The organism is Nocardiopsis ganjiahuensis DSM 45031, assembly GCF_000341085.1.
Taxonomy (GTDB): Bacteria; Actinomycetota; Actinomycetes; order Streptosporangiales; family Streptosporangiaceae; genus Nocardiopsis; species Nocardiopsis ganjiahuensis.
This window is the reverse complement of the sequence record NZ_ANBA01000017.1, coordinates 172,011-287,353: the sequence shown is the minus strand read 5'-3', so window position 1 is coordinate 287,353 and position 115,343 is coordinate 172,011. Positions and strand designations below refer to the sequence as shown.

92 protein-coding genes are annotated in these 115,343 nt (G+C 70.3%); 43 read left to right on the top strand and 49 right to left on the bottom strand.

From position 1 onward, the window contains the following. Positions 1 to 136: 136 nt before the first annotated feature. The 6 genes from D458_RS34115 to D458_RS0124380 all read right to left on the bottom strand — a co-directional run bounded on the left by D458_RS34115 (position 137) and on the right by D458_RS0124380 (position 7,183). Positions 137 to 1,477 (bottom strand): DNRLRE domain-containing protein, encoded by a 1,341-nt coding sequence (locus D458_RS34115; protein ID WP_051049776.1) that lies wholly within the window; start codon positions 1,475 to 1,477, stop codon positions 137 to 139. 775 nt (positions 1,478 to 2,252) lie between these two features. Beyond that, complete coding sequence (locus D458_RS0124400) at positions 2,253 to 3,188, bottom strand: VOC family protein (RefSeq protein WP_017589347.1); 936 nt, start codon at positions 3,186 to 3,188, stop codon at positions 2,253 to 2,255. 98 nt (positions 3,189 to 3,286) lie between these two features. Next, positions 3,287 to 3,781: a GNAT family N-acetyltransferase gene (locus tag D458_RS0124395; RefSeq protein WP_204366918.1), complete on the bottom strand. Its 495-nt coding sequence runs from the start codon at positions 3,779 to 3,781 to the stop codon at positions 3,287 to 3,289. 261 nt (positions 3,782 to 4,042) lie between these two features. Continuing rightward, positions 4,043 to 4,975, bottom strand: coding sequence for an ornithine cyclodeaminase family protein (locus tag D458_RS0124390; protein ID WP_017589345.1), 933 nt, complete (start codon positions 4,973 to 4,975; stop codon positions 4,043 to 4,045). Next, the gene (locus D458_RS0124385) at positions 4,972 to 6,324 is read right to left on the bottom strand and encodes an MFS transporter (protein WP_017589344.1); all 1,353 of its coding nucleotides are present in this window, start codon (positions 6,322 to 6,324) and stop codon (positions 4,972 to 4,974) included. Before D458_RS0124385 ends, D458_RS0124390 begins: the two co-directional genes overlap by 4 nt. 166 nt (positions 6,325 to 6,490) lie before the next feature. Continuing rightward, positions 6,491 to 7,183 (bottom strand): GntR family transcriptional regulator, encoded by a 693-nt coding sequence (locus tag D458_RS0124380; protein WP_017589343.1) that lies wholly within the window; start codon positions 7,181 to 7,183, stop codon positions 6,491 to 6,493. Between the two features lie 170 nt (positions 7,184 to 7,353). Here D458_RS0124380 and D458_RS0124375 point away from each other — a divergent pair, with 170 nt between their 5' ends. Both D458_RS0124375 and D458_RS0124370 read left to right on the top strand, forming a co-directional pair. Further along, positions 7,354 to 7,572, top strand: a complete 219-nt coding sequence (locus D458_RS0124375) for a hypothetical protein (protein WP_017589342.1) — start codon at positions 7,354 to 7,356, stop codon at positions 7,570 to 7,572. 245 nt (positions 7,573 to 7,817) lie between these two features. Further along, complete coding sequence (locus tag D458_RS0124370) at positions 7,818 to 10,928, top strand: alpha-mannosidase (RefSeq protein ID WP_017589341.1); 3,111 nt, start codon at positions 7,818 to 7,820, stop codon at positions 10,926 to 10,928. A gap of 129 nt (positions 10,929 to 11,057) precedes the next feature. Here D458_RS0124370 and D458_RS0124365 read toward each other — a convergent pair whose 3' ends face one another. From D458_RS0124365 to D458_RS0124355, 3 genes are read right to left on the bottom strand one after another with little or no spacing between them, the layout of a single operon-like run. Beyond that, entirely contained in the window at positions 11,058 to 11,924 is an 867-nt protein-coding gene (locus tag D458_RS0124365) for a carbohydrate ABC transporter permease (RefSeq protein WP_017589340.1), read from the bottom strand. Beyond that, complete coding sequence (locus D458_RS0124360) at positions 11,921 to 12,814, bottom strand: carbohydrate ABC transporter permease (protein WP_017589339.1); 894 nt, start codon at positions 12,812 to 12,814, stop codon at positions 11,921 to 11,923. Before D458_RS0124360 ends, D458_RS0124365 begins: the two co-directional genes overlap by 4 nt. Before the next feature lie 3 nt (positions 12,815 to 12,817). Then, complete coding sequence (locus D458_RS0124355; protein WP_017589338.1) at positions 12,818 to 14,182, bottom strand: extracellular solute-binding protein; 1,365 nt, start codon at positions 14,180 to 14,182, stop codon at positions 12,818 to 12,820. 174 nt (positions 14,183 to 14,356) lie between these two features. Here D458_RS0124355 and D458_RS0124350 point away from each other — a divergent pair, with 174 nt between their 5' ends. Then, the gene (locus tag D458_RS0124350) at positions 14,357 to 15,565 is read left to right on the top strand and encodes an ROK family transcriptional regulator (RefSeq protein ID WP_017589337.1); all 1,209 of its coding nucleotides are present in this window, start codon (positions 14,357 to 14,359) and stop codon (positions 15,563 to 15,565) included. Between the two features lie 116 nt (positions 15,566 to 15,681). Here D458_RS0124350 and D458_RS0124345 read toward each other — a convergent pair whose 3' ends face one another. Further along, the gene (locus tag D458_RS0124345) at positions 15,682 to 16,758 is read right to left on the bottom strand and encodes a hypothetical protein (protein ID WP_017589336.1); all 1,077 of its coding nucleotides are present in this window, start codon (positions 16,756 to 16,758) and stop codon (positions 15,682 to 15,684) included. A 332-nt stretch (positions 16,759 to 17,090) separates the two neighbouring features. Between D458_RS0124345 and D458_RS0124340 the strand changes: the two genes are divergently transcribed. Then, positions 17,091 to 18,437 (top strand): helix-turn-helix domain-containing protein, encoded by a 1,347-nt coding sequence (locus tag D458_RS0124340; protein ID WP_017589335.1) that lies wholly within the window; start codon positions 17,091 to 17,093, stop codon positions 18,435 to 18,437. Positions 18,438 to 18,514: 77 nt separating this feature from the next. Here the strand turns inward: D458_RS0124340 and D458_RS0124335 are convergent, their stop codons facing one another. The 3 genes from D458_RS0124335 to D458_RS0124325 all read right to left on the bottom strand — a co-directional run bounded on the left by D458_RS0124335 (position 18,515) and on the right by D458_RS0124325 (position 22,633). Continuing rightward, positions 18,515 to 19,663, bottom strand: a complete 1,149-nt coding sequence (locus D458_RS0124335; protein WP_026119651.1) for a hypothetical protein — start codon at positions 19,661 to 19,663, stop codon at positions 18,515 to 18,517. 121 nt (positions 19,664 to 19,784) lie between these two features. Further along, on the bottom strand, positions 19,785 to 21,839 hold the full coding sequence (locus tag D458_RS0124330) for a hypothetical protein (RefSeq protein WP_017589333.1): 2,055 nt from the start codon (positions 21,837 to 21,839) through the stop codon (positions 19,785 to 19,787). Further along, positions 21,836 to 22,633 (bottom strand): toll/interleukin-1 receptor domain-containing protein, encoded by a 798-nt coding sequence (locus tag D458_RS0124325; protein ID WP_017589332.1) that lies wholly within the window; start codon positions 22,631 to 22,633, stop codon positions 21,836 to 21,838. Before D458_RS0124325 ends, D458_RS0124330 begins: the two co-directional genes overlap by 4 nt. 375 nt (positions 22,634 to 23,008) lie before the next feature. Between D458_RS0124325 and D458_RS0124320 the strand changes: the two genes are divergently transcribed. The 6 genes from D458_RS0124320 (at position 23,009) to D458_RS36800 (ending at position 34,361) form a co-directional block, all read left to right on the top strand. Next, positions 23,009 to 25,120 (top strand): acyltransferase family protein, encoded by a 2,112-nt coding sequence (locus D458_RS0124320; RefSeq protein ID WP_017589331.1) that lies wholly within the window; start codon positions 23,009 to 23,011, stop codon positions 25,118 to 25,120. A gap of 913 nt (positions 25,121 to 26,033) precedes the next feature. Further along, positions 26,034 to 28,640 (top strand): fibronectin type III domain-containing protein, encoded by a 2,607-nt coding sequence (locus D458_RS0124315; RefSeq protein WP_026119650.1) that lies wholly within the window; start codon positions 26,034 to 26,036, stop codon positions 28,638 to 28,640. Then, positions 28,637 to 29,878, top strand: coding sequence for a TRAFAC clade GTPase domain-containing protein (locus D458_RS0124310; protein WP_017589330.1), 1,242 nt, complete (start codon positions 28,637 to 28,639; stop codon positions 29,876 to 29,878). The genes D458_RS0124315 and D458_RS0124310 overlap by 4 nt, the downstream gene beginning before the upstream one ends. Positions 29,879 to 30,058: 180 nt before the next feature. Then, entirely contained in the window at positions 30,059 to 32,644 is a 2,586-nt protein-coding gene (locus tag D458_RS0124305; RefSeq protein WP_017589329.1) for a GTPase-associated protein 1-related protein, read from the top strand. Then, entirely contained in the window at positions 32,641 to 34,206 is a 1,566-nt protein-coding gene (locus tag D458_RS0124300; RefSeq protein WP_017589328.1) for a TRAFAC clade GTPase domain-containing protein, read from the top strand. Before D458_RS0124305 ends, D458_RS0124300 begins: the two co-directional genes overlap by 4 nt. Further along, entirely contained in the window at positions 34,203 to 34,361 is a 159-nt protein-coding gene (locus D458_RS36800) for a hypothetical protein (RefSeq protein ID WP_160168067.1), read from the top strand. Before D458_RS0124300 ends, D458_RS36800 begins: the two co-directional genes overlap by 4 nt. Before the next feature lie 127 nt (positions 34,362 to 34,488). On the opposite strand, the gene D458_RS0124290 is transcribed toward D458_RS36800, so the two are convergent. From D458_RS0124290 to D458_RS0124280, 3 genes are all read right to left on the bottom strand, one after another. Then, positions 34,489 to 34,935 carry a hypothetical protein gene (locus tag D458_RS0124290; protein WP_017589327.1) on the bottom strand — a complete coding sequence of 149 codons (447 nt, stop codon included), beginning with the start codon at positions 34,933 to 34,935 and terminating at the stop codon, positions 34,489 to 34,491. 83 nt (positions 34,936 to 35,018) lie between these two features. Next, positions 35,019 to 36,272 carry a 4-hydroxybenzoate 3-monooxygenase gene (locus tag D458_RS0124285; RefSeq protein WP_017589326.1) on the bottom strand — a complete coding sequence of 418 codons (1,254 nt, stop codon included), beginning with the start codon at positions 36,270 to 36,272 and terminating at the stop codon, positions 35,019 to 35,021. A 142-nt stretch (positions 36,273 to 36,414) separates the two neighbouring features. After that, the gene (locus D458_RS0124280) at positions 36,415 to 37,224 is read right to left on the bottom strand and encodes an IclR family transcriptional regulator (RefSeq protein WP_017589325.1); all 810 of its coding nucleotides are present in this window, start codon (positions 37,222 to 37,224) and stop codon (positions 36,415 to 36,417) included. Positions 37,225 to 37,496: 272 nt separating this feature from the next. On the opposite strand from D458_RS0124280, the gene D458_RS0124275 reads away from it, so the two are divergent. After that, positions 37,497 to 37,793 (top strand): YciI family protein, encoded by a 297-nt coding sequence (locus tag D458_RS0124275; RefSeq protein WP_017589324.1) that lies wholly within the window; start codon positions 37,497 to 37,499, stop codon positions 37,791 to 37,793. A gap of 246 nt (positions 37,794 to 38,039) precedes the next feature. On the opposite strand, the gene D458_RS38005 is transcribed toward D458_RS0124275, so the two are convergent. After that, complete coding sequence (locus tag D458_RS38005; RefSeq protein WP_017589323.1) at positions 38,040 to 38,165, bottom strand: hypothetical protein; 126 nt, start codon at positions 38,163 to 38,165, stop codon at positions 38,040 to 38,042. Between D458_RS38005 and D458_RS0124265 the strand changes: the two genes are divergently transcribed. The 5 genes from D458_RS0124265 (at position 38,146) to D458_RS0124245 (ending at position 42,324) form a co-directional block, all read left to right on the top strand. Beyond that, entirely contained in the window at positions 38,146 to 38,937 is a 792-nt protein-coding gene (locus D458_RS0124265; RefSeq protein ID WP_017589322.1) for an alpha/beta fold hydrolase, read from the top strand. The two genes, D458_RS38005 and D458_RS0124265, sit on opposite strands and share 20 nt — an antisense overlap. 277 nt (positions 38,938 to 39,214) lie before the next feature. Further along, the gene (locus D458_RS0124260; protein ID WP_017589321.1) at positions 39,215 to 39,847 is read left to right on the top strand and encodes a hypothetical protein; all 633 of its coding nucleotides are present in this window, start codon (positions 39,215 to 39,217) and stop codon (positions 39,845 to 39,847) included. A gap of 31 nt (positions 39,848 to 39,878) precedes the next feature. After that, positions 39,879 to 41,255, top strand: coding sequence for a PEP/pyruvate-binding domain-containing protein (locus D458_RS0124255; RefSeq protein WP_017589320.1), 1,377 nt, complete (start codon positions 39,879 to 39,881; stop codon positions 41,253 to 41,255). 96 nt (positions 41,256 to 41,351) lie between these two features. After that, entirely contained in the window at positions 41,352 to 41,915 is a 564-nt protein-coding gene (locus D458_RS0124250; RefSeq protein WP_017589319.1) for a GNAT family N-acetyltransferase, read from the top strand. Between the two features lie 226 nt (positions 41,916 to 42,141). Continuing rightward, positions 42,142 to 42,324, top strand: coding sequence for a hypothetical protein (locus tag D458_RS0124245; RefSeq protein ID WP_017589318.1), 183 nt, complete (start codon positions 42,142 to 42,144; stop codon positions 42,322 to 42,324). 136 nt (positions 42,325 to 42,460) lie between these two features. Here D458_RS0124245 and D458_RS0124240 read toward each other — a convergent pair whose 3' ends face one another. Both D458_RS0124240 and D458_RS0124235 read right to left on the bottom strand, forming a co-directional pair. Continuing rightward, complete coding sequence (locus tag D458_RS0124240) at positions 42,461 to 43,612, bottom strand: TAXI family TRAP transporter solute-binding subunit (protein ID WP_017589317.1); 1,152 nt, start codon at positions 43,610 to 43,612, stop codon at positions 42,461 to 42,463. A 247-nt stretch (positions 43,613 to 43,859) separates the two neighbouring features. Further along, entirely contained in the window at positions 43,860 to 44,396 is a 537-nt protein-coding gene (locus D458_RS0124235; RefSeq protein ID WP_017589316.1) for a YkvA family protein, read from the bottom strand. A gap of 801 nt (positions 44,397 to 45,197) precedes the next feature. On the opposite strand from D458_RS0124235, the gene D458_RS0124230 reads away from it, so the two are divergent. The 8 genes from D458_RS0124230 to D458_RS0124195 all read left to right on the top strand — a co-directional run bounded on the left by D458_RS0124230 (position 45,198) and on the right by D458_RS0124195 (position 52,903). After that, complete coding sequence (locus D458_RS0124230; protein WP_026119648.1) at positions 45,198 to 46,439, top strand: hypothetical protein; 1,242 nt, start codon at positions 45,198 to 45,200, stop codon at positions 46,437 to 46,439. A gap of 62 nt (positions 46,440 to 46,501) precedes the next feature. Then, positions 46,502 to 47,281 (top strand): Flp pilus assembly protein CpaB, encoded by a 780-nt coding sequence (gene cpaB / locus D458_RS0124225; protein WP_017589314.1) that lies wholly within the window; start codon positions 46,502 to 46,504, stop codon positions 47,279 to 47,281. 6 nt (positions 47,282 to 47,287) lie between these two features. Beyond that, positions 47,288 to 48,688, top strand: coding sequence for an AAA family ATPase (locus D458_RS0124220; RefSeq protein WP_026119647.1), 1,401 nt, complete (start codon positions 47,288 to 47,290; stop codon positions 48,686 to 48,688). A 55-nt stretch (positions 48,689 to 48,743) separates the two neighbouring features. After that, positions 48,744 to 49,103, top strand: a complete 360-nt coding sequence (locus D458_RS0124215; protein ID WP_239648057.1) for a pilus assembly protein — start codon at positions 48,744 to 48,746, stop codon at positions 49,101 to 49,103. Positions 49,104 to 49,171: 68 nt separating this feature from the next. After that, positions 49,172 to 49,549, top strand: a complete 378-nt coding sequence (locus D458_RS0124210) for a TadE/TadG family type IV pilus assembly protein (protein ID WP_017589313.1) — start codon at positions 49,172 to 49,174, stop codon at positions 49,547 to 49,549. Between the two features lie 55 nt (positions 49,550 to 49,604). Continuing rightward, positions 49,605 to 50,945 (top strand): CpaF family protein, encoded by a 1,341-nt coding sequence (locus D458_RS0124205; RefSeq protein ID WP_017589312.1) that lies wholly within the window; start codon positions 49,605 to 49,607, stop codon positions 50,943 to 50,945. Positions 50,946 to 51,012: 67 nt separating this feature from the next. Next, positions 51,013 to 51,945 (top strand): type II secretion system F family protein, encoded by a 933-nt coding sequence (locus tag D458_RS0124200; RefSeq protein ID WP_017589311.1) that lies wholly within the window; start codon positions 51,013 to 51,015, stop codon positions 51,943 to 51,945. A gap of 46 nt (positions 51,946 to 51,991) precedes the next feature. Continuing rightward, on the top strand, positions 51,992 to 52,903 hold the full coding sequence (locus tag D458_RS0124195; protein WP_017589310.1) for a type II secretion system F family protein: 912 nt from the start codon (positions 51,992 to 51,994) through the stop codon (positions 52,901 to 52,903). A gap of 83 nt (positions 52,904 to 52,986) precedes the next feature. On the opposite strand, the gene D458_RS0124190 is transcribed toward D458_RS0124195, so the two are convergent. Further along, positions 52,987 to 54,330, bottom strand: a complete 1,344-nt coding sequence (locus D458_RS0124190; protein ID WP_017589309.1) for an LCP family protein — start codon at positions 54,328 to 54,330, stop codon at positions 52,987 to 52,989. A gap of 347 nt (positions 54,331 to 54,677) precedes the next feature. Then, positions 54,678 to 55,712 (bottom strand): nitroreductase/quinone reductase family protein, encoded by a 1,035-nt coding sequence (locus D458_RS0124185; protein WP_017589308.1) that lies wholly within the window; start codon positions 55,710 to 55,712, stop codon positions 54,678 to 54,680. Positions 55,713 to 56,469: 757 nt separating this feature from the next. Between D458_RS0124185 and D458_RS0124180 the strand changes: the two genes are divergently transcribed. After that, the gene (locus tag D458_RS0124180) at positions 56,470 to 57,774 is read left to right on the top strand and encodes a DUF418 domain-containing protein (RefSeq protein ID WP_040702736.1); all 1,305 of its coding nucleotides are present in this window, start codon (positions 56,470 to 56,472) and stop codon (positions 57,772 to 57,774) included. 67 nt (positions 57,775 to 57,841) lie between these two features. Here D458_RS0124180 and D458_RS34110 read toward each other — a convergent pair whose 3' ends face one another. Beyond that, entirely contained in the window at positions 57,842 to 60,310 is a 2,469-nt protein-coding gene (locus D458_RS34110; protein ID WP_063825760.1) for a serine/threonine-protein kinase, read from the bottom strand. Positions 60,311 to 61,211: 901 nt separating this feature from the next. On the opposite strand from D458_RS34110, the gene D458_RS0124170 reads away from it, so the two are divergent. After that, positions 61,212 to 62,729, top strand: coding sequence for an MATE family efflux transporter (locus D458_RS0124170; protein WP_017589306.1), 1,518 nt, complete (start codon positions 61,212 to 61,214; stop codon positions 62,727 to 62,729). Between the two features lie 135 nt (positions 62,730 to 62,864). On the opposite strand, the gene D458_RS34955 is transcribed toward D458_RS0124170, so the two are convergent. Together D458_RS34955 and D458_RS0124160 are read right to left on the bottom strand one after the other, a co-directional pair. After that, the gene (locus D458_RS34955) at positions 62,865 to 65,609 is read right to left on the bottom strand and encodes a serine/threonine-protein kinase (protein ID WP_051049775.1); all 2,745 of its coding nucleotides are present in this window, start codon (positions 65,607 to 65,609) and stop codon (positions 62,865 to 62,867) included. Positions 65,610 to 68,030: 2,421 nt separating this feature from the next. Further along, complete coding sequence (locus tag D458_RS0124160) at positions 68,031 to 68,360, bottom strand: ArsR/SmtB family transcription factor (protein ID WP_026119645.1); 330 nt, start codon at positions 68,358 to 68,360, stop codon at positions 68,031 to 68,033. 193 nt (positions 68,361 to 68,553) lie between these two features. Here D458_RS0124160 and D458_RS0124155 point away from each other — a divergent pair, with 193 nt between their 5' ends. After that, the gene (locus D458_RS0124155; RefSeq protein ID WP_017589304.1) at positions 68,554 to 69,600 is read left to right on the top strand and encodes an LLM class flavin-dependent oxidoreductase; all 1,047 of its coding nucleotides are present in this window, start codon (positions 68,554 to 68,556) and stop codon (positions 69,598 to 69,600) included. A gap of 294 nt (positions 69,601 to 69,894) precedes the next feature. Here D458_RS0124155 and D458_RS0124150 read toward each other — a convergent pair whose 3' ends face one another. Beyond that, positions 69,895 to 70,263 carry a hypothetical protein gene (locus D458_RS0124150; protein WP_017589303.1) on the bottom strand — a complete coding sequence of 123 codons (369 nt, stop codon included), beginning with the start codon at positions 70,261 to 70,263 and terminating at the stop codon, positions 69,895 to 69,897. 273 nt (positions 70,264 to 70,536) lie between these two features. On the opposite strand from D458_RS0124150, the gene D458_RS0124145 reads away from it, so the two are divergent. After that, the gene (locus tag D458_RS0124145) at positions 70,537 to 73,416 is read left to right on the top strand and encodes an ABC transporter substrate-binding protein (RefSeq protein WP_083936419.1); all 2,880 of its coding nucleotides are present in this window, start codon (positions 70,537 to 70,539) and stop codon (positions 73,414 to 73,416) included. Between the two features lie 70 nt (positions 73,417 to 73,486). Here D458_RS0124145 and D458_RS0124140 read toward each other — a convergent pair whose 3' ends face one another. Continuing rightward, positions 73,487 to 73,729, bottom strand: a complete 243-nt coding sequence (locus tag D458_RS0124140; RefSeq protein WP_026119644.1) for a winged helix-turn-helix domain-containing protein — start codon at positions 73,727 to 73,729, stop codon at positions 73,487 to 73,489. A 160-nt stretch (positions 73,730 to 73,889) separates the two neighbouring features. Here D458_RS0124140 and D458_RS0124135 point away from each other — a divergent pair, with 160 nt between their 5' ends. Together D458_RS0124135 and D458_RS0124130 are read left to right on the top strand one after the other, a co-directional pair. Further along, positions 73,890 to 74,276, top strand: coding sequence for a hypothetical protein (locus tag D458_RS0124135; RefSeq protein WP_017589299.1), 387 nt, complete (start codon positions 73,890 to 73,892; stop codon positions 74,274 to 74,276). Beyond that, on the top strand, positions 74,273 to 74,635 hold the full coding sequence (locus D458_RS0124130) for a hypothetical protein (RefSeq protein WP_017589298.1): 363 nt from the start codon (positions 74,273 to 74,275) through the stop codon (positions 74,633 to 74,635). The genes D458_RS0124135 and D458_RS0124130 overlap by 4 nt, the downstream gene beginning before the upstream one ends. A gap of 192 nt (positions 74,636 to 74,827) precedes the next feature. Here D458_RS0124130 and D458_RS0124125 read toward each other — a convergent pair whose 3' ends face one another. From D458_RS0124125 to D458_RS35750, 11 genes are all read right to left on the bottom strand, one after another. Further along, positions 74,828 to 75,322, bottom strand: coding sequence for a hypothetical protein (locus tag D458_RS0124125; protein ID WP_017589297.1), 495 nt, complete (start codon positions 75,320 to 75,322; stop codon positions 74,828 to 74,830). A 680-nt stretch (positions 75,323 to 76,002) separates the two neighbouring features. After that, on the bottom strand, positions 76,003 to 77,184 hold the full coding sequence (locus tag D458_RS0124115; RefSeq protein ID WP_026119643.1) for a TIGR04222 domain-containing membrane protein: 1,182 nt from the start codon (positions 77,182 to 77,184) through the stop codon (positions 76,003 to 76,005). Positions 77,185 to 77,699: 515 nt separating this feature from the next. After that, positions 77,700 to 78,125, bottom strand: a complete 426-nt coding sequence (locus D458_RS34100; protein ID WP_239648055.1) for a hypothetical protein — start codon at positions 78,123 to 78,125, stop codon at positions 77,700 to 77,702. Positions 78,126 to 78,198: 73 nt separating this feature from the next. Continuing rightward, positions 78,199 to 78,546 (bottom strand): hypothetical protein, encoded by a 348-nt coding sequence (locus D458_RS0124105; RefSeq protein ID WP_063825765.1) that lies wholly within the window; start codon positions 78,544 to 78,546, stop codon positions 78,199 to 78,201. Positions 78,547 to 78,556: 10 nt separating this feature from the next. Further along, positions 78,557 to 79,993, bottom strand: a complete 1,437-nt coding sequence (locus tag D458_RS37270) for a polymorphic toxin-type HINT domain-containing protein (protein WP_026119641.1) — start codon at positions 79,991 to 79,993, stop codon at positions 78,557 to 78,559. Between the two features lie 843 nt (positions 79,994 to 80,836). Further along, positions 80,837 to 81,193, bottom strand: coding sequence for a DUF7674 family protein (locus D458_RS38250; RefSeq protein ID WP_083936411.1), 357 nt, complete (start codon positions 81,191 to 81,193; stop codon positions 80,837 to 80,839). Positions 81,194 to 81,551: 358 nt separating this feature from the next. Then, positions 81,552 to 81,812: a hypothetical protein gene (locus tag D458_RS0124095; protein WP_017589293.1), complete on the bottom strand. Its 261-nt coding sequence runs from the start codon at positions 81,810 to 81,812 to the stop codon at positions 81,552 to 81,554. A 297-nt stretch (positions 81,813 to 82,109) separates the two neighbouring features. Then, on the bottom strand, positions 82,110 to 82,544 hold the full coding sequence (locus tag D458_RS36520) for a hypothetical protein (RefSeq protein WP_152521227.1): 435 nt from the start codon (positions 82,542 to 82,544) through the stop codon (positions 82,110 to 82,112). A gap of 232 nt (positions 82,545 to 82,776) precedes the next feature. Further along, a complete protein-coding gene (locus tag D458_RS36795; protein WP_160168066.1) occupies positions 82,777 to 83,172 on the bottom strand; it encodes a hypothetical protein in 396 nt (131 codons plus the stop codon). A 276-nt stretch (positions 83,173 to 83,448) separates the two neighbouring features. Next, positions 83,449 to 83,811 carry a hypothetical protein gene (locus D458_RS0124080; protein WP_017589290.1) on the bottom strand — a complete coding sequence of 121 codons (363 nt, stop codon included), beginning with the start codon at positions 83,809 to 83,811 and terminating at the stop codon, positions 83,449 to 83,451. A gap of 252 nt (positions 83,812 to 84,063) precedes the next feature. Then, the gene (locus D458_RS35750) at positions 84,064 to 84,462 is read right to left on the bottom strand and encodes a hypothetical protein (protein WP_083936410.1); all 399 of its coding nucleotides are present in this window, start codon (positions 84,460 to 84,462) and stop codon (positions 84,064 to 84,066) included. 1,279 nt (positions 84,463 to 85,741) lie between these two features. Here D458_RS35750 and D458_RS0124075 point away from each other — a divergent pair. The 4 genes from D458_RS0124075 to D458_RS0124070 all read left to right on the top strand — a co-directional run bounded on the left by D458_RS0124075 (position 85,742) and on the right by D458_RS0124070 (position 88,323). Beyond that, positions 85,742 to 85,954, top strand: a complete 213-nt coding sequence (locus D458_RS0124075; protein WP_017589289.1) for a hypothetical protein — start codon at positions 85,742 to 85,744, stop codon at positions 85,952 to 85,954. 108 nt (positions 85,955 to 86,062) lie between these two features. Beyond that, positions 86,063 to 87,067: an OmpA family protein gene (locus D458_RS35745; RefSeq protein WP_239648054.1), complete on the top strand. Its 1,005-nt coding sequence runs from the start codon at positions 86,063 to 86,065 to the stop codon at positions 87,065 to 87,067. Positions 87,068 to 87,179: 112 nt separating this feature from the next. Next, positions 87,180 to 87,599 carry a hypothetical protein gene (locus tag D458_RS35740; RefSeq protein WP_239648053.1) on the top strand — a complete coding sequence of 140 codons (420 nt, stop codon included), beginning with the start codon at positions 87,180 to 87,182 and terminating at the stop codon, positions 87,597 to 87,599. A gap of 43 nt (positions 87,600 to 87,642) precedes the next feature. Beyond that, positions 87,643 to 88,323 (top strand): aggregation-promoting factor C-terminal-like domain-containing protein, encoded by a 681-nt coding sequence (locus D458_RS0124070; protein WP_017589288.1) that lies wholly within the window; start codon positions 87,643 to 87,645, stop codon positions 88,321 to 88,323. A 161-nt stretch (positions 88,324 to 88,484) separates the two neighbouring features. Here D458_RS0124070 and D458_RS0124065 read toward each other — a convergent pair whose 3' ends face one another. Next, the gene (locus tag D458_RS0124065) at positions 88,485 to 89,102 is read right to left on the bottom strand and encodes a hypothetical protein (protein ID WP_017589287.1); all 618 of its coding nucleotides are present in this window, start codon (positions 89,100 to 89,102) and stop codon (positions 88,485 to 88,487) included. 118 nt (positions 89,103 to 89,220) lie between these two features. Further along, complete coding sequence (locus D458_RS34090; RefSeq protein WP_017589286.1) at positions 89,221 to 89,583, bottom strand: CU044_2847 family protein; 363 nt, start codon at positions 89,581 to 89,583, stop codon at positions 89,221 to 89,223. A 189-nt stretch (positions 89,584 to 89,772) separates the two neighbouring features. Between D458_RS34090 and D458_RS0124055 the strand changes: the two genes are divergently transcribed. Beyond that, entirely contained in the window at positions 89,773 to 91,065 is a 1,293-nt protein-coding gene (locus D458_RS0124055; protein ID WP_063825758.1) for a pentapeptide repeat-containing protein, read from the top strand. Between the two features lie 743 nt (positions 91,066 to 91,808). On the opposite strand, the gene bla is transcribed toward D458_RS0124055, so the two are convergent. Next, positions 91,809 to 92,750: a class A beta-lactamase gene (gene bla, locus D458_RS0124050; RefSeq protein WP_017589284.1), complete on the bottom strand. Its 942-nt coding sequence runs from the start codon at positions 92,748 to 92,750 to the stop codon at positions 91,809 to 91,811. 349 nt (positions 92,751 to 93,099) lie between these two features. Here bla and D458_RS0124045 point away from each other — a divergent pair, with 349 nt between their 5' ends. The 4 genes from D458_RS0124045 (at position 93,100) to D458_RS0124030 (ending at position 97,642) form a co-directional block, all read left to right on the top strand. Beyond that, positions 93,100 to 95,667 (top strand): glycosyltransferase family 4 protein, encoded by a 2,568-nt coding sequence (locus tag D458_RS0124045; protein WP_017589283.1) that lies wholly within the window; start codon positions 93,100 to 93,102, stop codon positions 95,665 to 95,667. Positions 95,668 to 95,828: 161 nt separating this feature from the next. Next, positions 95,829 to 96,206, top strand: coding sequence for a hypothetical protein (locus D458_RS0124040; protein WP_017589282.1), 378 nt, complete (start codon positions 95,829 to 95,831; stop codon positions 96,204 to 96,206). Between the two features lie 81 nt (positions 96,207 to 96,287). Further along, entirely contained in the window at positions 96,288 to 96,986 is a 699-nt protein-coding gene (locus tag D458_RS0124035) for a DsbA family protein (protein ID WP_017589281.1), read from the top strand. Then, positions 96,983 to 97,642, top strand: a complete 660-nt coding sequence (locus tag D458_RS0124030; protein ID WP_017589280.1) for a vitamin K epoxide reductase family protein — start codon at positions 96,983 to 96,985, stop codon at positions 97,640 to 97,642. The genes D458_RS0124035 and D458_RS0124030 overlap by 4 nt, the downstream gene beginning before the upstream one ends. A gap of 94 nt (positions 97,643 to 97,736) precedes the next feature. Here the strand turns inward: D458_RS0124030 and D458_RS0124025 are convergent, their stop codons facing one another. From D458_RS0124025 to D458_RS0124015, 3 genes are all read right to left on the bottom strand, one after another. Next, positions 97,737 to 98,168, bottom strand: a complete 432-nt coding sequence (locus D458_RS0124025) for a hypothetical protein (RefSeq protein ID WP_017589279.1) — start codon at positions 98,166 to 98,168, stop codon at positions 97,737 to 97,739. Between the two features lie 162 nt (positions 98,169 to 98,330). Next, on the bottom strand, positions 98,331 to 100,256 hold the full coding sequence (locus D458_RS0124020; protein ID WP_020480267.1) for a DUF6297 family protein: 1,926 nt from the start codon (positions 100,254 to 100,256) through the stop codon (positions 98,331 to 98,333). Continuing rightward, positions 100,253 to 101,008, bottom strand: a complete 756-nt coding sequence (locus D458_RS0124015; RefSeq protein WP_152521225.1) for an ATP-binding cassette domain-containing protein — start codon at positions 101,006 to 101,008, stop codon at positions 100,253 to 100,255. The genes D458_RS0124020 and D458_RS0124015 overlap by 4 nt, the downstream gene beginning before the upstream one ends. A 260-nt stretch (positions 101,009 to 101,268) precedes the next feature. Between D458_RS0124015 and D458_RS0124010 the strand changes: the two genes are divergently transcribed. The 4 genes from D458_RS0124010 to D458_RS0123995 all read left to right on the top strand — a co-directional run bounded on the left by D458_RS0124010 (position 101,269) and on the right by D458_RS0123995 (position 105,319). Then, on the top strand, positions 101,269 to 101,613 hold the full coding sequence (locus tag D458_RS0124010; RefSeq protein ID WP_017589277.1) for a hypothetical protein: 345 nt from the start codon (positions 101,269 to 101,271) through the stop codon (positions 101,611 to 101,613). Between the two features lie 306 nt (positions 101,614 to 101,919). Then, positions 101,920 to 102,999 carry a pilus assembly protein TadG-related protein gene (locus D458_RS0124005; protein ID WP_026119640.1) on the top strand — a complete coding sequence of 360 codons (1,080 nt, stop codon included), beginning with the start codon at positions 101,920 to 101,922 and terminating at the stop codon, positions 102,997 to 102,999. Positions 103,000 to 103,104: 105 nt separating this feature from the next. Continuing rightward, a complete protein-coding gene (locus tag D458_RS0124000; RefSeq protein ID WP_017589275.1) occupies positions 103,105 to 104,145 on the top strand; it encodes an endonuclease domain-containing protein in 1,041 nt (346 codons plus the stop codon). A gap of 361 nt (positions 104,146 to 104,506) precedes the next feature. Beyond that, positions 104,507 to 105,319, top strand: coding sequence for a hypothetical protein (locus D458_RS0123995; protein WP_017589274.1), 813 nt, complete (start codon positions 104,507 to 104,509; stop codon positions 105,317 to 105,319). 98 nt (positions 105,320 to 105,417) lie between these two features. Here the strand turns inward: D458_RS0123995 and D458_RS0123990 are convergent, their stop codons facing one another. The 6 genes from D458_RS0123990 to D458_RS0123965 all read right to left on the bottom strand — a co-directional run bounded on the left by D458_RS0123990 (position 105,418) and on the right by D458_RS0123965 (position 115,072). Beyond that, positions 105,418 to 106,611: a pectate lyase family protein gene (locus tag D458_RS0123990; RefSeq protein ID WP_017589273.1), complete on the bottom strand. Its 1,194-nt coding sequence runs from the start codon at positions 106,609 to 106,611 to the stop codon at positions 105,418 to 105,420. Positions 106,612 to 106,923: 312 nt separating this feature from the next. Then, positions 106,924 to 108,633 (bottom strand): ABC transporter family substrate-binding protein, encoded by a 1,710-nt coding sequence (locus D458_RS0123985; protein WP_017589272.1) that lies wholly within the window; start codon positions 108,631 to 108,633, stop codon positions 106,924 to 106,926. A gap of 73 nt (positions 108,634 to 108,706) precedes the next feature. Further along, on the bottom strand, positions 108,707 to 110,878 hold the full coding sequence (locus tag D458_RS0123980; protein WP_017589271.1) for an ABC transporter ATP-binding protein: 2,172 nt from the start codon (positions 110,876 to 110,878) through the stop codon (positions 108,707 to 108,709). 17 nt (positions 110,879 to 110,895) lie between these two features. Next, positions 110,896 to 111,801 carry an ABC transporter permease gene (locus D458_RS0123975; RefSeq protein WP_017589270.1) on the bottom strand — a complete coding sequence of 302 codons (906 nt, stop codon included), beginning with the start codon at positions 111,799 to 111,801 and terminating at the stop codon, positions 110,896 to 110,898. Positions 111,802 to 111,883: 82 nt separating this feature from the next. After that, entirely contained in the window at positions 111,884 to 112,864 is a 981-nt protein-coding gene (locus D458_RS0123970) for an ABC transporter permease (protein WP_017589269.1), read from the bottom strand. 606 nt (positions 112,865 to 113,470) lie between these two features. Next, the gene (locus D458_RS0123965; RefSeq protein WP_017589268.1) at positions 113,471 to 115,072 is read right to left on the bottom strand and encodes a glycosyltransferase; all 1,602 of its coding nucleotides are present in this window, start codon (positions 115,070 to 115,072) and stop codon (positions 113,471 to 113,473) included. Positions 115,073 to 115,343: the final 271 nt, after the last annotated feature.

The following is a 115,343-nucleotide window of genomic DNA, read 5'->3' as shown; positions in this document are numbered from 1 at the left end:
AACCCTCCTGTGCGTGCCCATGCGCACAGGTGGTTCCGGACCACCGCGGCTTCCCGTGGCAGAGCCCCGGCCGACTCTGCCGTGGGAGCTTCCGGCATCGGGGACGAACCTCCCTCACCGGCGCGCAAGCGTGCCGTCACCGCGCCTGGCCGCTGCGCCCTGCGGCCGGAGCGGTGGTGACACGGCTCCGCGACCGCTTCAGAGCCCCGCCCGCCATGGGAGCTCGTGGAGCGGCCCGCCCGACTGCCTCGGGTCGCCGCCGACGCGTTCCGTCGCCCGGTCGGATACCGCATCGGAAGTTAGGGGATCGTCCGCCGACCGGTTTCCCGCGGTCGGTGAACCGGGGGGAGTGACGTCCGATCAGCGTGACGGCTGGAGGCCCTCGGGGTCTGGGGGCCGTGTCCCCGGTCTCTCGCCGGCGGTCGTCCGGAGGGAGCGGACGGTCGACCCGTTCCTTCCCCTGGGAACGGGCCCGTTCACCCTCGGTCCGGGGTCGGCCGTCGGAGGCCGGGTCCTGGACACGGGCCTCGTCCGTTTCCCCGGCCCGGAGGACGGTGTCGCCGGAGAGGCCCGGGGTCTGCGTGGATCGGAGGGGCACGGGGCCCGAAGAGGCCTCGTGGTGGGCGGTGCGGTGGTCGGCGTGTGTCCCGGCGTCCTCGACGGCGTCCCGGGAGCCGTTCGGGTCGGTGCCCGTGTCCGGGGCCGGCGGTCGGCTGTGGTCGACCACCAGCACCGGTGGGACGTCCTCGACGTCGAAGCGGCGCCAGGCCGTGCTCCCGGACTCGTCACGCTCTCCGAGCCGCAGGTGGAGGTGGGGTTCCCCGTGGTCCAGGGCCCACTGGTAGGCCTCGGTCACGTCGAACTCCACACCGCCGCCCACGGGGCAGGCCGCCCGTCCGCCCCGGACGTTTCGGGTGTCGATCAGGGCGCGGGCCGCCGGCTGGTCGTTCCAGGTGGTCCCCGCGTGGAAGGGGTCGACTCGGTGCAGTTGCACGAAGGAGTCGCTGCCGCAGTCGTAGGACCACGCCACCTCGACGCGCAGCACGGCGGAGTCCACAGCGGTGTCGGGATCGAGGTCCACGGGGAACCTGAACAGGGCCCTACGGGTGTAGACGCGGTCCCACACGAGGCGCCCCGTGCCCACGCTGGCGGTCTCGGTACCGCTGTGGGGCCGGTCGGGGAAGGCACGGTCCACGTAGGTCCACAGGGAGCTCCCGGCCTCTGCCCGGCCGCCGCCCGGGCTCCCGGGGGTGGCCGGGGCATCGGCGGAGGCGCCGTCGGTTCCGCTCGGGGTCCCGCGTCCTTCGCCGGTCGGCGCGCTCCCGTCCCGTGTACCGCTCCGGTCCCCGGAGACGGCCGTGCCACCTGTGGCGGAGAGGGCCTCCTCCTCGGCTGTGGCGGGAGCGGCTCCCCCCAGCGCAAGGGCCAGGGTGTAAGCCGCACAAGCCGCCGTCGCGCGGGACAGGGAACGACGCATTGCGGGGGTGCCTACACATTCCAACGGAAATCGAAAAGAATTCGAGCGGGACATCCGCGCCCCGCTTCATCCACAAGGAAGTTATCAAATCACCGCAGCAGCACACAAACAACAGAGGTATAAATGCCAACCAAAACCATGGTTAATGTCATCGGAAACATGGACGCCAAGTACTCCGCCAGAACCACCCGAAGACCCGGACGCACTTCATTCGGTGGCCACTAAAAACTGGTTCACATCAAACCGAAAACAAGTCGTGCCGAAGAGCGGCCACACCCTCGCTCCCAGCCCCCCGGGCACGACCGCGATCCGCCCCCGGAGCCGCCCTCCTCCCGAGCGACGGCAGGGGCGGGGAGCCCAACGGGCGCGCCCTCTCCGGCCAGACCGGGTGCCGACCCCGGGGGATTCACGAAGGGCCCGGAACAAGCGGGACCCCGGTCGGTTTCAGCACGGCGGAAAACCCGAATACGCGAACACCAATTTCCGCGAAGACCTTTTCCTGATCCGACGGGGGGCCGGGGCCGCCTCATTCCGGACTGACCGTCCGCGGCGAACCGGCGGGCCACTGATCGGTCACGTCTGCGGCCGGGAAAAGCAGGGGACCGGGTGCGCTGTCGCGCCCGGTCCCCTGACGTGGATCTCGAAGTACGGGTGGTGACCCGTGGTTTCTCCGGTGGCGCCCGTGTCCCCGATGCGCCGTCCCGCGAAGAAGTGCGGCGGGAACGGCGTTCAGCGCGCCCGGCCCCCACTCCGGCGGTAGGGCCACGGCACCGGTTCAGGCCTTCAGCAGGTCCTCCGTGCTGGTACCGGGGAGGCTGACGGTGACCTGGGTGCCCCAGGGGTCCTTCAACGACACGGACCGCCCGTCGTCCGCGAAGTCGAGCCCCCTGTGCTTGAGCCGTGCGGCCAGGGCGTCGAGGTCCTCGCGGGCGGGCACCGTCAGCGCCACGTCGCCGAGGCCCAGACGGGACGCCCGGGGCCCGGCCCCCGCGCTGTTCCACGTGTTCATCGCGACGTGGTGGTGGTAGCCGCCGGCGGCGGCGAACAGGGCGCCGGGGTAGGTGCCCACGGTGACCTCGAAGCCGAGACCGTCCACGTAGAAGTCCCGGGCACGGGGGATGTCGCCCACCTGCAGGTGGACGTGGCCCACCTTGCCGGGCAGGCGGGGGGCGGAGTCCACGGCGGCCTGGTCGAGGTGGTCGCGCAGGAAGGCGTTCGGATCCAGGTACCGGGTGGCCATGCGCAGCTCGCCGTCGGGGCCGTAGAGCCACTCGGAGCGCTCGCGGTCGGTGTAGAGCTCGATGCCGTTGCCCTCGGGGTCGGTGAAGTAGAACGCCTCACTCACCAGGTGGTCCGAGGAGCCCACGAAGCGGCTGCGGCTGTCCTGGGCCGCGCGGTGGACCGTGGCCGCGAGGCCCCGGCGGTCCTCGAAGAGGAAGGCCGTGTGGAAGAGGCCGGCCTCGTGCGGGTCCACTCCGGGCAGGTCCGGGGTGGAGACGAGGCGGACCATGGGGGTGGTGCCGCGCCCGAGTACGCGGTGGACCTGTCGGCCGTGCGCGCGCTCCTCGACGGGTTCGAGCGCGAGGGCGCCCGTGTAGTAGGAGCTCATCAGCTCGAGGTCGCCCACGTGCAGGGTGACCGCGTCCATGACGGTGTCCTTGTCGAGGACTCGGTCGGCGTCGGTGCTCCGCGGGGTCGTGTTGTCGGCCATGACCTGTTCCCTCCAGGGGGTCGGGTGGTGCGCCGTCGCCCCACTCACCGGTTCACAACACCCCTCCGGAACAGGTTATTCGGAAAACAGTTGAGAGCTCAAACACTTCCTCCGCCAGGTTTCGGTGACGGAGGCCCGCCCCGCGTTCGAGGGCGCCACTCGTAACGCACGTCGGGTTCGCCCTCCTCGTTGCGAGTGCCGTCGGTCCACTCCACCGCGTGGAAGCCGTGGCGTTCGTAGAACCGCCGCGCCGGGGCGTTGACCTGGAAGCACCACAGGTCGAGGCCGTCGGGGCGGCGTTCCTTGGCCAGGCCGACGAAGCGGTCGCCCAGGCCGCGGCCACGGTGATCGGGGTCCAGGTAGAGCTGGTCGAGTTCAGGGCCCTCCAACACCAGGAGCCCCAGCACCTCCTCGGCAGCGGAGACCGCCACCCAGGTCTCGGACCGGGGCACGACCACGGCGGCGAACCAGGACCGCACCTCCTCGTCGCTGTGCGCGCGTCGCACGGTGGGCAGAGCCGCAGTGAAGGAACGCAACCACACGTCGGCCGCCGCCGGGGCGTCACGGTCGGTGGCCCGTCGCAGAGTCTCCATGTCAGGGATCATCCCTGGTTTCGCGTGAGTCGCGCATCCCCTTTACCGCTGCCCACCGCCAGCGGGCCCCGCCCCGACCGCTGTTCGGTGGTGTGGCCGTACTCGCGGCACTCGCTCCGAACAGCGACGGGGAACTCCGGCAGCGCCGCCTCGGCGCACGGAGCCCCGCTCCGCGAGGCGCGCTCGCGGGGCGGGGCCCGGTGCCGCACGGGTCGGTCGGACGGTCCGACCCGGGCGGGCTGTCGACCGGCTCGGGGCCGGTCAGTCCACGGGTGCGACCCCTACGGCCACCGCCAGGTCCTCCCAGGACATCCCGGAGCCCTTGAAGACGTTGGGGCGGTCGGTCCGGCGGGTCACCTCGCCGCGGACCAGCGGGGCGAGGCCGACGAGGTCCGCCTCGGTGAGGGCGCCCTCGCCGATGGCGAGGACGACGTCGCCGCACTCGCGCAGGGCCGCGCCGCTCTCCTCGACCACGACGAGCGAACGCCCCATCAGGGCGGCGTCGAGCTCGCGGCGGTCCGGCTCGTGTGAACCCATGGCGACGACGCAGGCACCGTCCTTGATCAGGGAACCGTCGAACAGCGGGTCCTTGGCGGAGGTCGCGCACACGACGATGTCGGCCTCGGTGACGTCGGCGACGGTGCCCGCCTCGGCGGGGACGCCGCGTCCGGTGAGCTCCTGGACGGCGGCGGCCACCTTGTGCGGGGTCCGACCGACCATGCGGACGCTCGTGAGCTCCCGGATGCCCGCCACCGCGACGGCGTGCTCCACCGCCTGGGGGCCGCTGCCGAACACCACGAGGCGGGAGGCCGCGGGTGCGGCGAGCCGGTCGGCCGCCACGGCTGAGGTCGCCGGGGTGCGCAGCGAGGTGAGGGTGACCCCGTCGACGAGCAGCCGCGGAGTGAGGGTTCGGGCGTCCATCAGCATGTAGACGGCCTGGATCCGCGGCAGGTCGCGCGCGGGGTTGTCCGGGGACACGGACGCGACCTTGACGCCGACCCAGTCGCCCAGGGTCGAGGGCATGAGCAGCAGGTGCCCGTCCCCGGCGTCGGTGTGGGAGCGGGCCGGGTCCCCCGCGGGGTCGAAACCGTCGAGCAGGGCCCGCTCGATCAGCTCGAACGCCCGCCTGGGCCCGACGCGCTCGCGGAGTTCCGCGGCGCTCACGAAGGGCAGCCCGGTGAGTGTGCCGGTCATGCGGTCACCTCGGACCTGTTGTCGCCCTCGGCCTGCTCGCGGGCCTCGATCAGGGCGCTCTCCTTGCGCACGACGCGGCCGGAGACCGCGACGGCGGAGAAGGAGATGACCGCCAGGATCACCAGGTAGGTGGCGATCGGCCACCAGGCGCCGTCGAAGCGGGCCAGCAGCCAGGTCGCCAGCAGCGGGGCGGTGCCGCCGGCCAGCGCGGCACCGATCTGGTAGCCGAGGGTCACGCCGGTGTAGCGCACGCGGGTCGTGAAGATCTCGGAGGTGAGGGTGCCGAGGGTGGCGGTGACCGGGGGCCACGCGACGCCGAGGGCGATCACGACGGCCGCGTACACGGCCCAGCTCATCTGGAGGTCGAGCAGCATGAAGAAGGGCGCCGCGAACAGGGCGATGAGCACGGTGCCGCCGAGGTAGACCTTCGGGCGGCCGAGGCGGTCCGAGAGCGAGCCCATGAGCAGGATGCCGCAGGTGCTGACCAGCGCACCCGCGCTGACGGCGTTGAGGACCACCGACTGCTGCACGTCGAGCGTGCCCGTGGCGTAGCTGACGACGAAGGTCGCGAAGATGTAGAACGGCGCGGTCTCGACGACCTTGGCGCCGACCGCGACGAGCACCGAGCGCCAGTGGTCGCGCAGCGTGTCCTTGATGGGCAGCTTGGCGACGTTGCCGGACTCCTTGGCCTCGCGGAACGCGGGCGTCTCGGCGAGGCCCTTGCGGGTCCACAGGCCGACGAAGACCAGGACGACGCTGGCGATGAAGGGGATGCGCCAGCCCCAGGCCTCGAAGGACCCCTGGGGGAGCATGCTGACCAGGCCGAAGGCGACCGTGGACATGAGCATGCCGATGGTGATGCCGGTCTGGGGCACCGACCCGAAGAAGCCGCGGCGGCCCTCGGGCGCGTACTCGTAGGCCAGGAGCAGGGCGCCGCCCCACTCGCCGCCGATCGCGAGGCCCTGGACGACCCGGCACAGGATCAGCAGGACCGGGGCGAGGATGCCGACCTGGTCGTAGTTGGGCAGCAGACCGATCGCCACGGTGGCGCCGCCCATGAGCGACAGGGTGATGACCAGGGTCTTCTTGCGCCCGATCCGGTCACCGATGTGGGAGAAGACGATCCCGCCGAACGGCCGGATGAAGAAGGTGAGCGACAGGGTCAGGTACGACAGCATCAACGAGATCACGGGATCGTCGTTGGGGAAGAACTGCTTGTCGAAGATGAGCGCCGCGGCGGTGGCGTACAGGAAGAAGTCGAACCACTCGATCGCGCTGCCGCTGAGGCTGCCGAAGAGGACACGGCGGTTGGTGGCCGGTTTGCCGACCACCGAGTGCTGCGAGGCCACGCACAACTCCTCGAGTCAGGGCCCGATGTGACGCGGGCCTCAGGATAGGGACCTGTGCAACGTACAATTGCACCTACCCCGAAGCAAGGCCCGTGACCGAATCGACGCAGCTCAGCTACCCGGCCATCACCGGACGCCGTCCCCCGCCGGCGCCGCACCGGCCCCGTCAGGCCTCCGCGCGCCCCGCCCAGACCCCCCGCACGTGCCCGAGGTGGTGGCGCATGAGCGCCTCCGAACCCGCGGCGTCACCGGCTTCGAGGCGGTCCAGCAGGGCGTGGTGCTCCTGGGCCGTCTCCACCAGGCGCCCCTCCTCGTACAGGCCGCGCAGGGCCGACAGCCGCGACATCCCGCGGAGCCTGCGCACCTCCTCGACCAGCCTCCCGTTGCCCGCGATGGCGAGCAGTTGGAGGTGGAAGGCCATGTCGTTGGCGATGAACTCGCGCAGTTCCCCGGTCTCGGCGGTCTCCGTCAGCCGGTCGGCCAGCGGGCGCAGCGCGGTGATCTGCTCGACGGTGGCGATCCCGGCGACCCGGCCGACGGTGGGGACCTCGATGAGCGCGCGCAGTTCGATGATCTCGTCGAGCGCGACGTCGCCCAACTCCGCCACGCGGTACCCCCGGTGCCGCAGGGTCTCGACCAGCCCCTCCTGAGTCAGCTCCATCATGGCCTCGCGGACCGGGGTCGCGGACACACCGAGGCGTTCGGCCAGGGCCGGGGCCGAGTAGACGGTGCCGGGTTCGAGCTCTCCGGCGATCATGGCCTCACGCAGGATCTCGGTCACCCGGGAGCGCAGACTGGTGTGCTCCGTGAGCGAACCGAGGGCCGGTCCGGACCGGCCCCGCGGTGCGTCGATGCTCATGTGTGGTTGTTCCTCCCCAGACCGGACTCCGTCCGTTCCAGAATGCCACGCGCGTCCGGCCCCGGCCGGGTCGTCCGTTCCTTACCCGCTCTTTGGTTTGTCCGATCTCAACCTCGGGCAGCGGAATGACTGCGATCCGTAACCGAGCAGAGAGACGAAGAGGAACGAAGATGATCCGCAAGCTTTCCGAAATGGGAGTCACCTCCGAGATGGCCTACTGCGCGGGGGGCGTGTCCATCGGCCTGACCGTGCTGACGTGGCTGACCTCCCTGAAGAAGGAGGCCGCAGGCAAGGACGCGGCCGAGCGGAAGGGGCTGTTCGTCGGCGAGTGGGCGCCGACCTTCTTCGCGCTCGGGGTGGCCCTCAGGCTCGAGGAGAACCGCAAGTAGGGCGGCCCCGTAGGGGCGGGCGCTAACGCGGCCCCGCCGACGGCGCCCCCGGCCGGACGCTCCGGCCGGGGGCGCCGTCATGCCCTGGACCGTGTTCCGTCCGCAGCCCCTGAAGCGGGGCGCGCCCGCCCCGGGCCCCGTCCCCGACCTCCCGCCGGCCGACTTCGTCCAAAGCATTGACGAAGTGTCGCCGCGCTGGCAGTGTACGCGGCATCTGCCAGGGGACGACCGAACGGAGACCCACCGTGCACGACGACCGGCGGCTGACCGAGGCACGACTGGACCGCGTTCTACGAGAACGCGTATGGCCCGCGGTGTACACGACGTCGATCCCCCTGGAGGTGGCGCGCTGGGACGCGCCGGGCGAACCGGTCCCGGCGGCGGAGGGGATCAGCGCTCCCCACGAACCCGCGCGCGTGGGTGACGCGTGGGGTCCGGCCTGGGGTACGACCTGGTTCCGGCTGCGCGGTGAGGTACCGGCCGAGTGGGCGGGCCGCACCGTGGAGGCCGTGTTCGACCTGGGCTTCGACGCCTCGATGCCGGGCTTCCAGTGCGAAGGGCTCGTCCACCTCGCGGACGGCACCGTGGTCAAGGGCCTCAACCCCCGCAACGCCTGGATCCCGGTCGGCGCCCCGGCCGCCGGCGGCGAGGGCGTCGAGTTCCATGTGGAGGCGGCCGCCAACCCGGTCATCCTCGGCAACCCCCCGTTCCAGCCCACCGAGCTGGGTTCCGGACGCGGCCCCGAGGACCGGCCCCTGTACCGGCTGGCCCGCGCCGACCTGGCGGTGTTCGAACAGCAGGTGTGGGAGCTGGCTCTGGACCTGGAGGTCGCGGGCGGCCTCATGCGCGAACTCGACACCGGGGACCCGCGCCGCTGGGACCTCCTGCGCGCCCTGGGCCGGACCCTGGACGCCCTCGACCTCCAGGACGTCCCCGGCACCGCCGAACGGGCGCGCGCGGTCCTGGCCCCGGAGCTGAGCGCGCCCGCCTCGGCCAGTGCCCACCGGGTGTCCGCGGTGGGGCACGCGCACATCGACTCCGCCTGGTTGTGGCCGCTCCGCGAGACCGTGCGCAAGGTGGCCCGGACCAGCGCGAACGTGGTGGCGCTAATGGACGGCCACCCGGAGTTCGTGTTCGCGATGTCGCAGGCCCAGCAGTGGGCCTGGCTCAAGGAGCACCGCCCGGACGTGTTCGCCCGGGTCGTGAAGGCCGCCGGGGCCGGGCAGTTCGTCCCGGTCGGCGGCATGTGGGTGGAGTCCGACACCAACATGCCCGGCTCCGAGGCGCTGGCCCGCCAGTTCACCTTCGGCAAGCGCTTCTTCCGCGACGAGCTGGGGGTGGACACCCAGGAGGTGTGGCTGCCCGACTCCTTCGGCTACTCCGCCGCGCTCCCCCAGCTGGTGCGGCTGTCCGGATCGCGCTGGTTCCTCACCCAGAAGATCTCCTGGAGCCAGGTCAACAGGTTCCCGCACCACACCTTCTGGTGGGAGGGCCTGGACGGCACCCGGGTGTTCACCCACTTCCCGCCGGTGGACACCTACAACTCCGAGCTCACCGGCCACGAGCTCGCGCACGCCTCACGCAACTTCCGCGACAAGGGCGGCTCCTCGCGTTCCCTCGTGCCGTTCGGCCACGGGGACGGGGGCGGCGGACCCACCCGCGAGATGCTGGCCCGGGCGGCCCGCCTGCGCGACCTGGAGGGTTCGCCGACGGTGGAGATCGAGCACCCGGCGGAGTTCTTCGCCAAGGCGCACGAGGAGTACGCCGACGCCCCGGTCTGGCTCGGCGAGCTCTACCTGGAGTTCCACCGGGGCACCTACACCAGCCAGACCGCGACCAAGCAGGGCAACCGGCGGTCGGAGCACCTGCTGCGCGAGGCCGAGCTGTGGGCGGCCACGGCGACGGTGCGCAGGGGCGTCGAGTACCCGTACGAGCGGCTGGAACGCGTCTGGCGCACGGTGCTGCTCAACCAGTTCCACGACATCCTGCCCGGCAGTTCCATCTCCTGGGTGCACCGGGAGGCCGCCGCCGCCTACCGGGAGGTCGCCGCGGAGCTGGAGGAGGTCGTCAACGAGTCCCAGTACGCCCTGAGCGACGGGTTCGACCCGGACGGCCCGGGGGCCGGGGCGGGGCAGCGGGTGGTCTTCAACCCGACCCCGCACGAACGCGACGGGGTGCCCGCCCTGGGCGCCCTCCCCCTCGCACAGGTGGGCGGCCCCGGCACCGCCGACGCCTCGATCACCCCGGCCGGGGACGGATATGTGCTGGACAACGGGCTGCTGACGGTCCGTGTGGACGCCCGGGGCCTGGTCACCTCGGTCCTGGACCGGGCCGGGGAGCCGCAGGGGCGGGAGGTGCTCGCCCCGGGACGGCCGGGCAACCTGCTCCAGGTCCACCAGGACCTGCCCAACCAGTGGGACGCCTGGGACGTGGACGAGTTCTACCGCAACACCACCGTGGACCTGACCGGAGCCGACTCCGTGGAACCGGTGGACCCCGCCGGCTCCCCCGGATCCGCTCCGGGCACCGCCGCGCTGCGCGTCACCCGTTCCTTCGGGGACTCCTCGGTGGTCCAGGTGGTCTCGCTCAGCCCGGGCGCCCGCCGGCTGGACGTGGAGACGGTCGTGGACTGGCACGAACGCGAGAAGTTCCTCAAGGCGGCCTTCCCCCTGGACGTGCGCGCGCACGAGTCGTCGTCGGAGATCCAGTTCGGCCACGTGAAGCGGCCCGCGCACACCAACACCTCGTGGGACTCGGCGAAGTTCGAGATCTGCGCCCACCGCTGGGTGCACGTCGCCGAGCCCGGGTACGGGGTGGCGGTGCTCAACGACTCCACCTACGGGCACGACGTGACCCGGGACGTCCGCGCGGACGGCGGCACCACGACCACGGTGCGGCTGTCGCTCCTGCGCGCCCCGCGCTTCCCCGACCCCGACACCGACCAGGGCGAGCACCGGTTCCGGTACGCGCTGGCCCCGGGCGCGGAGATCGAGGACGCGGTCCGCGAGGGGTACCGGATCAACCTGCCCGTCCGGGAGGTGCCCGGAGCCACCGCCGTCGAGCCGCTGGTGACGGTGGCCGACCCCGGTGTGGTGGTGGAGGCGGTCAAGCTCGCCGACGACCGCTCCGGTGACGTGGTGGTGCGGCTCTACGAGGCCCGGGGCGGTCGCGCCCGGACCGTGGTGGACGTGAACCTGCCGGTGCGCGGAGTGCGCGCGGTGAACCTGCTGGAGGAGGACTACGAGGAGGCCCCGGAGCTGGACGTGCGCGTGCCCGCCGACGGCGGCGGGGAGCAGGGTTCGGTGACCGTCTCGCTGCGGCCGTTCCAGATCCTCACCCTGCGCCTGGAGCGCTGACCCGGACCCGCACCACCCGTCGGCCCGGGCTCGTCCGCCTCGAGCCCGGGCCGGCGGTCCGCGGTGGCGCTTCCCGCCACCGGTGGCGGCCCCGACGCCGCGATCGCCTCCGGTGGCGGGATCCCCCGGCTACCCCTTGACCGCGCCGCCCAGGGCGAAGCGGCCGCCGAGCGCCCGCGAGACCGCCATGTAGAGCACGACCACCGGGACGGTGTAGAGCAGCGAGTACGCGGCGAGCTCGCCGTAGCGCACGGACCCGTACTGGCCGAAGAACGTGAACACACGCACCGCGGCCGGCATCTTGTCCGGGCTCGTGAGCAGGATGAACGGGACGAAGAAGTTGCCCCACGTGGTGACCAGGGTGAAGATCGCGACGACCGCCAGCCCGGGGGCCAGCAGCGGGGCCACCAGGTAGCGGATCGACTGCCAGGCCGAGGCCCCGTCCACCCAGGCGGCCTCCTCCAACGTGATGGGGATGCCGTCGATGAAGTTCTTGGTCAGCCAGATCCCGAACGGCAGCGTGCTGGCGGCCAGGAACAGGGTGGTGGCGACCAGCGAGTTCAGCAGGTTGGCCTGCACGAACATCCCGTACACCGGGACCATGATCGCCGTGACGGGCAGCCCGGTGGCGAACAGCACGGTGTACAGGAACGGCTTCTTGAACCTGAGGTTGTAGCGGGAGATGGGGTACGCGGCCAGCATCGAGCACACAGCGGTGATGACCGCCGCTCCACCGCAGGTCAGAATGCTGTTCCAGATCGGCCGGTAGACGATCTCCGGTGTCATGATCGACGTGAAGTGGTCCAGCGTGAACCCCGAGGGCGGGCCGGCGCGCAGGGAGGGTTCGGGATCGACCGACGCGAAGACCATCCACAGCGACGGGACCAGGAACAGCACGGCCAGGACGCCCAGGACCAGGTAGGCGAGGAAGCCGCCCGCGGCCCGGCTCGGGGCGCTGACGACGGCACGGACCCGCCCTGAGGGACTCTCACTCACCTGTTCTCCTCCTTACGGAGCATCCACACGTACACGACCGAGAACAGCCCGGCGACGACGAGCAGCGCCAACGCGATGGCGGTGCCGTAGCCCAGGTCGCCCATGCGCAGCGCCTCCTGGTACATCAGCAGCGGGAGCGTGGTGCTCCGGGCCCCCGGCCCGCCCGAGGTCATCACGAAGATCAGGGTGAACACCTGGACGGTCTGGAGCGTGATGAGGAGCAGGGTGGTGGCCAGGGTCCGCCTCAGGAGCGGGATCACGACGTGCCACAGGACCTGGAAACCGGAGGCGCCGTCCACCCTCGCCGCCTCCTTGAGGTCCTCGGGCACCTCGGACAGCCCCGCCGAGTAGGTCATCATCGAGAAGGCGGTGCCCTTCCAGATGTTGGCCAGGACCACCGCCAGGAGCGGGGCGGTGAACAGCCAGTTCTGCGGCCCGGCGCCGAACCAGGCCAGCACGGAGTTCAGCGTGCCCTCCCGTTCGAGGAAGGCGTACCAGACGAACCCGGCCACGACCTCGGGCACCACCCACGCGCCCACGACGATCGCGCCCACCACGGCGCGCACCGCCCCGTTGCGGTTCTGGAGCAGCAGTGCCAGCGCCAGGCCGAGCACCGTCTGGCCGAACACGCACCCCACGAGGAAGACCACGGTGAGCAGGGTGGCGGTCCGGAAACGGGGGTCCGAGAGCAGTTCGCCGAAGTTGTCCAGACCCACGAACTCGGTCTGCGCCGCCTGCGCGCCGGTCAGGGCGGCGTTGGTGAGGGAGGCCCACACCGTCCACAGGATCGGCCCCGCGAAGAAGGCCAGGAGCAGGAACAGGGCCGGGGCCATCGGGATGACCCACCGGGCCGCCCGGGGCAGGGGACGGCGCGGCCGAACCGAGGCCATCGGTCAGGAACCCGTCGTGACGTTGTCGGGGCCGACGATCCCCTCCACCTCCTGGGCGTAGACCTCGGCGGCCTCCTCGGGGGTGGCCTGGCCGAGCATCACGCTCTCCATGGCCTCCTGGACGGCGAGCGAGATCCTCGGGTACTCGCTGTAGGCGGGGCGGAAGCCGGTGATGTCCACCAGGGCGGCGAACTCCTCGGCCTTGGGTGCGGCCTCCAGGAAGGCCGGGTCCTCGGCGACGTCGGAGCGGACGGGGATCTGACCGCCCTCGACGGCGAACTTGAGGGCGTTCTCCTGGGAGAGGGCGTAGGTCATGACCTCCCAGGCGAGGTCGGGGTCGGTGGCGTTGGAGCCCATCGACAGCGCCCAGCCGCCGGACATGCTGGTCGCTCCGGCGCCCTGGCCGTTCTGGGTGGGCATCGGGGTGAACTCCATGACCTCTTCCCACTCGGGCCAGGGCTGGTTGGCCCCCTCGATCCAGGACTGGGTGGCCCAGGACCCCTCGAGGCTGATCGCCATCTCGCCGGAGGGGAAGCGCTCCTCGTTGTTGACCGTGCCGACGTTGGCGTCGAGGGCGTCCTGGGGGTCGTGGGTGAGGTCCTCGTCGAAGATGGTGCGGACGAACTCGAGGGAGTCGGAGAAGCCGGTGCTGCTGGTGACCCACTGCTCGGAGCCGTCGTCGAAGAGGGTGTCCTCGGTGCCGCTGAGCAGCATCTGGAAACCCTGGAGGGAGGCCATCTCCCCGGCGGGGGTGCCGGAGTAGACGTTGAGCGGGACCACTCCGTCGCCGTGTTCGGACCGGACGGCGCGGGCGGCGTCGAGGACCTCGTCCCAGGTGGCGGGGGTCCAGGGGGTCTCGACCCCGGCTTCCTCGAGGAGTTCGGTGTTGTACCAGAGGCCGCGCACGTCGGTGCCGAGCATGACGCCGTAGCGCTGACCGTCCAGCGAGGTGACCGCCTCCGCCTCCTGCTCGCTGAACCGGTCGCTCTCGTCCCAGGCGGCGAAGTGGTCGTCCAGCGGCATCAGGTACCCGGCGTCGGCGTCCTGGTTGATGGTGAACGTGTCCTGGTACATCAGGTCCGGCGCTTCGCTGGGCGACCCGTTCATGAGGTTGACCTGGGTCTGGTAGTCCTCGGCCTGCGCCTCGATCGCGTTGAGCTCGACGGTGACGTCGGGGTTGGCCTCCTCGAACCCCTCCTTGACCTGCCGCATCAGCGAGTCCATCGCGATGAAGGTGCCGAACTTCTGGTAGACGATCCGGACGGTGTTCTCGTCCCTGTCGGCGCCCGCGGAGCAGCTCGTGGCGACCAGCGCCAGGACGGAGGCTGCGGCCGCCGCGCGGATGGTGTTCCGTCGGGTTCTCCTCATCGTGACCCCTCGCGCAGAAGTGGGTGAAGGACGCCCGGCCGGCCGGGCGCGTGACTCACATCACTTGCTTACTAAAAACCTTGGATAAAGACAATGGGTGAAGTGGTGACATCCGGGGCGGTTACGCTCGAATGGGCCGGACGGCGGTCCGATCGGTCGGAGGGGAAACGACGTATGGGCACAAGCACCAACCTGCTGTGGCTGGGCGGCCTCAACCAGAGCAGGGTGCTCGACGCCGTGCGCCGCTCCGACGGGGTCAGCCGGGTCGAGCTGGCCGAACAGACCGGCCTGACCGCGCAGACCGTGTCGAACATCGTGCGCCGGCTCCTGGAGGACGGGCTGGTCCTGGAGGACGGCCGGGCCACGTCCCGCGGCGGCAAACCCGCGACGGTGCTCCGGCTCAACGCGGGCGCCTACTACGCGGTCGGCATGCACATCGACCCCGCCTCCACCACGCTCGTCGTCACGGACCTGGCCGGCCAGGTCGTCGCCCGGACCCGGCGGCGCACCCCGTCCTCGCAGGGGCCGCGCCGGGTGATCGACGCCCTCAGCCGCTCGGTGCGGGCCATCGTGGAGCAGGCGAGCGTCCCCGACCGCATCCTCGGCCTCGGGGTCGCCACACCCGGCCCGCTCGACACCGGGGACGGCACCGTCACCCCGCCCCACCTGCCCGGCTGGCGTTCGGTACCGCTGCGCGAGGCCCTGGCGGAGGGCACCGGGCTGGAGGTGGTCGTCGACAACGACGCCACCGCCGCGACCATCGGCGAACGCTGGGCCGGTGGCGTGGAGCGCTCCTCGGACATGGCGTTCGTCTACGTCGGCACGGGGGTCGGCGGCGGGCTGGTCCTGGACGGGCGCGTCTACCGGGGCGGCACGCTCAACGCCGCGGAGATCGGCCACGTGACGGTGGACCCGCGCGGCCCGTCGTGCCCGTGCGGGAACCGGGGCTGCCTGGAGACCTACATCGCCCCGCACGCGGTGGCCGCGGACGCGGCGCGGCGCCGGGGTGAGCGCCCGGCGGACTTCGAACGCGGACAGGCCCGCACGGTCGCCGCCTACCGGAGGGTCTGCCGCGACGCGCAGGCGGGCGACCCCGTGGCCCTGGAGGTGGTGGCCGCCGCGGGACGCCGCCTGGGCGAGGCCGCGACCACCCTGCTCAACCTCGTGGACGTGCCGCTGGTGGTGCTCGGCGGCTGGGGCATGTCGCACGTCGGGGAGCTGTACGGCGCGGAACTGCTCAGCGCGGTGTCGGAGCGCTCGATCGCCCGCTCCGTGCGGCGGGTCCGGGTGGAGACCTCGAGCATCGGCGAGGACGTCGGCGCGATCGGCGCGGCCTCACTGGTCCTGCACTCGGCCTATTCCCCCAAGCTCACCAGTGTGTGAGTGCGGAACGCTCGAACGCTCGAAGGGTCGACGCGCGGAGCCGGACGGCGGGACACACGGCGGCGCGACCGGCCCCGGCACCACCGGGGCCGCCGGGACCGCTCGGGCCGCCGGGGCTACCGCTCGGGGTACACCGACTGGATGCGCTCGGCCACGTCGGGGAACCCGCTGCGCTCCAGGATCTCCACCTGCTCGCGGACGAACGCGGCCCGCTCGTCCTCGTCCTCGACGGAGTCGATGAGCCCGCGCAGGATGGCCACCTGCACGTCCTGCTCGACGGCGCCCTCCTCGTCGTCCTGCTCGGCGGGCCACCAGTAGCTCTCGTAGCCCTCCTCGTCGACCCCGCTGCCGGGCATCGGAACGGCGGTCTCGGGTGCCTCACGCATGTCGGGCACCTCGTGCGCGCCGGGCGCCTCGTACACCTGGAGGGGCAGTGGCGGACCCGGCGCGGGTTCGGGGGCCGCCCCGGGGCCGCCGGGGTCCCCGGACATCGCCGCCCGGGTCCGCGCGGCCTCGTGCTCGGCGGCCCAGAGGGCACGGTCCTTGCGCAGCCGGGCCATGTGCTGGAGGCGTTCGTCGTCCTCGTCGGCCAGTTCCAGCCGGACGTTCTCCGCCCACACCTGGATCGTGCCCCCGGCGACCGGGTCCTCCACCGCGAACACCGACTCCAGTTCGCTCTCGGCCACCGCGCGCTCCGCGGGGTGGACGTCGCGCAGGTACTCGCGGGCGCGGAGCACGATCGAGTGGACGGCCGGGCCTGCGGGGTTGCGCAGACTCAGGTCGACCCGGTGGGCCCAACGCCAGTGGACCAGCGCGGAGAACTCGAACGCGTAGTCGTCCACGGCGCTCGGCAGCTCGGTCCGGCGCGTCCGGACACCCCGGGTCCCGCTCTGGCCGCGCGGCACCTCGATGGGCGCGGGCTCGTCACCCTGGTCGGACCGGTCCCGGAGGTCGTCGCCCGAACCCCGCACGTCCATCTCCCCGTCCCTCTTCTGTTCCCCGTCCGCGCCCTTGCCCGTCACGAGGTCCACGATCGCCGTCAGCAGCGCGGGACGCGCCAGAACCACCCCCAGCAGCATCACCGCGATCGGCAGCCACAACAGGGTCCAGGGGCCGACCAGCGGAAACAGCACCGCGGGGACGGTCAACACCACGATGACCGCCACCAGGCGGATACGGGCGAGGGTGGCCACGGGGATGTCTCCTCAGGCGGGGGCAAGGGGCTCGGAACGAAAGGTCCTCTGGCAAGTGTGCCCGAGAACCGGCGTGCCCGTGCCACCAACGCCGAGTCAGCCGCCCCGTCAGCCTTTCCGAAGCCCTCGACATCCCTTCGCAACCCCTCGGTCACCCCCGTGATCCCCGCCACCCATTCGCCACCAGGGCACCGTTTCCCCCTCCGATCCGCCGGATATGACCCCTCACATCCGCCTGGTGCCTGCCCCGTCCCCAGCGCCCGGCCCGTTTCCCTCCGCCTCTGCGAAAGACACCGGAACACCCCCGATCAACCCCCACCGAGGTGAGAAGAATGTTCAGTGCCGAGCTCCGCTTCCGTCGGCAGCAGGCCGGGATGAGCCTTGAAGCTCTGGCCCGGAAGGTCCACTACAGCAAGAGCCACCTGAGCAAACTGGAGAACGGCGCCAAGAAGCCCTCCCAGGATCTGGCCCGGGCCTGCGACGCGGCCCTGGCCGCCGACGGGCAGCTCTCTCGCCTCGCGGCGGAGAAGGGCCCGGGGAACAACTTGAGGAACGCGCCGGGCGAAACCCCGAACCGTGCCGACGGCCAGGCGGAGCCTCCCACGGACGACCAGGAGGTATGGCTCATGAGCATGACACCAGACGGCGGGACGGGCTTCGTCGGGATGGATCGCCGCACCGCTCTTTCCCTCGGCGCTCTCTCCGTTCTGGGCGCGGGAACAAGCGCCGGTCCCGCGGTCGGCGGCACCGCCCCACGCGCACGCCTGGACACCGAACCCGCCCTGGCCAGCTTCCGTACCCAGCTGGGCGAGCTCAGGACCATGGGGCAGCGCATGGCGCCGACGATGGTCTTCCCCATCGCCATCGCCCAGACGAACGCGCTCCGCCAGTTGGCCAGATCCGCTCCCCCGGCCCAGCGGGGCGTGGTGCTTCGCCTGGCCGCCCGGTTCGCCGAATACACGGGGTGGATGGCGCAGGAGAGCGGCTCGGAGCAGCAGGCCCTGTGGTGGACGGATACCGCCGTGTCCCTGGCCGAGGCGGGCGGCAGCCGAGAGATGGGTGCGTACGCACTGGTCCGCCGCGCTCTGGTCACCATGTACGCGCACGACAGTCCCCGAACCATCGCCCTGGCACAGCGCGCTCAGCGCAACCCGGAGACGTCGACCCGGGTGCGGGGCCTGGCCGCCAAACGTGAGGCCCAAGGGCATGCTCTGGCCGGTGACCTGCTCTCCTGCGAGCGCGCGCTGGAGCGTGCACGTGCGCTCCTCGCCTCTGACGAGGCGGCCCCTGAGAGCGGGCGAAGGCATGGACCGGAGGTACTGGGTTCGAGGCACGTCAGCGACCCGGTGGGGGTCACCCGGGGGTGGTGCCTGGTCGATCTGGGGCGTGCGGAGGAGGCCGCCCGAGTCCTGGACCAGGAGTGTGCGCTGATTCCGGTGGACGCCGTCCGGGCTCGGACCCGTTTCGGGGTGCGCCGGGCGATTGCCCACGCCCTGTCCGGGGAGGTCGACCAGGCCTGTGTGATCACCACCGAACTCCTGACCGGGTCCTCGGAGGTGGGCTCGGCCACCGTCCGGCTGGATCTGCGCCGACTGCACCAAACGCTCGCCCGGTACCACGGTCACCGTTCAGTGCAGGAGCTTTCACCGATGCTGCTGACCGCATTGAGCAGGGCCTGAATTCCGCCAACAACGGCCGGGGCCGTGCTCGGGCTGTACACCCGAACACGGCCCTGACTCCCGCCCGGACAAAAGGCTCAGTGCGGCACTCCGTTGCCGTTGGGCGATGGCGTGGGCAGGGGTTCCGGCGCTTCGTAGGTGACCCCCAGGACGAAACCGTCCTCCTCGTCCGGCAAAGGGTGAGCGCGCCGAAGCAGCTCCGCGAGCTCAGTCAGCGAAGCCTTCTCGAAAAGCTCGACCAGCCGGTGTACCAGTTGGACACGCTTGTCCTCATCCTTGATCTCCTCCCCGATCCTGGCCGCGATCCTCTCGACCGAACGTGTCAGCTCGTCCTCGCTCTCCCCGACGACGGCCTCGCTCCCGTCACGTCCACTCCACTTCTCCGCTCCCCCGAACGCCTCAGAGGTCCGCTCCTCCCGCACGATCTCGTTGAGGAAGGAGAAGGCCTCCGGGGAGGCCGCCCGCAACCGCTCCAGGAGATCCTCCGGGTCCTCGCCCTTCGATGCCTCCGCGACCCGCGTGAGCACCTCGATCAGGCCATGGGTGCGATTGACGTCCGCGTCCCCGCGCACCAGGTCCCAGACGATCGCGCTACCGGGGGTGGCCAGGACGTCATCAGCGAAGTACCTGCGTTTGGCGGACTCCACGGAACGCTCCACCTCCCACAGAGCCCCTTCCTTCCGTGCCTTGGCGATTCGGGCCAGACGGTTCTCGTCTTCTTCGGAAAGTGTGAGCGTTACGTCCTCCGCCCATACCTCCAGAGCGCCGTCGAACCCGTGTGCGGCCACCCCCAGAACCGACGCCACCCGGTGGCGGGCCACGTCGTGGTCCTTGGGCCGATACCCCGTGCTCACCTCCCCGGACTGTTCCATGACCATCTGCTTGGCGAACTCCCCGGGGTTGCGCAGTCTGGGGTCGGGGGCACCGGTCCACCTCCACCGGACCATGGCCGAGAAGACGAAGGGGTACTCGTCGTCCTGGCTGGGCAGCAGGTCCTCCCTGATCCGGGCGCCCTGCGGCCCGCTCTCCACGAACGGGTCCGGCGGGGCCTCGGTCTCGCCGGGCACCGCCGCCTTCGTACTGCTCAGCATGAGCGCGAGCACCCCGATGAGCAGCAAGGGCGGGATCAGGACCAGAACCCACCAGTCGAGGAAGAGGGAGAGGGCGAGGACCAGGGGGACCATGATCGCGACCAGGACCGCGATGCGTCGAAGCATGGGGCTCATGGAGTCTCCGTAAATCGTTCAGCGGCCGGGGAAAGCCGGGTGAGGCGAAGGGGATCCTGCCTGGAGAAGTACCGAGCGGGTGGCCGCTCACTCGACTCACCCAGCTCGCGGTGCGGTGGCTTCACCGTGCCTCCGAAGGTTGTTCGGCGAGGGTGTCGAAGGGTGAGTCCAGTCCTTCGGCGGTGTCGATGAGCCGGATCAGGGCAGCGCCGGCGGAGCGGCGGCTCCCCCGTTCCTCGGGACCGGCCGCCGCCCGCCAGTGGAGCGCGGCGGTGTAGAGGGCAGGCAGGGTCCCGGCGCTGACGGCGGCCATCACCAGGATCTCCCTGAGCTGGGCACCGTGGCCGATCCAGCGGTGGGCGTACTCCCTGGTCTGTTGCGGGCGCCCGTGGAGCACGTGGCACAGTCCTTTCCGCACCAGGCCCTCGACCTCGGGCGGGACCGTTCGAGGCCGCGCTCCGGCTCCGACCAGGCGTTCGGGTGCGGTGAGGTCCCAGAACAGGCCCTGGTCGACCGGATGGCCGTGTTCGGGGAGGCGGTCGCAGACCCTCCGCAGGATCTTGCGGTACAGCGGACGTTCGTTGGCCAGAGTGCCCAGCTCTGCCCGGGCCGCCTCGGCCACCGCCTCCGACTGGTTGACGGCGAGCAGGTGCAGTCGGACGATGGCCTGTCCGGGGTGGGTCGCGGCCAGTTCCTGCGCGCACACAGCGACCAGTACCTGGGCGAACTCCCATCCGATCCCCGTGTTCTTCGCCCACTGGTAGATGCGCTGCCGCCCCTCTCTGCCGTACCGACGGTCCCGAAGCACAGTGGTCAGCAGCACCGCGGCCTGCGGAGCGGTTCCACGCCGTTGGGAGACCCATCCTCTGGCCCGCTCGAACACCCGCTCCGGATCCGCGATCCGCAGAGTCTGTTCGGCCCAGCGTTCGGCGACCCGATCCTGGTCCGCGGGCCACAGGATCCGGTTGGTGACCAGTGTGTCCACCCACCGGCCGAGTTCGTCATGCAGCCGGGGGTGGGCGTCCCAGAAGGCACTGCGCAGCGCCCCGGCCCGGCCGGGCTGCTCGAAGTACGCCCTGCGTTCGGCTCCCACCCGGATCTCACCGTCACGCAGTTCTTCGCGGAAGTTCTTCCGGTCGAGCAGGGGTGTCTCGTCCTCGGGGAAGGAGATCTGGTCCAGCAACGAGTCCACACCGGCGGCCAGGTGCTCGACGGGTGCCCCCTCCACCAGGGAGGCGGCCAGCAGGACCGCCCGTTCCCGGCCCTTCTTCTCCTCCAATTTCTTGGGCAGGACCTCCTCTCCCGCCCCAAGGGCCCGGCTCAGCCAGTCATCGATCCGCCCCTCGAATCCGGCTTCCCGGTAGGCGGCCTCGGTGCGCCGAGCGAGTTCCTCGATACCCCCCATGGTCGCTGTGGCGGCCCATGTACGGACCTTCTCCGTGGCACTGTTCGGGAAGAACCCCGGTACGGCACGGGAGCTGAGGTGCTCGGCGAGAACGGCGAGCGCATCCGGCCGGTGGTGTGGAACCACCCGGTCCTTCAGGGAAGGGTGCAGCCACTCCACGTCTTCGTGTTCCACCAGCACCACGAGAGAGGCACCCGCTCTGAGAACCCGCGTGCGCAACCCCTCCAGGTCGTCGTGCAGGGGTCCAAGGGCGGCTCTGTTCTCCCGGGTGAGGTCGACCAGGAGGCGTTCACCGCCCTTGAGCTCTTTCTCGTCGAGGAACGGCTGCCCCTCGTCGTTGGTCCGGACCAGGTCGTCCTGGACATCCTGGTCGGCCTCCTCTCCGACTGGGGCCAGGGTCATCTGGGCTGCGGCCTTGGCCCCGTCCCCGGGCCTGGTGCTGAGGACGACCGCTCCATGGCGCGCGATCCCGGCTCGGTTTTCCTTCTCATCGAAGCCGGGCGGAGCGACGAAGCGACGGCGCAGAGTGGCCAGCCGGTCCCCGGGAACGATCCTGCGTTCCTTGCCGTAGATCACCTGCCCCTTGGCATCGAATCTGAGCCGCCCGGAGTAGGCACTGACGTAGAAGTGCTGCTGGTACTGGTTCCCGGACACATGGGTGACCGTCGAGTCCTGGTTGACGTCTCCCGAACCGGTGTTGGTGGTGGCGTTGTCACCACTGGTGGTCGGTCCCGCGGGCCAGGCGCGGGGGTCGGTCTCCTGCGGGGTCACCGGCGGCCCTTCCCATAGGTGCCGCCGGTGTTCTGGCCCCTGACGGTCTGGTCGCCGGACACGTGGTTGGTTGTCGAGTTCTGGTCACCCGCCACGTGGTAGGTGGTCGAACTCTGGTCCCCGGAGACGTGCGTGACGGTCGAGTTCTGGTTGAGGTCACCCGAACCGGTGTTGGTGGTGGCCCCGTTGCCGTTGACCACCACGCCGCTGTTGCTGTAGTCCCTGGCCTGCACGGCGATGCCGTCGACGTCGGCCATGCTGTTGTCCGTGCGCGCCTCCCCGTTCCGCACGGCCGTCTCCTTCCCGGACCGGGCCTGCAGTCTCCTGTCCAGCTCGGTGGCGGCGACCAGGACGGCCTCGGCGATCTCATCGAGGTCGGAGCTCGAGGTCCGGTGGCGCAGCCGCCGGTACTGGCAACTAGCCAGTGGGGCGAGTTCCTTGGGCAAGTCGTCCTTACGAAGGCGCGGCGTGGCCTCGATCAGCACGGGGATCACCGTCGCGCCGGACGCGAAGGCGGCCGCGATCTCCCAGCGCGTCCAGTCCTCAGGGTTGTCGACCGCCCGTCGGCCATCGCCACCGCGGATCTCCAACCACTCCGAGCCGATGACCGCAACAAGAACCTCGCAGCCTCGCACCGCTTTTCTGAGTTCCTGCTCGAAGTCACTTCCGGCCGGGATCGAGTCGCTGGCCCGGAACACCTCCTCCGCACCGAAACGCTGGGCCAGTTCCCGCCCAAGGAGCAGGGCGACGTGTTCACCGTCGCCAGTCCGGTAGTTGATGAAACAGCTGGTCATGACTCCCCATCCGCATCAAGGAAAATAAAATGAACGACTATTGCCAACTTTTGGACACAACGGAAATGACGATACATATCGCCACCAAGCGCCTTTTTCCAGCACTCCGATAATGTGCCCAAACCCCAGATCTGGAAAGGCCGATCGGCTTGTTTCCCACCGCCCTTTTCCGGGGAAACGGGAAACCCCGGACCGGACGGAGCTCGGGGGCGGCGCCACGTCAGCCACCCGACCGTCAACAGGCACGGCTGAACCGGTATGGCAGGCAACGGAAACGGAGGGATTTCTCTCCGGCTGGCGAAGAGTCGGGAAACACTCGCGAAAGGCTCTCCGAGTCGCCCTTCCCGGGACAGCGGAAGGGCCCATCATGACTGGATGCGATCACCCGACTTCTCTTCGCCGCAGGTCGCCGCCGCTCCGGAACGGTCCGCGGCCCGGGCGCCCGGAAGCCGTTTCCGGCCCGAGGTGCAGGGGTTGCGCGCCGTCGCCGTGCTGCTCGTGCTCGTCTACCACCTGAACCCGGAGCTGTTGCCGGGCGGGTACGTGGGCGTCGACGTGTTCTTCGTGATCTCCGGGTTCCTCATCACGTCGCTGCTGCTGCGTGAGGTCCGCGAACACGGCCGGGTGTCGCTGGCCGGGTTCTACGTGCGGCGGGTCCGGCGCCTGCTGCCCGCCGCCACGGTGGTGCTCCTGGCGACCGGGGCGGCCTCCGTTGTGCTGCTGCCGGTGACCCGGCTGGGTGACACCGCCTGGCAGTTGCTGGCCTCCGCGGCGTACGTGGAGAACCTCTACCTGGGCAACCAGGCGCTGGACTACCTGGCGGCGGAGACGGCGCCCAGCCCCGTGCAGCACTTCTGGTCGCTGTCGGTGGAGGAGCAGTTCTACGTGGTGTGGCCGCTGCTGTTCGTCCTGTGGGCGCTCCTCCTGCGGCGCGGCTCCCTCCGGCGGGGTTCCGGGGCCGCGTCCGGCGCGGCGACCGCGGCCGGGACCGGGGCGCTCACGGTGCTGCTGGCCTCGGTGTTCGCGGCCTCGTTGGTCTGCTCGCTGCTGCTGACCTCGAGCGGTGCCCCCTCGGCCTACTTCCTGCCCACCACCCGGGCCTGGGAGCTGGCCGCCGGCGGGCTCCTCGCGCTGTTCCTCGCCGAGCGGGGACTGCCGGAGCCGCTCCGCCTCCCCCTGGGCTGGGCGGGTCTGGCAGCGGTGGTGGCCTCCGCCGTGCTCTACGACTCCGGCACCCCCTTCCCCGGGTACGCCGCGCTCCTGCCCGTCCTGGGCTGCGTGGCGGTGATCGCCGCCGAACGCTCCCCCGGCCCCTCCGCCGCGACGGTGCTGAGCACGGGCCCGGCCCGGTTCGTCGGTGACATCTCCTACGCCCTGTACCTGTGGCACTGGCCCCTCATCGTGTTCGCGCTGGCCCTGCTCGAACGGGACACCCTCGGTCCCCTGGGGTTCGTGGCCGTGGCCGCGCTGTCGTTCCTGCTGGCCTGGGCGACCAAGCTCTGGGTGGAGGACCCGGTGGCCCGGCACGGCCTGGTCCGCACGGGGCGCGGGGCCCTGGCCGTGGCCCTGGTCGGGATCCTGTCCGTGGGCGCGGTGACCGCCGCGGCCCTGGCCCGGGTCGACAGCTTCCAGGCGGGCGACTTCGACCCGGCGGTGCACGTGGGCCCGGAGGCGATCGGCCTGCCCTCCACGGAGGGGGCGTGGCTGTACCCCTCCCCGGTCGGGGCGGAGGACGACACACCACAGGCATACGACGACGGCTGCCACGCCGGCTTCGACAAACGGGACCCCTCGGATCCGTGTGTCTACGGCCCCGAGGACGCGGACACCACGGTGGCGCTCACCGGGGACTCGCACAGCACCCAGTGGTTCCCGGCGTTGGACGAGCTGGGCCGGGAGCGCGGGTGGCGGATCGTGGTGTTCAACAAGTCGGCCTGCGCGTTCACCGCGACCGAGGTGAGCCGGGAGGGGACGCTCTACGAGGAGTGCTCGGACTGGAACCGGGCGGTGGTCGGCGAGATCGACGCTCTGGAACCGGACCTGCTGATCACCAGTTCCTCGGCGGCGGGGACTCCGTACGGCCTCGAATCCGGCCCGGAGGCGCGCGACGCCATGGCCGAGGGCATGGTCGAGCTGTGGGGGGAGGTCGCCGGCCCCGACACCCCGCTCCTCGTGATCCGGGACACGCCGCGCACCACCACGGACGTGCTCGACTGCCTGGCGTCGTACACCCACGACCTCTCCGCCTGCGACCGGCCCGCGTCGGCGGCGCTGGAGCTCGACGACCCGCAGGAACTGGCCGCCCGTGAGGTGGAGGGGGCCGAGCTCATCGACCTCACCGACATGATCTGCACGGACGGCGCCTGTCCCGCGGTGATCGGCAACGTCGTGGTCTACCGGGACTCGCACCACCTCACCGAGACCTACGCGCGCCTGCTCTCCGACGCTCTCGGCACCCGGATGGACGAGGCCCTGGACAGTCCCTGACCGCCCCGCTCAGGCCCCCCGTGAGCGAGCTGACCGTGAACACGACGATCCCGACCACCGGCGCCGGCACGGACCCGAGCTCCGCGGAGGAGCCGGAAGCGGACCCGGCGGCCTCCGAGGCTCCGAGCGCACCCCTGCGCAGACCCGCGCAAAGGGAAAAGCGAAACACGGTTCCAAAAATACCGACCCATCAGAAATGATGGCATCTTTCGGCCACGAAGAAGCCGCGCTTTCTTTCCCCTCGAACACCAGCCCCGAGCCGGAGCGGACAACGACTCGGAGAATGTCTTGGGGCCTGCGCCCGCGGGCAGCGTTCGCGCCCGGGGGCCACCACGGCCGAGGCGCCGACACCCCTCACCCGCACGGAGCACGGGCCACCTGACGTCGACATCGGCACCTGTGACCGGATACGTCCGTGTTCACCGGAAAGGGTCGGAAAAAGGGCGAACATTCGCCCCGATAAGCCCGAAAGGAACCGACCTGCGCCCGGAAGGAAAAGCGTTTCTCCACGCCAGGTGAACACGCTCCGAAGTATGCTCGTGAAAACTCACCGGCGGGGCCGTCACATCCGCCGCCCCGGCCCGCCCTTTCGGACACCCTTCAGCACGGCGAAAGGCCGCCCGATGGAGACCACCGGCGAACCGGGACGTCAGAGCCCCGGACCGTGCCCCGCGACCGAGCACGGGGCGCGCCTGCGCGGCCGCACGCCCCGAACGGTCCCGGGCACACCGGGTTCCGGCGTGCTGGGGCCCCGGCGCGGTCACGCACCTCCCCGTGCGGCCCGGGCCCGCGGGCCGATTCCCTCCCGGCCCGGCCCCGGGCGGGGTGATGCACGTGGCTGAGAGATGAGAGGGAGGGGATTGGGCCGCGACAGGCGACCGCCCCCTCCCCGAAACGACCGACGGGAGCGACGATGGCCTGGAACCAACAGGCCCACAACCGGTACGAGCAGAGGGCGCAGGGGGGCGCCCCCTACAGCGGTGTGCCGACAGACCCGGCTCGGCGGGGCAGGGCCGACTGGGAGGGCACCGTCCGCGACCTCACCACCGGGGTGCTGGACCGGGCGGCGCTCGCCGACCTGTTGCACGGGGCCGGGGTGCCCGAGGAGGAGGCCGTCGCCGACCTGCGCGCGCACGGGGTCCGGGTGGTGGACCGGCTCCCCGACCTGCCCTCCGTGCCTCCCGTGCGTGAAGCCCGTGCCCTGAGCGAGCACCTGCGCACGCGCGGGGCGGCGTTCTCCCCGGCCGTGGTGTTCGGCGAGCGGCGGCTGGCCGAGGGGTTCACCGTGCTCGACGGTTTCCGGCTCCGGGACGAAGGTTCGGCCGAGACCACGCTGAGCGACGCCGCCCTGGACGCCGCGGAGCGGAGGGTCCAGGTGGAGGCGATGACGGAGAGCAGGGCGGCGGCCGAGCGGGTCCTGGCCGTGCTGCGCGCCGCCCGCTCCCCCGCGCTGCGCGACCGGATCGTGCTGTGGGAGATCCTCGAACACCTGGGTTCGCGCCCTGCGGCCCTGACCGAGCGGGCTCTGGTCCAACCCTGGGTGGACCGGGGGCTGGACCGGGACGAGGCCGCCCTGATCGCCGCGGCGGTGCGCCGGGAGGGGCACGGCGGGGACCGTTCGGCCCGGGCCGAACGGGAGGTGCGCGACCTGCTCGCCGACCACCAGCTCCGGCAGGCCCGGGCCGCCGCGGCCGACCTGCCCGACGGCCACGGGCTCCGGACCCGCGTCGCCGAGCTCGCCGACCAGGTGGCGGAGTTGGTCGGAACGGCCGACACCGCGCTGCGCGGGGGCCGGAAGGAGGAGGCGGCACTGGCGCTGGAGTCCGCAGTGGAGCTGGCCGCCGACGACGAGGACCTGGCCGCCCGGCTGGCCGCGGTCGAGCCCGAACCGCCCCGGGGCGTGGCGGCGCGGGTGGACGGCCGCCGGGTGGTGGTGACGTGGCAGCCCAGCAGCAGCCGGGCGGGCCGGGTGACCTACCGGGTGATCCGTCGGACCGGGCACGGTGGCACCGCCCGGGAGAGACCGGTGGGAGAGGTGTCGGGCACCCAGGTCGTGGACGACGGGCTTCCCGTGGGCAACGAGGCTTCCTACGCGGTGGTGGCGGTCCGCGGCGGCCTGGGGGCGTCGGCGTCGGTGGCGAGCCAACCGGTGATGATCACGCCCGACGTCACCGACCTGCGCGTGTGGTCGGACGAGGCGTCGGTGAGCGGCTCGTGGCGGGCGCCCGCGGAGGCGGTCCGGGTGGAGGTGCTGCGCGCGGAGGGCGGTCCGCCCCGGGGACTGGGCGACGGGGTTCCGGTCGAGCACGACGGGACGGGGTTCGTGGACACCTCCGTCCGCCCGGACGAGGAGTACCACTACCGGGTGCGCGCGGTGTACGTGACCTCGCGGGGCCGGGCGAGGAGTTCGTCGGGGCTGGTGCTGCGGGCCCGCCCGGGTCCCGCACCGGCCCCGGTGCGCGACCTGGCGGTGGCCGCGGGCGGGACGGGGCTCGTGGCCTCGTGGTCCGCGCCGCCCCGGGGCCGCGTGGTGCTGTTCACCTCGGAACTGCCGCCGTCGTGGGCACCGGGCCGGACCGTGCCCGCCGACCGGTGGGCGGAGCTGGGTTCGGAGGTGTCGACCGAGACCGTGGTGGGGGCCGACGGCCGCTGCCGAGCCGTGCTCCCCCTGCCCGCGGGCACCACGCACGTGCTGGCCGTGACGGTGGCGGGTGACCGGGCGGTGGCGGGCGGGAGCAGTCGGGTGGTCGCCGCTCCCCCGGTCACCGGCCTGCGCGCCGAACGGTTCGACACGGTGGTCCGGCTGAGCTGGACCTGGCCCGAGCACGCCGCCACGGCCGTGGTGTCCTGGTGGGACGCCCGAAGGTGCCCCGGTGGTGCGGGTGGAATGGATGGTGCCGGTGGGGTGAACGGCACGGATGGCCCGAGAGGTGCGCACGGCCCGGGGGACCCGGGTGGCGGAGGTGGCGCGGGTGGCGTGAGCGGTGCGCGCGGCGCCGGGGACCCGGGTGGCGCAGCCGGCGTGAGCGGCGTGAGCGGGCCGGCCGCCGGTACCGAGCGGGAGTCGCGGCTGCGGTACGAGGCCGAGGGCGGGTTCGAGGCGCACATGGGATCCGGGCCGGTCGTGGTGACGGTCCGGACCGCCGTACCCACCGGGGCCGGTGAGTCCCTGAGCCCTCCGGCGACGGTGCGGGTGCCCGACAAGGCGGTGCTCGAGTACCGGGTGGAGGCGGTCGGGCTGCTCCGCCGGGAACGGGTGGTCCACCTGAGCACCCGGGACGCCTGCGCCATGCCCGAGGTGGCGGTCGTGTACACACCGGGCAGGGTGCAGCCGCACTCCGGTGAGCAGGGCCGGGTGCTCGCGACCTTCCCTGCCCGTCACCTGTCCGCCGGTGAGCGGGTGTCGGTGCGCGTCCAGCCGCCCCGGGAGCCAGGACCGGCCTGGCTGATGTGTTTCCCGATGAACGGAGGCGCGGGTGTGCGCCTGCGCCAACCCCCGGTGAAGGAGCTGCGCCTGTGAACCTCCTGCCCGCGAACACCTGGCTGCCCGCCAACCCCCTGGACGGGCCCCGGCTGGTGTGCCCCTACTGCTACTCGGTCTTCGCCGAACGCCGGATCCTGTTCCGCTGCACGGGTCGCCCGGGGCCCCTGGGCGACGCCTGTCCCCCGGCCGAGGACCGCTCGCTGCGGGAGCACCTGGGGCGGCGCGAGCGGCTCCCACCGGTCTTCGAGGCCAACGGCAGACGCCCCCGGGCGGTGTGCCCCGCTTGTTCGGGCACGACCGACCGGAAGGTGTGCGCGGTGTGCCACGCCCGGATGCCGGTGAACTTCGGGCGGATGCGCGGCCGGACGATCGCCCTGGTGGGCGCCCGTGACTCGGGCAAGACCGTGTTCATGACGGTGCTCATCCACGAACTGAGGAACCGGGTCGGCAACCGGTTCAACGCGTCCGTGGGCGGTTCGGACGACCACACCCGGCACCGTTTCGGCCCCGACTACGAGTCGCCGCTGTACGAGGAGGGACGGCTGCTCCCGGCTACGCGGCGGGCGGCCGGGGCGGCCCGCGCGCCCCTGCTGTTCCGGTACACCGGCCGGGGGCGAGGGCTGACCGGGATCCGGCCCCGGCACACCCTGCTGTCGTTCTTCGACTCCGCAGGCGAGGACCTCGACGACGAGGAGAGCGTGGAGACCAACCTGCGCTATCTCCGCAACGCGGACGGGGTGATCCTGCTGCTGGACCCGCTCCAGATGGACGGGGCCCGGCGGCTGGCCGCGACCGGAACCAGGCTGCCCGCGCCGAGCGGGCCGGAGAACCGGCCCATCCACATGCTGGAACGGGTCACCGAGCTGCTGATGCGCCGGGAGGGCTCCCCGAACCAGCTGATCAGGGTGCCCATCGCGGTGTGCCTCACCAAGATCGACGCGTTGCGCGGTGCGATGGACGAGGGGTCGCCGCTGCACCGGCCGCAGTCGGACGAACCGTACTTCGACGAGTCCGACAGCCAGGACGTGCACGCGCAGGTCCAGCAGCTCCTCCACCTCTGGGACGGCGGGGGGATCGACCAGCACGTCGGCAGCCACTACCGCAACGCCCGCTACTTCGGGGTCTCCTCGCTGGGCGGGGCCCCCAGCGACGACAACCGGGTCCAGGGAGGTGTGCGGCCGTACCGGGTGGCCGACCCGTTCCTGTGGATGCTCTCGGAGTTCGGGATCGTCCCGTCCAGAAGCGGGCCACGCTCCTCCCGGGCCCTCCCCTGAGCGGTGGCCGGCAGGCGACGGGGCCCGGCCTCCGCCGGACCGCACCGCACGCCCGCACCCCGCACGACCGCCTCCCGCACCGACGCGACCCGCGTGAACACGGTCCGCGCCACCGCGCTCCACACGAGCACACCACTCCGTCGGCCCCACCACTCCGAACGAGAAGGGCACGCACAGGCGATGGGTTCACCTCAGCTGTACTACACCTCGTGCGAACACGGCCTGTCGGGCCACTCCGGCTACCAGTTCAACGCGGCCACCCCGGGGGTGGACCCGCGGGTCCTGCGCGAGGTGGAGCGTTTCACCGTCTACGAACCCCCTCGCTCGCTCGCCGCCGAGGACGTCGGCCTGCACCCGGTGAACCTCTGCTACTCCCCTGACCTGGTCGGGCACCCGGTACTGAGCCGTGTCGTGTCCAGCGGTGACGACCCGTCCGGGCGGCCGGGCAACTACTTCGCGCACAGCCTGTTGCTGGGTGCGAACGACAGCTGGGACGACGGCGGCCCCCTGCCCGCCGAGCTGTGGGGAGGCGGGTTCTGGGCGAGCGCCCCGGTGACCGCAACGGACCTGCCCGGTCTCGACCTCCCCCCGGGCCCGCTGGACCGGCGGCGGACCGGTTCCTGGCTGCGCGCGCACCGGAAGGATCTGCCCGAACAGCTGCTGGTGGCGGTGGACGACGCGATCGACGACGGCCTCCCCGTCCTCCTGCTCGCCGACGACGACGTGGCCGCCCACTGGCTGGCCGCCCTGTCGCACCTGCTTCCGCCACAGCGCGCACGGGCGATGTCGTTCGCGACCTACAGCGGCAACCCCGAGGACACCCTCGTGCACGTGGTGGCCGTGCCGCCGCACACGGACACCCGCATGCTCCGGAGCAGGTTCGCGGTCTTCGACCTGGCGGAGGACCGGGAGGGCGGACCGCGCACCGTTCGACAGCACACGGCCCGGCACCAGCCGGCCGAACCGCCCTCACCGGACACCGCGGCGGTGGTGTCCCTGGTCCTGAGGACAGGAGTGGAGGGAACCCCGGCGCTGTGGTCGGCCGCCCGTCCCTACGCCTCGGGGGCGGAACGGTCGCTGGCCGACTGGAGACCGGTGCTCGCCGCGGCCTCCCTGGCCGACGACTCCGCCCGCACCACAGACCCCGATCTGCGCGCGGTGCGCGCCTGGCTGTCCGGGGCCGCGTCCTGGCTGCGCCCGGCGCAGACCCGCGACCTCCTCGGGAGGCTGCTCGACGCCGACACCGACACCCTCCACGAGGACGAACTGGTCGACCTCCAGGGAGTGGCCCACAGCGTGGGTTCGGACGGGCTCACCGAACGCCTGGAAGGGGTGATGGTGCGCCGCTCCCTCGACCGGATCGCGGCCGGGGCCCAGGCGCCGCCGGTGTCGCCGATGCGCTCCGAACTCGTGCGGGACGCCGCCCGGGACCGGGTCTCCGGGCTGTTGGACGGGTCGCTCGGCCGGGTTCCGTCACCGGACCGGGCGGTGGAGCTCCTGCGTTGGGCCCGGTCCGGCGGGCTGGTGCTGCCCGCGGTGGCCCTGGCCCGGTACGGGCGTGACACGGTCGCCGGCCATCTGGCCGCCATCCCGCCCGGGGCCTCCCCCGCCCCCGGTCTCGTCCGCCTGCTGCACGAGAACGACGCCCTGCGCCGAGGTGCCGCCGCGGAGTTGGCCGGTCTGCCCCGACCGGTGCTGGCAGAGCTGGCAGCGGGACCGGTGGGTGCCCTGTTCGTGGAGGACCGGGACAGTTCCACGGCCGTGCTGCGCGAACTGCGGATGCTCGCCTCCGGGGACAGCGACCCGCTGTGCCTGCTGCGCGGGGTGGTGGCACTGCGTCAGGAGGGACGTGTCTCGGAGGCTCCGGGACTGGCCGACCACGACCTGGACGAGGACCTACTCACCGAGGTCTGGGGGCCGGATCGGCGGCCGGGCACGGTGCCGGCGGTGCTCGGACTGGTCGGCGAGCACACCCTGGTCTCCCCCGGAGTGGGCCGCTGGGTCGCCGAAACCCTGAGGGCCGCACCGAACAAGGACGAGGACGGCGAGTGGCGGCGGGCGCTGCACGAGCTGGCCCGCCACCGGATCGGGCGGCAGTTGCCGGAGGACGCCCGGGGACTGGTCGGCGCGTGGGAACGGGTGTCCGCGGCGCTGGCCCGCCTGGACCGGAGTCGGGGTGCGGAGGCGCCCTCCCTGCTTCCGGAGGTCGCCCGGAGCGTGCTGGCGCACCGGGGCACGGCGGTCACCGTGGTCGGGCTGCGGGGACTGGCCGACCGGTTGCTGCGCTGGCACCCCGCGCACGCGGCGGCGGCCCTGTCCGGCTGCGCCGAGGAGGTGTTCGTCGCCTACTGCAGGGCGGCGCGCGGCCGTCTGACCCTGCCGCCGAAGCGGGGCCTGGCCAGGTGGTCGCGGAGTCGGCCGGGGAAGCCGCCGGAGGGGGAGCTGGCCGTCCGCGTGTTCCGGACCGCCCTGGCACTGAAGCCGGGTGTGCCGGGTGAACCGGGCGGGCCGAGTGAGGCAGGCAGGTCGGGTGTGCCGGGCAGGCCGGAGAGGTCGCGCGGGCGGCGGGACAGGGGTGGCCGCCTGTTGGGGTACGTGCTGGAACCGGCGCTGCTCACCTGGCCCCGGCACGAACTCGGCAAGGTGCGCAGGGCACTCGACCAGAAGTCGGACGGGCCGGAGTTCGAGGCGTGGGTGCGTTCGCTCAGGGAGCGGGAGGGCGGCGGCCTGTTCGGTCGGCTCCGGAGGGGGCCGCGCAGAACATGAGCGCAGGCCGACCGCCGTTCTCCCCCTCCGACCTCGAGGCCCTGCTGGTACCGCTGCTGGTCCTGCTCGTCCTCGCCCCCATGGTGCTGTTCCTGGTCTTCGACGGCGACTCCATGAAGGTGCTGGCCTCCCTGATGAGCGCCGTGGTCGTCGTGGCAGCCCTGGCGCTGTCCACCGGCTTCACGGCTCTGACCTGGGTGTACGTCCGTTCGGTCCACCTGGTCCTCTTCCAGGGGCACAACCCGGAGATCCCCGGACCGGGGCCGGGGGACCCCGCCGAGTTCGGCTACCACGGCGGTCCGGCGTGGCGGGACCTGGCCGAGGTCCGCTCCCGCGTCAGGCGCCGCACGGGGCTGCTCGTGCTCTTCCTGCTTCCGCACCTGGCCGTACACGCGGCGGTGGTGCTCACCCACACGGCCTGGGCGTGGGTCGGGGCCGCGGTCCTGCGGCTGGTGGACGGCGGGTTGCTGCGGTACCGGCGCGTGCGCATGCTGTGCCCCCGCTGCTTCGAGCGCATGGCCTACCCCTCCTACGAGTGCGTCCACTGCGGTCGGGTGCACCGCGACGTCCGGCCCGGACGCCTGGGTGTGTTCCGGCGCAGGTGCCTGTGCGGGCAGAGCATGCCCACGCTGCTCGTCCTGGGCAGTGCGGAACTGAACGCCCTGTGCCCGCACTGCCTCCAGGGGCTGGAGCACCGGCCGGGAGAGGCCCGAGAACTCCCGATCGCCCTGTTCGGCGGGACCGGGGCGGGCAAGACCCGGCTCACCCACGGTCTGCACGCGGCACTGGAGCACGCCGCCGCCTCCCACCCGGGGGCCCGGGTGGAACTGGCGAGCGAGGACACCCGGCACCGGTTGGGCAACAGCGCCCTGATGCTCTCGCCCCGGCAGCGGGTTCCCCCGACCCGGCCGGGGCGCCGGGCGCGCGGGCTGGTGCTGCGGGTGACCGCCGGCCGCCGGGCACTGATGGTCCAGGTCTACGACACCGCCGGTGAGTGGTTCGGCCGCCTGGAACGCACCGAGGAACTCACCTACCTGGGCAAGACCACCACGTTCGTACTGGTCGTGGACCCGTTGGCGATGCCTCCGGTGTGGGACGCCCTCGACGCCGGGGAGCGCCGGCGGCTGGCGGAGGAGCGCTCGCTCACCCCCGACCCCGAACAGGTGTACATGCAGGTACGCGACGGGATCGCGCACCAGTACGGGACGTCGGCGCGAGGACTCGGACGGACCCGGCTGGCGGTCGTGGTCACCCGCGGCGACCTGCTGGCGGGCACGTCCATCGCACCCGCCGACGTCCCGCCCGAACGGTGGGTGCGGGAGGTGCTGGGGATGCGGAACGTGCTGCGGGCGGCCCGGAGCGACTTCGGGTCGACGAGGGTGTTCGTGACCGGCGCGGTCGTCGCTCCCGACGGAAGCCCGGACCCCAGCCTCACCACCCTGGCCCGGTGGCTGCTGGCGCCGGAGGCGGAGGAGTTCACCGCGATGCTCGCCCCGGAACCGGCGGCGGAGGCGGCCCCCGTCGGCCCGGACCCGACGGTCCCGGCTCGGGAGGTGCGGTGAGCGGCCCCGAACCCCGTCTCCGGACCGCCCGCAGGACCACCGCGGCACTGCTCCACACGGCGACGGCGGTAATGACGGCACTGGTCCTGTCAGGCGTGGTCCGAGTGGTCCTGTGGCTCGTCGACCTGATCTGGTCGGGCCTCGTCGGCCCCTGAGGCGGTCGGGCCGGCAGACGGCGGCGACCGTCGCCGGGCCGGGGCGACGGTGCGTCCGGCCGGACCGGCGGAGGGCCGGAGGACCGGAACGCCATCGGTCCCGGCGCCTGGTTCCCGGCCGGTGCTCTCACCCGGTGATCCGGTGCGCGAGGCCGCCCATCCTCCGCAGGCACTCGACCGGAACGGACCTTCTGTCCTCCGGGACCTCCTCGGCCAGCCGTGCGAGGACGCGCGCCGCCTCGACCCGGCCGGTGTGGGACAGCACCCAGCAGGCCAGCGTCCACTCGGCACGCTCGGCCGGGGTCCACTCGGCCAGGTCCTCGGCGCGTCTGCGCACCGCCTCCTCCGCGAAATGCCCGAAGTGGCGCCTGCCGCGTTCGCCCGGGTCCGCGGCCACGGCGGCGAGAACCACGGCCGCCTCGGGGAGCCCCTCACCGGAGACCGAGACGTCCTCGATCAGCCGCTCGATCAGGGGCTCCACCGCCTCGGGTTCGGTGTGTGCGATACCGGCGATGTACTCCACCGCCCGGATCGGGTGCTCGTGGGCCCACGCCCACGGCTCGTTCGGGCCCAAGTGACGCCTCCGGTGGGGAAAGGGTGGGTGTACGCCTGTGGTGTGACGCCCGCCCGAGGGACCGGGTTCGAGGGGACCGGATTTCAGGGGGTGCGGTCGGCGGAGCCGGTGATGGTGTCCGCGACGACCGAGTCGGGGTTGGTGTGCGCGATCGGCCAGCCCGTGTACGCCTCGGCGAGGTAGGTGCTCCCGGCGACGGATTCGGTGAGCTGGTCGATCTCGCCGAGCTGGCGGCGCCGCCCGAAGGCGTCCGCGTCGGCGTCCGCGTGCAGCATGGACGTCATCCACCAGGAGAAGTGCTGGGCCCGCCAGACCCGGTCCGAGGCGGTGCGGCCGTAGCTGTCCAGCAGTTCGGTCGAACCCTGGTGGAAGAAGCGTTCGAGCGCCTGGCAGAGCACGGCGACGTCGGAGACGGCCAGGTTGAGGCCCTTGGCACCGGTCGGCGGGACCGTGTGGGCGGCGTCCCCGGCGAGGAAGAGGCGGCCGTGGCGCATCGGGTCGATCACGTAGCTGCGCATGGGGATGACCCCGCGCTGGATGATCGGCCCCTCCTCGAGTTCGAACCCGTTGCCGTTGACCCGGGCGCGCAGTTCGGCCCAGATCCGTTCGTCGCTCCAGCTCCCGGCGTCCTCGGCGGGGTCGCACTGGAAGTACATCCGCTGCACGCTGGGGCTGCGTGAGCTGATCAGCGCGAACCCCCGCTCGGAGTGGGCGTAGACCAGCTCGTCGGAGCTGGGCGGGGCCTCCGTGAGGATGCCGAACCAGCCGTGGGGGTAGGCGTGGAAGTAATCGGTGCGCGCGTCCTCGGGAACGGCGGTGCGGCTGACGCCCTGGGACCCGTCGCATCCGGCGACGACGGCGCAGGAGAGCTCCACCCGGGTGCCGTCGGCGTCGGTGAACCGGACGGAGGGGGCGTCCGTGGTGACGTCGTGGACGCTGACCTCGCTGACTCCGAAGCGCAGGTCTCCCCCGGCGGCGAGGCGGGCGGCGATGAGGTCCTTGAGCACCTCGTGCTGCGGGTAGAGGTGGACGGCGCGGCCGGTGAGGGCGGTGAAGTCGATGCGCCGCGACTCGCCGCGGCTGCGGATCGCGATGCCCTCGTGGCGCTGCCCCTCGGTGAGGAGCCGGGCACCCACCCCGGTACCGGTCATGAGGTCGACGGTTCCCTGTTCCAGGATGCCCGCCCGGAGGGTCGTCTCGATGTCGGCGCGTTCGCGCAGGTCGATGACGACGGAGTCGATCCCGGAGAGGGAGAGCAGGTGGGAGAGCATCAGGCCCGCGGGGCCGGCGCCGATGACGGCCACCCGGGTCCGGGCCTTGAGGGGTTCGGCGTTCATGCCCTCAGCATGCGGTTCCCCCGAAACGCGACACCAGCCCTCTTCCATTGAATGGAAAGCTTTCCCCTCGGGTGGAGGGCTTCCCCCGGGAGCGGGCCTCCTCTTCGGGCGAGGCCCTCTCCACGTCCGGCGGACCCTCTCCTCAAGCGGACGGGCGCGGCGCGTGGCCCCGGGTGTGGATCATGTCCTCTCCGGAGATCCGGGCGCCCATGGCACGGGAGATGCCCCGCGCCGCCGCGACGAGGACCGGGACGTGCGCCTGCGGGCCCGCGTCGCTGAGGAACGGGACGACGACGGACAGGGCCGCGACCACCCGGTTCTCGCGGTCGCGGACCGGTGCGGCCAGACCGACGGCAGCGGGGTCGATCATCCGGGAGGCGATCACGTAGCCGTCCCTGCGCACCGCGGCGAGGAGGCGGCGCAGCCGGACCGGGTCGGTGACGGTGTGGCGGGTGTGCTCGCGCAGCTCCCCGCCCAGCACCCGCTCCTGGAGTTCGGGCGGGCTGTGCGCGAGCAGCACCAGGCCGGTGGAGGTGGCGTGGACGGGCAGGCGCCCGGCGATCTCGGCGACGTTGCGTCCGGCGTCCCGGGCGGAGAGGCGTTCGAGGTAGAGGACGTCGGTGCCCTCCAGGACCCCGATCTGGGTGTGTTCGCGCACGGCCACCTGGAGGTCCTCCATATAGGGCAGGGCGGTTCGGCTGAGGTCCCGGGCGGGCGAGGAGCGCGAGGCCACCTCCCACAGCTGGTAGCCGATGCGGACGCGTTTGTCGGGCTCGCGTTCCAGCGCGCCGAGTTCGACGAGTTCGCCGACCAGCCGGTGCGCGGTGGCGACGGGGAGGTCGGCGCGGCGGGAGATCTCGGAGACGGTGAGCGATCCGGAGACGGTACCGAAGGCACGGAGGATTCTCATGGTGCGGGTGAGGACGGACTCCCCCGACGTTGACCTGGCCATACTCGATCACCTTCCTGCTAGGGAGTCTTCCATCACCGGAAAACCCGGGGGAACCGGGGATCGCCTCGGGAGGGGCCCGGAGAAGCCCCGGGATAAGCCGGACGGAGCCCGGCGAGTCCCGGGAAGGCCGGAGGGGCGGGGCAGCAGGGAAGAGCCCGGGGTGCCCCACCCCCGACCGGTCGCACACCGCCCCGCCGCGGCCTGGCATTCTGGCTCCGACACCCGTTCACCCCGCCCCGTGCCCCGGGGCAACCCGACAGGAGAGACCCTCCATGGCCGTCTACGCCGTCGTCTACACCTACGCCGAGAACAGCACCGCCGCGCGCGACCAGCACCGGCCCGCGCATCGCGAGTACCTGGACGAGCTCGCCACCCAGGGCGTCAACCTCGTCTCGGGACCCTTCGGCCCCGACGACGCCCCCGGCGCCCTGCTGCTCTTCCGCGCGGACTCCGCCAAGGAGGCCCTGGCGTACACCGAGCCCGACCCGTTCCGCACCGAGGGCGTGGTCACCGACGTCTCGGTCCGCGAGTGGATTCCCGTGCTCGGTCCGCTCACCGAGCACTTCTGACCGGCCGGCCCCACCCTCTCGGAGCAGTTGTCCACAGGCGGCCCCCTCCCCTGCGAGGGGCGGGGCACCTGTCGTGGAACTGTGCCACGCGAGAACGTCACCCAGGCCGAGATCGCCGAACACGTACACCGCCTCGGAGAGCCCACCCCCGCTCGACCTCGACAGCGTCGACCTCCACGACGCACGGGAGAGAAGACGGGGAGCCCGCTCCCGGTAGAACCGCCGGGTGGACCGGCTTCCCGGGCTTCAGTCCCGGTCCGCGTCCGGATCCGACCGCTCGGGGGCGTCGGCGGCCTCCGCGGGTCTGGTCCGGAGCACGTCCCGGACCTGCTCGGCGGCCCGGAAGATGCACGTGACCCCCTGGGTCGGCATGGTGCCGGTGGACGACACCGCCCTGGCCGTCACCGACACCGGCGGGACCGGGACGCCCGTGGTCTACCTCAACGGCCAGTTCGCCACCCAGGGCTACTGGCGGCGGACCATCGACGACCTCGGTCCGGAGTGGCGGCACATCACCTACGACGAGCGGGCCCGCGGCAGGAAGTCGAAGACGTCCTCGGACTACTCCTTCGAAGCCGCCGTCCGCGACGTGGACGCGGTCCTGGCCGCCCGCGGCGTCGAGCGGGCGCTGGTGGTGGGCTGGTCCTACGGGGCCTACGTCGGCTCCCACTGGGTCTCCCGCAACCCGGAGCGCGCCATCGGGGCGGTCCTGGTCGACGGCGCCCAGCCCTACGACTGGATGGACGAGGCCATGGAGCAGAGGGTCCGCAAGCTGTTCCGGAAGGTCGCCCTGTTCGCGCCGTTGGTACGCCCCACCGGCCTGCTTCCGCGGATGAACGCCGAGCAGATGGCGGAGAGCAACATCGAGCTCGGCCGGCTCGGCGGGGAGAAGGAGCTGAGCGCGGTCCTCGACGCCATCACCGTTCCGGTGCGCTACGTGCTCGCCTCGGGATCGTCTCTCGGGAGCCGGGGCGACGAGCAGGAGACGATCCGGGCGGGCCTGGACCCGGTGTTCGAGCGCAACGAGAACATCCGGCTCTTCGCGAAGGTCCCGAGCAACCACGGCGCGATCCTCAAGAAGGATTTCCGTGCGGTCTCGGGAGCGGTCCGCGAGGTCGCCGCCCTGGACCCCGCAGGGCACTGACCGCCGAGCGGGGTGCGACGGACGGCCCGCGCAGAGGAAGGGGACCCGCAGGCCTCCGGAGGCGAAGGGGAAACGGCCTCCACCGGGACACCGGTCGTTTCCCCCGGCGGCCAGGGGGCGTGAGAGCGGGAGCGCTGCCACAGCGGCCTCGCGCCGCCGGCCCGCACAGATCCCCTGCCGGGCGGTGGTCCTCGACCGGAAAGCCGACCGCCACTCAGATGTCCTTAGCATCCAGATGTTACTAGTATCTTGAAACCGGAGCTCGGGAAGGGGACCCATGACGTCAGCCGCCACACCGCACACCACCAGCGCCGACCTGCTGGTCCTGCACGCACTGCGCTGCGCCGGGTTCTCCGGGCCCGCACGCCTGGCCGAGGTGACCGGGCTGACCGCCGAGGACGTCGAGTCCGAGCTGATCGACCTCGCCGTCGACGGCCTCGTCACACGCACCCCGGGCGAGTTCGAGGGCTGGGGGCTGTCCGAAGCCGGACGCGGGGCGGGTGCCGAGCGGATCGCCGCCGAACTGGACGCCACCGGAACCCGGCCGACGGCGGAGCGCGCCCACGAGGGGTTCATGGAGCTCAACCCGGAACTGCTCGACCTGTGCACGGCCTGGCAGCTGCGGCCCGTGGACGGGGTCCGGACCCTGAACGACCACACCGACCCCGGTTACGACGCCCGTGTCCTGGACCTGTTCACCGACCTCGACCAGCGCCTCGAGGCCGTCTGCGCCGACCTGTCCGCGAACCTGGTCCGCTTCCGCCGGTACCGCGTCCGGCTCTCCGGCGCACTCGGCCGCGCCCGGTCCGGGGCGTTGGAGGAGGTCGCGGACGGCACCTCCTCCTACCACGCGGTGTGGGCCCAGCTCCACGAGGACCTGCTGGCCACCCTCGGCGTCCCCCGGTACTGACGGACCACCCGACCACCCGAGAGGTGACGCGATGAAGTGGACCCACCCCCTCTCGGCGCAGGTCCAGGAGGGCCCGGACCTGCTGGGCGGCAAGGCGCACGGGCTCCTCACCCTGAAGCGCCTGGGCCTGCCCGTGCCCGCCGGGTTCGTCATCACCACCGAGGCCTGCCGCGCCTTCCGGCACGGGGGCCGCTTCCCCGACGGCCTCCGCGAGGAGATCGCCGCCTCGGTCTCCGCCCTGGAAGCCGAGACCGGCCGCAGGTTCGGCGACCCCCGTGCCCCTCTCACCGTGTCCGTGCGCTCCGGGGCCGGTGTCTCCATGCCCGGCATGATGACCACGGTCCTCAACCACGACCGGCCGGGAGAAGAACTGGAACGCGCTGTCACCGACGTGTTCTCCTCCTGGGACACCCCGCGCGCCAGGACCTACCGCGCCCTGAACGGCATCCCCGACGACCTCGGCACCGCGGTGACCGTGCAGGCCATGGTGCACGGGGACCGGGACGCCCGCAGCGGCAGCGGGGTCGCGTTCACCCACGACCCCAACACCGGCGAACACATGCCCTTCGGTGAGGCGCTGTTCGGTCGGCAGGGCGACGCCGTGGTCTCCGGTTCGGCCCTCACACGCCCCCTCCGGGACCTCGCCGACCGGGAACCCTCCGTGTGGGCGGACCTGGAAGCCGCCCTGAACCGGGTCGAGGCCCACTACCGCGACGCCTGCTACGTCGAGTTCACCTACGAGTCCGGGCGGTTGTGGCTGCTCCAGGTCCGCCCCGCCCGGCTGGTCGGCGGTGCCGCGGTGCGCACGGCGGTCGACCTCGCCGACGCCGGTGTGATCGGCCGCGCCGAGGCCCTGCGGCGGGTGTCCCCGCACCACCTCCAGCACGTGCGAACACCCCGTGTGGTCCTGGGCGAGGGCGGGCTCCCGCTCGCCCGCGGCCTGGGCGCCTGCCCCGGGGTGGCGGTCGGCAGGGTGGCGACCACCCCCGACCGGGCGGTCCTGATGGCCGCCGAGGGGCCGGTGGTCCTGGTGCGCCCGGAGACCTCCCCGCTGGACATGCGCGGTCTGGCCGTCGCGGCCGGGATCGTCACCGCCAGAGGAGGGCCGGCCAGCCACGCGGCCGTGGTCGCCAGGTCCATGAACACCCCGGCGGTGGTGGGGGTGGCGGAGCTGACCGTGGGCCCCGACTCGATCCGGGTGGGCGGCCAGCTCGTTCCCGAGGGCACGCTCGTCACCGTCGACGGCACCGGCGGCGAGATGGTCCTGGGGGAAGCGCCCGTCACCGGCGGACAGACCGGCCCCCACCTTCGCCGACTGCTCACGTGGGCCGACGAGGCCGCGGGCGGCACGGGTGGGGGTTCGGACGCGGACCGGCTTCGCGCGGCCCGGTCAGCGCTGGGATCCTGAGCCCTCAGAACCCCGACCCGCCCGAAATTCGGTTGTGTGCACCCGAATGTCCGGTCAAGGTGTAGTGCGAGAGCACGCCCTACCTGGAGACAGCCGTTGATCGAGATCCGCGAACCCATCCGCACCGCCCGCCTCTCCCTGCGCCCGTTCACGGAGGGGGACGAGGACGACATGTGGGAGTTCGAGTCGCTCCCCGAGGTGGCGCGCTTCCTGTTCAACGAGCCCCGCAGCCGCGAGGACAACGCCGCGGCCCTGGCCGAGCGCCGAAAGCAGTTCGCCCTGCGCGAGGGCGGCGACACCCTGGTCCTCGCCGTCGACCTGGACGGCAAGGTGATCGGTTACGTCCTGCTCGGCTGGGTCCACGAGGAGCACCGGCAGGGCGAGTTCGGTTTCGTGTTCCACCCGGGCTACCAGGGCAAGGGGTACGCCGCCGAGGCGGCCGTGGAGATGCTCCGGCTGGGCTTCGAGCAGCTGGGCCTGCACCGGATCCACGGTCGCTGCGACGCCCTCAACACCTCCTCGGCCAAGCTCATGGAACGCCTGGGCCTGCGCAAGGAGGCGCACTTCGTGGAGGCGGAGATCTTCAAGGGCCGCTGGGGCGACGAGCTGCACTACGCCATGCTCGCCCGCGAGTGGGAGGCCTCCGCCCACGCCGCCTGATCCGGCTCCCGGGCCGGAACGGACCGGTGGCTCCTCCCTAAGGCGTCGGCGGGGCGCCTTAGGCGTTCGGCTGCGGAAGGCGTCCGTCTAAGGCGTCCGGACCGGCCCGGTTCTGGTGTTCTTTCCCGATGCGCGGCCCCGTGCCTTAGCGCGAGTCTGTAGTCAGCCGGGAGAACCGATCCCGGCGCCCCGGCCCGGACAGGGCCAGACACCAGAGGAGCAGGACATGCACCCCGACTTCACCGCCCAGGCCGCCGACATGTACCGGGCCGAGGCCGAGCTGGCCGCCCATGAGGCCAGGCTCGCCCACAAGGCCCGTCAGCATCGCAGGGACGGCCGCGACCAGCGGGGCCGGCGCTCCGGGAGCGTCCGGACCACCCTGCGCTCCGTTCTCGGTCTCGCCGCCTGACGCGGGGCCCGTCGTACGGCGGGCCCCGCGTCGCGGTCTCGTCGCAGTGGCCGGGAGCCGGACCCCGGCCCCGGAGTCCGGGCCGAAAGCCCTGGGCCCAGCGCACCGCTCCACCGGCCCCGGACTCGGGCTCGGGTCAGAGCACTCCCTGCTCCCGGAGATAGCGCGCCGCACCGGGGTGGACGTCGTCGGGATCGACACCGGCCAGAGCCGACTCCACCGGTGTGACGTCCGCGTAGCGCGTGTGCTCCCCGAGGTCCTCGTACACGACCCGGACCAGTTCCTGGACCAGTTCGTCGTCCAGGTCGGCGTGTGCGTAGAGGGTCTCCCAGGTCGCCACGAGGTTGATGTCCTCGTCCTGGTTGGGCAGGGTTCCCGCCTCGACGGTCAGGTTCGTGTAGGAGGGGTCGATCAGGCCGAGCGTCTCGCCGACCTCTTCGGGGATCTCCAGGACCCGGACCTCGGACCCCTGCCGCTCGTGGTGGTCGAGCTCCGCGTTGCTGACCTGGTCCCACTGGAGGAGGACGTCGGCCGACCCGTCGACGAAGGCGTCCCTCGAGAGCCACTCCTCGGTGAGGACCTCCACGGAGAGCGGGTCCACCCCCGCGGCGAGCAGGACCAGGGCGCTCTGTTCGAGGCCCTCGGTGTCCGCCCAGGGGAAGACCATCCTGGCCCCCGCCAGGTCCTCCAGGGTGTGGATGTCCGAGTCCGCCTTGACCACGTACTGGATGGTCCAGGGCTCGACGTTGCCCAGGACCTTGATGTCCTCGGGGTTCTGGACCGGGTCGCCGTCGGAGGCGAGGCTTCCGTCCCGGAGCTGGGCGTACCAGGTGTTGTGCGTCAGGACCACGTCGTTGCGGTAGTCCGCACCGTTCTTGGGCGCCTCGATCCGCTCCTCCAGAGCGAGGAACTCGATGCCCGCGTCGAAATCGTCGTGGGCGACCTGCTCCGAGAACCCGACGTCGTCGACGTGCTCGGTCCACGCCTCGGCGACCTCCTGGGCCAGTCTCGAGGTGTCCAGGTGCCAGGCGGGTTCCCCGAGGAGGTACTCGCCCGCGTAGGCGGCCAGGGCCTCCTCCACCGCCACGGGCTCCGGTTCGGGTTCTCCGACGAGGCCGGGGAGCGTCCGGTGGAGGACCCCGCCGAGCAGCACGACCGCGAGCACGGCGGCCCCGGCGATCAGCGGTGTACGGCTGCGACGGGGTTTCGGAGCTTCGGAGGTGGCCTGGAAGCCCTGGTAGCTCTGAGGCTCCTGGGGGTGATCGGGCACGTTGGGGGATGTGTCCATGATGTTCCTTCGAGGACATGTATCTAGCGTGAAGTGGCTTTCACCCTAGGGTCCCGCGCCCCTCCGCCTCCAACCACCCCGCGCGCATGACCGCGCCCGAGGAGCGTGGGGTGCGCCGAGGCCTCCGGAGGGTTCCAGGTCCCCTGCCGGATCCCGACGTGCGCATGAAGGAGCCCGAGGGAACCGTTCCCTCGGGCTCTGCGGGTGCGTCGGACCCGGCGCGGCGTCAGGCGCCCAGCAGCACCGGTCAGCGCTTCTGCTTCCGGGGTGCCGTCTGCTCCTGCCCCGGGTGCTGTCCCTGCGGGCCGGCCTGACCGTGGCCGGGGTACCGACCCTGCTGGTCGGCCTGGGTGTACTGCCCCTGGTCAGCCCCCTGTCCGGGGTGCTGGCCCTGGCCGGCCTGAGCGTACTGGCCGTGCTGCCCCTGCTGGTTGGCGCGGCCGAAAGCCTCCTGGGCCTGGTTCTGGCGCTCCCAGACGACGAAGCGCTCGCTCTCACCCAGTGCCATGGTGGTCAGCCACACGGCGACGGCGACGTCGTCGACCAGGCCGAACACCGAGAAGATCAGCTCGGGCACGAAGTCGATCGGAGAGATGATGTAGCCGACCAGCACCAGCATCATGAAGAGCTTGCCGCCGCCGAGTTCGGGGTAGCGGCCGCGCAACTTCGCGCCGAGCATGCGCGGGATCGAGCGGGCGCGCTCCCACAGCGAGACCTTGCTGTCGGTGTTCTGGATGACCTGCCAAGCGGCCGCACCGGCAGCGGCCCGGTTTGCCTTGCGCATCGTGTTCGTCTCCTCAGGGGGCGCGTGACTTCTCAAGATATGACGCGAAGTCCCCTTACATAGTTCCCGCTGCCGGGGAAGCCAACCCCCAACGAGACACACACGACACCTCCGCCCCTCCCCGCTCCGAACCGGGAAGCCGATCCCGTGGCCGACCACCCCACTGACCGGGGTCGAGGGGCTGGTGGGACTCACGAGACGCAGGTGACGCCGTTCGTGCCCCTGGGGACAGTTCCACGCCGAGTTGTCCACAGGGAGGACCGGTGGCCCTGGTGGTAGCGGACCCGGAGGGGCATCCTGGGATGGACGACGTCCCTTTCTCCATCTGCGCCTTCGACTACCGCCCCTGCGGCCCTGTGCCCCTCTCCCCGTCCGTACCGCCTCCTCCTCGGCCCGCCGCCTACGCCACTCAAAATCGGTATCCAAAGAACAAAAAGGGTTTTTAGTACATAAAACCCAAGACCGGGTGGCCACATGCGGCCACCGACCGCCCGTCCCTCCTTCAGGTACGCCGGACGCACCCGGAGGAACCCGCCCCCTCAGCCAGCACCGCGGCCCCGGCCCCGCCAACCCGGTCACCTCGGCCCCGTTGACGAAAAGACACCACATGGCCTCACCCGAGTCCCAAGGTGGTGAATACCAGGTCTCCCGCTGTACCGCGCCCATTCGTTACGATGCGTCCGAGTGGCACCTGAGGCGCGGGACGCCTCTGCAGCATCCGAAATCGTCCGAGTGCGTAGAACCGATGGAGCTTTCCCAGTGTCCAATGCCCTACCTCGGTCGGCGACGACCGTAGCCCTGTTGGCGGATATCCCCAGCACGGGCCATGTGGGCGAGGCCGGAGCGCAACGGTTCGCCCTGCGAGGTGACGGTGTCGGCGGACGCAGCGCCGCCTTCGTCGCCTTCGCCAAGGAGGAGGCGCGGGCGGGTCGCAAGGTCGTGGCGCTCTATCCGGCCTGGCAGGCCTCGGACGCCGAGCGAGCGGTCAACTTCGCCCGGGGTGCCCTGCGCACCGACCACATCGCCGGGATCGGCGTCGACCTCTCCCCCCTGGCCCTCTCCCTCATCGCCGACCAACTCGCCTACCTCGCCCCCTACCTGCCGCCGGGGATGGTGGCCGCGCTCAGCGACGAACTGCCCAAGCACCTGCTGGCCGGGGCCTGGCTGCGCACGGTGTCCGGCCTGTCCACCCTTCCCACGAGCCTGCGCCAGCACATGGGTTCGTACGCGCCCTCGGTGTCCTTCCTCGCCTACTGCGCCCCCAACGCCCAGGTGGGACGTCTTCGCCCGTCCGAGGTCGCCGACGCGCTGCCCTTCCGGCCCGTGCAGCCGGTACAGCTGCTGTGCTCCACCCCGGACCCGAGCATCACCAAGGTGTTCGACGAGAACCTGCCGCGTGCCATCCAGCCGGTGGCCACCAGAACCCTGCCCGCCCAACCCCTCGGCGCGACCTACTGGGGCACCGGCAAGTACGTGGAGTTCGTGGCGCTGAGCGCCCACCCACAGGCCCTCGCCTACGCCGCCGGCTCCATCCGGGCCGCGGCGTGCTCCTGGTGCGGTGAGCCCATGTCCGCCAAACCCTGCCCGTTCTGCGCGGGCAACTCCACCGGCAGCCTCACCCGGGCCCACCACACCGCTGCCGCCCCACCGGGCGGCGGACCTCCGCCGGGGCCCCGGCCTCAGGCGCCCCGCTCCCCGGCACCACAGCCCCAGGCACCCCGGCCTCAGGCCACCGGCCCGCAGGCGCCCCACTCCCCTGCAGCCCAGCCCCAGGCACCCCGGCCTCAGGCCACCGCCCCGGAGGCGCCCCGCTCCCCTGCACCCCGACCTCAGGCCACCGGCCCGCAGATCCCCGAACCCCAGTCCTCGGGGCCGCCGTCCCCGAACGGCAACCCCGCCTTCCACGGGGCACCCGGCCCCGGCAACCGGCCGCCCTCCCCCGGGCCGGGCCACCGCCCGCCCGGCCCCTCCGACCGGCCGGAGGGGCCGGCGTTCCAGGACCGCGCACCGCAGCCGGAATCCCCGAGAACCTACTCCCGCTAGGGCCGACCGCTCCGCCCCACGGGTAGGCGGCCCACGACGACACCGGAACGGAAACCACCCCTATGAACCCCCGTCAGCGACGCGGCGTCCTGCTCATGGTCGTGGCCGCTATCGGCGCCGTCGCCGTGTTCGCCTCCGTCTTCACCTACATCAACAGTCAGCAGGAGCAGCTGGGGCAGTTCGCCACCGTCCTGGAGCTGAACGAGGACGTCGAGGCCTACCAGCCGCTCGGCCGGGACTCGTTCAACACGGTCGACGTGCCCGTCGCGTACTTCGACCCGGAGGTCTTCATCTCCGACCTGAACGAGATCGAGACCCCCGAGGGCCAGGAACTCGTGGCCTCCACGCACCTGGAGAAGGGCGCCATCCTGCAGCGCGGCATGGTCCAGCCCCAGCCGACCCTGACCGCGGGCGAGCGGGAGATCGCCATCATGGTCAACGCCGAGACCGGTGTGGCGGGCAAGGTCCGGCGCGGTTCGGTCGTGGACATCTACGGCACCTTCCAGCCGCGCGACCACGGTGAGGCCTGCGCGACCCGGATCATCACCGAGGTGGAGGTCCTCGACATCGGGGAGCTGCGCAGCCAGGAGTCGGAGGGCGGCGGGGTGGCCGGCGTGGTCCCGGTGACCTTCCGGCTCGACCCGCAGGCCGCGCTCCAGCTGGCCTACGCCGAGGAGTTCTCCACCAAGCTCCGGCTGGCCCTGGTCAGCGCCGCGGGCGGCGGCGACGCCGGCGAACCGCAGGTGTGCAGCGGCGACTTCGACGACATGATCGACGAGGCCTCCGACAGCCAGGCCCAGGGCGGACAGACCGACGAGCGGCGCATGCCGCATGGGGGGTAAGTACAGGTGAACTTCCGAGTCCTGGCGGGGATGCCCACTTCCGAGACGGAGATGGTGCTCGCCGCGCGTTTCGAGGAACTGACGGGGTCCGACCTCGTCGCCTCCCGGCGTACGAGCACGGATCTGATCAACGGGGCGGGTGAGTACCCCGAGCTCGACGTGGTCCTCGTCCACCAGGACCTGGGTCCGGCCCCGGTCTTCGACACCATCCGCGACCTCTCGCACCGCCATCCGCAGTTGGCGGTCCTGCTCGTCTCCCCCTCGATGGACCCGGAGACCTTCACCGGGGCCATGGAGGCGGGCGCGCGGGGCGTGCTCTCCGCCGACTCCGGAGTGACCGAGCTGGAGACCCGGATCGCCAAGGCCGCGGAGTGGTCGCGCACGCTCCGCCGCCACCTGGAGTCCGCTTCCCTGGACCTGCCCGCCTCGGGGGCGCGCGGGCGGATCGTGACGGTCAGCGGCGCCAAGGGCGGGGTGGGCACCACCACCTGCACCGTGCACCTGGCGATGGCCGCGGCCCGCCGGGACCGGGTGGTGTGCCTGGTCGACCTGGACCTGCAGGCCGGTGACCTGCCCGCCTTCCTCAACCTCCAGCACCGCAGATCCATCACGGACCTGGTGGACGCCGCCGACGACATCAGTCCCGGCATGCTCTCCGAGACGCTCTACGTGGACCCGCGCGGCCCGCACGTGCTGCTCGCACCGGAGCACGGTGAGCGCGGCGAGGACGTCACCGCGCGGGCCACCCGCCGGATCCTGAGCGCCCTGCGCTCCCGGTACGAACTCGTGATCGTGGACTGCGGGTCCACCATGAACGAGGCGACCGCGATGGCCGTGGAGCTGGCCGACAGCGCCGTGGTCACGGTGACCCCGGACGTGCCCGCGCTGCGCGGCGCGCAGCGGCTGATGGCGATGTGGGAACGACTGCAGATCCGCTCGCACGAGGACGTGTACTCGATGGTCACCCGGCACAGCCGGAAGAACGAGATCCAGCCGGACTTCCTCCAGCAGCTGTTGGGCACCAAGGTGCTGCGCACCCCCGTGCCGGCCGCCTACCGGGCGCTGGAGCCCGGGGAGAACAACGGGGACCCCACGAAGGTGACCGACGAGGGACTGCGCAAGGCCTTCGCCCGGCTCGCCTCCGAGCTGGACCTGCTCTCGCCGCCCACTGGCACGGGCGGCAGCGGCAAGGGCGGCACCACCACCCCCTCAGGCGGGATCCCGCCGAACCTGGCCGCGTTGGCCGCGCACCCGAACAGCGGTCCGGGCCACCCGTCCACCCGGGACGTGTCCGGTTTCCTCGACGCCACGGGCCCGAAACAGGTCAACGGGCACGCGCCGCGGGTGGGTGCCCCCGGCCGCTGGGGGCAGGGATCGCCCGGACCGGGGGGAGGGTTCGGTGGCTGAGCGGCGTCGGCGCCCCCGCGACGACCGCGGCGCGGTCTTCGTGGAGTTCGCCGCGATGGTGCCGTTCATGATGCTGGCGCTGGCCCTGGTGTGGCAGGTGCTGCTGATCGGTCTCACCTCCATGTACGCCTCCCACGGGGCCACGGAGGCGGCCCGGCAGGCCTCGGTCACCCCGGACGACATGGCGCGCATCGACGAGGAGGCGCGCAAGAGGGTACGGCCCCCCTGGGACGGCGAGGACGTGCTGACCACCGAGATCGTCGAACGCGACGGGACCCGTTTCGCCCGGGTGACCCTGGCCATGCCGGTGTTCCTGCCGGGCACGAACGGGCCTTGGGAGATCACCGGTGAGGCCAGGGTCGTCACCGAGGTGCCCCCGCGCGGACTGCCCGAGCCGGAAGGGGTGGACCCGTGACCGGAACACCCTCGGCCGGAGCGCCCGCTCCGCGCCGCCACGCGGAGCCCGCCCCCCGGCCCCGCCGGTTGCGCCGCCTGCTGTTCGGCGGCCGGCGCCGGGACTGCGACCGGGGCGGCCCGATCCTGGAGTTCGCCGCGGTCCTGCCGATCCTGCTGCTCACGGTGGTGGTGGCGATCGAGGCCTTCCTGGCCTTCGTGGCGATCGAACGCATCGAGTCCGCGGCCCGGGCCGGAGCGCGTACGGCCGGAACCCAGCAGCTGGAGGGCGCCGAGTCCGCTGCCCGCGAAGCCCTTCCCGGCTGGTTGGACGACGCCGCCGTCACCAGTGGTGCGAACGACAGTGACGGGTACTACGTCGAGGTCTCACACCCGCTGCCGATCGTGTTCTCGTCGGTGGACCTGAACCTGACGCTGACCCGACGGGTGGACATGCCGAACGTGTGAGACGGGGAGGGCCTCGGAGCACTGCGGCACCACACCAAGGGAGGAAACGAGGAACATGGGGCTCAAGGACCGGCTGGAAGAGGACCGCGGCGTCGAGGACCGCGCGGACCGCGGCAGTGTGACGCACTGGCGTCGGCGGCTCCTGGAAGAGATCAACCTGGAGGACCTGACCCAGCTGACGCTGGCCCAGCGCCGGGTCCGGTTGGAGAAGGTCGTCGGGCACATCCTGTCCCGCGAGGGGCCGGTGCTCTCGGACCGTGAACGGTCGGTGCTGATCCGCCGGGTCGTGGACGAGGCCCTGGGCCTGGGCGTGCTGGAGCCGTTGCTGGCCGACGAGAGCATCACCGAGATCATGGTCAACGGCCCCGACAACGTGTTCGTGGAGCGCGGCGGCCGCATGGAGCGCATCGACGCCGCCTTCAACGGCGAGGAGCAGCTGTACCAGACCATCGACCGCATCGTCTCGCTGGTCAACCGGCGCGTGGACGAGTCCTCGCCGATGGTGGACGCCCGTCTGCCCAGCGGTGAGCGGGTCAACGTGATCATCCCGCCGCTGTCGCTGTCCGGTCCGGTCCTGACCATCCGGCGCTTCCCCAAGCCGTACCCCATCGAGGAACTGGTGCGGATGGGCAGCCTGGACCAGGCGACCGGGGTGCTGCTGTCGGCGATGGTGCGGGCCCGGTTCAACATCGTGGTGTCCGGCGGTACCGGTACCGGTAAGACGACCTTCCTCAACGCGCTGTCGGCCTTCGTGCCCAGCAGCGAGCGGATCGTCACGATCGAGGACTCCGCCGAGCTCCAACTGATGCAGGAGCACGTGGTGCGCCTGGAGTCGCGTCCGGCCAACATCGAGGGCCGGGGGGAGATCGCCATCCGCGACCTCGTGCGCAACGCCCTGCGGATGCGCCCGGACCGCATCATCGTCGGTGAGGTCCGCGGCCCCGAGACCATCGACATGCTCCAGGCGATGAACACCGGCCATGACGGGTCCCTGGTGACGGTGCACTCCAACTCCGCGGACGACGCCATCCACCGGTTGCAGACCCTGGCGACCATGGGCGAGGGCAACATCCCCTTCGAGGCGGTCCGGGACCAGATCAACAACGCCGTGGACGCCATCGTGCACCTGGGGCGCTGGCCGGACGGTTCGCGGCGGATCAACGAGATCGCCGTCGTGTCCTCGCGTCGGCGCGAGGAGTTCCGCCTGGACCGGCTGATGGAGTTCGCGGCGCAGCCGATGAACACCGACCGCAGCGTCGAGGGGCAGTTCCGGCACTATCCACTGCCCCGCCACATCGCCGGCCGGATCTACCACGTGGGCGAGAGCATTCCGTCGGTGTTCGGTGTGGTCGCCGACGAACGGGCCCGGGGCAGCCGTCCTGAGGGCGGCTGGTGAGCGGCGGTTCGGCGTCCGCGCGGACGCCCTCGCCCCGCGTACCGTCACAACCCCGAAGGGAGACCGGGTGAACTGGCAGATTCTGGCGATCCTCGGCGGACTCGCCCTGGTTCTGCTGCTGGTGCTGTGGGCTGTCTGGGAGTTCGTGGCCAGCGCCGAGAACCGGCGGATGATCGCCGCCCGCAGCGCCCTGGCCCAGGTGGAGTACGACGCCTCCACCCCCATGGCCAAGTTCGACGCCAGATTGAGGCGCACCCAGTGGGGTGCCCGGCTGGCGCGCAGGATGGCGCGTTCGGGCACGGACGTGCGCCCGTCCACGTTCGTGGCGGCACTGGTGGCCGGTTCGCTGCTGGCGGTCGCGGTGGTGTGGCAGATCCTGGCGCCGTTCTTCGGACTGCTGGCCGCCGCCGGTGTGGCGTTCCTGTTCTTCTCCTACCTGCGGCGGGCCGAGGCCAAGCGGCGGGAGGAGTTCACCAGCCAGCTGCCCGACGTGGCCCGGGTGCTGGGCAACGCGACCTCGGCCGGGCTGGCGCTGCCGACGGCGGTGGCGATCGCCGCGGACGAGCTGGACGGCCCGGCCGGCGAGGAGCTGGGCCGGCTGGCGGAGTCGATGAAGCTGGGTGCCAGCTTCGAGGAGGCCGTCCACGACCTGCGCGAGCGCATGCCCTCCCGTGAGCTGGGAGTGCTGCTCTCCACCCTCGTGGTGGCATCCAGGTCCGGTGGTTCGCTGGTCACGGCGCTGCGCAACATCTCCACCACGTTGGAGAGCCGCAAGGAGACGCGGCGCGAGGTGCAGACGATCCTCAGCGAGACGACCTCCACCGTGTGGGCTCTCGGGTTCATGTCGGTGGGTGCGCTGTTCCTGATCAACGCGATCGAACCGGGGGTCATGCGCACGATGACCAGCACCGGGGCCGGGATCGCGGTGTTGTTGGTCGTGGCGGTGCTGTTCACGACCGGCTTCGCACTGGTCTCCCGCATCACCAGGTTCACGTTGTAGCCGTGCCCCTCCCGACCTGCCCCCGCCCCCTGAAGGACACCCCTCGATGAACCTCCTGTCCCTGGTCCCACTGGCCGCGGCGCTCGCCTCGGCCCTGGTCGTGCTGACCGGTGTCTACGGCCTGTACCTGACCCGGTCGCAGACCCGGGTACCGGTGGACGACCCGGTCCACGCCCCGGTGACCACCAAGAGCGACGAGACCTTCTTCCTGCACAAGATCACCGAGCGGATCGGGAAACCCTTCACCCGCTCGGTCCTGGGGTCCCTGAGCACGAAGCAGAAGGCGTCCGTCAGCGCCCGGATCGAGGCCGCGGGGCGCCCGGACGGGCTGACCGTGGAACGGTACGTGCAGCGCAAGGTCGGCGAGGTCTCCGTCTACGGCACGCTCGCGGTGGTGGTGCTGTTGTCGGACAACAACGCGCTGCTCGCGGTGATGGCGCTGGCCTTCACGGGGCTGACCGACCTGAACCTGTACGTGCAGGCGCGGGAGCGCGCCGACCAGGTGCAGACGCAGCTGCCGGACTTCCTGGACGTGCTCGCGGTGACGGTGAGCGCGGGCATGTCGTTCCGTGCCGCGGTCGGCCGGGTCGCGGCGTCGATGCCGGGGGTGCTGGCGGACGAGTTCACGATCGCGCTCCGCCAGATGGAGCTGGGCACCTCCCGCCGGGAGGCCTTCGATCACCTGCGGCGCCGCAACCGCAACGAGTCGCTGAGCAAGTTCGTCACCGCGATCCAGCAGGCCGAGGAGCTGGGCGCCCCGCTGAGCGACACCCTGGTGGACATCAGCAAGGACATGCGCCTGGCCGACGCCCAGTACATGCGCCGCAAGGCCCAGAGCCTCAACCCGAGGGTGACGATGGTGACCGCCGCGACCCTGCTGCCGGGCCTGGTGATCCTCATCGTCGGCTCGATGCTCCTGGGCACCGAGGTCAGCCTCGGCTCCCTGTTCGGGGGATAGGGCCACCCCGGCGGTGATCAGCGCCGCGGCGGCTCGGGCAGACCGCCTCCGACAGTGCGCCGCCTGGGGCGGAGGCCCTGGTCTCAGCAGTCGACCGTGTCCTCGACCGCCGAGGTGGCCCCCAGTTCCTCCAGCACGTCGTCGCCACCGTCCGCCTCGTCGGCACCGGCCGTTTCCCGCCCGTCGGTGAGGCCCTCCCAGTCCTGCGGCTTCATCACCAGCTCCAGTTCGTCGCCGAAGTCCGCCACCTCCTCCAGCTGGGAGTTGACGAGGTAGGAGGCGAGCACCTGGGCATGGGCTTCGCGTTCGGGGCTGTGGTAGATCGTGGTGAGGTCCGGGTCGCGCTCCCCCGGTTCACCGATCCCGGTGACGTCGAACCCGTAGTCGTTGGCCAGGAGCGCCTCCACGGCAGAGGCCAGCCCGGTCTCGCCCACACCGTTCAGCACCCGGACCGAGACGTCGCCGGGTTCCACCGCGGGCGCCTCGGCCTGCCCGTTCTCCTCGTCCCCTTCCTCCACCCCCTCGTCGGGGAGCGCCTCCCCCGCGGCCACCGCGGCGAAGAGCTCGGCTGCCTCGGGTAGACGCGGATCCACCTTGTCCTCGTTGAACCGTGACTTCTCCACCGGCACCATGACCATGTTGACGCGGTCCAGATCGACCTCGCGCATGGCGATGGCGAGCTCCGCCATGCGGTCCGTGGTGAGGCCGTCGTCGGCCGAGAGGCTGTCGGTCACCGACCGGAGGAACTCGTAGACCGTGGTGGGGCTCGACAGCGTCCCGTCGCTGGTGACCTTTCGGAGAATGGCTCCGATCAGCCGTTGCTGGCTCTCGATGCGGCCCATGTCGTTCCGGAACTCGGTGCTGTTCCGGGACCGGGCGAGCCCGAGCGCCTCTTCTCCGCTGAGGGTCTGCATTCCGGCGTCCAGCTCGAGATGGGCCTTGACGTCGTCGATCGGTTCCGGAATGCACAGTTCGACCCCGCCGAGGGTGTTCACGATGTCCTCGAACCCCGAGAAGTCCACCGTCACCATGTGGTCGAGGTGGATGTCGGTCACCGTCTCCACCGTGTGGCCCAGGCAGTCCAGTCCGCCGTAGGCGGCGGCGTGGTTGACCTGGTCGATACCGCCCGCCCAGCCGGGGTACTCGTCCACGGCGTCGCACCGCGGGATGTCCACCATCATGTCCCGGGGGATGTTGACCATGGTCACGGAGTCCTGGTCGACGTTGATGTTGACGAGCACCAGAACGTCCGGGCGCTTGCCCTCCGACTCCTCGTCCCCGCCCAGGAGGAGGATGTTGTGGATGCCCTCGATCTGGTCGGGGCGTTCCCCCCAGGCATCGGTGTTGATCTCCTCCGTGTCGATGGCCAGGGCGTCCCGGTACCCGGCGTAGACGGTCAGACTTCCCGCGATGACCAGTCCGGTCACACAGCACGAGGCCCATTGGCCGAATGAGAGCTTTCCGACCGAGGAGGATTTCGCTCTTCTGGAAGACACAGGACACTCGCTATTCGATATGGAAAAGCCCTGGTCAGAGCATTTCGCACACTCAATGAACAGGGACCGATCGCCGAATGCTACCGAAATGACGCAAGGTTCACCAGACCTGGGCAGAAGCCTTATTCAACACAAGTTCTTCACATCGGAAGGAGAACCGACAGCGCCACCAAATGCGTTATACAACCGGGGCCACTGTGTTTTTCTCCGAGAAAGACCGGTGGTGAGCCCCGGGGGCCCGCACCGGGCCTCCCGGGGCTCACCACCGGCGGTTCGCCCTACTCCGTCGGCCCCACCGGCGGGAAGGGGATCTCGGACAGGGTCGGGATGAGTACGCCCTCCTCGAATTCCAGGTGGGCTTCCAGCTCCTCGGTCAGCCGGTCCAGGTCCGCCAGGAACCGCACCGGGTCGGCCGTCCGCAGGTCGGCGAGCAGGCTCTCCAGCTCACCCCGGAGCCTGTCGACCACGCGGTGCTCCTCGATCAGGCGCCCGACCGGTTCCTTCAGGTGCGGGAAACCCTCGGCCAGCTTCGGGAACACCGAGTCCTCGCTGGTGTGGTGGAAGTGCAGGGACTCGCAGAAGGCCAGGCAGTGCTGGCGGATCTGCAGGTTCAGCCCGGGCGGAGGCGTCCCTGCGGAGCTCTCCCTCTCGGCCAGGTACTGCTCGGCCTCCCGGCGCACGTTCACCAGCTGGCCGCGCAACCAGCCGTGGATCTGGAACAGCTTGTCCGCGAGGTTGTCGACCTCCTCCGCGCCCTCCGTCTCGGAGCGCTGCAGCTCCACCACCGGCAGCCGGCGTTCCACCTGGTCCTGGTAGTCACCGAAACCCGGCTCGCGGCGAACGATCTCCTCGAAGACCCGGTCGCGCTCCTCCCCCTCCAGGGGCACGGCGACGGCCTCGTAGCTGTCGTCGCCGGGCATCTCCACGGAGACCAAGGGGTGGGCGAGCAGGTTGTGATACCAGGCGGGGTGCTGGGGCGAGCCCCCGGCGGAGCCCACCACGAGGACGCGGCCGTCGATCCGCAGGAAGCCGAGCGGGTTGGTGTACTCCCGGCCCGAACGCGCTCCGGTGGTGGTGAGCAGAAGCAGGTCACCGCCCTCGAACACGCCGCCCACCCGGCCGTGGTCGGCGCGGAACTCCGCCACCACCGGCTCGTTCCACGGGCTCACCTTCGGCGCGGGCCTCTGGTGCGGCCCTTGCTGCGGTTCCGGTTGCGGCTGCTGCGACGGCGGTTCGGGGGCGGCCTGCCGGTCCTCCGTGCCGTGATCGGCCACGGCGGCGGTCTTCATGTCGTCGCTGGTGTTCTCTGTCAAAGGACGGTCCTCTCACTGAATGCTGTGGAGGCGGGCGTCCCCGAAGGCCCGGTTTCCCAGGGCACAGCGCGGCGGGGCAGATCCTGACGTGCGCGTCAGGACCGCTCGCCGCTCCAAGGCTCCGGAACAGGGCGCCGGGCGGCCCGGGGTCCGGGCATCGCGGTGTCGGGACCGTCGGAGGGCCGACAGCCCGAGGATTGGGCAGTCCGGTGCCGGGAGGGGCATGAGCCGGGGAAGGGTTCGGGGAGTCCGCCGGGTTCTCTGTCTGTGTCTCCGGCCTGGTGCCGGAGTGCGGCGGCCGACGCACGGGCCGGGCTCAGCGGCGGGTCGGACACCACGGGCCCTGAGGTCCCCTGGTCCCGACGGCCGTGTCACACCGGCGCCGCGAGCGGCTCAGCCGCTCAGATTCGGTACGCGAAGTGTGTGCTCACGTTTGGCTCCCCGAACAGGTCATGGCGCCTCCATGCCGTCCGACCGGCCCACTGCTCTTTGGTCGGAAGCACGCGACGCCCCACCATCATAGACGCCTGTTCGGGTGGGGACAGACCCACCGAAAGTCTCCGGAAGGCCCTATGGGCCCGGGTTCCGCGCCTCCGTAGCGTCTTCGGTGGGCCCTGGACCACGTTCACCGGGGCCTTCGAGCCGGCTCGGCCCCGCTGGTGCCGCCCGGTGTCGTCCCGTGTTCACGAGCGCCGTTCCGCACCGGGCCGCCCCGGTGCTGTCGCTGACCGGATCACGCCCCTATCGGAGGACACCCATGAATCAGTCACGTCGCCCTCCCGCCGCCCCGCCGGCGCTCCGTCCGGGGCGCTCCCTCGCCCCCGACCTCGCTCGCGGCTTCATGCTGCTGTTCATCGCGCTGGTCAACGCCCAGTTCTTCCTCACACACCCGGACACCGTTCGGACCCTCACCGACCAGGTGCTCGTGTTCGTGCAGAGCACGCTGGTCAGCGGGCGCGCGATCCCGCTGTTCTCACTGCTCTTCGGCTACGGCACGGTCTGGATCATGCGCCGGGTGGTCGAGTCCGGCGGCGGCTGGGTGCACGCCCGGGTGGTGCTGCGCCGCCGGGGTCTGTGGATGCTGGTGATCGGCTTCCTGCACGGAGTCCTGTTCCTGCCGGTGGACATCATCGGCGCCTACGGACTGGGGCTGCTGTTGTTCGTGGGATTCCTGCGTGCCCGCGACTCCGTGCTGCTGTGGTCGGCGGGGATCTTCGCCCTCGCCTCGACCGCGCTGAACACCGCGCTCGGTTTGAGCGACGCCTTCAACACCGCCCCGGGTGCCGAGGAGCCCGCCGCGGCGGTGCCCTCGTTGGTGGAGACCGGATTCCTGTCCGCCGCCTCCGAACGGTTCGCGGAGTGGACCCTGTACACACCGGTGACCCTGTTGTTCGTGGTGATGCCGCCGATGCTGCTGGGTATGTGGGCGGGCCGCCGGGGGCTCCTGGAGCGACCCCGCGAGCACCGGGCGCTCCTGGTCCGCGTCGCCGTCATCGGCCTGGGCGTCGCGGTGGCCGCCGGCCTGCCGGACGCCCTGGTGACCGCCCAGTTCCTGCCTGAGCCCGACCCGGCCGTCCTGGTCTCGCTGTGGATCGTGCACGACGCCGCCGGGTGGGCGGGTGGCCCCGGCTGGGCCGCGGTGATCGCCCTGGTCGCCCTGTACCTGACCGAACGCGCCGCCGGGAGGGCGGGCGGTACCACCGGAAGCGGGAACAGGAGCGGGGGCGGGGGCCACGGTTCGGGGCTGGTCACGGTCGACGGCTCCACGGGTTCCCCGGGCCCGGTCGCGATCGCGATCGCCGCCGTGGGTGAGCGTTCGATGAGCTGCTATCTGGCGCAGTCGGTGGTGTTCACCCTGGTGTTCGCCCCGTACGGTCTGGGGCTGGGCGCCACCGCGAGCGCCTCGGCCGCGGTACTCGTGGCCGTGTGCACCTGGGCCCTGACGGTGGTCCTCGCCGAGGTCTCCCGCCGGTTCGGCGTCCGCGGTCCGGCGGAGGTCGTGCTGCGCAAGCTCACCTACGCCCGCACCTACCTGCCGTCCTCGCGGCCCGGGCGGAACTGACCCCGGGCGGAACAGGCCCCGGGCCGTCCGGCTCTCGTCCCCGAGCCGTCGGTCCGGGTTCCCGGGTTCAGGCGCCGTCCCCGGTCCGGCCCTCGGACCCGTTCCCGATCTCGTCCCCGGTCTCACCCCCGGCCCCGTCCACAGGGCACTGCGTCATGTCGCTCTCGCCCGGGGCCGAGCCCGGCAGCGCGAAGAAGCCCGAACCCAGCCGCTCCTCGTCCCGCCACTCCAAGGTGCCGTTCACGTCGTAGCAGTGGCCGCTCATGTCGTCGACCAACGCCCCCGAGTGCGCGGACGGCCGATAGGCCACGCCCGCCCGCTCCGGGGCTCCCGGGATCAGCACGTCGACCTCGGCGGTCGGGTTCTCCGGACCGAGCACCGTGAGCGTGGTCATCGGCAGACCCAGCGCGCTGCCGCTCCCGCCCCGGATGACCTCCTTGTCGAGCCCGCCGTTCTCACCGGGGTCCAGCGGCATCAGGGTCAGGAAGTCCTCTTCGTACACGGGGTGGGTGCCCACGTTCGGGTGGTAGGTCAGCTCCACCGTGAACTCGACCCCCGCGCCGGTGTCCCGCACCCCGGTCATGCACACGCTCATCACGGGGAAGGCGTCCAGACCGGGTGTGACCAGGCCGAAGTCGACGGTGTCGTGGTCGAGCGGGGAGACGAACGGCCAGACGTCGGGGTTGGTGCTCGGTTCACCCTCGGGCCCCGGGGTCAGGAGCGGGACGTACAGGTCCGGGGACGCGGCCTCGGGGTTGAAGGGACGCCAGGGCGCGTGGGCCTCCTGCGCGCTCACACGTTCGGAGTCGGCACAGTCCAGGGCTTCGGGGGCGGTCCCGTCCTCGGACTCGTCCTCCCCGTCCTCTTCGACCGGCTCCTCGGCGGGCTCGTCTGCGACGACGGTGTCGGCGGGCGACTCGGTCAGGGTGTCGAACAGGAAGTAACCGCCGCCGAGGACCACGGCCATACCGAGCGCGCCCACGCCGAGCCACATCCCGACCCGGCTCTTGCGTCCGGTGCCGTCGTCGTCCCCTTCGAGGTCGATCCCCTCGCCCTCCGCGTCCGACAGGTCGTGCCCGCCGGTCTGCGAGGGACCGAACAGGTAGGAGGAGGCCCCGCCCGGCGGAGCCCCGGCCGTGCCGGAGCTGCGCGCACCGGGCACCGGTCCGTAGCGGTCGCCCCCGCGGCCCTCCGTGTAACCGCGCGGGGTGTGGCCGTACGCCTCCGCGGCGGCCTCCGGCCCCCACTCCTCGTCCGGCGCGGTCCCGTTGCCGCCGATACCCGGATCCGCTCCGCGGCCGGTGCCGTGGCCCGGGGCGGCCCCGGCGCCCGCGGTGGGGCCGTTCCCGGGTCCCACCGCTTCGGAGCCGTACCCACCGGAAACCCCGGAGCCACCAGCTCCACCGGTTCCAGCAGAAGCTCCAGTCACAGGGGCATCGGCCGAACCAGCACCACCAGACACACCCGAGCCACCAGCCGTCCCGGCAGCACCCGCAGCGCCGACAGCACCCGCACCACCGGGCCCGCCGGCGGAACCGGCCATCGGCCGTCCCTCGTCCCGGGCGAGCGCGGCGTCGGTCCACCGCGCCCGGTCGTGCCAGCTCAGGTCCGGCTTCGGCCAGTGGTCACCGATGAGCTCGCGGAGCTTGTCCGGCCAGGTGTCGGCGGTCGCCTGCTCGTCGATACCGAGCATCAGCAGGCATTCCAGGTACGCCTCCTCCGCCGAGGGGCGCGCTTCGGGGTCCGGGGAGAACGCACGTTGCAGCAGCGGGCGCAGATCCTCTGGGAGCGCTCTCAGATCGACGCGCGCCTCACGGGCCCGGCGGGCCATCTCCCACAGGATCTGCCCGGGGATGCGCCCCGGGGTGTGCCCGGCCGGGGAGGCCCCGAACGGCGGCTCGCCGGTGGCGGCGAACACCACGAGGGAGGCCCAGCCGTGGACGTCGGAGGCCTGTGTGGCCGCTGAGCCGTCGTAGCACTCGGGGGCCAGCCAGCCCAGGCTCTTGGCGCTCTGCACCGGAGCCGCGGCGTCGATCCGGCGGACGATCCCGAAGTCCAGCACCTTGGGACCGTCAGCGGAGGCCACGACGTTGCCGGGCCGCACGTCGCCGTGCACGAGGCCCGTCGCGTGCAGGGTCGCGAGCGCCTCGGCCATCCCGGCGGCCAGCACCAGCAGCGCGCCGCCTCCGGAGCGTCCGTGCACCCGCACGTGCTGCTGGAGCCCGAACCCGGGGACGTACTCGATCGCGGACCACGGCCGGCCCTCGTGGGTGCCGCTGTCCCGCGCGCCTGCCGCGCACACACCGCCGACCTGACGCGTGAGGGTGGCCTCGCCGCTCACGTCGGCCCCGGGGGCCCACTCGGCGCCGGCGATCTTGAGGGCTATCGGCTCGTGGTCGGGGGAGACCGCGGCGAACACGGTGCCCATGCCGTCAGCACCGAGACGTCCGATCAGCCGGTAGCGGCCCACCTGGAGCGGGTCGCCGTCGGTCAGAGGGGTGACGTTCGGCGGCAGAGCGGGGAGGGAGAAGTCCATTGGGGGCAGCTTTCCACACATCAGGGACGGTTGTGGTGGGCTGTGCCGGGATAGCACATTCGATCCCGTGGTTCTGCGAATCTACCTAATTCGCGGGGCGCTCGACGCCGTGATCCCCCTTTTCCCCGTGCCACCGAGACCGATTCGCACCGGTCCCGGTCCCCTCTCCCGACGCCCCGCCCGCCCCTGTCCAAGAGTGCGGAATCCCCTGTTCACCAAGGCTCGCCGCGTCCTCCCGCACCCGCCCCGAACCACCTCCCGGGGTGGTCACGGCGGCCGTCCGCGCCGGGCACGGTCGGTGATGCTGTTATGGGAAGGAAAGGAAATCGGTGCAGTCCGCTGTCAACCACCCGTGGTCGGGGAGCTCGGAGGGCCTTCTCCGTGCGCCGGGCACATCACCGTCACACGGCAGGATCCGAGGCGCCCCGGGCGGTCCGATGCGCGCCCGGTGGAGAGCCGGCGGCCGAGCACACAGGGGAAACGGGCCGAGACCGGCCGCGGGAGACCGGGGCGGACCGGAGAGGGCCGGAGGGGACCGCAGCGGAGCCGGGAGAGGTCGGAAAAGCAGGGAATTCGTGTGCTCCACCGCTCTGAAACCACAGGAACCCCTCCAGAGGCACTCTCACCGCTGAGCATTCTGGAAACACCGGCACCTCTGGCCGCATCCGGTCATCCGTCGGCCCGGCCGATCCCGCTCCCCCGCACCCCGCCGACAGCGGCTCGCGAACGCGTTCACCACAACCGACGCACGGGACCCACCCACCCCTGGGAACACACTTCAGAAAACGGGTCAAACCTCGATCCGACCACAAAGCAAACTTCTTAGCAAAAACCGACGAAATAGCCCGAATACACCCTGCTAACTTTTTCTGAAGCCCCGACTTCCGACCAAGAGAAGACCATGGCTGACGACAGAGCCCCGAACACCGCCGATCACGTCCACGATCGCGCCGCGGAACGTCCCGGCGGTCACACCCCCGTCAGCAGCGCCCCCGCCGCGGACGCCCCCGACGAGGAGACCCCGCCCCCTTTCACCCGCCTGATCGGCATCATCGCGGGGAAGTCCTTCCCGCTCTATCTGTCCATGGTCGCCACGGTCTTCGGGACCATGGTCACAGCGGGGGTCCTGGGCCACACCGGCACCGCCGTGCTCGCCGCCTACTCGATGACCATCGCCCTGTACAACCCCGCTTCGATGGCGGTCCAGGGAGCACTGCGCGGTTCGATGCCGTTCGTCGCGGAGAACGCCGAGGACCCGGCCGAGCTCGCACCCACCGTTCGGAACTCCCTCTGGCTGGCCCTGTGCACGGGGCTCCTCGGCGGCGCCGCGGTGGCGTCGGTACCGCTGATCGCCCGGCTGATCGGGGTGCCCTCCGAGACGGTGGGCTCGTTCGGCCTCTTCCCGTACCTGATGGCACTCGCGCTGCTCACCCACTCCTTCCAGGCCTGCGCCACCACCCTCCTCATCGGTCTGGGGCGGTCCAGGCAGGCGATGGCGGTCGGTCTGGTCGGCACCGCGCAGTCGGTGGTTTTGGTCCCCGCCCTGGTCCTGGTGCTCGGCCTGGACATCACCGGCGCCGGGCTCGCCATGCTCCTGACGGGCCTCGTGGTCACGGCCGTGGCCCACACCCTGCTGCGGCGCGGCACCGTCCTGGCCGGTCAGAACCTCGGCCTGGGCAGGCCCGACTGGTCCGGGGTCCGGCACATCGCCCGGGTCGGCCTGCCCATGGGTGCGACGATGCTCATCAAGTTCGGGGTACTGGGGCTGCTCGCGATGGCGGTGGCCCGGGTCGGCACCACCGAGGCCGCCGCCCACCAGATCATGGTGACCCTCGTGACCTTCGTGTTCCTGCCCGCGACCGCGACCGGTCAGGCCACGGTCCCGTTCATGGCCCGCGCCGCCCGGGGCACGCCGCACCCCCGGGGCCGGGGTCAGGGCCGAAGCGACGACACGTCCGGGGAGAACCGGACACGGGCGGCCGGAACACGGGAGGGCGACCCCGCGGGAAGCGGGTTCGTCGAGGTCCGGCGCGCGCTGCTCGCCGGACTGTCACTGGCACTGCCGGTGATCGTGCTGAGCATGCTCCTCGTCCGGGTGGCCGCCGGGCCGGTCATCGGGGTCTTCACACCCGACCCGGAGGTCTCCGCGCTGGTCACGGCACTGATCCCGGTGGTGTTCGTGGTCGTCCTCGCCGACGGTGTGCAGGCGATGCCCGGGATGGGGCTGCTCGCCCTCAAGCGCACCACCCCGACCCTGTACACCTTCGCGGTGTGCTTCGGCCTGTTGGCCCTGGCCGCCTTCCCGGTGGCCTCGGCCGGCGGCCTGGCCTGGCTCTGGTGGGCCTACGCCCTGGCCAACCTCGGTCTGGTCGTCGGCCAGGGCGGCGGATTCCTCCGCCTGACCCGTGCCCGGGCCTGACGGCGTACGGGCCCTCACCGGCCCACCGGTGCGCGCCGGCGCGGACCGCCGTGGCCCGCACCGGGAGAGCCTGTTCGAGGGTGCCCCGACCCTTCGGCCTGTGGGCCCTGCGCGCTCCGGCCCCGAGCGCGGCGGTCACTCCTCCGTCGGCGGTTCCCCCGTGTTCCGGCCCCCTGCCAGCGGGCCCCGCGCATGCTGGTCCCCCGCCCGGTGGTCCTCCGGGCTCGGAACGGCGCCCCGGTCCGGAGACCAGTCCTCCGTGGCCTCCGGGTCCGGGCCCTGCCGGGTCCGGCCGGAGGCACCCCGTTCGGCGAGCCACGCGTCCGCGTCGAGCCCCACGGGGGTTCGTCCGGAACCACCCCGTTCCGGGGCACCCTTCCCCGCGTTCTCCGAGGGCCGGGGGCGGGTCCGGTCCGAGGCGCTCCCGATGGAGGGCCCCTCCTGCGACCTCTTCCCGAACCAGGTCACGCTCGACGTGCTCCGATCGATGTCCCCCTCGCCGGTGAACACCGTTCCCCCGCTCAGCTCCGCGGTCGCGCGCCCTTCGGAGGGACCCGTGTCGAACAGGTCCGCGGCCGGACGCCGAGCCGGGGCGTCCACCTCGGGACCGGCGCCGGAACCCTTCTCGGACCCCGCGCCGGTGTCCGTCCCGGCGTCCGCTCCGGAAACCGCCCCGGAGTCCTCGGCGGCACCACCGGACCCGACCTGCCCCACAGGTCCCCGAGCGTCCTCCGCCACCGCGCCGGAAAGGCGGTCCCACTCCTCGTCCAACGCCCTGAGCGCCTTCTCGTGGTCGTGCGCCATCACTCGCCCGATCACGCCGAACAGCAGCCCGGTCACCGTGAACACCACGACCAGGACCGCCATGCTGTCCCACGCGACGCCGACCACCCCGGCCAGGACCACCAGCGTCGCCCCCAGCGCGTAGAAGAACCGCACCATCGCCTTGGGGTCGCGCTGCTCCAGAAGCTCCCTCTTCTCGGTGATGCGTTCCCATTCCGTTCTCAGCACCAGTTCCCGGTCGGGCTGCGGTTCCTGATCGGGCTCCGGTTCAGGGGGCCGGATCTCCGAGTCCTGGTCCTCCGGGTTCCGGGGCTCCGGCCCGGCGGCCTTCGTCCGGCCGGTCCCCGGTTGCCTTCCCCCCGCCTGCTCGAACCGCTCGAACCGCTCGACCAGTTCACGGAAGTCCTCCCCGTGCGCGTGGAAGGCGACCGCCGCGGGCCAGGGGTCCTCGGAGTTGCACACGGCACGGAACACCTGGTCGAGTTCGGGCCCCTTCGGGATCCGCTCCACGGCCCAGGCGGCGAGGTCGTGCTTGCCACACGCGGACAGCGGGCTCGTGGCGAGGAAGTGGACCAGGTCGCCCCGTTCCTCCGGTGAGATCTCGTCGGGGGTGAGCGAGGACCCCTTGCCGAGCTGTTCCAGCCACGCCTCGCACTTGCGCAACGTGTCGAACATGGTCGTGGTCTGCCGGGCGACCTTCTCGTAGTACGCGCAGCCCTCGTTGGACTCGCAGCCGTGGTCGGCTCCCATGCAGCGGTGGCGGCTGAACGGTTCGAGGAGGTTGTCGTGCTCCACCAGCCGGATGATGCGCCGGTGCTCCTCACCGCGGTAGGGCCAGGCCCGCCCGTCCCGGGTGGAGAAGAGCGCGCTCCAGGACATGTCGATTCCGTTGAAGAGCGGCGCCAGGGAGGGGGCCAGTTCGACGATGAGGTTGGCGGCCTGCACGTCGGCGCCGCCCCAGTCCTCGGGTAGCTGACCGACGATCCAGCGGGCCCGCTCCTGCCCTTCCGGAAGCCAGCGCAGCAGGTCCTGCCGGTGCGGGGCGTTGCGCAGGAGGTCGAGCGCCTTGTCCCAGTTCCGCTGCATGCCCTGGGCGAGCGCGGCGGCGCTGGAGTAGGACTCCCCGCCGAACTCGAAGAGTTCGTCCCGGTCCGGCGGGGCCTGGGTGATGGTGGGGATCGCCGAGATGTCGATGGTTCGGCTTCCCTGGCCGATCTGGAGTCCCATGGTCAGGATGTCGTGGTCGGTCCGGCCGCCGTAGGTCGCGAGCAGTTCCGTGGTGTGGCCCCCGCCCGGCTCCTCCACCCCGAGGAGGGTGGCGAGGAGCCGGTTCGAGGTGGGGCGCAGCTGGGGATCCTTGTACAGGCACCAGCGCACGACCGCCGCGAGGTTGTCGGGCAGGCCGGTGAGGTCGGGCTTGTCGAACAGCACCTTGCGCAGGGTGACGGCCAGGTTCTCGCCGGTGAAGATGTCCCGGCCGGTACCGGCGAAGGCGATCACCGACCCCCAGGCGAACACGTCGATGGCGGGGGTGACCTTGGTGCCGAGGAACTGTTCGGGCGCCATGTAGCGGGGGGTGCCGAGGAGCGCGCTCGCCGAGACGGGGCTGTTCTCCAGGGCGCGGGCGATACCGAAGTCGATCACCCGGATACCGTCCGGCGCGATCATGATGTTGGAGGGGGTGAAGTCGCGGTGGACCACGTCGGAGGCGTGGATGGCGGTGAGCGCGGTGGCCGTGGCGACCGCGATCCGGTAGAGGTCACCCTCGGGCAGAGGGCCGCCGCCGCTCTCCTCGCCTGAGTGCACCTGCTGCCGAAGGGTGGGGCCGTCCACGTACTCGGTGGCCACCCAGGGCGGATTCCCGTCCGGGTCCGCGTCCAGGACCCGCGCGATACAGAAGTCCACGACCCGCATGCTGTGCTCGACCTCGGCCTTGAACCGGGCCCGGAACTGGGGGTTGTCGGCGTAGTGGTGGTGCAACACCTTGACCGCGGCGAACCGACCGTCCCTGTCGCGCCCTAGGTAGACCGTGCCGAACCCGCCTCTGCCGAGGACTTGCCGGAGTTCGAAGCCGCCGAGTACGTCGCCGATGTTCACAGGTGATCTCTCCAAGCCGGGGGTGAGCGCAGAGCGTTGTCGCGGGTGTGACGCTGCTGGGGTGGTGTCGGGGTGGTGTGATGCGCCCCGGGCGCTCCCGGTGCTGTGGAGCGCCCGAATCCGTGCGGTTCCGTGACCCACACCCCCTTCCCCTCATCGACCGTTTCACTCGGGGCCCGTCCTCGTCCCGGACCCGGCCCTCCCCCCGGTCCGCCGTCACCGTCGGCGTGACTCCACAGCGGACCAGCCCTCGTTCCGGATCGTCTTCACCCGGGCCCCGAGTTCGCCCGTTCCCGCCCGGCCGTCCGCCCGCGCGGTCGCGGCTCTCCCACCATCACCTCTCGGACAACGGGCCTCATGCGCAAGTCGCATAGAACCACCGGACCAAGGGGTACCGGCCGGGACTTCCCTGCTCGGGCGGCCGTCCCCGAGCGACGAGTCGGCCCGCCCGCTCCCCGGGCGCCCCGCCGGGCACAGGACGACCGCGCCCGCGATCACGGAGTTCACTTCAGCTGATTCACCGTTTCCCCGCCCCACGAATACCTTGATTCAATTATCTCCGAATTCACCGAGAAAAGGTTTCGACACCTTTCTTGAACTCTACCCCGGAGCACACGCCCATATCCCATCAGACAGGGACATTCAACAGCAGGAGCCCTGCTCGAAACCCATGTCCGCCCTGCTCCACCTCCACTCCGCGACAGGGCCTCCACAAAAAGCCACAAGCAGATCCTAATCCCCATGAACCACACAACCCTCCCCTGTCGCCCGTTCCAGTCACATCGGGACCGAATTTGATCGGATCATCCCCTGTATTCCCATCGACCGGTCACACCGCCCGCACCCCCGCCTCCACCACCCGCGATGAGCGGACGTGTCGACGGGCCCCGCACTGTCGGCCACCCCGTGAGCCCTCGTTCGCACCGACGGGAACCACAACCCCCTCCCGTGGTCCGGACGGCCTGCGACGCGCCGCCTCGGGGCGGAGACATCCGCGGGCGCGACTGGAAGCAAGCGGGGCCACAGAAGGACACCCCGCCCCACCGACCGGCCGGCACCCCTCGCAGCCGACCCGAGAGCACCCGGAAGCCCCTCGTCGCAAACGCTCCCCTCTCCAGGGGCCACCCTCGACGCCCCGCCCCGCGAACCCTCCACACCCCTGCTGCGAGCGGCCCCGCACGACCTGACGCGTTCGACTCACCACCGAGGGATATGTTTTCCGTCCCCTCATCCGCCCATCCCAGGTTCGGCCGCCAGTTGGGCCCATCACCCGCCCGAAGTCCCGCCGCACGGGCACTCGGCGCCCGTCAAGCGATCACTTAAGGCACCAAACCACCAACAAAAGGCAGTTGGGATCGTGTGCTTCGACCAATCCGGCCGACCCCGTCCCCCGCCACGAGCACACCCCCTGCCTGCGCCGGACAATCAAGTTGGGGAATTGCCACTGAACGGCTGCGGAGCGCCGCCCCCCTCGGGCATACTCGGATCGTCGGCCACCCGGACGGTGCAGGCCCTGGGCCTGAAGTCCGCACCATCCGTGGTGTCCACACGATGTACACGTCGTTCCGTGCATTCGTCCGTTTTTAGGGTTCGTCGGATGGTTCGCGTTCACCGGCCGACTGGTCTGCGGAGTAGGTACAGAATGGTTCTACGGGACGATAGAGTGCATCTACGGGGTCCCGCTTTCTCTCGTTCGTCACACGAGGGAAGCGCGGGTTAAATGGGGACGGACTTTTTGGAAGTTATGATCTAGGGGGAACTTCCGGGAGGGACGGTCCCACCTGCGCGAGTGGCACTTGATTCGGGGGAATTCACGTTCGCCAAGCACGTGGATGTGCCACTCGCCACCAAGGGGCCTTCGAATCCTCTGCTGCCTCCCGGCCGTTGGGCCAAGGGGAGGGAAAAGGGGAACAGAGGATTCGGAGGCCCCGATCTCAAAGGGGGCGGACGTTCCTCAGCCCTGTTTGCAAGGGGGAATTCAGGGCCCGGGGACGTCCACTGTCGCGGTCCCGGTTCGGGTCGGTTCGTTCGGAGCCGCCCACGACCGGGGCCGCGCCCTGTTTCCCGGAACCCGCATAGACGCCCGGCGCCGAGCAGGACCACCGCCGACTGCCGGCCTCGTCCCGCCGACCTCACTCCGCCCAGGGCCACCCGGAGCTCTCGCGCCCCGGGCCCCGGAACCGCAGGCCCCGGCGCCGCACAGCACCCGGGCGAAGCATGGGACCGTCCCGCGCGGGACCCTCTCCACCCGGCGGCAGCTCCGCGGACAAGCCCGTCGTCAACAAAACCGGGCCGACCCGGGAACTCGGCGGGGCCGGGCTTCGTTGCGCTTGCGTGAGTGAAGATATGACGCGTCTGCGCCGCCGGACGCGCCTGGGGCGTATACCGCCGACCCGGGCGAGAGCGTCCACGGGACACGACCTAGGGCGTGTCCCGGCAGCTCAGCACCGCTTCCAGCAACCCGGGGAACCGCCCGTCGATCTCGTGGTCCCGCAGCGAGACGAAACAGCGGGTGCCCTCGGTCCGGTTCTGCACCAACCCGGCGTTGCGCAGGATCTTCAGGTGGTGGCTCAGGGTCGACTGCGCGATCGGCAGCTCGATGTCCTTCCACGCGCGCTCACCCTCGAACTCCGCGAGCATGCCCACGATGCGCAGCCGGGTGGGTTCCGCCAGCGCGGACAGGACCGTGACCAGATCCACTTCGGACAGGGCCGGATGCTCGTGCCCCTTGGACGTCCCTCTGGGAGCCAAGACCCAACCTCCACTTCCGCTGCCGTGCAGCCGTTTCGAGCGCCCACCCGAGGGCTTCGCCGTCCCACCGAAACCCGTCCGCCGGCCGTGCCGACGACCCGAGGGGATTTGGTGTGCGTTCAGCGGCGAGTGTACCGTCAATGTTCGATGTTCGTCGATCATCGAATAAGCCAGGCCAGTGGGGGTAACTGAGATGACGGAAGCAGCTGGAACACCCGAGACCGCGAAACCGGGGCTCGCGCTGTCCGTTCTGGACCACGCCAGCATCGTCGAGGGCTCCACTCCCGGTGAGGCCCTCCGCGACGCCCGCGAGCTCGCCCAGAACCTGGAGCGCTGGGGTTACACCCGCTTCTGGTTGTCCGAGCACCACAACATGCGGGCGATCGCCAGCGCCGCCACGTCGGTCTCGCTCGGGTTCATCGCCGAGGGCACGTCCACCATCCGGGTGGGTTCGGGCGGCGTCATGCTCCCGAACCACTCGCCCCTGGTGATCGCCGAGCAGTTCGGCACCCTGGAGTCCCTCTACCCCGGGCGGATCGACCTCGGTCTGGGCCGCGCTCCCGGCACGGACCCGCGCACCATGCGCGCGATGCGCCGCGACAACTCCGCCTCCTCGACCTTCCCGCAGGACGTCCAGGAGCTCCGCCAGCTCTTCGAGCCCGCGAGCCCCGGCCAGCCGGTGCGCGCCGTCCCCGGCGAGGGCCTGCGGGTCCCGCTGTGGATCCTCGGTTCCAGCCTGTTCGGCGCCCAGCTCGCCGCGCACCTGGGCCTGCCGTACGCCTTCGCGTCGCACTTCGCGCCGAACGCGCTCTACGACGCGCTGGCCGCCTACCGGGCGGACTTCGCCCCGTCGGACCAGGCTCAGAAGCCGTACGCGATGGCCGGGATCAACGTCGTCCTCGCGGACTCCGACGCCGAGGCGCAGAACCTGTTCACCTCCCAGCAGCAGGCCTTCCTGGGCATCACGCGCAACGCGCGCGGCCTGCTCCAGCCGCCGGTGGAGCGGTCCGCCATGGACACCATGTGGCGTCCCGGGGAGAAGGAGCAGATGGACATGATGCTGCGCTACTCCTTCGTGGGTTCCCAGGAGACCGTGAAGCCGAAGATCGAGCAGTTCGTCGCCGACACCGGCGTGGACGAGCTGATGATCTCCTCGATGATCTTCGACAAGAAGGCCCGCTTCCGCTCCTACGAGCTGCTGGCCGACGCCTTCGACCTGGAGGCGCCCGCCGGGAGCTGAGGCCGAAGGCTCCGAGAGAGCCGGCAGTCGAGAGGGTCGAAGGAAAAGCCCTGACCGGGGGTACTTGGTCAAGGGTGCGGGACCGGGCCAGGCAGGGCTCGGTACCGTTCCCCCGGTCACCGGGGTGCGGGGCGGGGTCGCGAAGGGCCCCGCCCCACACTTGTGCCCGCACCCGGTCCCCGTCCCGGCGTCGGTCCCACCCATGCGGAAGACTCATAGCGGTGCGCCCGTCGCACGCCTCACGCTCGCGGGGTGTTCGCGGGCAGGAGAGGGCGCGCTCGGGCCAGACGGGGTTCAGTCCCCTTCCCCGGTCCGAGCCTCGCTCTCCAGGAGGTCGGCACGCCGCTTCAGCTCCTCGGCGTGCCCGTCCCGGACCGGCCCGATCCGCAGCAGCGCGGCGGCCGCCTCGCGCAGCAGTGCGGGATCATCGGGACGCTGCAGGCAGGCCAGACGGTAGGCGAGGGTGACCGCCCACTCGGGCAGGCCCGGGAAGCCGTGCTCGTGTCCGTGTCGGCGTTCGTGCTCGAGCAGGGCCACGATCTCGTCGGCGGTCGCGAAGGTGAGGGTCTCGGTGAAATACATGGTGACCTCTCCGAGGCGTTCCTCGTCATTGCCTCCGATCGCTTGCTGCATGTTCTGGGTCACCCGGAGGAGTTCGGACATGTGCGCTCACCACCACGGCTCGAGCCGGTCGTAGATCGACGCCGGTCGACGACGTCTGTGTTGGCTGCCTGAATTCGGTGCCTGTGTTCGGCCGGGCCCGAGCATGACACGGCCCGCGGCCCCGAACCAGCGGAATCGGTCCAACCCGGTCCGTTACACACGGAATCCGTCCACTAGCCTGTGCGTAGTCGCCGGCGCCGCTGTCCCCCGCGCCTCCCATGTCCCCGGCCTGGAAGGCAGGCTGTGCCGCTCCCCTCCCCCGACACTCCCCCCATGACTCCGCTGGAGTCCTCCGACCCGCGTACGATCCCCCCGTTCGACATCCGCGGCAGGCTGGGCGCGGGCGGTATGGGCGTCGTCTACGCCGCGCTCTCCCCCGACGACCGGTGGGTCGCCGTCAAGGTGATCCGCCCGGAGTTCGCCGACGACCAGGTCTTCCGGCGGCGGTTCGCCCGCGAGGTCCAGCTGATGAGCCGGATCCGGGCGCGCTGCATCGCTTCGGTCCTGGCCTACGACACCTCGGCCGAGCAGCCGTGGTTCGCGACGGCTTTTCTACCCGGCCCCACCCTGAACGTACGGGTGCGGTCGGAAGGCCCCTTGCCCGAGGCCCAGGCGCGGGTTCTCGGTGTGGGCATGGCGGAGGGGATCGCGGCCATCCACGCGGCCGGGGTCGTGCACCGGGACCTGAAGCCCTCGAACGTGATCCTGGCTCCGGACGGCCCGAAGGTGCTCGACTTCGGGATCGCCCATGCCGTGGACGGCACCCAGCTGACGAGGACGGGCGGGCTGATGGGCTCCCCCGGATGGATGAGCCCGGAGCGCTTCCGGGGTGGAGCCGGGCCCGCGGCGGACGTGTTCTCGTGGGGTGCCCTGGTGACCTACGCGGTGACCGGACGGTCGCCGTTCGGTACCGGGTCGGCCGAGGAGCTGATGTTCCGGCTGCTGAGCGAGGAGCCGGACCTGAGCGGGGTTCCGGAGGGCCTGCGCGAGGTCGTCGCCCGGGCGCTGGCCAAGGCCCCCGAGGACCGGCCGAGCTCGGCGGACCTGGTCCGGAGCCTGGCGGGCGAGAACGGCGAGGGGTCCGCACCGGCTTCCCCGGATGAGATGGCCACCATGGTCAGCGCACTCATCGACCAGGACTGGCCGGGGCCGCACACGCCGCCTCCCGAAGAAAGCGAGGCGGCGGCTCCCCCTTCGCCGTCTCCCGCTCCCCCAGCACCCGGGCAGCCCACCCCGTTCCAGGGACAGCACCCAGGGCAGCCCCGAGCGCAGCCTCAGAGCCCTCAGGTCCTCCAGGACCAACCCCCCGCACGGTTCCAGCAGCAGGGCCCCGAGTACCCGTCGGGGTCTGCTTCGCAGCCGGCGCCGCCCGCTGGCACGGGTTCGGGTTCGGCCCCTCCCTCTTCGGTTCCTCCCGGCCCTCCTGTGGGTCCGCCCTCTCCCCCACCGACCCCGGCCCGCGCCTCGCGTCCGCTGCGGGGCCTGTTGGCGGTCGTGGCCACGCTGCTCCTGATCGGCGGTGTGACCGGCTGGCTGCTGCTGCGTGACGGCGAGGGAGAGCAGATGGCCGACGACGGTGGCGCCGAGGTCCTGGAAGGCGCCGCAGAGGACCAGTCGGACCCGTTCGTCTTCGCCACCGCCGGCCAGATCAGCAGCCTCGATCCGTTCCTGGCCACGGACGGCGACACCTTCCGCTACAGCCGGCAGGTCTTCGAGACGCTGCTGCGCCACGACCCCGCGGACGGCCAGATCGTCGGCGGCCTGGCCCATGACTGGGAGCACTCCGACGACGGCACCGAGTGGACCTTCCACCTGCGCAAGGGCGTGCGGTTCCACGACGGGGACGACCTGACCGCCGAGGCCGTGTGCGCGAACTTCGACCGCTGGTACAACACCACCGGTGTCTACCGACGGTCCGAGTACACCTGGTACTGGCAGTCCGTGTTCGGGGGGTTCATGAACAATCTCTCCGACCTGCCGGAGCCCAACTACGTCTCCTGCGAGGCCCTCGACGGACTCACTGCGGTCATCACCGTCGACGAGTACTCCCCGGCCCTCCCCGGCGGCTTCACGCTCGCGTCCTTCGGCCTCATGAGCCCCACCACCGTGGCGGAGATCGCCGATGAGGCGTACGTGGGGCCTCTCGCCGACTACTCCTCGAACCCGGAGATCCTGGCCGGGACCGGACCCTTCCGGCTCTCCGGGTGGGATGACACGGAGAAGACGGTCTCCCTGAACCGGTTCGAAGACCACTGGGACGCCTCTCCAGGAGTCGAGACCCTCGTCATGGGCGACATGGCCGACGAGGCCGCCCGCCGTCAGGCACTGGAGGCCGGGGAGATCCACGGCTATGACCTGGTGAACACGGAGGATCTGGCACCACTGCGACAGGCCGGTTACCAAGTCCCCTCCCGCGACCCGATCAACCTCCTCTATCTGGGCTACCAACAGGAGGCGCACGAGGCTCTCGAGGTTCCGGAGGTCCGTGAGGCCCTAGCGCACGCCGTCAACCGAGAGCGCGTCGTCGACACGACCCTGCCCGAAGGCAGCGAGGTCGCCACCCAGTTCGTGCCCGAGACCGTCAACGGCTGGTCCCCGAACGCTCGCACCGTCGAGCACTCCCCTGACCTGGCCGAGGAGCTGCTCGCGGACGCGGGCCACGAGGACCTCGCGCTCGAGTTCTGCTATCCGAACGACGTCACCCGCACCTACATGCCCGACCCGGAGGGCATCCACCGCCTGATCACCCAGGACCTGAAGAACGCGGGTGTGTCGTTGGAGCTGGTGGACTATCCGTGGAGCGATTACGTCAGCGCCATCCATGCCGGGGACTGCCCGCTGTACCTGTACGGGTGGACCGGGCACTACAACGAACCCCACAACTTCCTCGGCCCCTACTTCTCCGAGTACAACCAGATGTTCGGGTACGAGAACGAGGACCTCTTCGAGGCCATGGACGGGGCCGCTGCCCTGCCCGACGACGGGGAGCGCTTCGCCGCCTACCAGGAGGTGAACGAGCAGCTCATGGAGTACCTGCCGGGGCTGCCGATCGCCCACACACCGTCGGTCACCGTGTTCTCGCCCGATGTCTCACCTCCGGCGATGGGCCCGCTGCCCGCCCACGAGAACTTCAGCGAGGCCTTCTGGAAGTAGGGGAGTAGCCCTGTCCAGAAGTCCAGCGGCGATCTTCCGGCGGTAGCGGAAGGATCTTCCTCGAAGCCTGTCAGGCGCTCTTCCCCGGCGTGACGAACGTCCCGCGCTGGGGAAGGGTGACCACCCATCCCTCTTCGCGAAGCAGGGCGATGGCCCGGCGCGCGGTCTCCCTGGCGATCCCGTGCTCGGCCACCAGTTTCGATTCGGAGGGCAGTGGATCGCGAGGCTTGAGTTCCCCCGCCTTGATCTGCTCGCGAAGCTGGTCGGCGACCTGGACATACAGGGGTGTGGGATCGAATCGGTCAACATGCATATCAAAGACGTTAAGCACGTCCCATACGCCTTGCATATGGCGGACGTGGTAGACGTCCTAGACAAGATAGACGTATGGTGAGGGCTTGAACTGAACATGAAGCGGCCCGGCGGTGCTACCAACACCCCGGGCCCGGTCCACCTGACAAAGGCAGGCAGACATGCATACCCTACTGGGCTTCTTCGGCGTGCTCGCACGACTGCTCAGGCCCACACGAGGTGCCCACACCAGCCCGTTCGGCTACCTGCGGGAACTGGGCTTCGAGGCCCGCCGCAACCGGTCCCGGCGGGTGCGCCGGTACGTCGGGGAGCTCTCGACCACCACGCGCATCGAGCCCGAGCCACTCGCCCCCGCTCCCCCGGTGCCCGCGCCCTCGACCACCACGAACCCCTCGATTCCACCGGCCCCCGTCCCCCCGATCCCCAGGCCTCGGCGGCCGATCGAGGACACGAGCGAGAACACCGGCCGGGAGAAGTTCCCCCAGGTCGAGATCGTGCGCGGCCCCTACCTGGCCTGGGAGTCCGCCCGGAAGCAGGTGGCCGCGTGAACGAGCACACCGAGGCCCTGGCCTCCCGGCTCACCCAGATCCTCAACGACCCCGAGCTGTGCGCCGACGCGGTCACCCGCCTGGTCTCCGCCAAGGCGGTCTTCGGCTACCTCGACGACGCGCTGCGCTCCGGTGACGCCCTGCCCACCCGCTGGTCCAACCGGTGGACCACCGGCATCGGCGCCATCACGGACTTCCACGACGTGACCGACCACTACGACGCCCTCTCCGAAGCCCTTCGGGCCACCGGCGAACCCGTCACCTGCTGGCGGGCCCTCTCCACGGCCCGGGACCAGTGGGCCCTGCTGAAGGCCGCCATGGCCTCCGGTTCCCCGCTCCCCGAACCCTGGCAGCGCTGAACCACCTGGCAGCGCTGAGCCCCGGGCCGAACCTTCGAACCGCATCCCGGCTCGAGCGCCGGAACCGAACCTACGCTGTGGCCCCGCCGGGAAGCCCTCCCTGCGGGGCCACGGCCTTTGTCCTCTTCCGGCCGCGGAGCCGGATCCAAGGGCTAGGAGGAGTGCAAGTCCTCAGAACTGCTTCGGTACCGGTCAGCCTTCCCCTGCTTGGCCGCTCCGCCCTCGGGTGGCGACCCTGTCCAGTTCCCTGCGGGCCGGGCCGCTGAGCGGGATGCGTCTCCACCACCAGTGTTCGGCGGCCCTCCCCGCGGTCTCCGGTTCGGCGACGGCCAGGAGCTCCACCCCGTCCTCCTCGGTGAGTGAGCGGAAGCGCGCGTCGGCGTCGGCCAGGGCGGCGTCCACCCCGGCCGTGCGCTCCGTTCCCAGGGTGGTGATCCCCCGATCGACGAAGTCACGCAGGAAGAGCGCCGTGACGAGGTCGTGGACACCGCAGGCCGAGGGGTCGGAGTCGGGGAGCTCGAGGTCCGCCCGGAGCCTGCACACGTGCGTGTGCCAGGCGCCGAGCAGGCCCAGCAGACCGAACTCGTGCCCGGTGGGGATCCGGACCGGGAACTGTTCGAGCCGGTCCAGTTCCTCGGGCGCGAAGTAGCGGAGAAACCACTCCCCCGCCTCTGGTTCCGCGGTCATGGAACTCCTCCTCAGGTGGGTCGAGGGCTGGGGACTCGGGCTGGAGCCAGGGACTGGGGCTGAGGACTGGAACTAAGGGCTGGGGCTGGGGTCGGAGGGCGTGCCGAGCACCTCCTGGTCGGCCCTCCCCACCTGGGAGTCGGGCAGTTCCCCCAGGGCTGCTTATGCGACTGGCTCATAAGCCGTTATGCGCCAGTCGCATAGGGGACACCCGACCCACTTTCCGGCGCTAGAGTGCCCCCGTCGAAAACAAGCCAGAACTCAGCTTCGGGTCCGATTCCACCGGCAAAAAGGATTTCTGCGGACCATCCGGCGTTCATTCGGAAAGCTTGAGCGTGTCGTGGTTCCATATCGACGGGATCTCTTCCCTGCGGGCCAGGATCGAACCTCACCTCTTCCCGGGAAACGCCCACACTGCGGTTGCTGTCGGTGTACAAATGGTTGCGGAGGGGGATGCACGAGCCCTGGCGCTTGGGAGGGGGCCTGGTGTTCGTGCCTCGATCGCCCCTTCGAAGAACTCGACTCACCTCGCTGGGGACTTAGGGGGAGCTCCCGGCGCTCCGGTCGAGACGCTTCGGGGGCATCTCGGTGCGGTCGGCCCGCTCGGACGCGGAGCCGGCCGCACCTCTCTCCTCCACCACACACTCACACCCGCACACCTCCCCCGCGTGGTCCCGGGGTCAGTCTCCTCCCCCGCCGCCTCCTCCGTCGCCGCCACCGCCGCCGGAGTCCCCGCCCGAGCCGCCTCCGAAGATTCCGCCGTGGCCGCTGTCTCCGCCCCAGTGCCCACCGCCGGAACTCGAACCGGAACCCGACCCCGAACCAGAACCGTCGGAACCGCCGCTGCCCCCGCCGACCGCGCAGAGGTCAGCGATCTCGCAGAGGCTGCCCCAGTCGAGTTCGAAGCCCTCCCGGGGCTCCGGGGTCTCCTCTCCGCCCCTGCGGGGACCCTCCTCGATCAGCTGAGCCGACCCGGTGTGCGTCACGACCCGGACGGAGTCGTCACCGGAACCCCCGGATGCACGCTCTCGCGGTTTGGCCGCCCGGCCCATCCGGCCGAGTCCGACCACCGCCGTGTAGACCAGCGCCCTCTCGCGTCCCATCACCCGATCCGCGGTCTCCGCCTCGGTGGCCGCGAACCTCCTCTCCGCCTCCCGTACCAGCTCCCGGCCGGCGAGGGTCCGGGTGGAGAGGTTCCGGCCTCCCCGCGCCAGGTAGAGCCCCCAGGCGAGACCGCTCACCACTGCGAGCGCACCGCCGAGCACGGTCAGTGCGACCGTCCATGCGTTCTGCCCCTGGACACTCACCGACACCCCACCCACTGCGGCCAGCGCCGAGCCCGTGAAGAAGAGCCATTGGGCGTGGGAACCGCCGGTTCGGTGGTCGGCCAGCAGTTTGGTGAGCTCACCCGAGTGGGCGGTCAGGCGCCGCTCCGCGAGCTTCTCCCGGAGCCGGTCGATCCCCCGGCTGAACGTGGCGGTCTGGATCATCCCGCGCGCGGTCAGTCCCGTCCGGTCCTTGAACGCCTTGACGAGGTCCCGGCGGACCTGGTCCTTCTCGGTGACGTAGGCGTTGGAGGGGCCGACCAGCGTGAAGAACCCGCCGCGTGCCTGTCGCCGGATGCGCCCCGACAGGAACAGGTCCATGAGCGCGACCTCACCGACCCGGGTCGCGCCTCCCACCAGGTGGGCGAGCTCCGACGGGGTCAGGTCCTCGGGTTCCACCCGGCGGTCGGGTGCGGGGACCGCGGAGGTGGCGGCTCCGATCGACCGGCCCGCTTTGACCACCTTGAAGAGCGGGACAGCACCGACGGCCAGGCCGAGCAGTGCCCCCAGGAGGGGAAGGAGCAACAGGGCGTTCAAGTCGTGAACCTTTCTGGCATGCGTCGGCCCAAGGTGGAGGGAAGCCGGCGAACCCGGAGGAGGAATCCCGCGGCTGGGGAGATGCGGGGCGGGTGTGGCGAGGGAGGGGATCTTGGGGCGGTGCGAAGTGACGTGGCGGGAGGTGCCAGTGGACGGAACGGAGGAGCGGAAAAAGCATAGAACACCAGTACGTGCGGGTCCCGGGCGGGAACAGCCGACCCGCTACGGGAACGCAGGTGCTCCGGGCCGCTGCGGGCAGGCCAGACGGCAAGCGGGGTTCGACGCCCACCGGGCAGCGCCGACCACTCGTGCGCGAACTCGTACTCGAGCACCGCCAGGAGCTCGTCAGCGGTCGCGCAGGGAGGACCTCTGCGAAACCGTGGTCGGCGCCCGACTCGTTCTGGGCGCCCCTGGCCCGTTTGAGGCTCTCGCTCGCCCTGGCGCGGTCAGGCATGTGTACGTTCCCGGGTTCCGAGAGTGCGCGGCCAGGGAGCACCCTCCGTCCGGCTCGGAGTTCACCCCTCGAACTTCCTGTTGGTCACTGTCCAGGACAACGAGTCCCCGGAGGCCAATTCCCACTGAAATCGCGAAAAACTCACGAGCACACCGTTGATACCGCCAACCTGGTTCCGGATCGGTGTGACCGACAGAATCTCACCGGCCCCCTCACCCACCGGGAGCGGGACAACGGCGAATTCCCATGAGTCCGTCGGCCACGCCCAGGCAGGCAACTCCGGCCAGGTCCCCCGCGCCACCTCGAGGTCCCAGTCCGTCCCGTTCCACAACAGGACGGATCCCCCTTCCGCCATGACCAACTCGACGCCCTCGGCTGACCTGTCCACGGGTGACGGATCTTCGAGATACACGACCGCGAAGGCGGATTCGACGACCTGACCAGGGATCAGCCCAGAACCATCGTTGAACATCGCACCTGGACTCATGAGCAGGGCCCCTCCTGGCGGTCTCCACCTCTCCGCCTGCTGCGCGGTGAGGGTTCGGCGGATACGGGAGGAGTCAGTCCGGCCGACCGGGCGAAGCCGGGTTCTCCAACTGGTCGGCACGCCGGAACAGTGCCTCGGCGTGTTCGTCCCAGTCCGGGCCGACGGCCAGCAGGTCACCGGCGGCCTCGCGCAACAGTTCTGGATCATCGGGCCGCTGCAGGCAGGCCAGACGGTAGGCGAGGTTGTTCGCCCACACGGGCAGGCCCAACCAGTCGTGCTCCCGCCCGGCCCTGAGCACCGCCAGGATCTCGTCAGCGGTCGCGAAGGCGATGACCTCGATGAATTCCCGGCCAGCGTCCAATTGGCTTCGAGCCCCCCTGGCCCGCTTGAGGTTCTCCGTCACCTGGAACAGATCAGGCATGCGCATGCCCCTAAGGTCTGATGAAGTACGTGGCCAGAGAGTATGCTCCATCCGGCTTGATCGAGACACGGTAGCCAATGCTGTACCCGTCGACCTGGACCGTTCCTTCGTACGGACGGAACCCCGGGGTACCCACTTGGGGAATGGTCCCCCCGTTGTCGATGTGCGCATAGACGTCGTTGACGATGCTCTGCTCGACCTGATTGGGAGTCAGATCGGTGTTCCTCAGGTCCGTCTTCACATTGTTCGGTCCCGTGTGTTCGCGGTTGAACCCGTGGCCGGTCTTGAACTGCCACGTGTCGTCACCGACCTGCGCGGTCCGCTCGAGGTTCTTACTCGTCGAGGGCTCGCCGTTCGTCTCGTGAGGACCGATCTCCGGGCAGGGGCCCGAGTTGTGGACCAGGAGCGAGGACTCGTCGGCCAGGACGTAGTAGGTGTGCAGTCCCTCCACGGTGAGGTTGTGGACGGTCTGCTCCACGACGGTGTACGCGTCGACGGCGTCGACCTGGACCCACACGCCTGCCGAGGTCTGCAGCCAGCTCCCCGGCTCCAGATCGATCGCGGCCGTCCACCCCTGGTCCGGAACCCAGAAGGGGTGGTTGTCCGTGGCGGTCACCGATGCCGTGTCACCGGATCCGTCGTCCACGGTCACTTCGACCAGGGTCTTGTCGCCCCCGCCCAGGATGAGATGGGTGACCTCGCGCGGTCCCTGCTCCCCCGTCTCCGGGTCAGCCGCCAGCACCAGGTCCCCCAGCTGGATCAGCTCGATGGGCTTCGCCGTGCCGTCCGCCAGCACCACCAGGGTCCCTGGAACGAAACTGTTGGAACAGCCCGCGCCGTCCCGGTCGTTCCCCTCCTGGTCGGAGGATCCGTCCTGGTCGGAGGATCCGTCCTGGTCGGAGGATCCGTCCTGGTCGGAGGATCGTCCGTTACCACCGAGGAACCTGAAGGGCTTGAGGACCGTACCCGGAATCTGGGTCAGCCAGTACCCGGTGTTCTTGACGAAGGAATCGTCGCCGTCCAGGTTCTCGTCATTGCGCTCGGCCGTCTCCCAGAAGTCGTCCCACATGGCACCGACGCTGCCCCAGGGGTCCTCCCAGATACCCACGACGCCGTCCCAGGTGCCCGACCAGGTCTCCTTGAAGTCGTCATGGCTGCACAGGTGTACATGGCACACGGCGCCCTTGGCGTCCTCCAATACCTCACTGCCGCCTTGGGCCAGTCCGCCACCGGCCACACAGAAGTAGTGGAAGACCCAGCCGCAGTCCCAGTTGTAGTCCCCGTTGTCCTCGAACGTGAAAGCGTCCCGCCCACCGGTCGCCCAGTCCCAGGCCTCTCCCCAGGAAAGCGTCTGTTGGACCGTGAAATCGTCGCCGCCGTCCCACACAGCGGGGGTGACCCCGCCCGTGTCCTCTTCAGGGTTGTAGGGGGCGGTTTCCGTCTCCACCGCTCCAGGGGACCCGGATCCGTCACCGGTTCCTCCCTCCGAGGCATCCGGATCTCCGGATTCAGGGAAACCCGATCCTTCCCCTTCGGAACCTGAGCCCTCCGGGAACTCCGATCCCCCAGTTCCGGGAGCGCCTGGTTCACCAGCACCCGGTTCCTCAGCGCCCTGCTCGCCGGCACCCGGTTCGTCAGCTCCAGATGCCCCCGGCTCTCCGGCCTCGGGAGCACCTGGCTCACCTGTTCCGGGGTCTGCGCCCTCCCCGCTCAGTGCGCCATCGACCGCCGCCGCGATCCCGTCGGTGATCTGACGGGGGACCCCTGACACGAGCAGGGCGGCGATGATGACACCGACCAGCGCGATGACGGCCGCGTACTCAACGAAGGAGGCCCCTTTATCAGGGTCGTGAATACGGCGCATCATGAGGGGGTCCGCTCTGTTGGGATTGCAGGGGACAGCGAAATCCTAGGGGCCCCCATATCCCGGCATATCCCTGTCCCCTGGCCGCTTGTGGCCAGAACTCGGAACAGGCCCTCTGAACTGCGTCAACGGAAAAGGAAAGCCGCTCACATTCTCCGCGGGGCGGGAAATCAGCGTACGACCGGCGCCGTTGCCCGCACGGACTCGGAACCGGCGTGCGACGCGAAGCTCAGAGATCGGCCTGCGGCGCCGGGAAGGACCAGCGGCCTACCCTCGGCCCACCGCGGAGGATCCGGCTGCTGAGCTCCTGGATTCGGAGGCACGAACCTGCGGTGCCCTGAGCGCGGAGGCCCCGGCTGTGGGGGGCCGGACTCTGGAGGCCCGGGCAGCAGGGGACGCGGGGCCGCAGCACTCCCAAATGAACAATTACCCCTGAGGCCGGATATCACGAAACTTAAGCGCCATACTGAACCCCAGGAAATTGACAATCTCACACCCTGGGGCCCCCGGATGTGGAAGATACCAAAGAAATGATGTACCGATAACCGACCTCACGCCTGATTCTCCATTGCGAAACTTCAGTTCCAGGAAATCAAGTAGGGAACTCCACTCCAGGGCATGGGGCTCGTCCGCCAGAAAAGAATCAATGACTTCATTTGTCACATCCCAAAAAAAGACGTGCGGGAGCACCTCGCCCTCATTGAACAAGTGGGACTCATAAGCATCTTCAAGAGATGGGAATTCACAAACAAGATCTATTACCAGTTGCAGTCCGCCATCCATCAACAGACACCCACCCCAGGACGCCCCCTCCCCAGCCCTGCACACCTGCCAGCATGAGCGTGGCCAATGGCTTGAATATGACTATTGGCGACTTCGATGCCTCGCCCAGCCCTTTTCACAGGAACCCTCCTTCCATCCCGAAGTCGAATCGCATCATTCACAGCCCGGCGATTTCTCGTCCTTCTCCCGCTGGAGGGAGCCTCCTTGATCCCAGAGGAATCGCGAAGACCAGGCAGATGAGCACACCCATCGAATGAGCTAGGACCTGTGGGAGCACAACTCCTCGGCGGCCAACACAAGCATGCCCTCACGCTTACCCTCTGGAGCAATTTTCATCAAAGCAAACACCGACCAGCCATTAGGCCAAAGAAGAGGGTGAGGCTTCTCGCCCCAGCAAGTACTCCAAGTGCTTGGGAAAAACCTTCAATCCGAACCGGAGCGAGAGCCGCACGAGGGAATCTTCAGAAATTTCATACAGGTCGCCATCCCCAAGCTCTTCCGATCCGAGAAGATGCATCGCATCGAGGTCGGAAAGCTCGGGAAGCTCATGGCGCTCACGAAAACCGCCCGACTCCCGATCGAACCCCTCCAGAATCCAAACCCAAGCACCCATCAACATCCCCCTGGCTTCCCCGCGGGGATGGATTGACCCTTTATTCCAGGGATCCGATTTCTCTTATCAGAATCAAACTCTCTCATGTGCTTAGCATTCCTTGTCTGCAGCCAGACACCCGGCTCAAGGTCGATCATGTCCGTCCACCCCCGATCAGGAACCCGGAAGGGGCACTGGTCCGTGGCGGTCACCGAGGCCGCAACGAACCAGAAAGCGAACCAACCTGAGGTCCGCATCGGAGCCGAGGACACCCTCGTCTACCTCATCAATGCACTCGGCGTACGCTGAGCCACAGAGGCAAGGTCAGCCGCGCTCACCGGGCGCATCCGGGCCCTCCAACTGATCGGCACGCCGTTCCAGCACATCATGCCTCATCAGTGCCAGCAGAAACCCCTGAGCCAACCTTCCAGCATTCTCCCTGAAGAATCCCAACCTGTTCCAAAAATCTTCTTCCGAAGCCATCCAATTGGAGCACGAAAGCAGTGTGGCGTAAATTGCATGAATACCCCCAATGGAAAGACTGACATCACCCCCCTTCCCATACTCGGGAAAATCAGATCGAATACTCACCAGCTCAGCCAGTGAAACCCCCGAGAAGACCTCACAGACTTCGTCGGAGTTCTCTCTCGCAGGATTCTCGGACTTATAGATGACAAAATCAATCGAATTTGCCACCAAATCGGACTGCTGACGACGAGCATGCCACACGTAGCCGTCACCTGACCTGGAGATCGCCACCCGATAAATCAACCGCCCCCCTAAATCGGCTTGAACGTTCCTGAATTTTCCACTTGCACGTGAGCCATCCCCCACTCCGACAGGTACTTCGCGATCCCGTCGGCACCCGCCAGTACCACCAGGGCTCCCGGAGCAAAAAGGAAAGCAGCTCACTTCCCCATCGCGGCAGGGAATCCGTGTACGACCGGCGCCGTTGTCCGCACGGACTCGGAACCGGCCTGCGACACGACGCTCAGAGGTCCGTGTCCACCGCAGCCCGGCGATGTTCCCGTCGCGCCCGCGCATACCGCCATGACGAGGGGAAACACAACGGGATCGCGGTGAGCACCGTGAACGGAATCGCCTGCAGCACCGGCGGACCGCCCAGCCCGACGGACCAGAGGTTCAGCGCCACGATCGTGACGCACAACCCCGCGATGGAGGAGAGCACCGCCCTGCCACCACGGCTCATCAGCAGCCCGCAGGCCAGCGCGGCCGCACCGGGCAGGGCCAGCCACACGGCTAGCAAGGCGTCCCAGACACCGAACAGATGGACGTTCTCCCACCTGATCAGACTGGGCAGCATCAGCACGGTCCACGCCGGCATGAGGAAGAGCATGATCCGCTGGACCTGGAGCTGGATCGGCATCTTCGGGCCATCAACCGACACCGCCCCCTCACTGCTGAGCGGGGTGGGAGGTGGTCCCGCAGCCCACTGCGGAGACTGCGCATACTGGTGCCCTGGCTGTGGCAACCCAGGGTGGGGAGGCCCCGGAGGAGGCCCTGGCTGAGGAGGCATCGGCCGTGGAAGTCCCGGGGGCCGCGATCCGGGGGGAACGGAGTTCGGCGGCGGCGGAATGCGAGGGTGTTCGGACATCACTGCCTTGCCAGAGGAGGGGCGGACACTACCGATTCGGGGAACGGTTCAAGGACCGGCGAAGAACTCACGGGACGTGCGACGCAGTGCCAACACCAGCCCGAAGATCGGGAAGGGCAACCCGATGAACCCACCGAGGTCACCACCGAGCATTCGGCTGACCTGCAGGAAGATCATCACGCTGTACAACACGATCAGACTGATCCGGATCCACTTGGCCCTGGTCTTGATCTTCGCGGCGAGAACCGCCAGGAAGGCACCCAGCGCGAAGTAGGGGAGGGCATAACCGATCCCGAACGCTCCGCCCCCGGCCTCCACGATCAGAATCAGGCCGTTACCGATCATCATCACGAACAGGAACCACAGCAGAACCCGCTGGGCCCGCACCGCGAGCGGAAGCTTCTTCTCCATCAAGTACTCCGTAGGGGATTCAGGGGAGGATGCGATGAGCCCCGATCACGCTCACCACGCGTACCTTACTTCTCAGACTTCTCCCACTGGCTGGCGAGTCTCCTTGACCCCAGAGCGATCGTGAAGACCAGGCCGATGAGCACACCCGTCCGACGATCTGGGCCATACAGGAACACGACTCCGGCGTGATCCACACGCGCGCAGATCAGACGAAGTCGCCCTGCCCACACGAGCCAAATGTGACGGGGCCGATCAGTCGCTATCAGGCTCGGGATCACTCCCACCGGGCCTTACGAGGCCATCATTACAGTTCGCAACATTCACTTCCCCAGCTTCGTCCATCGTCACGGGAATTATACGGCGACCATTGCTGGAAACCAACCAAACGAATACGGGGTCGATCTCCCCCTCGTCCCGCCAGAAGACACCCCATCCTCCTCCTGGCAAAACTGCGGCGATCTTGTTTGCCTTTTCCAGGTGCGAAAAATCTTCGTAGTCGAAGACAGCACGCAGACATCCCTTTTGGGTGTCAACCACCAGCGCCGCCCCGTCACTTTCCCGCCATGCCTCGACGTCTCGGGCCCTTCCAGTCACGGACTCCGTTCCCGAGAAGATGGCAACCCACCCAGTGGGATTAAAATATTGCTCCATCGATTTCCTCCAAACAAAACGCACAGGTGTCGAACCAAGAATTCTCCTACTCAGGCCAGGATCATCCCTACACGCCGGAGCTGGAGATAAACGGCAACCGGAGCAACGGTTCGTAGGCCTGCTTCCGCTCCCCCAGCCATGTGACTGGTGCTCAGGGTGAGCTACAGGGCTCCCCGGATACCGGCCCCAAAACTCTCACCGATCAGCCCCACTATCTTCTGCCGAGGGGTAGCAAGAAGGGAGATACCCCCTCAGGAGCGAAGGAAGAGGCAAGGACGATGAGGCGAGGCGGCCTGATGTAGCACCCCAAGCTCTTTGAGCCGATGGGCTGGCAAGTCGCTGTACGGCTGTCGCTCTACCTTCTGTTCCTCGGTCTCTTCACCCTGGTGCCGTGAGCCGTGGGGGCGCGCTTTGTCTACCCCTACCGGCCGCGGTCGACAAGGGGCTCCGGCCAGCGCAGAGCTGAGGGGTACCAGAACTGAACAGTTCAATGCGATGAGCCAGGTATCTCCGCGTTGACCTGCGTTTTTAACACTAAGCCCCGGTGCGCCAAGTCCCACGCGCACCACCGTCCGTTGGCGAACGGGGGCATCATGAAGACCACCTTTCACTTGGGGTTTTGCAGACCACGAAGAAGTCTCAGGTACCGTTGTGGCCGACGTGAACCAAGAACCCACGTGGCCACATCCGGCCAGAAGCTGGGATAGAGCACAGTGCCATGTCCGATAGTGGAGTGGTACAGGTCCGGAGCTCCGCGATCCGCGGCCCCGAACCTACCGGCGCAGCACGGGATTCCGGACTTCCTCACAGAGGTTATTTCCGGCCCTGACCAGCCCAGCACCGCTAAGGAGGTGACCGTGACGACCGCGCTCCCCTGTTCGACAACCGGGCTGAGAAGCAGGGCCACGAGTCCCACCCCATTCAGTCAGCTGCACCAACAGCAACTGAGGTTGCAGCAGCGAGAGCAGCAAAGGTGACAAGGGCAGCATGGGTGTTCCTGACGGAAACCCACAATCATTCGGTCCACCGACGGCCGTCCTCCCCTCTCTCAGGGATGCCAGAGGCAGTAGCGCCCCAGGGTGCTTTCGAAGCCCTGCTTGGCACGGTGTTGCCATGCTTCACCCGCTGTGAAAGCAGCCCGCCCCACCTTCGACCACCTCAGCCTGCGAGCAATCACCCCACCACTTCTAGCGAAGGGGTGCTCAGTGCTGTTCTGCCCCGACGCCCGGTGCCTGAGCAAAAGCAGCACACGTATCCCCCACTCCCGAGGAGTCAATCTGTGAACCTCACGAACAAAGCCTGGGCCAAGCTCAGCACCTTCACCCTGCCTGTTTCGAAGAAGGATGGTGACAGGGGCGCCGGCTTCGTCGAGTACGGCGCGATCCTTGTGTTCGTCGGATTGGTCGCCGCCCTTCTCATGGGAAGCGGAATCGCAGACACCATTGTGCAAGCAATCAGCCGCACGATCAGGACCACCCTCAACCCCCCGTGATCTCGTATTTTCCACATCAGAAATCATGCCACAGAAAGACAGAGGAGAAGGAAGAGTTTGATGCCAGAGAACAGGCCTCTCTCGAGGGAAGCGAGAACAAGAAGTCTGTTGGCGGCAGCCCTGATTTCCTCGCTCGCCCTCACCCTCTCTGGCTGTGTAGTGAATCCGGATGGCGCCCCCAATCGCCCCAACGAATCATCGGAGGAACAGGGGGGAGGTGAAGCAGAGCAGCCTGATGGCGAAGGGAAATCCACGAACGTCATCGCCAGTTCAACAACCACAGCGACTGATCTCGGATCAGATCTCCAAATCGATATCTATGCCCTTGAAAGACTGGAGAATGATTTACTCCGCCTGCGCATGGGAATCACAAACAAATCTTCCGAAAGCTTTATTCTCGGATATGGCCTCTCCGGGAGCAAGGACGAGGACAGCGCGAGCGAGGTCAGCCTCATAGACAGCAAAAGCCAGAAACGTTATCTAAGCCTGAAGCACGCTGACGAGAGCTGCTTCTGCAACGCACTCTCAGAAGCACTGGCAGGCGGAGCAACCGAAGAACTCTGGGTTGTCTATCCAAATCCACCTGCCGACGTACAGAGCATGACCGTCATCACCCCCCTGGCGCCGCCAATGCTCGATGTTCCCATCAGCGATTCTTCGGAGTCAGTAGAGACTGGCAACCTCGCAGGCGACGAAATTCTCAACCTCACCCTAATCTCCGATAGCCTCGAGGGAGACCAGACCGGGCGGACCGAAAGTGGAGACGAGGTCAGCATCATCCTTTCTTCGGACATCCTCTTCGATACAAACAGTTCTGCACTTAGCGAAGAGGCACAAGAGATCCTGGAGCAAGTAGCTCGGGAAATCGATGACGCGAGTTCCATTGTTGTTTCCATCGACGGCCATGCCGACAACACCGGCAGCGACTCCGTAAACCTTCCACTTTCCAAAGAACGTGCGGACAGCGTCGAATCCACCCTGAGTGACTTGGTTACCCGACAAGGCATATCATTCGAATCCGAAGGCCACGGATCCGCAGATCCCATCGCCGACAACACAACAGAAGAGGGACGCGAGCGCAATCGTAGAGTTAGCGTCACCTTCGAGAAGTAGGGGAACAATGAGAGGAATTTTTCGAGCCGTCGGACTAGCTACTCTAGTTGCAATCGCTCCAGCTATAACTTCTTCTGGGGCGCTTGCTTCCTCGGTTCCGAGAACTGATGACTTGGACACCCTGGGAGCCTCGACATCAAACACGGATTTCAGCTCAGGGCTGTCAGCCGAGGTTCATGCGGCAGAAAGAGACGATTCAGAATCCTTCCTTTCTGTAACATGGAGCATCCGCAATGACGGCGGGGAAGACGTCTATTTTGACTGGCCCACCGGAGACTCATACCTTTACTCCAATATCCCTTATTCCGGTGTCACCGCAACCTCGTCGGATATGGCCAAACGATTCCATCCGGTAATGGACAGCACGGACGCCTGCCTCTGCTCCGGGGTTTCATCCTTAGATTTCAAGGAACGGATCGGCCCTGGAGAGCAGGTAGCCTACTGGTCGATGTTTCCTGTTCCTGCGGATGTCAATGAGATCCATCTCGAGATCCCGGGGTTCGACCCGATCGAGGGTATTCCTATATCCTGAGCACTGCTCCCATGATCACTCCTGAACTCTTCTGGAGGAGGAGTTGACCACCCCCCACAGTCCCGAACTCGGGGACACGCAACGCCCCTCGCCCAACCGTCCCCCCGGCCGCACCGACGATCGCGACCGCCCGCCGCGGGTCACGAGCTGGCGGGACAACGCCCTGGGCTGGTTCCGGTCCGCGCGTGCGAGCGAACAGGACCGCGGGGCGGCGTTCGTGGAGACCGCGGGGGTGATCATCCTCGCCGCGCTGATTATCACCACCGTGTACACCTCGGGTGTGAGCGCCACCTTCAACGAGGGCGTCCGGCAGATGGTGTGTCTGGTCAACGGCCCCGGCTGCGGTGAGGAAACCTGGGTGGACGAGGAGCGACCGGACGCGCCCGAGCAGTACGAGTGGGGTAACGACAACTCGAACCTCAGCGACAACAAGAACCTCGGGATGCAGGCTGCCTCCGCTGATCCGTACAACTGGACGGACGAGGAGTGGACCTGCCTGGACAACCTGTGGAGCCAGATGTCCAGCTGGGATCCCAAGCTGGTGGACCCAGAGACGGGGGCACGCGGGATCGTCGGCTTCAATCCGGCCGTGCACGGTTCGCTGCCCTCCGGGTTCCAGGACAGCGCCTCAGCACAGATCGACTGGGGCCTGAACCACATCCAGGAGTCCTACGGCTCCCCCTGCTCGGCCTGGCGCTACTGGCAGAGCACCAAAACTTACTAAGACGTCGTTTCTTATGGCGTGATCGTTCGTTGGACCGGGCATGACGGATCTGGTTGCGCGATCGGTGCCGGAGCAGGTGCGGGTGCTGTTCCAACGGGTGGTACCGCCGGCTGAGATGAACCCATCCGGCACAACTATGCGCCAAGGTCGTTCGGACCACGCTAGAGCGGGCGATACGTCTGGTACTTGCCTTCCAACGATGTAGCCGCCGCGTCAGCCACGTCCGTCCGCGGACCTGCCTCGCACCTCTCCAAGAATGCACGGACCCGCTCACCTGGCCATCCGGCTGCTGCCGCAGCCACCCAGAAGTGCAGTCCATCGTGAGAGTGCAGCGGTGCCAGAAAATCGAGGATGTAGTCGACGGTCTCCGGCTCCGGCACCGCGCGCAGCATGGCGACAGCGCGGAAGGCTCCATCGGCAAGCATGGGCATTCCCCTGTCCAGGCACCATCGCACCGGGACTGAAACTCCCTCTTCCGCGTTGCGCAGCCGCACGATCGAGTCGCCGAGGGCGACGTACACCATCTTGGCTTCCAGGGGCCGCTGAGCCAGATCACTCAGGAACGGGACCGCCGACCGGTGATCGCACGCTCCGAGTGCCATGGCCATCTGGTACTGGGTTTCCCAAGTGCGCATGTCGAGAACCTCGCGCTGGAGAGCCAGCAACAGCGCCGGGCCAGCGTCCGTGACAGCGAGTTTGCGCAGTCGTTTCGCAGCAGCACGGCGTTTCGCCGAGGACCTGTCGTCAAGCTGAGCAACCGCCTCGTCCGACGTCAACACCGAGTATGCCTCCTGGTGAGATCCCATCGACCTGCAACGCTAGGTGCTGCCGCTGACACTGAGTGGCGAGCGGTGCCCAGGAAGAGGAGACGGGCAGATCGCGAGGAGCGTGCACCGGTCAGCTGGTACCGGTCGGCGCCGACCCCATGGCATTCCACTTCACCTGGACCGTGATGTGGCCTTCTCCCGCGACCTTCGCGATGACGGCGCCGACCTCGGGGGTGAACTTGACCCCGAACTCCGCGGTGACCTCGTCCGGACGCTCAGGACTCAGCGACATCTGACGCAGCTGGCCCAGCAGCACCCCCACCACGTTCTGGAGCGTCTCCATGGTCTCGCCGAGCCCTTTGGACGCGGCCGTCGCACCGTCCACCCTGACGCCCACCGGGTGCGGACCGGTATCGGAGTCGGCCACCTCTACCACCAGCTGGGACCCGTCGTCGTCCGTGAACGCCACCAGTTCGGCCACCGCGTGTCCCACCGCTCTCTCGGGTTCTTCGGATCTCTCGGAAGCGCTGATCGGGCACAGGCTACCGACGCGGGCCGTGCCGACACCGAAACTGGCCGAATCCGGTCTCCTTCCTGGCCCCGCTTCTGTCAGACCCTTCGGCCCTTCGCCTTTCCCTTTTCCGTCTCTTCTCCCAGGGCACCACTCGACTACCCTTCCCCCATGGACAGCCCCCCAGGCCAGCCCTCCCCGGAGTCCAGTTCCGATCCCGTCCCTGAGCCGAAGCCTGCTCCTCGGGCCACCGTCAGCAAACGCCTGGCCGGATTCGTGCGCACCTTGGGGTCAGCAGCCAAATATGGATGGGCGCTCGTCCAGCCCCACCTGACCCGCTTCCGGGACTGGCTGTCCCCCTACCGGGCCGTCTGGCTGGTGCTCCTGTGCCTCAGCGGGCCGGTCTTCGTGGTGGCGAGCCTGCGACTCCTCGGGCCGGTGTTCTCCTGGATCTCGGAGCTGCCCGGGGCCGGCCTGGTGTTCTGGTCGGTGGCGGGTCTGGCCGGGGTGGTCATCGCACTTCTTCGCCTGCGTCCTCGCCGCACCCCCGAATCCGCGGAGAGGACCGCACCGCGGAAGCCCCTTCCCCTGCCGGTCCTCATCGCGCTGGTGATCGTGGCGGTGAGCGCGGCGGTCGGGCTGATCATCGCCGGGACCTGGTGGGCGATGGGCGCCAGGGTCCCCACCACACCGGACGAGTTCACGGTCGGGCACCTGAACGCGATCTCCGTGCGCGCGTTCGCGATCGTCGCCGGGCTGGGCGCCACCGCCCTGCTCGTCATCAACTACCGCCGGCAGGTCACCACCGAGGCCGAGTCCGAACGCCAGGAACTCAAGCTGTTCGACGAGCGCTTCACCAACGCCTACACGGAACTCGGCAGCGAACACCCCGCCGTCCGCCTGGGCGCGGTGTATGCCCTGGCCAACCTCGCCGACGACGCACCCAAGAACCGCGAGGACCTGGTTCAGACCGTCATCGACATCCTGTGCGCCTACATCCGCATGCCCTACTCACCCGAACCCAAGGAGCCCCGGGAGGGCGAGTCCGCAGCGGCCAAGGAGAGGTACCGCGAGCTCAAGCAGCAGTTCGACTCCATGCGCGAGGTCCGGCACACCATCCTGCGCATCATCGGCGACCGCCTGCGGAAGGACACCCGCTGGCGCGGCAAGGACTACGACTTCAGCGGGGCCGTCATCGACGGTTTGGACTTCCGGGGCGCCCACTTCACCAGCAGCACGGTGGACTTCGCTCACGCCCACTTCACCAGCGGAAACGTGGACTTCTCGAACACCCGATTCAAGGGCGGATCCGTGATCTTCTCCGCTGCTGACTTCGCTGGTGCGCGGGTGAATTTTTCCGCAGCAAGCGGTGAGGCTCCGGAAGGTCTACTGGAGTCGGTCTCGAACAGCACCACCGACCGTGTGATTCTCCCGCGGGAGTGGAGAGACGCAGGCACCGTCTGAGCCGCTGAACATCCGAACCCGCGACCCCGGCGTGGCGATGCCTCCCCTGCCCCGCCTCAGCGGCGCGGGCCTCACCTGACGCAAGCCCATCCCTCCTTCACCTCGCCTCCCCTCACCCTCTGCGACCTGGCTTTTCCTGACAGTGGCCGGATTCGGCCACAGGAAGTCCGTCGTAACCCACGACTTTTGCCAACTATTCCGGCAGTGTGTCCATCACAAGCAACGTCGCGTTGCTCTCAGCGAGACGAGATAGGTAAGTCAACCACCGAACGTTGTTCGCTAGAAACAACAGTCCTTTCGGTGGGAGTACGGAACCTGTCAGCGGTCCAACAGGTGCGCCCCTCCGCACCGCCACGCAGACGCTTACCCCCAGCAGCACGCATGACCACAAGCCAGGAGACGGCACCGAAACGGGGGGCGGGCCCCGCTTCGGCAGGTCGGGTTCCGTGGTCGGGGGTGCTCGGGCCTGGAGGGTCTCCGAGCACCCGTCCCGACCGTGTCCACAAGAACCGGAACCCGGCCGTGCCGTCTCCCTCCACCGCTCCCCCGTCCTCGCTCCCGGCTCCCTTGCCGAGGGACGGGGGAGCGGACCCCTCCGCTCCGGAATCCCCTCCCGAGGTCAGGCCGGTACGACCGCTGGTCCGCAGGCGGCCACCGCAGCTCGGGAGCGCACGCGACCCGTTCTTCCAAGGGCAGGGGACGCGACAGCGCCGTCCCCGCACGGCCTGCGCCGACTCCCGGGGTCAGCCGAGGGCATCGACCGCTGTCGCGGTGGCCTGCGCGATGAGGGCGTCGTCGTAACCCGCTCCCTCCTCGTCGCGGCTGGACATGACCGCAAGGACGATCGGCTCCTCACCCGGCGGCCAGACCACGCCGACATCGTGCCGGGTCCCGTAGCCGCACGCACCGGTCTTGTCCCCCACCTCCCACCCGTCGGGGACCCCGGCGCGGATCAGGCCGTCGCCGGTGGTGTTGTCCCGCATCATGTCGACGAGGACGTCGCGCTTCTCCTCCGGCAGGACGTCTTCCAGGGCGAACGCGCGCAGGCTCGCGGCCATCGCGCGCGGGGTGCTGGTGTCGCGCTCGTCGCCTGGGACCGCCTCCGCCATCTCCGGCGCGGTCCGGTCCACGCTGGTGACGTCGTCGCCGATCCCGCGCAGGGCCTCGCCCAGGCCCTCCGGTCCGCCCAGTTCCTCGAAGAGCAGGTTGGAGGCGGTGTTGTCGCTGTGGCGCAGTGCGGCGTCGCCGATCTCGCGCAGCGTCATACCGGTGGACACGTGCTCCTGGGTGACGGGGGAATGGAAGACCAGGTCGTCCTCGGAGTAGGTGACCACACGGTCCAGGTCCTCGAGGGAGGTCCGGTCGAGCACGGCGCCGAAGGCCAGGGCCTTGAAGGTGGAGCAGTAGGCGAACCGCTCGTCGGCCTGGAACTCCACCGACCGCTCCGTACCGGTGTCGAGCGCGTAGACGCCGAGCCGGGCGTCGAACTCCTCCTCCAGGCGTGTGAACTCGGAGTCCAGGCGCAGGGGTGGGGGCGCGACGGCGGACGGGGTGGGTGATGCGCTCGGCGGCGGCGCGGCGGCGGACTCGGCCGGGCCGTCGGGGGCCGAGCAGCCCGCGAGCGCGGCCAGCAGGACCGGGGCCAGTGCCGCGGACGCAGCGTGTCGGATCGTGGACCACGGCATCGCGAGACGCCCTCTCCCGTGTGCGGACGGTGTCTCTCCGAAGTCTCGCCTCCGGCGGGCGCGCTGTCGACGATGCCGGTGGCGCGGCGTGTGCGCCTTCGTCCCGGTACCCCTTCTCCGGGCCTGTCGTTCTCGGCTCCGTGAACTCGCCGCAAAACACCAACAGGGGGCGGCAAACCTTTGGACAGTCCTGGACAGATTCGGATCTTTAGCACTAAAACGCCCATAGCCTGATCGCTCAATCCCCACATCGCCCCTGGTAGGGGGCTTCGGCTCGATGTGGGGCAACGGGGGCCGACGCCGCCCTGTGTTCGCGTGCACAGGGCGGCGTCGAGGACTTGGGGGTTCAGTGAAGATCGCCTATCTGATCAACGACATGTACGGCATCGGCGGAACCGTGCGCACGGTCGCCAACCAGGCGGCGGCGCTGTCCGCGCGGCACGAGGTGGAGATCGTCTCGGTGTTCCGGCACCGCGCCGAGCCCGTCCTCCCCGTCCCCGCCCAGGTCAGCCTGCGGCCGCTGGTCGATATCCGTCAGCAGGGCGACCAGGCGACCGGCGTCGGGGGGCGTCCGCTGTACGAGGGGTCGGAACGGGCCGGGCTCCCGCCGCTGCTCTTCCCCGTGGAGGACGGGCGCGGCAGTACCCACAGCCGCCTCACCGACGACCGCCTCGAGGAGTATCTCGCCACCACCGACGCCGACGTGGTCGTGGGCACCCGCCCCGGGCTCAACGTGGTGATCGCGCGGGCAGCGCCCCGCCGGGTCGTCAAGGTCGGCCAGGAGCACCTCACCTACGAACAGCACTCCGAGGAGCTCCGGCGGGTCATGGCCGCCGAGTACCCGAACCTCGACGCGTTCGTCACCGTCACCGAGGCCGACGCGCGCACCTACGCGGAGCGGATGCCGATGCCGGGGGTCCGGCTGCTGTCCATCCCCAACTCGGTGCCCGCACCGCCCTTCACCGTGAACGGCCACAACACGCGCACGATCGTCTCCGCGGGCAGGCTGGCCCCCAGCAAGCGGCACGACCTGCTCGTGCAGGCGTTCTCCATGGTCAGCGACGAGTTCCCGGACTGGACGCTGCGGATCTACGGGCGGGGCAGCCGGCGCGGGGCGCTCGGACGGCTCGTGCGTTCGTTGGATCTGCAGGACCGGGTGTGGCTGATGGGTCCGCACCCGAGGGTCGAGGAGGCGTGGGCGCAGGGGGCGTTCGCGGCGGTGACCTCCAGCGAGGAACCGTTCGGAATGACCATCGTGGAGGCCATGCGTTCCGGGCTGCCGGTGGTGAGCACCGACTGCCCGCACGGACCCGCGTCGATCATCCGGGACCGGGAGGACGGGCTGCTGGTGCCCAACAGGTCCGCACCGGGCATCGCCGAAGGACTGGCCCAGCTGATGGGCGACGACCCGCTGCGGCGCCGGATGTCCTCGGCGGCGCTCACCGACTCGGAACGCTTCGACCCGGCCAACGTGGTGCGGCTGCACGAGGAGCTGTTCTCCGAGCTCGCGGGGGTGGGGCTGCCGTCCCCGCCGGGACTGGGACTGCCCGCTCCGCGCCCCGAGCCGCCCGCCTCCTGCCGGGTGGAGGTCGGCCCGGACGGGGTGGCGGTGATGTCGTTCGGACCGGTCGAGGGGATCGCCGGATCCGGTTCCGGGAGGATCCCCGAGCGGGTGGTGCTGGCCAAGCCCGGGCGAAGGCTGGAGCTGGTCCCGGGGGCCGACGGGCGTGTGGTGGTGGACGCCTCCCGGACGGGTGTCGGCACACCGGATACGAGGGTGGCGCATCAGGCCGGGCCGCTCGTGCCAGGACAGGGCACGGGCGGGTCCACCACCGTGGCCGCTCCCCCGACGGGCCTGGTCACCGGCACGTGGCAGGTGTTCCGGGTGGACGAGGGGGTGGAGACCCCGGTACGGGACGTCGAGATCCACCAGCACGGGTTCCCGCTGTCGCCCGAACAGACCGGTGAGGTCTCCCTCGTGGTACCCGCCCGGTCCCCGAAGGGCCGACTGGTGCTGCACGTGCGGCGCTCGGAGCACCACGCGGAGATCTCCCACGTGGAGATCGCGGACGGGCTGATCACCGTGCAGGGCAGGCTGCTCGGCAGGCAGCGCCCCGACGCCCGGGCCCGTCTGGTGGTGCGGCTGCGCGCTTCCCCCCAGACCCGCCGCGAGTTCCCGTCCGCGGTCGCGTCCGGGGGCGAGTTCACCTCCGTCATCGATCCCGAACTGGTGGTGCGCGGGCGGGAGGGCGACTCCGAGAAGTGGGAGATGCGGGTCGTCCTGTCCGACGGCACCGAGTACACGGTGGGCCGGCACCTGTCCGGTGTGGTGGGGTACAAGCAGATCATCGAGTACGCGTCCCAGCAGGTGCACCCCCAGCGGGGCCTCGGCAGCAGGGTTCGTCCGTACTACACGGTCAACGACCGGCTGGGGCTGCTGACCTCCCCGCTGGCCCCGACGCTCCCGGTGGACCGGGTCCGGGCGCGGCCGGCGGGGCGCCACGGCGGCCAACTGCGCTTCGAGGTGTTCCTGGGCACGCCCGTCCCCGAGGGGACGACCTTCGCACTGGAGGTCGTGCGGGGCACCGACGCGGGGCAGCGGTATCCGCTGGAGGTACTGCCCGACCACCCCGGCCGCCAGGAGGGCCGGCTGGTGGGGATGCTGCCGCTGCTGGAGCACAGCGACTACCGGGGGCAGTCGGTGCTGCGGGCGTCCTGGCAGCTCAGACTGAAGGCGGGCCCCGCGGGTGCGCTGGCCAAACTGGGTGCGAAGGCCGTCCCGGACCAGACCGCCCGCAGGTGGAGCCACGGGGTCTACGTGCGGTCGGCGACCGTGTCCCCTCTGGGTTCGGGGGATCTCAGGGTCACCGTCGCCGACGTCCACGTGGTGGAGGCCCTCAACCGCCGCATCCACTGAAGGCCCCGGCGAAGAGTGCCGAGGAGCGAGCGGGGCGGGGCCGGCACTCCGCCCCGCTCCGTTGTACCCGGGAGTCCCCGGGCAGAGCGGGGTTCGTGTGCGGAGTACGGGACAAAGCACCCGGAGCCCCGCCTTCGCGCACCCACCGCTACAGTTCCCCCATGGACGGGCACACCACCACACGGCGGCTGGGGCTCCTCGCGACGCCCCTGCTCGCCCTTGTGGTGCTCTGCTTCCTCTGTGCCCTGTGTTATCCCGGGTCCGCCTCACCGGGTGAGGCGACGTCGGGCGCGGGGGTCTCCGCGGAGCAGGTGGTGTCCTCGGACGCCTCCGCCGACCGGGACCACCTCCACGCCTGCCCCACGCCGGACGAACAGGGCCTGCTGACCGCGCACCCCGTGCTCGCGTTCGGCTCCGCGCTGCTCCTGTGCGTCCCGGTCGTCCCCCGGGCCGGGCCCTCCTCGCGCCGCTCCCGCCGGGACCCCGCGTCCCCGCACGGGTACTGCCTGCTCACCCTCCTCTGCGTCCAGCGGGTCTAGAAGCGCCTCCGAGCCCCGCTCCCCCGTGACCGCGGGGCTCACACGCGTGCCCGCACCCGCATCTGGACCACTGGGAATCCCATGAGCAAGAACCTGATCGTCACCCTCGCCCTCCTCCTCGTCGCCGCCCTCGGTATCGGGCTGCTCGTCCACCTGGATCGGAACGACGAGACCTCGGCGGCGGAGGGCTCCGCCGCACCGACCACGCCGGGTTCCTCTCCCGAGGAACAGCCCACCGCCCCCGCCGAGGTGCTCGTGCGGGACGACAGCCGCTACCTCGACCAGGTGGAGGGCGCCCGGGTCACGGTGGTGGAGTTCCTCGACTTCGAGTGCGAGGCCTGCCGCGCGCAGTACCCCGTGATGGAGCAGATCCGCGAGGACTACGACGGCCGGATCGACACGGTGATCCGCTACTTCCCGCTCCCCGGCCACCACAACTCCGGCCCGGCCGCGGCCGCGGTCGAGGCCGCCGCCCAGCAGGACGCCCTGGACGAGATGTACCAGCGGATGTTCGAGACCCAGGGCGAGTGGGGCGGGTCCCAGGAGGACCGGAGCGACGTCTTCGTGGGCTTCGCCGAGGACCTGGGACTGGACACGGACGAGTTCGTCGAGACCATGGAGGCCGCCGAGACCCGGGAGCGGGTCCAGGCCGACTTCGACGACGGCCTCGCGCTGGGCGTGCAGGGCACCCCGACCATCTACGTCAACGGCCGCCTCGCCCCGAGCATGCCGAGCCACCAGGTCCTGTCCGCGATGATCGACTCGGAGCTGGAGCGATGACCCCTCCGACCGGGCAGGACACCACCGCTTCCCCGAACCCCGGCGCCGACGTGCCCGTCATCAGCAGGGCCCTGCCGTGGGTGCTGCTGGTGGGCGGGCTGGTCGGGTTGATCGCGGCCACCGCGCTGTTGGTGGAGAAGATCCGGGTCCTGGCCGACCCCGACCACGTTCCCGCGTGCAGTTTCAACCCGGTGCTGTCCTGCGGGACGGTGATGGCGACCCCGCAGGCCGAGGTGTTCGGGATCCCCAATCCGATCATCGGGGTGGCCTGCTTCGCGGTGGTCACGGCGGTCGGCGCCGCGCTGCTCGCCCGGACCGGTGGCACGGAGTCGGGGTTCCGGCGGTGGTTCTGGCTGGGGCTTCAGGCGGGCTGTGTGTTCGGTGCGGTGTTCGTGCACTGGCTGATCTTTCAGAGCCTGTACCGGATCGGCGCGCTGTGCCCGTACTGCATGGTGGTGTGGGCGGTGACGATCCCCCTCTTCTGGTACGTCACGCTGCACAACCTGCGTACCGGGCACCTGCCGGTGCCGTCCGCCCTGCGCGGTCCGGTCGGTCTGCTGGCCCGCAACCACACGGTGGTCCTGACCGTGTGGGGCCTGGTCGTCGTGGGCGCGGTCGCGCAGGCCTTCTGGAGCTACTGGACGACCCTGCTGTGAGGCGGCTGTGAGACAGCCGTGAGGCGCACGCGACCGCGGGCGGGCCGTCGGGGACGGACGGCCCGCCCGCGGTCGGCCACCGGTTCGGGGAGGGTCACCCGCCGTCCCCAGGGCCCTTCTCGGGTCGTTTCGGGGCTCTGGGGTCCTCGGAGTCCATGATGTCCTGGACGAGAGTCGGGTGGTTGGTGGCCCACACGAAGAACAGCAGGACGACGACCGGGATCAGGAACGCTCCGATGAGCCGGATCAGCAGTACCGCCAGCGCTCCCGTCAGGACCATGGAGACCACCGCGGCCAGGTAGCGCACGTCCGAGGGCATCATCAGCGGGAAGGCCGCTACGATCACGATCACCAGCCCGACGGGAACGGTCACACCCGGGCCCACGGGGATCCCGAATCCCATGAGCAGGCCGCTCTCCCACCCAGCCGCCAGGACCAGGAGCGGTGTGGCCGCGGCGGTGGACAGGCCCAGCCAGGGATACGGGGGCTGGGGGTAGTCCTTCTGGGGGCGGGACGAGCGGTTCACACGGGTGGGCCTTCCGTGAGTGCGGCTGCCCTCCGCTCCGGCCGGCCGGAGCGGTGAGCCTGCACATCGCAGAATATGACCCGGTTTCTTCCTCTACGCGGCCTGGTGTGGTCCCTGGACGGTCCCGGGGTCGGTTCCCGCAGGCTCCGCGGTCGGTGCGGTCTACGCGCCCAGGCTCGCACGGGCCCGGCTGCGCGCCCAGGACACCAGCCAGGCGGTACCGAGCAGCACCCACAGCACGTCCAGCCACCACTGCCCCAGAACCACGCCGGGGCCCCGGCCGAGACCGGTGCCGAGCACCACCGGGGCGACCGCGACCAGCAACCCCAGCAGGCCGGACAGGTGCCATACCGCCATCTGGATCGGTGCCGTGTTCCCCATCGGGGTCTCGACCCCGACCGTCAGGTGGTCGGGCATCCAGCCGCGGTACACCCCGACCAGCGCACCCGCCACGGTCGCGGGCAGCACCAGGAGCAGCGAACCCGCGTCGGTGGTCGGCGCGCCGTCGAGCAGCAGGAACGGCACCGCGATCCCGACCACCGCGAACAGGCACACCAGCGGCAGGACTCCGTGCATCAGGGCGAGAGTGCCGAAGGACTGGGTGGGCGGCAGGTAGCGGACCCTGCGGGGGTCCGCCACGTCCATCCGCGCCCCGGACAGCAGTTGTGCGGCCGCCAGGTACAGCAGCACCGTCGGGGCCAGGAACCAGCCGATCGCCGCGGCCCCGTCCAGGTGGGCTTCGGTCCGCAGCAGCACCAGCGCGCCCCACCCGAGCAGGCATCCGCGCAGCACGGGGTAGGGCGCCCGGAGCATACCGAGCAGGTCCCGCCACAGCACCAGGTACCGGGCGTCGCGCGGGGGACGCAGCCGCAGGCGCGGACCGGAACCCGGCCGGGAGCGGAAGCCGGTGGGCCACCAGGTCCGGAACCAGGACCGGAACTGGGTGGTGAGGGGGTTTTCGCCTCCGAACCCGGTGTCCCGGCCACCAGGTCTGCCCTCGGACTCCGCAGAACCGGCATCCGGGCCACCGGGGCGCGCGCTGGAGCTGTCGGTCAACGGGGTTCCCGGGCCGGACCGGGACACCCGGCCACCGGGTCCGGGTGCGCTCGCAGGTGCGCCGACCGGTGTGTCCGCAGGCGCACCCGCCGGGGACCGCGCCGGCGCGGTGTCCTGCTCGGCCCGGTCCATGCGTTCGGTGACCGCGACCTGGTACCAGCTCGGGTCGCTCATCCAGATCCCCGAGCGCAGGCCGAAGGCGGTCGCGGCGCGCTCGCGCAGGGAGGAGGGTTCGACAAGGTGCAGAGAACGCCACGCCAGCGCGAACAGCCACACCGCCCCCACCGCCAGGAGGGCGGGCCCGGCCCAGGCCCCGGCCCGCAGCCACGGCGCCGGGAAGGAGAGGGACCAGGCGAGCACGGCCGCGCCGACCAGCAGGAGCTGGGCCAGTGCGTGCCAGAGCCGCAGGGCCCTGATGGTACGGGTGCCGTAGGCCACGACCAGGGCACCGCAGGCGGTACTCAGCAACCCCGCCAGCGCACCCGCCAGCCCGGTCTGCGCGAGCAGCACCCACGCGGCACCGTCCCCCGAAACCGGCATCGGGAGCACCGTCCGCCACAGCAGCACCAGGAGCAGCGGGCCGAGCAGGGCCCCGGCGGCGGCGCGCAGGGCGGCCGACTTCAGCAGGCTCGGAGTGAGGAAACGTGAGCGGTCCACGGGCAGGGACAGGACCCAGTCGATCATCGGGGCGCTCACCTGGACCGGGCCGCGTACGGCGGCTTCTCGGGCCGAGACCCACGACAGCCACAGGAGCCCCGCGAGGAGCAGTGGGACCAGCGCGGCGGACCGGTGGGCGGGCCAGGGGTCCAGGGGCGGGGGCGCGGAGACCACCTCGACCATCGCGATGCCCGCCGGGGGGAGCGTGAGCGCTCCGACGAAGACCATCAGGTAGACGGCGTAGGCGGCGTCGCCCCGGTTGCGTCGCAGGGTGGCGCGGCGGTGCGTCCGCAGCAGGCGCAGTACCCGGGCGGTGGTCCGAGCGCTGTCGGGGGCGGGGGGCCGTGGTGCGGCACGGCGCGGCCCGGCGTTCACGTGTCGTCCCGGCGGGTGTCCCCGGCGGTGTTCCCAGCGCTGCCCGCGGAGTCGTCCCCGGCGGCGTCCGCGGGGGCGTCCGCGGGGGCGGCTTCGGGTGTGTCCGCGAAGGTGTTTCCGAGTGCGTCGAACTCGTGGACCTGGTCGGCGAGTGCGTCGACGAAGGGGCGGTGGTGAGTGGCCAGGAGCAGGCAGGCGCCCTCGGCCTTGCGGTCGGCGAGGAAACCGGCGAGCCACTCCTTGGCCTCGGTGTCCAGATGCCGTTCGGGCTCGTCCAGGACGAGGAGTTCCAACCGGGGCGCCAGGAGCATCGAGGCGATCGACATGAGCTGCTGCAGGCCCCGGCTGAGCTTGCGCGGGCTGAGGTCGGCGTGGTTGGCCAGGCGGCAGCGTTCGAGGGCGTCGTCCACCCGCTCCGGGGTCCCGTCGCCGTGCCCGTGGCCGACGGCGACGAGTTCCAGGTGCTCGCGGACGGTGAGGTCCGGGAAGTACGACACCTCGTCCAGGACGAAGACCCGGCTGCGGAAGGCCGGGGAGTTCTGGGTGGGGGCGACGCCCAGCACCTCGACGGTGCCGTCGTCGGGGTGCTCGTTGCCCGCGGCGATGCGGAGCATGGTGGACTTCCCGCAACCGTTCGGGCCGACCAGCGCCGCACAGTGCCCCGGACCGACGGCGAGGTCGAGGGGCCCGATCACGTGCTGTGCGTCGTAGTGGCGGACCACGCCCTCGAACCGGACTGTGTCGCTGGTCATCTGGCCCATCCGTTCCCCTGACGCCGTGCCTCTTGGCGCTGCGCCCCTCAACACCGTGTTCCTGAACGCCGTGTCCCTCGAGGCCGCGTCCCTCGGCGTCGCGTCGCTCGACCGCACGCGTCGCAGAGCCCGAAGGTTAGCGGACCGCGCCCACCGCACCGACCCTGGGCGGCCCTGACCCGGGGGTGGTTGTCCACAGGGGCCGGTGCGTCTGCTTGTCACACCCCGGGCAACGGCGCATGCTCGATCCACCAGAAGAGGTGAGTCAGCTGAGCCCCGAACCCGCCGCCGACCTTTCCGCGGACCTTGCGGCCCTGCGCGCCGCCGTGCACGGTCTCGCCCCCGACGCCCTGGCGACCTTCGATTCCCAGCACCGGCACGTCCGGGACCTCTCCGGCCGCAGCCGGGACCCGGCCCCGGTGCGGATGTTCCTGCACCGCTGGGGGGTGTTCGTCGAACTGCGCCGCTGCCCGCGCCGGGCCGCGCGGTTGGCCGAGCTCGAACTCACCGCAGCCGAGGCCGCCGACGGTCCGGCCGCCCGTGCCGCGGCCCAGGAGATCGCGCACATCCTGGACGGGGTCACCCGTCACCTCTCCGTACCCTGATCCCACCGTTCCCGGAGCGGGTGTGCCCCGCCGTTCCCGACGCGGTGGCGCCCGGGCGCGACGTGAGGGGTGCCCGGCCCCGGTTGGCCAGCTGTGGACAGAATTTGCGGGGTGGCGCGGGTGCCACCTGGGGGAACGGTGACCGGCTGTCCACAGAGCGCCAACCCTCCCTATCCTCGCACTGCCGGCTCGGGTTAAGCTGCGCCGAGCAGAGGTCTGTACGACGCACGCCCGTCCGTCCCGGACCGCTGCCTCCCCGACCCGACTGTGCCCCTGCCCCCGCGGGGGTCGACCCTCCGGACCAGCATGCGACGGACCTCTCCCCCTTCGGTACGCAGACGCCAACTCCAGGGACGCCGCGACGACGGACAGGCCAACGTCCTCCTCCTGTTCGGGTTGACCCTGAGCCTGCTCTCGCTCACCCTGCTGTTCGTACGCGTGGGTGCCGCCAACGACATGCGTTCGCAGGCCCAGACGGCCGCGGACGCCGCCGTGCTGGCCGCGGTGTCGGCGCTGCGCGACCACGCCGCCGAGCAGCTCGCCGACGGCCTCTACCCCCTGCCCCGGTACGACGAGGAGGTCGCCGAGAGCCGCGCCGAGACCTACGCGAAGAACAACGGCGCCGTGCTCACGGACATCCGGGCCAGTGACAACAGCATGGGCCGCTTCGGCAACATCGTGCGGGTCGAGATCCGCGGCGCGGTCTGCCAGAAGGAGTTGGCGGAGGACGGCTCGCGGGACTGGAACGACGTGGTGTGCGACGGGGAGGAGGACGACTCCTCGTCCTTCGAGGGGACCGCCGCCGCGATCGCGATCATCGAGCTCACGGCGGGCTGCGGGCGCAACGACGACGGGATCACGTGCGACGGCCGGGCCGTGACCGACGCGGAAGAGGCGGCGGACCTCTTCGACGTGCACCTCATCGACCAGGAGGGGCAGTACAAGTTCGACCCGGACGTCGTGTTCGGCGGCGGGGCGGTCGTGGACTGCAGCTCGCTCGGTGCCCTGCACCCGCAGATGTGCGAAACACACAAAGTGCTCAACCATGAGTTCCCGGGCTTCTACCTCAGCGCGGGCGGCTACCGTCCCGGCCTCGAGAGCGACCACGGCTGGAACCAGGCGGTGGACTACATGATGGCCGATGCGGGCCAAAAACCGACCCCGGAAATGCACGCGACCGCCCTCAAAGTGGTCGACTACCTCATGGAGAACCACCAGGAGCTCAACGTCAAGGGGATCATCTACAACTACCGGATCTGGAACCCGCTCCGGGACTCGGTGGGGTCGTGGGAGCAGGTCAGCCGGAAGGCCAAGGTCTCGGGCAACCTGACCCTGGACCACGTGGACCACATCCACCTGTCGGTCGGCCCGCCGCCCTTCCGGTAGTCCTGTCCGGTCCCGCTGATCCCCTTCTGGCCGGGGATTCAGCGGGTTGTCCACAGGAACGGACCGGGGCTTGTCCGGGGCGGCCCGGCGACCGAACCTGGAAGTATGACGCGAGACCACGTCGTTCCCACCGGTTGCCCACCGCTCTTCCCCGTCCCCCGCTCCGCCCCTCTCCCCCGGCCCCACCGCTCCCGGACCCGTCAGCGCGATCCCCGACCGCACGGGTCCCGGCTGCCCGGTCCCCCGGCCGGTCCGGCCTCACCGCTCACCGGCCTGCCGCCCGAGCACGACCTCCTGCTCCGCACACTGCGCCCCGTCCTCGCCCACCTGTCCGCGGACGCCGTGGCCTTCGGCCGGACCGCCGCCTACGTGTGGGGCGTGGACCTGTACCCCCGGGGCACCGCCGTCACCCGCAACCGGCTGCACGTGGCCGTGCCGCCGGGGGTCGAGGGCGCTGCCCGGGCCGGGGTCCTCCCGCACCGTGAGCGGATACCCGAGTCCGCGCGCACCCGGGTCCTGGGGGTGCGGGTGACGACCGCGGCGCGGACCGCACTGGACGTGGCGGCGAGCTCGCCCTCCCTGTACTCCGCCACCGCCGCCCTGGACCGGTTCCTCACGCTGCGCCTGACCACCGGGGAGCGGCTGGGCACCGCCGCGCTGACCCACCCCCGGCGCGCACAGAGCCGGTTGAAACGGGCGCTGCGGCTGGCCGATCCGCGCAGCCAGTCCCCCGCCGAGAGCTGGACCCGGGTCCTGCTGCACGAGGCGAACCTGCCCAAGGCCCGTCCGCAGTGCCCGGTTCCCAGCGGACAGGGGCTCTTCCACGCGGACCTGGGCTGGCCCCTGTACCGGGTGGTGGTGGAGTACGACAGCGCCGAGCACCACTCCTCCCGCCACGAGCGCGCCCGCGACGAACTGCGGTACGCCGCCATGGAGGAGGCGGGGTGGCTGGTGGTCTCCGTCGGGGTGTACGACCTGTGCGCGCACCCGGGTGAGTTCCTGCGCCGGGTGCTGGCCGCTCTGACGGAACGCGGCTGGTCGGCTCCGCCGGAGCGGCTGGAGAGGATCCGGCGGGCCGTCCGCCGCTTCGAGCGGCAGCCGCCAAGGCTGGGAGAGGAACCGTGGGTCGGCCACAACCGGCCATGAACCGGGTTCGAACGGTGACCGGACGGTGGAGCCCCGAACACCCCTTCGGGGCTCCCTCCCCTCGGGGCAGAAGGGCCGCCTGGCCGGAAGAGGAGACCGCGGCGGTCCCCCGACATACGCCCACGCTGGGACGACGCCGACGGACCGGCGGGGAACCGGCCGGTCCGGGCGAAGGCCTTCGTCCCCACCCGCCGACGCCGGTTCCGCGTGCCCCGAGCCCACGTCCCGGATCGTCGGTGTCCGCGGGGATGATGTTCACCCGACACACGAACGGAGCGGTGAGTTACAGCGTCGTACTCCGCGTAAGCGGTACCCCCCGACTCCGAACCGCAGAATCGAGGCGCTGTCAGTGTCGACGTCGATGCCGCCCACCCGACAGGAGTCAGAGGACCAGGGGCCCGTACGGCCCCACTGGCTGCTGAGCCTGATCATGGCCCTGGCCTGTCTGGCGGTGGTCGCCAGCGGCTGGAGCGTGGCCCGACTGACCCTGGGCGAGGGCACCCCGCCACCGCCGGCCGAGGACCGGCCCGAGGTACGGCCGCCGAGCGTGCGAGCCGTGGACCTCGACCCCGCGGACGCGGAGCTGTTCCTGGAGCTGGCCGCACAGGAGCTGCGCACCGCCCCCGCCTTCCACATGAGTTACACGCAGAGTGTCGACGGCGACGAGGCCGGCCACGGTTGGGCCCGGCACCGGCCCGGCTCCGACACCGCCTTCGAGCACTACTTCAGGACCGCCTCCGGGGTGCAGGTCTACCGGTACGACCTGCCCGGGGCCGGGTTCACCATGACCGCGGAGAAGGGCATGTCCGGGATGACGGTGCTGGAGTCGCCGTCGGAGGCCGACCGCCGCCTGTGCTCGGCGGAGTTCGTCCTGGGCTTCCTGGACGACCTGGTGGACTCGGCCACCGGCGTGGAGCTGGTGGGCACGGAGGAGATCACCCTGTCCGAGGGGGTGTGGGGCAGCCGCTCCAGCACCCACACCACCCACCGGTACACGGGAACGTTCGAGTCGCTGGCCGGCGGCTACCAGCAGGAGACCGGCCACAACACCCTGACGCGGATCACCGACGCCGACTTCGACCTGTGGGTGGACGAGCAGGGCCATCCGCGAAGACTCAGCTACACCTCACCGGACGGGTTCGGCGAGACCTACGACTACCACGCCCTGAGCTGAGGGCACCGGGCCCGGGAGCCCGTGTGCCCGGATCCGGGCACGCCGAGGCCCCCGGGCCCCGGGGCGAGGCCGGGAGACCGGGCCGGGGCCCGCGCGGGTCAGTTCGCGCCGGCCCCGTTCATCACGACGTCGGGGACGCTGACGGTGTCGTCGAGCTCGTAGGCGTAGGGCGGGTCGGGCACGCTGCCGCGCAGCTCGGGCTGATCGGAGTCGACCAGCAGGTTGTCGCGGGTGACCACGTTGCCCGGTTCGCCGTCCTCGGTGGACACCGACACCGGGGTGCTCTCGAAGTAGTTGCCCTCGACCAGGACGTTGGAGTCGTGGGCGGACTGGATCCCGTACTCGGGGTTGGCCCGGAAGTAGTTGTTGAACACGTGGACGTGCTCGGCGTTGCGGGCGAGCGGATGCTGACCGGAGGTGCCGTCGAAGAAGTTGTGGTGCACGGTCACCCGCAGCGCGCCGGACTCGTCCTCGCGGCCGCCGATGCCGACCGCGGACTCGGCGTCGGTGAAGTGGTTCCAGGAGAGGGTGACGTGGTCGGCGCCGTCGGTCACGGAGACCAGCGCGCCGTCCTTTCCGCCGGAGAAGGTGGAGCCGTCCACCCACACGTGGTGCGCACCGCCCCGGACCGCGATCGCGGGGCCGTCCGAGACCATGTCGAGGTTGGCGAGGATGACGTTGTCGGAGCCGTCCACGACCAGGTCGCCGCCGGTGAGCTCGGCCCCCTCCCCCACGCCGTGGAGGGTCTTGTCCGAGGCCACCCGGACGGTGCCGTCGAGGTCGATCGCGCCCTCGACCTCCACCACCAGGGGCTCTTCGGCGGCCAGGTGTTCGGCGAGTTCGTCGGCGTCGGTGGCGGTCACCGTCTCGCCCTCGCCCCCTCCGGTCACCCCGGGGTGTTCGTTCCGTTTCTTGGGGGCGTCCTCCTCCGAGCCGTCCCCGGCCTCTGCTCCGGTGCCGCCGTCGGCGTCCGCCTCCTCCTGGCCCGGGTCGACCTCGCCTTCCTCTCCCTCCTCGCCTTCCTCGCCGTCCTCGGAGTCAGGGGACGCGCTCGGGTCGGCCACGGCCATGGGCTGGTCGGCCCAGCCGACGGGGGCGCCGAAGGGCCACTCCTCCTCCGGCGGCTCCGAGGGCGGACCGGACTCGTCCGCCTCCTCCTGGTCCGGGTCCACGGCGGCGCCGACGGGGGTTTCGACGGCGTCGTCCGCGTCCTCCTCCGGGCCGGAGCAGGAGGTGAGGGCCGCACACAACAGGACCGCCAGGCACGCGGCGGCAAGAGGGTGGAGTCGCATCTGGAACTTTCCAACGAGCGGGGAGGGGAACGCGGGAGGGGGGTCAGGTGTCGGACTCCGTCGATTCTCTCAGGAGAGCGGAGACCGCTGACACACCGGCCGAACGTTCCCGTGGCGGCCCCGGAGACGACGGAGGGCGCCGCCCCCTCGGAAGGGGGCCGACGCCCTCGCTGTCACGCGCGCGTTCACTGCCGCGCGTTCTCACTGCCGTGCGGTGTCACACCGCGCGAACGCTCACCGCGTCCACGCGGGTCCCCGAGCCTCCGGTGCGGACGCCGGGGTGCCCGGTGCGGAGGGGCCACCCGGGGGTGACTACTCCTTGGCCCAGCCGATGTCCTCGTACACGTAGTCGGCGGCCAGACCGTACTCGCCCCAGTTGTGCAGGTTGTCCTTGAGCACGTAGAAGCCGGGACGCTCGAACAGCGGAATGGTGACGACCTCGTCCCAGAGGAGCGCGTCGATCTCGTTGGCGATCTCGGCGTAGCGCTCCGGGTCGGTCTCGACCGAGAGGTCGTCGAACAGCTCGGCGATCTCCGGGGTGGAGTGCTTGCTGTTGTTGGCGCCCCAGTCCTCGCCCTCCTCGTCGATCGGCATCCCGTAGTTGCCCTTGGAGCCGGCGGTGAAGGGGGAGGTGCCGGTGAGGACGTAGGTCACCATCTCGAAGTTGCCGGGAGTGACGTACTCGGAGAAGAGCGCGTTGGCGGGCACCTGCTGGACGTCGACCTCGATGCCGACCTCGGCGAGCATCTGCTGCGCCATCTCGCCCTCGTCGACGGCGAGGTCCATGCCCTCGGAGGCGACGTAGACCAGGGTCAGGGTGTCGCCGTCCTCGTTGGTACGGAACTCCTCACCGTCCTCCAGGGTCCAGCCGGCCTCGTCGAGCAGCTCGGCGGCGCGCTCGAGGTCGCGCTCGCCCAGGCCGCCGCTGTTGTCCTGGTAGCCGTTCTGGCTGGAACGGAGCAGGCGGTTGACCTCACCGGTGATGGGCCAGTCCACGGCTCCGAGGGCCACCTCGGCCATCGTGTCGCGGTCCATGGAGAGCGCGATGGCCTGGCGGACGCGCTTGTCCTCCAGGCGCGGGCTGGAGCCGTTCAGGGCGGTGAAGCGGTGCCCGTGGTTGACGGCGCGGGTGAAGTAGGTGTCCTCCATGTCCTTGACCCGCTCGTAACCCGCGGCGTCGTAGCCGAGGTAGAAGCCGTCGACCTCACCGTTGGCGAAGGCACCGGCCTGGGCGCTGGTGTCCAGGCCCGCGAAGATGATGCGGTCGAGCTTGGCCTCGTCACCCCACCAGTCCTCGTTCTTGTGGACGATGATGCGGGAGGCGACGTCGTCGAACTCCACGTCGCCGAAGGGACCGGCGGTGACGGGGATGTCCTTGTTGTAGCCCTCGGCGAAGAGCTCCTCGTCCTCCATGTACTTCTTGGGGTACACGGGAGAGAAGAGGGTCGGCCACTCACCGTACGGTTCAGTCATCTTCAGGGTGAACGAGTACTCGTCGTCGCCCTGGACGACCTCGTCGACCCACTCGTAACCGGTGGTGGAGATGATCTCGAAGTCGTCGCCGCGCTCGCCCTTGCGGGTGATGACGGTGGCCTCGTAGTCCTCCCAGGTGATGGGCTCGCCGTCGGACCAGACGGCGTCGGGGTTGAGCGTGTAGTCGACCTCGAGGCCGTCGTCGCTCACGGCGTAGTCGAGGACGTAGTCCTCGTTCGGGGCGAAGCCGCCCTCGGCGTCGTAGCGGCTCGCCGAGGGCATGACGGCGGCGATGACGCGGCGGACGTCGCCCTTGTTGCCCTGGACGTGGTGCATGTTGTGCTGCTCTTCGTACTCGCTCAGAGCCCAGACGAAGTCACCCCCGTCCTGGAGGTCGTCGCGGTCCGCCGGGTTGAGGTCCTCAGCGGCGAGGGAGGCCTGCTCCTCCTTGGCCTCGTCCTGGCTCTGACCGTCGTCACTCGCGCAGGCGCCGGCCAACAGCACCAGCGCGGCGGCGGGGGCGAGATAACGCGCCTTCCCGATTCGCATGGGGATACTCCTTCTAGGGGTGGTGTGACCGGAGCGCGGGGCGGCGCCGGTCGTGCCTTCGGTGAACCGCGGATCAGACAAGGCCGGCCTGCCGTTCGGCGAAGTGGCAGGCGGAGGCCTGGTCGTCTCCGTTGGTGGGGAGAATCCTCGGTTCGGCGCTCATGCACTGCTCCTGGTCGGACTCCTGGAGAGTGATGAACTTCTGGCACCTCGTCCGGAAGCTGCAACCCGAGGGCGGGTTCGCGGGGCTGGGCAGATCGCCTTCCAGGACGATGTGGGTGCGTGACCGCTCCCGCTCGGGGTCCGGAACGGGGATGGCGGACAGCAGGGCCTGGGTGTAGGGGTGGCTCGGGTGTTCGTAGATCGCCTTGGTGGCACCGATCTCGACGACCTTGCCCAGGTACATGACGGCCACCCGGTCGGCGATGTGCCGGACCACGGACAGGTCGTGCGCCACGAACAGGTAGGCGAGCCCGAGCTTGGCCTGGAGCTCCTCCAGCAGGTTGACCACACCCGCCTGGATGGACACGTCCAGGGCCGAGACCGGCTCGTCCAGGACCAGGAGTTTGGGCTCCAGGGCCAGGGCCCGCGCGATACCGATGCGCTGGCGCTGCCCTCCGGAGAACTCGGCGGGGAACCGGGTGGCGTGCTCGGTGTTCAGTCCGACGAGCCGGAGGAGCTCGTAGACGCGCTCGGTCACCGCCTGGGCGCCGACCCTGTGGGTGCGCAGCGGTTCGGCGATGATGTCGAAGACCGTCATGCGCGGGTCCAGGGAGCTCATCGGGTCCTGGAAGACGATCTGCATGTCACGGCGGAGCGAGAAGCGTTCCGACCGGGAGAGCGACCCGACCTCGCGGCCCATGACCTCGATGCTGCCGCGCTCGGGCTTCTCCAGGCCCATGACCTCCATGAGCGTGGAGGACTTCCCGCAGCCGGACTCGCCGACCAGGGCCAGGGTCTCCCCCTCGCGGATGTCGAAGTCGATGCCGTCCACCGCGTAGACGGTGCCCACGCGGCGCTTGAACACCGAGCCCTTCATCAGGGGGTGGTGCTTGATCAGGTCCCGGACCCGCAGGACCTCCGGGAGGTCTTCCCGTCGAGCCGAGGCCGCCTCGGCCTCGGGGATCTCCGGCACCGGGTAGATGTCCTGGGCCGTCCACCGGTTGGCGTCGATCTCCCCGGACCGGATGCAGGCCACGCGCTGCTCGCCGTCGTCCCGGACCCGGGTGCGGCCGTCCTCGGTGCGGACGGCGGACCCGACGGGGAGGAGGTCCGGCTCGGAGTCGTCGCACTCGGGTTGCGCGAGGGGGCAGCGGGGAGCGAAGGGGCAGCCGGGGGGCAGGGCGCTCAGCGAGGGCGGGTTGCCCTTGATCGGCACCAGCGCGCCCTGGTCCTCCAGGTCCATCCGGGGCACCGCGCCGAGCAGCCCCATGGTGTAGGGCATGCGGCTGCTGTAGTAGATCTCGTCGACGGAGCCGATCTCCACGGGCCGTCCCGCGTACATCACCAGGAGCCGGTCGACGAACCCGGCGACGACGCCGAGGTCGTGGGTGATCATGACGATCGCGGCGCCGGTCTCGCGCTGGGCGGTGCGGAGCAGGTCGAGGATCTGTGCCTGGATGGTGACGTCCAGCGCCGTGGTGGGCTCGTCGCAGATGATGACGTCGGGGTCGTTGGCCATCGCCATGGCGATCATGACCCGCTGGCGCATACCGCCGGAGAACTCGTGCGGGAACGAGCGGTACCGCTCCGCCGGGTTGGGGATGCCGACCAGTTCGAGGAGTTCGACCGCGCGGGCGCGGGCCTTGGCCTTGCCGCCCTTGGGGTTGTGCACCATGACGGCCTCGGCCAGCTGGTCGCCCACGGTGTAGACGGGGGTGAGGCCGGACAGCGGGTCCTGGAACACCATCGAGATGACCTTGCCGCGTTTGCGGGCCATCTCCCGGTCGGACTTGCCGAGGAGTTCCTCGCCGTGCAGGCGCACAGAGCCGGTGATCTCGGCGTGGTCCGGGAGCAGGCCCATGGCGGCCATGGAGGAGACCGACTTGCCGGAGCCGGACTCGCCGACGATGCCCAGGACCTCGCCGCGGTGGACGGCGTAGCTGACGCCCCGTACCGCCTTGACGTCGGGGTTGTTGTTGAACCCGCGGAAGGTCACGGTGAGGTCGGTGACCTCCAGGACCGGGGTCGGCCGGGTGCGCTCGGAGTCCGCGGCGGCGGAGTCCACGATGGTCTCGGTGCTCATTGGTGTGTCTCCCCCTACTAGGACCGACGCGACTTGGCGGTGGGGTCGAGGGCGTCGCGCAGCCCGTCCCCGATCATGTTCACTCCCAGCACCAGCAGCACCAGCAGAGCCGTGGGGAAGATGAAGACCCAGGGTGCGGTGGTGGCGAACGAGGCGCCGTCGGCGATGACCACGCCGAGGCTGACGTCGGGGGACTGCACACCCAGCCCGAAGTAGCTCAGCGCCGTCTCGCCGATGATCGCGGTGCTGACCATGATGGTCGCGTCCGCGATGAGCAGCGACGACATGTTCGGCAGGATGTGCCGGAAGATGATCTTGTACGGGGGGACGCCCATGAAGCGGGCGGCGTGGATGTACTCGCGTTCACGGAGCGAGATGGTCAGGCCCCTGACCATCTTGGACGTGACCATCCAGCTGAACGCGGCGAGCAGGACGACCAGGATGAGCCAGCCGCCGTTGCCGACGAAGTGCCGGGACAGGATGGCCAGGATGACGAAGCTGGGCAGGACCAGGGCCAGGTCGGCGATCCAGGTGAGGGCGCGGTCGGTGAACCCGCCGAAGTAGCCGGCGAACGCACCGACGAGAGCCGCCACCACCGTCGAGATCAGGGCGACCAGGAGGCCGATGAGCAGTGACTTCTGCAGACCCGCCGTGGTCTGGGTGAAGATGTCCAGCCCGGTTCGGTTCGTACCGAACCAGTGGTCGGGCGAGATGCCCTGCAGGAGTGCGGTGTAGTCGCGCTCTCCGACGTTCCAGGGGCTGATCACCGGGCCGAGGAGGGCGAACAGGGTCAGCAGCACGAGGATCACGATGCCGACGATCACGCGCCGGGTGGCGATGAGCTGCCGGGCGAGGTCCTTGATCCGGTTGGGTGCCGGAGGCGAGGCGGGGACGTCCTGGGTCGTCTCTGTGACGGTGGTCATGGCGTGGTCTCCAACAGGGCTGCTGCGAGGGTGTCCGGGCGGGGCTCGCGGGTGCTGGTCTGGGCGGCTCGGTGCGTCATCGTCACACCCGCACTCTCGGGTCGAGCCAGGCGTAGATGATGTCGGAGAGGAACGAGGCCGCCATGATCGTGACGGCCATGAACCAGGAGACCGCCGCGACCACGTGCACGTCCTGCCGCGCGATGGAGTCGATGAGCCAGGCGCCCATGCCGTGCCAGCCGTAGATCTTCTCGGTGAAGGTGGCCCCGGACACCAGGGCGCCGAAGGTGAAGGTGAAGTAGGTGATGGTGGGGATCAGGGCGGTCCGCAGGGCGTGCTTGAACAGCGCCCGCCTCCGGGTGAGGCCCTTGGCCATGGCCGTGCGCACGAAGTCCGAGCCGAGGACGTCCAGCATCATGTTGCGCTGGTAGCGGGCGAAGGCCGCGAACAGGGCCAGGGCGAGCACGAGGGTCGGCAGGATCGCATGGTGGATCCGGTTGACGAGGGTCTCCCACCAGTTGCCCTGGAACCCCGCCGAGTACTCGCCCACGTACTTGAGGAAGGTGAACCCGAGTCCGTCGTTGACGGCCACGGCGAGGACCTGGATGACGATGGCGATGACCACGGTGGGGATCGACAGCACGAAGAAGGAGGCCCCGGTGGCGGCCTTGTCGAAGGCCCGGTACTGGCGCACGGCGGCGTAGGCGCCGATGGCGATCCCCAGGGCGCTGCCGAGGATGGTGGCCACGGTGATGAGGCGCAGGGTGACGCCGGCCTTCATCCACATCTGTCCTGAGACTTCGCCGCCCTGGATGTTCTTGCCGAAGTCACCGGTGACGACACCGCTGATCCAGGTCGCGTAGCGCTGGGCCAGGGGCGTCTGGTCGTTGAGGTTCAGCGTGTCGAGCTGACTGTTCACGACTTCGGGCGGCGGCGGTGGCTGCATCTGCTCGAAGTAGACACGCGGCTGAAGGTTGGTCGCGGCGAGCAGGTAGGCGAAACTCGTCGCGAGAAAAATCAGCACGACGTAGTTCAGCAGCCGCCTGGCCAGGAACTTGCCCAAAACTATCTCCGAACCTCACAGCCGAGCCCGGCGCTTGATCTGTCTTGATCCTCTGCGAGTCGTCGGCACTGGGAGTGATCCGGGTCGGGCAGGGGCGCGTGCCCTGAGCGGTTAGCCCGGGTAAGCACACACGCTCCGCCGACACCGCGAGGGTTGCCCCCGGTGACCGCCAAAACACACTGACATCCGGTTCACGTTCCGTGACCGGAATGTCAAGAGTCTGGACGATGTCTAGACACTTGACGGTAACCAGCACATCAAGAAAGGACAACGGTGGCAATTTGGACGGCAAGTTCGTATGCATTTGTCAACTTTTGCACGTTACGCATCCAGTCAACTCCATTGCGTGATGCAATCCTACTGACCTGCGTAAACGGAAATCAGAGAAGTCAAAAAGTCAACGTTGTTTACAAAAAGTCGTTCTTCCCACCGATTCGTCATCCCATTCACGACGGCTGGCAACGCGTGGGAAACAATCTTCACCCCCGCAACGACCAAACCCACCACCACCGGCCGATTGGTCACACAGCGTGATAGAAGCAGCCCACACGAGCAGACGAGACGCCCTCACGCCTCCCCGGGCCTCGTCACCGCGCGCAGCGGCCGTTAACCGCCGCTAACGGGACTCCGTGAACCCGGCTTACGGACGGAAGCCTCCGAACCTGCTTCCACCTGGGAGAACGAGAGTGACGCGGACGGCACCGGCGGGCGTCCGCGCGGTACCAGCGGGGCCGGGGAACCGGTCCTGGCCATTCCCCACCACGTCCCCAGCGAACGGGCGGCGTCACCGGCGGCGGACAGGCCCGTCCAGGCCACCGGCCCCACCGGGGCCGCGCCGTGACGGCGCCGCCAGGACAGCAGGTGCGGAACGGTCAGCAGAGCGGTCGCGGCCAGCGCCCGGCGTCCCGAACGCCCGCCCCGGCCGACCCCGCTCACAGCCACCGCCGCCACCAGCGGCCACCAGGTCGTCCGCGCCACCCGCGCAGCGGTTCGCGCCGTGTGCCCCAGATCGGTCGCCACCGGCCGGACCGCGTCGGCCACCGGGGTTCCGGTACCGCTCACGAGCCCGCGAACCCTCACCGCGGCTCCCGCAGCGCAGACCGCCAGCCCGGGCAGGGGCCGGCCGGCCAACACCAGGCCCAGAGCGGCCGCGTCCCACAGGGACAGTTCCGGGCCGGCCGCCCACCGTCCGTGCCGTCGGGCCAGAGGAGCGGCCGCGGCCCCGGCCTCGAAGCGGCCGCTCAGGTAGGAGTGGATTCCGGTGGGCATCACCGTGCGCACGCGCGACCGCGGCTCGTACCGCACCGACCAGCCCTCCTCCGCCAGGCGCCACAGCAGGTCCACCTCCGCGGCCGCACCGAGGGAGGGGTCCGGGTCGGCGGTGCCGCGGCGCACGAACAGCGTGGGGACCGGCTCCAGCGGTTCGGTCGAGGCGTGCTCGTTGGGCGGGGCGGGCCGACCGGGACCGTGGTGGCCCTGCCCCCAGGGCAGTACCGGCGCGGGGTCGGCGCCGCGGTCGGCGTGCAGGGCGCTGAGGGACGCGACGAACATCCCGCGGGGGCCGCAGCGCAGGCGCTCGGGCAGGACCCGGGGCACCACCGCCGCGACCCCGGGATCGGCGAAGTGCCCCAGGGCGGCCTCCAGCCAGCCGGGGGCGGGCAGGGTCCCGGCGTCCAGCAGGGCGACGATCCCGGCGTCACAGGCCTTCAGTGCCGCCGCCCGCGCCTCGGCTCCGCTCATCGGTCCGGTCACCACCCGCAGGCCGCGTTCACGGGCCACCCGGACGGAGAGCCCGGTGGCGCCCACCACGACCGGGCTCAGAGCCGGGTACGCCTCGGCGATCCGCGCCAGCGCCGCTTCCAGTCCGAGGTGGTCGCCCGTACCGACCACGGCGATCTCCACGTCGGGCGCCGGGTGGTCGGATACGGAGTGCGGGCGGGCCGGCGCGGGGGCCGGGTCCACGGACGCGGGACGCGGGTGGGCGAGACCGGCCTCGACCAGCACCCGCGCGAGCCGGCGCTCGCGGTCGTGGGAGGGCGCGGCGCCGCTGAGCCAGCGGATGACGGTGCTGACGTCTCCGGGTGAGAGGCGAAGAGCGCGAGGGGGTGAGCCTCCGACGAGGACGTGCCCCTCGTCGGTGAGCCGGGCGGCGCGGTCGATCTCGACGCCGAACCCCTCGGGCAGGGGGTCAGGGGTGGGCAAGGGCATGGCACATACCCTGTCGGGTGACCCACACCACGCGCAAGGCCGCACCAAGTAGCAAAATTCAGACGGTCTTCACCAAATCGTTATCGGCCCACGAGAGGGCCCAGGGGCGCGTATCCCCGTCCATATCCGGTGCCGACCGGGCTCCCCGAGTCGACCGGAAGCCGCTTTGCCCAGTTCAAGCAGGGTTACCCTGTCCGGACGAGGTCGACCGGGTCGTCAAGGAGGCACGGAGCGTATGCTGAGCGCGAGTAGGCCCTTCAGTGTCGTAGGG

What these genes read in the sequence shown, in the direction of transcription:
- D458_RS0124235 (WP_017589316.1), bottom strand. Translation starts at nt 44,396, where the DNA reads ATGCGCAAGGCAAACCGGGCCGCTGCCGGTGCGGCCGCTTGGCAGGTC.
- D458_RS0124015 (WP_152521225.1), bottom strand. Translation starts at nt 101,008, where the DNA reads ATGACCAGCGACACAGTCCGGTTCGAGGGCGTGGTCCGCCACTACGAC.
- D458_RS0123975 (WP_017589270.1), bottom strand. Translation starts at nt 111,801, where the DNA reads ATGACCACCGTCACAGAGACGACCCAGGACGTCCCCGCCTCGCCTCCG.
- D458_RS0124005 (WP_026119640.1), top strand. Translation starts at nt 101,920, where the DNA reads ATGCGACGGACCTCTCCCCCTTCGGTACGCAGACGCCAACTCCAGGGA.
- D458_RS0124135 (WP_017589299.1), top strand. Translation starts at nt 73,890, where the DNA reads ATGCATACCCTACTGGGCTTCTTCGGCGTGCTCGCACGACTGCTCAGG.
- D458_RS0124255 (WP_017589320.1), top strand. Translation starts at nt 39,879, where the DNA reads ATGAAGTGGACCCACCCCCTCTCGGCGCAGGTCCAGGAGGGCCCGGAC.
- D458_RS0124145 (WP_083936419.1), top strand. Translation starts at nt 70,537, where the DNA reads ATGACTCCGCTGGAGTCCTCCGACCCGCGTACGATCCCCCCGTTCGAC.
- D458_RS0124305 (WP_017589329.1), top strand. Translation starts at nt 30,059, where the DNA reads ATGGGTTCACCTCAGCTGTACTACACCTCGTGCGAACACGGCCTGTCG.
- D458_RS36795 (WP_160168066.1), bottom strand. Translation starts at nt 83,172, where the DNA reads ATGCCGATCCAGCTCCAGGTCCAGCGGATCATGCTCTTCCTCATGCCG.
- cpaB (WP_017589314.1), top strand. Translation starts at nt 46,502, where the DNA reads ATGAACCCCCGTCAGCGACGCGGCGTCCTGCTCATGGTCGTGGCCGCT.
- D458_RS38250 (WP_083936411.1), bottom strand. Translation starts at nt 81,193, where the DNA reads ATGGATGGCGGACTGCAACTGGTAATAGATCTTGTTTGTGAATTCCCA.
- D458_RS0124280 (WP_017589325.1), bottom strand. Translation starts at nt 37,224, where the DNA reads ATGGCCAGGTCAACGTCGGGGGAGTCCGTCCTCACCCGCACCATGAGA.
- D458_RS0124360 (WP_017589339.1), bottom strand. Translation starts at nt 12,814, where the DNA reads ATGGCCTCGGTTCGGCCGCGCCGTCCCCTGCCCCGGGCGGCCCGGTGG.
- D458_RS0124240 (WP_017589317.1), bottom strand. Translation starts at nt 43,612, where the DNA reads ATGGACACATCCCCCAACGTGCCCGATCACCCCCAGGAGCCTCAGAGC.
- D458_RS0124300 (WP_017589328.1), top strand. Translation starts at nt 32,641, where the DNA reads ATGAGCGCAGGCCGACCGCCGTTCTCCCCCTCCGACCTCGAGGCCCTG.
- D458_RS0124395 (WP_204366918.1), bottom strand. Translation starts at nt 3,781, where the DNA reads ATGGAGACTCTGCGACGGGCCACCGACCGTGACGCCCCGGCGGCGGCC.
- D458_RS0123990 (WP_017589273.1), bottom strand. Translation starts at nt 106,611, where the DNA reads ATGCGACTCCACCCTCTTGCCGCCGCGTGCCTGGCGGTCCTGTTGTGT.
- D458_RS0124125 (WP_017589297.1), bottom strand. Translation starts at nt 75,322, where the DNA reads ATGACCGCGGAACCAGAGGCGGGGGAGTGGTTTCTCCGCTACTTCGCG.
- D458_RS0124030 (WP_017589280.1), top strand. Translation starts at nt 96,983, where the DNA reads ATGACCCCTCCGACCGGGCAGGACACCACCGCTTCCCCGAACCCCGGC.
- D458_RS0124140 (WP_026119644.1), bottom strand. Translation starts at nt 73,729, where the DNA reads ATGCATGTTGACCGATTCGATCCCACACCCCTGTATGTCCAGGTCGCC.
- D458_RS0124080 (WP_017589290.1), bottom strand. Translation starts at nt 83,811, where the DNA reads ATGGAGAAGAAGCTTCCGCTCGCGGTGCGGGCCCAGCGGGTTCTGCTG.
- D458_RS0124400 (WP_017589347.1), bottom strand. Translation starts at nt 3,188, where the DNA reads ATGGCCGACAACACGACCCCGCGGAGCACCGACGCCGACCGAGTCCTC.
- D458_RS0124390 (WP_017589345.1), bottom strand. Translation starts at nt 4,975, where the DNA reads ATGACCGGCACACTCACCGGGCTGCCCTTCGTGAGCGCCGCGGAACTC.
- D458_RS0124380 (WP_017589343.1), bottom strand. Translation starts at nt 7,183, where the DNA reads ATGAGCATCGACGCACCGCGGGGCCGGTCCGGACCGGCCCTCGGTTCG.
- D458_RS0124215 (WP_239648057.1), top strand. Translation starts at nt 48,744, where the DNA reads ATGGTGCCGTTCATGATGCTGGCGCTGGCCCTGGTGTGGCAGGTGCTG.
- D458_RS0124275 (WP_017589324.1), top strand. Translation starts at nt 37,497, where the DNA reads ATGGCCGTCTACGCCGTCGTCTACACCTACGCCGAGAACAGCACCGCC.
- D458_RS0124260 (WP_017589321.1), top strand. Translation starts at nt 39,215, where the DNA reads ATGACGTCAGCCGCCACACCGCACACCACCAGCGCCGACCTGCTGGTC.
- D458_RS0124040 (WP_017589282.1), top strand. Translation starts at nt 95,829, where the DNA reads ATGGACGGGCACACCACCACACGGCGGCTGGGGCTCCTCGCGACGCCC.
- D458_RS0124000 (WP_017589275.1), top strand. Translation starts at nt 103,105, where the DNA reads ATGACGCGAGACCACGTCGTTCCCACCGGTTGCCCACCGCTCTTCCCC.
- D458_RS0124035 (WP_017589281.1), top strand. Translation starts at nt 96,288, where the DNA reads ATGAGCAAGAACCTGATCGTCACCCTCGCCCTCCTCCTCGTCGCCGCC.
- D458_RS34100 (WP_239648055.1), bottom strand. Translation starts at nt 78,125, where the DNA reads ATGAGTCCAGGTGCGATGTTCAACGATGGTTCTGGGCTGATCCCTGGT.
- D458_RS0124335 (WP_026119651.1), bottom strand. Translation starts at nt 19,663, where the DNA reads ATGAGCCCCATGCTTCGACGCATCGCGGTCCTGGTCGCGATCATGGTC.
- D458_RS0124340 (WP_017589335.1), top strand. Translation starts at nt 17,091, where the DNA reads ATGTTCAGTGCCGAGCTCCGCTTCCGTCGGCAGCAGGCCGGGATGAGC.
- D458_RS0124355 (WP_017589338.1), bottom strand. Translation starts at nt 14,182, where the DNA reads ATGAGGAGAACCCGACGGAACACCATCCGCGCGGCGGCCGCAGCCTCC.
- D458_RS0124095 (WP_017589293.1), bottom strand. Translation starts at nt 81,812, where the DNA reads ATGTTGATGGGTGCTTGGGTTTGGATTCTGGAGGGGTTCGATCGGGAG.
- D458_RS0124180 (WP_040702736.1), top strand. Translation starts at nt 56,470, where the DNA reads ATGAATCAGTCACGTCGCCCTCCCGCCGCCCCGCCGGCGCTCCGTCCG.
- D458_RS0124205 (WP_017589312.1), top strand. Translation starts at nt 49,605, where the DNA reads ATGGGGCTCAAGGACCGGCTGGAAGAGGACCGCGGCGTCGAGGACCGC.
- D458_RS0124375 (WP_017589342.1), top strand. Translation starts at nt 7,354, where the DNA reads ATGATCCGCAAGCTTTCCGAAATGGGAGTCACCTCCGAGATGGCCTAC.
- D458_RS0123995 (WP_017589274.1), top strand. Translation starts at nt 104,507, where the DNA reads ATGCCGCCCACCCGACAGGAGTCAGAGGACCAGGGGCCCGTACGGCCC.
- D458_RS0124320 (WP_017589331.1), top strand. Translation starts at nt 23,009, where the DNA reads ATGCGATCACCCGACTTCTCTTCGCCGCAGGTCGCCGCCGCTCCGGAA.
- D458_RS35750 (WP_083936410.1), bottom strand. Translation starts at nt 84,462, where the DNA reads ATGGAGCAATATTTTAATCCCACTGGGTGGGTTGCCATCTTCTCGGGA.
- D458_RS0124350 (WP_017589337.1), top strand. Translation starts at nt 14,357, where the DNA reads ATGGGCACAAGCACCAACCTGCTGTGGCTGGGCGGCCTCAACCAGAGC.
- D458_RS0124285 (WP_017589326.1), bottom strand. Translation starts at nt 36,272, where the DNA reads ATGAACGCCGAACCCCTCAAGGCCCGGACCCGGGTGGCCGTCATCGGC.
- D458_RS0124325 (WP_017589332.1), bottom strand. Translation starts at nt 22,633, where the DNA reads ATGACCAGCTGTTTCATCAACTACCGGACTGGCGACGGTGAACACGTC.
- D458_RS0124170 (WP_017589306.1), top strand. Translation starts at nt 61,212, where the DNA reads ATGGCTGACGACAGAGCCCCGAACACCGCCGATCACGTCCACGATCGC.
- D458_RS0124315 (WP_026119650.1), top strand. Translation starts at nt 26,034, where the DNA reads ATGGCCTGGAACCAACAGGCCCACAACCGGTACGAGCAGAGGGCGCAG.
- D458_RS38005 (WP_017589323.1), bottom strand. Translation starts at nt 38,165, where the DNA reads ATGCCGACCCAGGGGGTCACGTGCATCTTCCGGGCCGCCGAGCAGGTC.
- D458_RS0124245 (WP_017589318.1), top strand. Translation starts at nt 42,142, where the DNA reads ATGCACCCCGACTTCACCGCCCAGGCCGCCGACATGTACCGGGCCGAG.
- D458_RS0124105 (WP_063825765.1), bottom strand. Translation starts at nt 78,546, where the DNA reads ATGCCTGATCTGTTCCAGGTGACGGAGAACCTCAAGCGGGCCAGGGGG.
- D458_RS0124195 (WP_017589310.1), top strand. Translation starts at nt 51,992, where the DNA reads ATGAACCTCCTGTCCCTGGTCCCACTGGCCGCGGCGCTCGCCTCGGCC.
- D458_RS0123985 (WP_017589272.1), bottom strand. Translation starts at nt 108,633, where the DNA reads ATGCGAATCGGGAAGGCGCGTTATCTCGCCCCCGCCGCCGCGCTGGTG.
- D458_RS34110 (WP_063825760.1), bottom strand. Translation starts at nt 60,310, where the DNA reads ATGGACTTCTCCCTCCCCGCTCTGCCGCCGAACGTCACCCCTCTGACC.
- bla (WP_017589284.1), bottom strand. Translation starts at nt 92,750, where the DNA reads ATGCCGTGGTCCACGATCCGACACGCTGCGTCCGCGGCACTGGCCCCG.
- D458_RS0124055 (WP_063825758.1), top strand. Translation starts at nt 89,773, where the DNA reads ATGGACAGCCCCCCAGGCCAGCCCTCCCCGGAGTCCAGTTCCGATCCC.
- D458_RS0123965 (WP_017589268.1), bottom strand. Translation starts at nt 115,072, where the DNA reads ATGCCCTTGCCCACCCCTGACCCCCTGCCCGAGGGGTTCGGCGTCGAG.
- D458_RS0124150 (WP_017589303.1), bottom strand. Translation starts at nt 70,263, where the DNA reads ATGTCCGAACTCCTCCGGGTGACCCAGAACATGCAGCAAGCGATCGGA.
- D458_RS0124155 (WP_017589304.1), top strand. Translation starts at nt 68,554, where the DNA reads ATGACGGAAGCAGCTGGAACACCCGAGACCGCGAAACCGGGGCTCGCG.
- D458_RS34115 (WP_051049776.1), bottom strand. Translation starts at nt 1,477, where the DNA reads ATGCGTCGTTCCCTGTCCCGCGCGACGGCGGCTTGTGCGGCTTACACC.
- D458_RS0123980 (WP_017589271.1), bottom strand. Translation starts at nt 110,878, where the DNA reads ATGAGCACCGAGACCATCGTGGACTCCGCCGCCGCGGACTCCGAGCGC.